At 64.4% G+C, this 113112-nt stretch carries 107 protein-coding genes, 7 tRNA genes and 1 pseudogene (2 of these 115 cut by a window edge); 75 read left to right on the top strand and 40 right to left on the bottom strand.

The window, feature by feature from the left end; all coding sequences use genetic code 11:
- Window positions 1-576, top strand: partial view of a sigma-54 dependent transcriptional regulator gene (locus LDZ24_RS09685; protein WP_248320277.1) — the end only. Its footprint begins 804 nt before the window's first position; the window shows 576 of its 1380 coding nt (coding positions 805-1380); its start codon lies beyond the left edge, outside the window; its stop codon occupies window positions 574-576.
- Window positions 577-725: 149 nt separating this feature from the next.
- Window positions 726-1697 (top strand): thymidylate synthase, encoded by a 972-nt coding sequence (locus LDZ24_RS09680; RefSeq protein WP_248320276.1) that lies wholly within the window; start codon window positions 726-728, stop codon window positions 1695-1697.
- Between the two features lie 56 nt (window positions 1698-1753).
- Here the strand turns inward: LDZ24_RS09680 and LDZ24_RS09675 are convergent.
- Window positions 1754-2491: pseudogene (locus LDZ24_RS09675) on the bottom strand (ArsR/SmtB family transcription factor); the annotation flags it as partial.
- Window positions 2492-2662: 171 nt separating this feature from the next.
- On the opposite strand from LDZ24_RS09675, the gene LDZ24_RS09670 reads away from it, so the two are divergent.
- Both LDZ24_RS09670 and LDZ24_RS09665 read left to right on the top strand, forming a co-directional pair.
- Window positions 2663-2803: a hypothetical protein gene (locus LDZ24_RS09670; RefSeq protein WP_248320275.1), complete on the top strand. Its 141-nt coding sequence runs from the start codon at window positions 2663-2665 to the stop codon at window positions 2801-2803.
- A 53-nt stretch (window positions 2804-2856) separates the two neighbouring features.
- Window positions 2857-3372 (top strand): acyl-CoA thioesterase, encoded by a 516-nt coding sequence (locus tag LDZ24_RS09665; protein WP_248320274.1) that lies wholly within the window; start codon window positions 2857-2859, stop codon window positions 3370-3372.
- 173 nt (window positions 3373-3545) lie between these two features.
- Here the strand turns inward: LDZ24_RS09665 and fumC are convergent, their stop codons facing one another.
- Together fumC and LDZ24_RS09655 are read right to left on the bottom strand one after the other, a co-directional pair.
- A complete protein-coding gene (gene fumC, locus LDZ24_RS09660) occupies window positions 3546-4952 on the bottom strand; it encodes a class II fumarate hydratase (protein ID WP_248320273.1) in 1407 nt (468 codons plus the stop codon).
- Between the two features lie 23 nt (window positions 4953-4975).
- Entirely contained in the window at window positions 4976-6568 is a 1593-nt protein-coding gene (locus tag LDZ24_RS09655) for a phospholipase D family protein (protein ID WP_248322327.1), read from the bottom strand.
- A gap of 44 nt (window positions 6569-6612) precedes the next feature.
- On the opposite strand from LDZ24_RS09655, the gene LDZ24_RS09650 reads away from it, so the two are divergent.
- Window positions 6613-6906 carry a hypothetical protein gene (locus tag LDZ24_RS09650; protein WP_248320272.1) on the top strand — a complete coding sequence of 98 codons (294 nt, stop codon included), beginning with the start codon at window positions 6613-6615 and terminating at the stop codon, window positions 6904-6906.
- A gap of 92 nt (window positions 6907-6998) precedes the next feature.
- On the opposite strand, the gene LDZ24_RS09645 is transcribed toward LDZ24_RS09650, so the two are convergent.
- Both LDZ24_RS09645 and LDZ24_RS09640 read right to left on the bottom strand, forming a co-directional pair.
- On the bottom strand, window positions 6999-8438 hold the full coding sequence (locus LDZ24_RS09645; RefSeq protein ID WP_248320271.1) for an MATE family efflux transporter: 1440 nt from the start codon (window positions 8436-8438) through the stop codon (window positions 6999-7001).
- A gap of 161 nt (window positions 8439-8599) precedes the next feature.
- Window positions 8600-8821 (bottom strand): RNA-binding S4 domain-containing protein, encoded by a 222-nt coding sequence (locus LDZ24_RS09640; protein ID WP_175944540.1) that lies wholly within the window; start codon window positions 8819-8821, stop codon window positions 8600-8602.
- Between the two features lie 286 nt (window positions 8822-9107).
- Here LDZ24_RS09640 and LDZ24_RS09635 point away from each other — a divergent pair, with 286 nt between their 5' ends.
- From LDZ24_RS09635 to LDZ24_RS09625, 3 genes are all read left to right on the top strand, one after another.
- On the top strand, window positions 9108-9509 hold the full coding sequence (locus tag LDZ24_RS09635) for a hypothetical protein (protein WP_248320270.1): 402 nt from the start codon (window positions 9108-9110) through the stop codon (window positions 9507-9509).
- Window positions 9510-9594: 85 nt separating this feature from the next.
- Window positions 9595-9855 carry a hypothetical protein gene (locus LDZ24_RS09630; RefSeq protein ID WP_248320269.1) on the top strand — a complete coding sequence of 87 codons (261 nt, stop codon included), beginning with the start codon at window positions 9595-9597 and terminating at the stop codon, window positions 9853-9855.
- A gap of 117 nt (window positions 9856-9972) precedes the next feature.
- Entirely contained in the window at window positions 9973-12096 is a 2124-nt protein-coding gene (locus tag LDZ24_RS09625) for an ATP-dependent helicase (RefSeq protein ID WP_248320268.1), read from the top strand.
- 12 nt (window positions 12097-12108) lie between these two features.
- Here the strand turns inward: LDZ24_RS09625 and LDZ24_RS09620 are convergent, their stop codons facing one another.
- From LDZ24_RS09620 to LDZ24_RS09595, 6 genes are all read right to left on the bottom strand, one after another.
- Entirely contained in the window at window positions 12109-12873 is a 765-nt protein-coding gene (locus LDZ24_RS09620; RefSeq protein WP_248320267.1) for a DUF4088 family protein, read from the bottom strand.
- Window positions 12874-13014: 141 nt separating this feature from the next.
- On the bottom strand, window positions 13015-13338 hold the full coding sequence (locus LDZ24_RS09615) for an AzlD domain-containing protein (protein WP_175944529.1): 324 nt from the start codon (window positions 13336-13338) through the stop codon (window positions 13015-13017).
- Window positions 13335-14012 carry an AzlC family ABC transporter permease gene (locus LDZ24_RS09610; RefSeq protein ID WP_248322326.1) on the bottom strand — a complete coding sequence of 226 codons (678 nt, stop codon included), beginning with the start codon at window positions 14010-14012 and terminating at the stop codon, window positions 13335-13337. The genes LDZ24_RS09615 and LDZ24_RS09610 overlap by 4 nt, the downstream gene beginning before the upstream one ends.
- Before the next feature lie 141 nt (window positions 14013-14153).
- The gene (locus tag LDZ24_RS09605) at window positions 14154-15002 is read right to left on the bottom strand and encodes an AraC family transcriptional regulator (protein ID WP_248320266.1); all 849 of its coding nucleotides are present in this window, start codon (window positions 15000-15002) and stop codon (window positions 14154-14156) included.
- Window positions 15003-15156: 154 nt separating this feature from the next.
- The gene (locus LDZ24_RS09600; protein ID WP_248320265.1) at window positions 15157-15636 is read right to left on the bottom strand and encodes a CreA family protein; all 480 of its coding nucleotides are present in this window, start codon (window positions 15634-15636) and stop codon (window positions 15157-15159) included.
- 285 nt (window positions 15637-15921) lie between these two features.
- A complete protein-coding gene (locus tag LDZ24_RS09595) occupies window positions 15922-16692 on the bottom strand; it encodes a FadR/GntR family transcriptional regulator (RefSeq protein ID WP_248320264.1) in 771 nt (256 codons plus the stop codon).
- 119 nt (window positions 16693-16811) lie between these two features.
- On the opposite strand from LDZ24_RS09595, the gene LDZ24_RS09590 reads away from it, so the two are divergent.
- From LDZ24_RS09590 to LDZ24_RS09580, 3 genes are read left to right on the top strand one after another with little or no spacing between them, the layout of a single operon-like run.
- Window positions 16812-17555: a (Fe-S)-binding protein gene (locus LDZ24_RS09590; protein ID WP_248320263.1), complete on the top strand. Its 744-nt coding sequence runs from the start codon at window positions 16812-16814 to the stop codon at window positions 17553-17555.
- Window positions 17552-18943 carry a lactate utilization protein B gene (locus LDZ24_RS09585; RefSeq protein WP_175944519.1) on the top strand — a complete coding sequence of 464 codons (1392 nt, stop codon included), beginning with the start codon at window positions 17552-17554 and terminating at the stop codon, window positions 18941-18943. Before LDZ24_RS09590 ends, LDZ24_RS09585 begins: the two co-directional genes overlap by 4 nt.
- Window positions 18940-19521 (top strand): LUD domain-containing protein, encoded by a 582-nt coding sequence (locus LDZ24_RS09580; protein WP_248320262.1) that lies wholly within the window; start codon window positions 18940-18942, stop codon window positions 19519-19521. Before LDZ24_RS09585 ends, LDZ24_RS09580 begins: the two co-directional genes overlap by 4 nt.
- On the opposite strand, the gene lpxO is transcribed toward LDZ24_RS09580, so the two are convergent.
- The 4 genes from lpxO to fdxA all read right to left on the bottom strand — a co-directional run bounded on the left by lpxO (window position 19515) and on the right by fdxA (window position 21246).
- Window positions 19515-20417 (bottom strand): lipid A hydroxylase LpxO, encoded by a 903-nt coding sequence (gene lpxO / locus LDZ24_RS09575; protein ID WP_175944515.1) that lies wholly within the window; start codon window positions 20415-20417, stop codon window positions 19515-19517. The genes LDZ24_RS09580 and lpxO overlap by 7 nt on opposite strands.
- Before the next feature lie 144 nt (window positions 20418-20561).
- Window positions 20562-20637, bottom strand: a tRNA-Asn gene (locus LDZ24_RS09570).
- A gap of 64 nt (window positions 20638-20701) precedes the next feature.
- Window positions 20702-20777 (bottom strand) — tRNA-Asn (locus tag LDZ24_RS09565).
- A gap of 145 nt (window positions 20778-20922) precedes the next feature.
- Entirely contained in the window at window positions 20923-21246 is a 324-nt protein-coding gene (fdxA, locus tag LDZ24_RS09560) for a ferredoxin FdxA (protein ID WP_175944513.1), read from the bottom strand.
- Between the two features lie 275 nt (window positions 21247-21521).
- Here fdxA and pncB point away from each other — a divergent pair, with 275 nt between their 5' ends.
- From pncB to LDZ24_RS09535, 5 genes are all read left to right on the top strand, one after another.
- Window positions 21522-22712, top strand: coding sequence for a nicotinate phosphoribosyltransferase (pncB, locus tag LDZ24_RS09555; RefSeq protein ID WP_206466729.1), 1191 nt, complete (start codon window positions 21522-21524; stop codon window positions 22710-22712).
- Between the two features lie 130 nt (window positions 22713-22842).
- Window positions 22843-23514 (top strand): lactate utilization protein C, encoded by a 672-nt coding sequence (locus LDZ24_RS09550; RefSeq protein WP_248320261.1) that lies wholly within the window; start codon window positions 22843-22845, stop codon window positions 23512-23514.
- Between the two features lie 5 nt (window positions 23515-23519).
- Window positions 23520-24929 (top strand): sodium:proton antiporter, encoded by a 1410-nt coding sequence (locus tag LDZ24_RS09545; protein ID WP_248320260.1) that lies wholly within the window; start codon window positions 23520-23522, stop codon window positions 24927-24929.
- A gap of 9 nt (window positions 24930-24938) precedes the next feature.
- Window positions 24939-25919, top strand: coding sequence for a D-glycerate dehydrogenase (locus LDZ24_RS09540; protein ID WP_248320259.1), 981 nt, complete (start codon window positions 24939-24941; stop codon window positions 25917-25919).
- The gene (locus LDZ24_RS09535; RefSeq protein WP_248320258.1) at window positions 25916-27373 is read left to right on the top strand and encodes a DNA recombination protein RmuC; all 1458 of its coding nucleotides are present in this window, start codon (window positions 25916-25918) and stop codon (window positions 27371-27373) included. The genes LDZ24_RS09540 and LDZ24_RS09535 overlap by 4 nt, the downstream gene beginning before the upstream one ends.
- Window positions 27374-27380: 7 nt before the next feature.
- Here the strand turns inward: LDZ24_RS09535 and LDZ24_RS09530 are convergent, their stop codons facing one another.
- From LDZ24_RS09530 to LDZ24_RS09505, 6 genes are all read right to left on the bottom strand, one after another.
- Complete coding sequence (locus LDZ24_RS09530; RefSeq protein WP_248320257.1) at window positions 27381-27869, bottom strand: GNAT family N-acetyltransferase; 489 nt, start codon at window positions 27867-27869, stop codon at window positions 27381-27383.
- Window positions 27866-28141 carry a hypothetical protein gene (locus LDZ24_RS09525; RefSeq protein ID WP_049655276.1) on the bottom strand — a complete coding sequence of 92 codons (276 nt, stop codon included), beginning with the start codon at window positions 28139-28141 and terminating at the stop codon, window positions 27866-27868. The genes LDZ24_RS09530 and LDZ24_RS09525 overlap by 4 nt, the downstream gene beginning before the upstream one ends.
- An 84-nt stretch (window positions 28142-28225) precedes the next feature.
- Window positions 28226-29527, bottom strand: a complete 1302-nt coding sequence (gene glp / locus LDZ24_RS09520; RefSeq protein WP_248320256.1) for a gephyrin-like molybdotransferase Glp — start codon at window positions 29525-29527, stop codon at window positions 28226-28228.
- 100 nt (window positions 29528-29627) lie between these two features.
- Window positions 29628-30182 (bottom strand): molybdenum cofactor guanylyltransferase MobA, encoded by a 555-nt coding sequence (gene mobA, locus LDZ24_RS09515; RefSeq protein ID WP_248322325.1) that lies wholly within the window; start codon window positions 30180-30182, stop codon window positions 29628-29630.
- An 85-nt stretch (window positions 30183-30267) separates the two neighbouring features.
- Window positions 30268-31374, bottom strand: coding sequence for a GTP 3',8-cyclase MoaA (gene moaA / locus LDZ24_RS09510; RefSeq protein WP_248320255.1), 1107 nt, complete (start codon window positions 31372-31374; stop codon window positions 30268-30270).
- A 190-nt stretch (window positions 31375-31564) separates the two neighbouring features.
- A complete protein-coding gene (locus LDZ24_RS09505) occupies window positions 31565-34885 on the bottom strand; it encodes an Rne/Rng family ribonuclease (protein WP_248320254.1) in 3321 nt (1106 codons plus the stop codon).
- An 894-nt stretch (window positions 34886-35779) separates the two neighbouring features.
- On the opposite strand from LDZ24_RS09505, the gene LDZ24_RS09500 reads away from it, so the two are divergent.
- Genes LDZ24_RS09500 through LDZ24_RS09485 form a run of 4 tightly spaced genes read left to right on the top strand, consistent with a single transcriptional unit; the run spans window position 35780 to window position 38834 of the window.
- The gene (locus LDZ24_RS09500) at window positions 35780-36775 is read left to right on the top strand and encodes an RluA family pseudouridine synthase (RefSeq protein WP_248320253.1); all 996 of its coding nucleotides are present in this window, start codon (window positions 35780-35782) and stop codon (window positions 36773-36775) included.
- Complete coding sequence (locus tag LDZ24_RS09495; protein ID WP_175944490.1) at window positions 36776-37435, top strand: HAD-IA family hydrolase; 660 nt, start codon at window positions 36776-36778, stop codon at window positions 37433-37435.
- A complete protein-coding gene (locus LDZ24_RS09490) occupies window positions 37432-37818 on the top strand; it encodes a Rieske 2Fe-2S domain-containing protein (RefSeq protein ID WP_248320252.1) in 387 nt (128 codons plus the stop codon). The genes LDZ24_RS09495 and LDZ24_RS09490 overlap by 4 nt, the downstream gene beginning before the upstream one ends.
- A gap of 47 nt (window positions 37819-37865) precedes the next feature.
- Entirely contained in the window at window positions 37866-38834 is a 969-nt protein-coding gene (locus tag LDZ24_RS09485; RefSeq protein WP_248320251.1) for a S49 family peptidase, read from the top strand.
- Between the two features lie 12 nt (window positions 38835-38846).
- Here the strand turns inward: LDZ24_RS09485 and LDZ24_RS09480 are convergent, their stop codons facing one another.
- On the bottom strand, window positions 38847-39566 hold the full coding sequence (locus LDZ24_RS09480; protein WP_248320250.1) for an SAM-dependent methyltransferase: 720 nt from the start codon (window positions 39564-39566) through the stop codon (window positions 38847-38849).
- Complete coding sequence (locus tag LDZ24_RS09475; RefSeq protein ID WP_248320249.1) at window positions 39563-40174, bottom strand: Maf-like protein; 612 nt, start codon at window positions 40172-40174, stop codon at window positions 39563-39565. The genes LDZ24_RS09480 and LDZ24_RS09475 overlap by 4 nt, the downstream gene beginning before the upstream one ends.
- A gap of 271 nt (window positions 40175-40445) precedes the next feature.
- Between LDZ24_RS09475 and LDZ24_RS09470 the strand changes: the two genes are divergently transcribed.
- From LDZ24_RS09470 to nagZ, 22 genes are all read left to right on the top strand, one after another.
- Window positions 40446-41063, top strand: coding sequence for a DUF177 domain-containing protein (locus LDZ24_RS09470; protein ID WP_175944479.1), 618 nt, complete (start codon window positions 40446-40448; stop codon window positions 41061-41063).
- Between the two features lie 133 nt (window positions 41064-41196).
- On the top strand, window positions 41197-41376 hold the full coding sequence (gene rpmF / locus LDZ24_RS09465; RefSeq protein ID WP_159836666.1) for a 50S ribosomal protein L32: 180 nt from the start codon (window positions 41197-41199) through the stop codon (window positions 41374-41376).
- 139 nt (window positions 41377-41515) lie between these two features.
- Window positions 41516-42658: a phosphate acyltransferase PlsX gene (gene plsX / locus LDZ24_RS09460; protein ID WP_248320248.1), complete on the top strand. Its 1143-nt coding sequence runs from the start codon at window positions 41516-41518 to the stop codon at window positions 42656-42658.
- Window positions 42658-43647, top strand: a complete 990-nt coding sequence (locus tag LDZ24_RS09455; protein ID WP_248320247.1) for a beta-ketoacyl-ACP synthase III — start codon at window positions 42658-42660, stop codon at window positions 43645-43647. The genes plsX and LDZ24_RS09455 overlap by 1 nt, the downstream gene beginning before the upstream one ends.
- A gap of 132 nt (window positions 43648-43779) precedes the next feature.
- Window positions 43780-44712 carry an ACP S-malonyltransferase gene (gene fabD / locus LDZ24_RS09450; RefSeq protein ID WP_248320246.1) on the top strand — a complete coding sequence of 311 codons (933 nt, stop codon included), beginning with the start codon at window positions 43780-43782 and terminating at the stop codon, window positions 44710-44712.
- Window positions 44713-44723: 11 nt separating this feature from the next.
- Entirely contained in the window at window positions 44724-45464 is a 741-nt protein-coding gene (fabG, locus tag LDZ24_RS09445; RefSeq protein ID WP_248320245.1) for a 3-oxoacyl-ACP reductase FabG, read from the top strand.
- Between the two features lie 239 nt (window positions 45465-45703).
- Window positions 45704-45943, top strand: coding sequence for an acyl carrier protein (acpP, locus tag LDZ24_RS09440; RefSeq protein ID WP_004197638.1), 240 nt, complete (start codon window positions 45704-45706; stop codon window positions 45941-45943).
- 146 nt (window positions 45944-46089) lie between these two features.
- Complete coding sequence (fabF, locus tag LDZ24_RS09435) at window positions 46090-47328, top strand: beta-ketoacyl-ACP synthase II (protein WP_248320244.1); 1239 nt, start codon at window positions 46090-46092, stop codon at window positions 47326-47328.
- Window positions 47329-47419: 91 nt separating this feature from the next.
- Window positions 47420-47821: a protein YgfX gene (locus LDZ24_RS09430; protein WP_248320243.1), complete on the top strand. Its 402-nt coding sequence runs from the start codon at window positions 47420-47422 to the stop codon at window positions 47819-47821.
- Between the two features lie 95 nt (window positions 47822-47916).
- The gene (rpoE, locus tag LDZ24_RS09425) at window positions 47917-48516 is read left to right on the top strand and encodes an RNA polymerase sigma factor RpoE (protein ID WP_159836660.1); all 600 of its coding nucleotides are present in this window, start codon (window positions 47917-47919) and stop codon (window positions 48514-48516) included.
- Window positions 48517-48600: 84 nt separating this feature from the next.
- Entirely contained in the window at window positions 48601-49239 is a 639-nt protein-coding gene (locus LDZ24_RS09420) for a sigma-E factor negative regulatory protein (RefSeq protein WP_248320242.1), read from the top strand.
- 57 nt (window positions 49240-49296) lie between these two features.
- Entirely contained in the window at window positions 49297-50283 is a 987-nt protein-coding gene (locus tag LDZ24_RS09415; RefSeq protein WP_248322324.1) for a MucB/RseB C-terminal domain-containing protein, read from the top strand.
- Window positions 50284-50306: 23 nt separating this feature from the next.
- Complete coding sequence (locus LDZ24_RS09410) at window positions 50307-51851, top strand: DegQ family serine endoprotease (protein ID WP_248320241.1); 1545 nt, start codon at window positions 50307-50309, stop codon at window positions 51849-51851.
- Between the two features lie 10 nt (window positions 51852-51861).
- On the top strand, window positions 51862-52122 hold the full coding sequence (locus LDZ24_RS09405; protein ID WP_248320240.1) for a glutaredoxin family protein: 261 nt from the start codon (window positions 51862-51864) through the stop codon (window positions 52120-52122).
- Window positions 52123-52247: 125 nt separating this feature from the next.
- Window positions 52248-54038 carry a translation elongation factor 4 gene (gene lepA, locus LDZ24_RS09400; protein ID WP_244846913.1) on the top strand — a complete coding sequence of 597 codons (1791 nt, stop codon included), beginning with the start codon at window positions 52248-52250 and terminating at the stop codon, window positions 54036-54038.
- A gap of 57 nt (window positions 54039-54095) precedes the next feature.
- Entirely contained in the window at window positions 54096-54989 is an 894-nt protein-coding gene (lepB, locus tag LDZ24_RS09395; RefSeq protein ID WP_244846912.1) for a signal peptidase I, read from the top strand.
- Between the two features lie 139 nt (window positions 54990-55128).
- Entirely contained in the window at window positions 55129-56223 is a 1095-nt protein-coding gene (gene rnc, locus LDZ24_RS09390; protein ID WP_248320239.1) for a ribonuclease III, read from the top strand.
- Window positions 56224-56296: 73 nt separating this feature from the next.
- On the top strand, window positions 56297-57196 hold the full coding sequence (era, locus tag LDZ24_RS09385; RefSeq protein ID WP_206466711.1) for a GTPase Era: 900 nt from the start codon (window positions 56297-56299) through the stop codon (window positions 57194-57196).
- A 16-nt stretch (window positions 57197-57212) separates the two neighbouring features.
- The gene (recO, locus tag LDZ24_RS09380) at window positions 57213-58085 is read left to right on the top strand and encodes a DNA repair protein RecO (RefSeq protein WP_248320238.1); all 873 of its coding nucleotides are present in this window, start codon (window positions 57213-57215) and stop codon (window positions 58083-58085) included.
- On the top strand, window positions 58082-58855 hold the full coding sequence (gene pdxJ, locus LDZ24_RS09375; protein WP_248320237.1) for a pyridoxine 5'-phosphate synthase: 774 nt from the start codon (window positions 58082-58084) through the stop codon (window positions 58853-58855). Before recO ends, pdxJ begins: the two co-directional genes overlap by 4 nt.
- A gap of 8 nt (window positions 58856-58863) precedes the next feature.
- A complete protein-coding gene (gene acpS / locus LDZ24_RS09370) occupies window positions 58864-59277 on the top strand; it encodes a holo-ACP synthase (protein ID WP_175944449.1) in 414 nt (137 codons plus the stop codon).
- A gap of 47 nt (window positions 59278-59324) precedes the next feature.
- Window positions 59325-60353 (top strand): beta-N-acetylhexosaminidase, encoded by a 1029-nt coding sequence (gene nagZ / locus LDZ24_RS09365; RefSeq protein ID WP_248322323.1) that lies wholly within the window; start codon window positions 59325-59327, stop codon window positions 60351-60353.
- 73 nt (window positions 60354-60426) lie between these two features.
- On the opposite strand, the gene LDZ24_RS09360 is transcribed toward nagZ, so the two are convergent.
- The 4 genes from LDZ24_RS09360 to earP all read right to left on the bottom strand — a co-directional run bounded on the left by LDZ24_RS09360 (window position 60427) and on the right by earP (window position 64596).
- Window positions 60427-61818 carry a sigma-54 dependent transcriptional regulator gene (locus LDZ24_RS09360; RefSeq protein ID WP_175944445.1) on the bottom strand — a complete coding sequence of 464 codons (1392 nt, stop codon included), beginning with the start codon at window positions 61816-61818 and terminating at the stop codon, window positions 60427-60429.
- Window positions 61819-62003: 185 nt separating this feature from the next.
- Complete coding sequence (locus LDZ24_RS09355; protein ID WP_248320236.1) at window positions 62004-62336, bottom strand: BON domain-containing protein; 333 nt, start codon at window positions 62334-62336, stop codon at window positions 62004-62006.
- Between the two features lie 296 nt (window positions 62337-62632).
- Entirely contained in the window at window positions 62633-63190 is a 558-nt protein-coding gene (gene efp / locus LDZ24_RS09350; protein WP_175944441.1) for an elongation factor P, read from the bottom strand.
- Between the two features lie 239 nt (window positions 63191-63429).
- Complete coding sequence (earP, locus tag LDZ24_RS09345) at window positions 63430-64596, bottom strand: elongation factor P maturation arginine rhamnosyltransferase EarP (protein ID WP_248320235.1); 1167 nt, start codon at window positions 64594-64596, stop codon at window positions 63430-63432.
- A 1141-nt stretch (window positions 64597-65737) separates the two neighbouring features.
- On the opposite strand from earP, the gene ltrA reads away from it, so the two are divergent.
- The 7 genes from ltrA to LDZ24_RS09310 all read left to right on the top strand — a co-directional run bounded on the left by ltrA (window position 65738) and on the right by LDZ24_RS09310 (window position 71643).
- A complete protein-coding gene (gene ltrA, locus LDZ24_RS09340; protein ID WP_248320234.1) occupies window positions 65738-67438 on the top strand; it encodes a group II intron reverse transcriptase/maturase in 1701 nt (566 codons plus the stop codon).
- Between the two features lie 164 nt (window positions 67439-67602).
- Window positions 67603-69765, top strand: a complete 2163-nt coding sequence (gene uvrC / locus LDZ24_RS09335) for an excinuclease ABC subunit UvrC (protein WP_248320233.1) — start codon at window positions 67603-67605, stop codon at window positions 69763-69765.
- Window positions 69766-69883: 118 nt separating this feature from the next.
- Window positions 69884-70480: a CDP-diacylglycerol--glycerol-3-phosphate 3-phosphatidyltransferase gene (gene pgsA, locus LDZ24_RS09330; protein ID WP_175944435.1), complete on the top strand. Its 597-nt coding sequence runs from the start codon at window positions 69884-69886 to the stop codon at window positions 70478-70480.
- A gap of 157 nt (window positions 70481-70637) precedes the next feature.
- A tRNA-Gly gene (locus LDZ24_RS09325) sits at window positions 70638-70713 on the top strand.
- Between the two features lie 90 nt (window positions 70714-70803).
- A tRNA-Gly gene (locus LDZ24_RS09320) sits at window positions 70804-70879 on the top strand.
- A gap of 80 nt (window positions 70880-70959) precedes the next feature.
- A tRNA-Cys gene (locus LDZ24_RS09315) sits at window positions 70960-71033 on the top strand.
- Window positions 71034-71148: 115 nt separating this feature from the next.
- A complete protein-coding gene (locus tag LDZ24_RS09310; protein WP_248320232.1) occupies window positions 71149-71643 on the top strand; it encodes a GNAT family N-acetyltransferase in 495 nt (164 codons plus the stop codon).
- On the opposite strand, the gene LDZ24_RS09305 is transcribed toward LDZ24_RS09310, so the two are convergent.
- Together LDZ24_RS09305 and LDZ24_RS09300 are read right to left on the bottom strand one after the other, a co-directional pair.
- Window positions 71638-72501 (bottom strand): cytochrome c oxidase assembly protein, encoded by an 864-nt coding sequence (locus tag LDZ24_RS09305; protein WP_248320231.1) that lies wholly within the window; start codon window positions 72499-72501, stop codon window positions 71638-71640. The genes LDZ24_RS09310 and LDZ24_RS09305 overlap by 6 nt on opposite strands.
- A 1-nt stretch (window position 72502) precedes the next feature.
- Window positions 72503-73135 (bottom strand): SCO family protein, encoded by a 633-nt coding sequence (locus tag LDZ24_RS09300; protein WP_248320230.1) that lies wholly within the window; start codon window positions 73133-73135, stop codon window positions 72503-72505.
- Between the two features lie 287 nt (window positions 73136-73422).
- Here LDZ24_RS09300 and otsB point away from each other — a divergent pair, with 287 nt between their 5' ends.
- The gene (gene otsB / locus LDZ24_RS09295; RefSeq protein ID WP_248320229.1) at window positions 73423-74175 is read left to right on the top strand and encodes a trehalose-phosphatase; all 753 of its coding nucleotides are present in this window, start codon (window positions 73423-73425) and stop codon (window positions 74173-74175) included.
- On the top strand, window positions 74172-75554 hold the full coding sequence (otsA, locus tag LDZ24_RS09290; RefSeq protein ID WP_248320228.1) for an alpha,alpha-trehalose-phosphate synthase (UDP-forming): 1383 nt from the start codon (window positions 74172-74174) through the stop codon (window positions 75552-75554). Before otsB ends, otsA begins: the two co-directional genes overlap by 4 nt.
- A gap of 63 nt (window positions 75555-75617) precedes the next feature.
- Here the strand turns inward: otsA and LDZ24_RS09285 are convergent, their stop codons facing one another.
- Window positions 75618-77498 carry an ABC transporter ATP-binding protein gene (locus LDZ24_RS09285; RefSeq protein WP_241269898.1) on the bottom strand — a complete coding sequence of 627 codons (1881 nt, stop codon included), beginning with the start codon at window positions 77496-77498 and terminating at the stop codon, window positions 75618-75620.
- Window positions 77499-78303: 805 nt separating this feature from the next.
- Here LDZ24_RS09285 and LDZ24_RS09280 point away from each other — a divergent pair.
- The 3 genes from LDZ24_RS09280 (at window position 78304) to LDZ24_RS09270 (ending at window position 80943) form a co-directional block, all read left to right on the top strand.
- Window positions 78304-79365, top strand: a complete 1062-nt coding sequence (locus tag LDZ24_RS09280; protein WP_248320227.1) for a glycosyltransferase family 4 protein — start codon at window positions 78304-78306, stop codon at window positions 79363-79365.
- Window positions 79366-79618: 253 nt separating this feature from the next.
- Window positions 79619-80416 (top strand): hypothetical protein, encoded by a 798-nt coding sequence (locus LDZ24_RS09275; RefSeq protein WP_248320226.1) that lies wholly within the window; start codon window positions 79619-79621, stop codon window positions 80414-80416.
- A 53-nt stretch (window positions 80417-80469) separates the two neighbouring features.
- Window positions 80470-80943, top strand: a complete 474-nt coding sequence (locus tag LDZ24_RS09270; protein WP_248320225.1) for a DUF2214 family protein — start codon at window positions 80470-80472, stop codon at window positions 80941-80943.
- A 96-nt stretch (window positions 80944-81039) separates the two neighbouring features.
- Here the strand turns inward: LDZ24_RS09270 and LDZ24_RS09265 are convergent.
- The 4 genes from LDZ24_RS09265 to LDZ24_RS09250 form a co-directional block, all read right to left on the bottom strand.
- Window positions 81040-81114, bottom strand: a tRNA-Val gene (locus LDZ24_RS09265).
- 67 nt (window positions 81115-81181) lie between these two features.
- Window positions 81182-81919, bottom strand: a complete 738-nt coding sequence (gene dnaQ, locus LDZ24_RS09260; protein ID WP_248320224.1) for a DNA polymerase III subunit epsilon — start codon at window positions 81917-81919, stop codon at window positions 81182-81184.
- Between the two features lie 22 nt (window positions 81920-81941).
- The gene (rnhA, locus tag LDZ24_RS09255; RefSeq protein ID WP_248320223.1) at window positions 81942-82403 is read right to left on the bottom strand and encodes a ribonuclease HI; all 462 of its coding nucleotides are present in this window, start codon (window positions 82401-82403) and stop codon (window positions 81942-81944) included.
- Complete coding sequence (locus LDZ24_RS09250) at window positions 82403-83206, bottom strand: class I SAM-dependent methyltransferase (protein WP_248320222.1); 804 nt, start codon at window positions 83204-83206, stop codon at window positions 82403-82405. Before LDZ24_RS09250 ends, rnhA begins: the two co-directional genes overlap by 1 nt.
- Window positions 83207-83223: 17 nt before the next feature.
- Between LDZ24_RS09250 and gloB the strand changes: the two genes are divergently transcribed.
- From gloB to LDZ24_RS09215, 7 genes are all read left to right on the top strand, one after another.
- Entirely contained in the window at window positions 83224-84072 is an 849-nt protein-coding gene (gene gloB, locus LDZ24_RS09245) for a hydroxyacylglutathione hydrolase (RefSeq protein WP_248320221.1), read from the top strand.
- 149 nt (window positions 84073-84221) lie between these two features.
- Complete coding sequence (locus LDZ24_RS09240) at window positions 84222-85874, top strand: transglycosylase SLT domain-containing protein (RefSeq protein ID WP_248320220.1); 1653 nt, start codon at window positions 84222-84224, stop codon at window positions 85872-85874.
- A gap of 110 nt (window positions 85875-85984) precedes the next feature.
- Window positions 85985-87217, top strand: coding sequence for an MFS transporter (locus LDZ24_RS09235; protein ID WP_248320219.1), 1233 nt, complete (start codon window positions 85985-85987; stop codon window positions 87215-87217).
- 352 nt (window positions 87218-87569) lie between these two features.
- On the top strand, window positions 87570-88712 hold the full coding sequence (carA, locus tag LDZ24_RS09230; protein ID WP_248320218.1) for a glutamine-hydrolyzing carbamoyl-phosphate synthase small subunit: 1143 nt from the start codon (window positions 87570-87572) through the stop codon (window positions 88710-88712).
- 21 nt (window positions 88713-88733) lie between these two features.
- Window positions 88734-91988: a carbamoyl-phosphate synthase large subunit gene (gene carB, locus LDZ24_RS09225; protein ID WP_248320217.1), complete on the top strand. Its 3255-nt coding sequence runs from the start codon at window positions 88734-88736 to the stop codon at window positions 91986-91988.
- A gap of 113 nt (window positions 91989-92101) precedes the next feature.
- Window positions 92102-92578 (top strand): transcription elongation factor GreA, encoded by a 477-nt coding sequence (gene greA / locus LDZ24_RS09220; RefSeq protein WP_175944399.1) that lies wholly within the window; start codon window positions 92102-92104, stop codon window positions 92576-92578.
- Complete coding sequence (locus LDZ24_RS09215; protein WP_371747341.1) at window positions 92578-93099, top strand: DUF4149 domain-containing protein; 522 nt, start codon at window positions 92578-92580, stop codon at window positions 93097-93099. The genes greA and LDZ24_RS09215 overlap by 1 nt, the downstream gene beginning before the upstream one ends.
- Before the next feature lie 46 nt (window positions 93100-93145).
- Here the strand turns inward: LDZ24_RS09215 and LDZ24_RS09210 are convergent, their stop codons facing one another.
- On the bottom strand, window positions 93146-93685 hold the full coding sequence (locus LDZ24_RS09210) for a YhbY family RNA-binding protein (RefSeq protein WP_206466696.1): 540 nt from the start codon (window positions 93683-93685) through the stop codon (window positions 93146-93148).
- 334 nt (window positions 93686-94019) lie between these two features.
- Here LDZ24_RS09210 and LDZ24_RS09205 point away from each other — a divergent pair, with 334 nt between their 5' ends.
- The 11 genes from LDZ24_RS09205 (at window position 94020) to phoR (ending at window position 106208) form a co-directional block, all read left to right on the top strand.
- Window positions 94020-94694, top strand: coding sequence for an RlmE family RNA methyltransferase (locus LDZ24_RS09205; protein ID WP_175944395.1), 675 nt, complete (start codon window positions 94020-94022; stop codon window positions 94692-94694).
- Between the two features lie 173 nt (window positions 94695-94867).
- On the top strand, window positions 94868-96754 hold the full coding sequence (gene ftsH / locus LDZ24_RS09200; RefSeq protein ID WP_175944393.1) for an ATP-dependent zinc metalloprotease FtsH: 1887 nt from the start codon (window positions 94868-94870) through the stop codon (window positions 96752-96754).
- Between the two features lie 194 nt (window positions 96755-96948).
- A complete protein-coding gene (gene folP / locus LDZ24_RS09195; RefSeq protein WP_248322321.1) occupies window positions 96949-97749 on the top strand; it encodes a dihydropteroate synthase in 801 nt (266 codons plus the stop codon).
- A gap of 107 nt (window positions 97750-97856) precedes the next feature.
- On the top strand, window positions 97857-99215 hold the full coding sequence (gene glmM, locus LDZ24_RS09190; protein WP_248320216.1) for a phosphoglucosamine mutase: 1359 nt from the start codon (window positions 97857-97859) through the stop codon (window positions 99213-99215).
- 207 nt (window positions 99216-99422) lie between these two features.
- Window positions 99423-100454, top strand: coding sequence for a phosphate ABC transporter substrate-binding protein PstS (gene pstS / locus LDZ24_RS09185; protein WP_248320215.1), 1032 nt, complete (start codon window positions 99423-99425; stop codon window positions 100452-100454).
- A 153-nt stretch (window positions 100455-100607) separates the two neighbouring features.
- On the top strand, window positions 100608-101591 hold the full coding sequence (gene pstC, locus LDZ24_RS09180) for a phosphate ABC transporter permease PstC (protein ID WP_248320213.1): 984 nt from the start codon (window positions 100608-100610) through the stop codon (window positions 101589-101591).
- A complete protein-coding gene (gene pstA, locus LDZ24_RS09175) occupies window positions 101588-102475 on the top strand; it encodes a phosphate ABC transporter permease PstA (protein WP_371747340.1) in 888 nt (295 codons plus the stop codon). The genes pstC and pstA overlap by 4 nt, the downstream gene beginning before the upstream one ends.
- Window positions 102476-102490: 15 nt before the next feature.
- Entirely contained in the window at window positions 102491-103366 is an 876-nt protein-coding gene (gene pstB / locus LDZ24_RS09170; RefSeq protein ID WP_248320211.1) for a phosphate ABC transporter ATP-binding protein PstB, read from the top strand.
- A 42-nt stretch (window positions 103367-103408) separates the two neighbouring features.
- On the top strand, window positions 103409-104113 hold the full coding sequence (gene phoU / locus LDZ24_RS09165; RefSeq protein ID WP_248320209.1) for a phosphate signaling complex protein PhoU: 705 nt from the start codon (window positions 103409-103411) through the stop codon (window positions 104111-104113).
- Between the two features lie 40 nt (window positions 104114-104153).
- Window positions 104154-104855, top strand: coding sequence for a phosphate regulon transcriptional regulator PhoB (gene phoB, locus LDZ24_RS09160; protein ID WP_159836615.1), 702 nt, complete (start codon window positions 104154-104156; stop codon window positions 104853-104855).
- Window positions 104856-104894: 39 nt separating this feature from the next.
- Window positions 104895-106208 carry a phosphate regulon sensor histidine kinase PhoR gene (phoR, locus tag LDZ24_RS09155; protein WP_248320207.1) on the top strand — a complete coding sequence of 438 codons (1314 nt, stop codon included), beginning with the start codon at window positions 104895-104897 and terminating at the stop codon, window positions 106206-106208.
- 39 nt (window positions 106209-106247) lie between these two features.
- On the opposite strand, the gene ppk1 is transcribed toward phoR, so the two are convergent.
- On the bottom strand, window positions 106248-108311 hold the full coding sequence (gene ppk1 / locus LDZ24_RS09150) for a polyphosphate kinase 1 (RefSeq protein ID WP_175944377.1): 2064 nt from the start codon (window positions 108309-108311) through the stop codon (window positions 106248-106250).
- Window positions 108312-108580: 269 nt separating this feature from the next.
- On the opposite strand from ppk1, the gene ppx reads away from it, so the two are divergent.
- Complete coding sequence (ppx, locus tag LDZ24_RS09145; RefSeq protein ID WP_248320205.1) at window positions 108581-110089, top strand: exopolyphosphatase; 1509 nt, start codon at window positions 108581-108583, stop codon at window positions 110087-110089.
- 18 nt (window positions 110090-110107) lie between these two features.
- Here the strand turns inward: ppx and LDZ24_RS09140 are convergent, their stop codons facing one another.
- A complete protein-coding gene (locus LDZ24_RS09140) occupies window positions 110108-110929 on the bottom strand; it encodes a GNAT family N-acetyltransferase (RefSeq protein WP_248320203.1) in 822 nt (273 codons plus the stop codon).
- 126 nt (window positions 110930-111055) lie between these two features.
- On the bottom strand, window positions 111056-111514 hold the full coding sequence (locus tag LDZ24_RS09135; RefSeq protein WP_248320201.1) for a histidine phosphatase family protein: 459 nt from the start codon (window positions 111512-111514) through the stop codon (window positions 111056-111058).
- Between the two features lie 121 nt (window positions 111515-111635).
- Between LDZ24_RS09135 and LDZ24_RS09130 the strand changes: the two genes are divergently transcribed.
- Together LDZ24_RS09130 and LDZ24_RS09125 are read left to right on the top strand one after the other, a co-directional pair.
- Window positions 111636-111712, top strand: a tRNA-Pro gene (locus tag LDZ24_RS09130).
- A 62-nt stretch (window positions 111713-111774) separates the two neighbouring features.
- On the top strand, window positions 111775-111948 hold the full coding sequence (locus LDZ24_RS09125) for a hypothetical protein (RefSeq protein ID WP_175944367.1): 174 nt from the start codon (window positions 111775-111777) through the stop codon (window positions 111946-111948).
- Between the two features lie 262 nt (window positions 111949-112210).
- On the opposite strand, the gene LDZ24_RS09120 is transcribed toward LDZ24_RS09125, so the two are convergent.
- Together LDZ24_RS09120 and LDZ24_RS09115 are read right to left on the bottom strand one after the other, a co-directional pair.
- Window positions 112211-112531: a hypothetical protein gene (locus LDZ24_RS09120; RefSeq protein WP_371747339.1), complete on the bottom strand. Its 321-nt coding sequence runs from the start codon at window positions 112529-112531 to the stop codon at window positions 112211-112213.
- A gap of 29 nt (window positions 112532-112560) precedes the next feature.
- A protein-coding gene (locus LDZ24_RS09115) for a peptidoglycan DD-metalloendopeptidase family protein (RefSeq protein ID WP_371747416.1) crosses the window boundary here: on the bottom strand, window positions 112561-113112 show its 3' portion. It continues 135 nt past the right edge of the window; the window shows 552 of its 687 coding nt (coding positions 136-687); its start codon lies off the right edge, out of view — the gene reads right to left on this strand; it ends in the stop codon at window positions 112561-112563.

Raw genomic sequence — 113112 nt, 5'->3', positions numbered from 1 at the left:
GGCGGCCACGGATCCACGCCGGTGGACGTGCGCATCATTTCGGCGACGCACGTCGACATGCAGACCGCGATGATCGAAGGGCGTTTCCGCGCCGACCTGTATCACCGTCTGTGCGTGCTGCAGATCGACGAGCCGCCGCTGCGCGCGCGCGGCAAGGACATCGAACTGCTCGCGAAGCACATGCTCGACCGCTTCAAGAAGGACGCGAGCCGCCGCCTGCGCGGTTTCTCGCCGGATGCGATCGCCGCGATTCACAACTACGGCTGGCCGGGCAACGTGCGGGAACTGATCAACCGCGTGCGCCGCGCCATCGTGATGTCGGAAGGGCGGCAGATCACCGCGCGCGATCTCGAACTCGGCGAATATGTCGAAGTGGCGCCGGTCTCGCTCGCGCAGGCGCGCGAAGCGGCGGAGCGGCAGGCCATCGAACTCGCGCTTCTGCGGCATCGCGGGCGGCTCGGCGACGCGGCGCACGAACTCGGCATCTCGCGCGTCACGCTGTATCGGCTGCTGAGCGCGCACGGCATGCGTCACATCGAAGTGGACGCGCCCCCGGAACACGCCACGCGCGGCTGACCGACGCATCGTTTCTGCTCACCGCAACGGGCGCCGCAAGGCGCCCGTTCTTCTTTTTACGAACGCCAGCGCCGAGGCGGGCCGCTTGATAAAATCGGTGGTTTCCGCCTCTCTTCGCGTGGCCCGTGCCCGCATTCAAGGAACATCGAATGAAACAGTATCTCGAGCTCGTCCAGACGATCCTCGATACCGGCACGTGGCAGGAAAACCGCACGGGCATCCGCACCATCAGCATTCCGGGCGCGATGCTGCGCTTCGATCTGCAAGAGGGCTTTCCCGCCGTCACGACGAAAAAGCTCGCATTCAAGTCGGCGATCGGCGAAATGATCGGCTTTCTGCGCGCGTCGAAAAGCGCGGCGGACTTCCGCGCGCTCGGTTGCAAGGTGTGGGACGCGAACGCGAACGAAAATCCGCAGTGGCTCGAAAACCCGTATCGCCGCGGCACGGACGATCTCGGCGACGTCTACGGCGTGCAGTGGCGCAACTGGCCGGCATATAAGCTGATCGACGCCGGCGCGGGCGACCAGATCGCCGATGCGACCAATCGCGGCTATGAACTCGTGACGAGCTTCGTCGAAAACGGGCGCGAGCAAGTGTTGCTGTACAAGGCCATCGACCAGTTGCGCCAGTGTCTCGACACTATCATCGAGCGGCCGACTGACCGGCGCATCCTCTTTCACGCGTGGAATCCTGCGAAGCTCGACGAGATCGCTTTGCCCGCGTGTCATCTGCTGTATCAGTTCATCCCGAACGTGGCGAAGGGCGAGATCTCGCTGTGCCTGTATATCCGCAGCAACGATGTCGGCCTCGGCACGCCGTTCAATCTGACCGAGGGCGCGGCGCTCCTGCATCTCGTCGGGCGGCTCACGGGCTACAAGCCGCGCTGGTTTACGTACTTCATCGGCGACGCGCACATCTACGAAAATCAGCGCGACATGCTCAACGAGCAGTTGAAGCGCGAGCCGTATCCGCTGCCGCAGTTGATCATTTCGGATCGCGTGCCGGATTACGCGGTGACGAAGCGCTATGAGCCGGAGTGGCTGGAGAAGGTCGAGCCGAAAGACTTCGCGCTGGAAGGCTACCGTCATCACGATCCGATCAGCGCGCCGATGGCGGTCTGATCCAATCGAGAACCTCTGCAACGCGCGGCTCCGGTCGCGCGTTTTTGTTTCTGGCGTCCCGATAGAAACCCTTCGAAATGCCGCTGTCCGGCGGGCGTCACGCGCAGCACGCGGCGCTTCGCCGTATGCTCGATCCAGCCGTGCGTTTCGCAGGCTTCGAGATACGCCGCGCCGAGCGCGCCGCCCAAGTGTGGACGCCGCTCGCTCCAGTCGATGCACGTACACGCGAACCGCCGCCGTCGCGCGCGCTGCGCTGTCACGTCGATGCCCAGTTCCGCGAACGCCTGCGCCCCGTCGGGCGTGGTGTCGAGCGCGGACGATTCGCGCGTCGCCGGATCGTCCCGCGCGGCCGCGAGCCAGCGGCGCGCGAGCATGCCGTCGAAGAGCGCCACGGCGAGTTCGCCCGCGAGGTGGTCGTAGCAGGTGCGCGCATAGCGCATCTCGAGCGGCACGGCGCTCGCCGGACGCTGCGGCGCGGCTTGCGGCGCGCTGGCGCGTGCGAGATTCGCGAGCGCCTCGATGGCGGCGGCGATATCGGGCGTCGCGATGCGGTAGTAGCGATGCCGCCCGCTGACTTCGAGCGCGAGCAGCCCGCCATCGGTCAGCCGCGCGAGATGCGCGCTGGCGGCCGACGGCGAGAGGCCCGCGATCATCGTCAGTTCGCCGGCGGGACGCGCGGTGCCGTCCATCAGTGACCAGAGCATCGCCGCGCGGCCCGGATCGGCCAGCAGCGCGCCGATGCGCGAGAGGCCGGGACAATGCCGCGAGCGGACGTCATCGAGAGCGGAATTCATGGCAAGGGCACAAAAGAAGGGTACGCAACGGTCGATGCCACCACTCTAGCGCGCCCGCGCACCCGACGTTTCACATCCGCGTGAAATGTCGATGCGGCGCTTGCGGCGCTAGAATGGTCGCTCGTATCTCCCTCGTATCTCCCTTGTATCACCACGCAGCCAGGAATTCGCATGTCCAAGCTCATCACCGCAGCCGCGCTCGCCGTTCTTACCCTGTGCGCGGGCTGCGCGGGCGGGCCGTCGCCGTCGGCGGGCGGCGGCAGCATCACGATGTACGGCACCATGGATCAGGGTGTCACGGTCCACAACTAGCCGCCAATTTTCGCGGCCTATAATCGCGGCTTCTTTCTCCGCTGGGAGCCGCCATGACCACGCCGACTCCGCCCGCCGCTTTGCGCGCGGGCCGCGCCGAAACCACCTTCCGCTTCCTTGCCGAGCCGATTTCCGTGAATTTCGGCGGCAAGGTGCATGGCGGCGCGCTCATGAAATGGATCGACGAAACCGCCTACGCGTGCGCCGCGATGTGGAGCGGACGCTACGCGGTGACGGTGAGCGTCGGCAACATCCGCTTCAGGCGGCCGATTCTCGTCGGCAATCTCGTCGAGTTGCGCGCGCGCGTCGTGCTGACGGGACGCACCAGCATGCACATTCACGTCTCGGTGCACGCGGGTGACCCGAAAGTCGGCGAGCTGGAGCAGACCACCGACTGCCTGATGGTGTTCGTCGCCGTCGACGAGAAAGGGCAGCCCACGCCCGTGCCGCCGTTCGTGCCGGAATCGGAAGAAGAGAAACGTCTCGCGAAATACGCGATGGACGTGAAAGACGCGCTCGATGCAATCGTCGAGCTGAAGCCGGAAGAAGTGGCGGCGGGCAAGGTCTGACGCGACTTCGAGTTCCGCGCGGGGCGCATCCGGTTCACGAGTGCGCTTGCGCGCCACGTCGACCCGTGCCGTGCACACCTTGCCGCCGTCAGTCCAGCGGTGACTTCAGCGCGACGCAGGAGGCGCTCGCCGGCCGAAAACGCCCGAGAGCGCCCGAGAGCGCCCGAGAACGCCTATTTCCTGCCCACCATCTCGTGCGGCTTCACCCATTCGTCGAACTGCTGTTCGGTCACGTGCCCGAGCGCGAGCGCGGCGGCCTTGAGCGTCGTGCCTTCCTTGTGCGCCTTCTTGGCGATCTGCGCGGCCTTGTCATAGCCGATGTGCGGATTGAGCGCCGTCACCAGCATCAGCGACTCGTTGAGCAAACTGTCGATGCGCTCCTGATTCGCCTCGATGCCCACCGCGCAGTTGTCGTTGAAGCTCTGCGCGCCGTCCGCGAGCAGGCGGATGGACTGCAGCACGTTATGCGCGATCATCGGCCGGAACACGTTTAGCTCGAAGTTGCCGCTCGCGCCGCCGAAATTCACCGCGACGTCGTTGCCGAACACCTGACAGCAGAGCATGGTCACGGCTTCGGACTGCGTCGGGTTCACCTTGCCGGGCATGATGGAACTGCCCGGCTCGTTCTCCGGAATCGATAGCTCGCCCAGGCCGCAGCGCGGGCCGCTCGCGAGCCAGCGAATGTCGTTGGCGATCTTCATCATGCTCGCCGCGACGGTCTTGAGCGCGCCGTGCGCGGCGACGAGCGCGTCGGCGGCGGCCATCACCTCGAACTTGTTGGTCGCGGTTTCGAACGGCAGGCCGGTCAGCTTGCCGATGGCCTGCGCCACTTTCACCGCGAACTCCGGATGCGCGTTCAGCCCGGTGCCGACCGCCGTGCCGCCCTGCGCGAGTTGATAGAGATGCGGCAGCGTCGCTTCGACGTGGCGGATGCCCTGATCGAGTTGCGCGACGTAGCCGGAAAACTCCTGACCGAGCGTGAGCGGCGTCGCGTCCTGCAAGTGCGTGCGGCCGATCTTCACGATATCCGCGAACTGCTTCGCCTTCTTGTCGAGCGTCTCGCGCAGCGTTTTGAGCGACGGCACCAGATGCTTGACGATCGCATACGCGGCGGCGACGTGCATCGCGGTCGGGAACACGTCATTGGACGACTGGCCGCGGTTCACGTCATCGTTCGGATGCACGAGTCGCTCTTCGCCGCGCGGCCCGCCGAGCAGCTCGCTCGCGCGATTGGCGATCACCTCGTTCAGATTCATGTTCGTCTGCGTGCCGGAACCCGTCTGCCACACGGCGAGCGGAAATTCGTCCGGATGCTTGCCGTCGATGATCTCGTCGGCCGCCTGCATGATCGCCTGTGCCTTCTTTGCGTCGAGCACCTTCAGATCCTGATTCACCTCGGCGGCGGCGCGCTTGATGATCGCGAGCGCGGTGATGAGTTCGGGCGACTGCTTTTCCGTCGATATCTTGAAGTTCTGCAACGACCGCTGTGTTTGCGCGCCCCAGAGCTTGCCGTTGGGCACGGCGATCTCGCCGAACGTGTCCTTCTCCATGCGTACATCGCCCTGTGCGTTCTGTGTCATGGCCTGATGTTCCTTTGAAGTGGTCAAAGCTGTCCGTCGACGGGCAGCAGCTTGAAGACGCCCGTCATCGCGTTACGGTAAAAGCCGGCGTCGGGATCGAAGTTATAGGTCACCGTGCCGATGTCTTCCTGGCTGGTCCACACGAGACCGGACTGCGGCGAGCCGGTGCGGCGCAGTTCCGCCATCACCGCCGCGCTCGCCAGTTCCACGCGCCAGCTCGCTTTCGGCGAGATGCCCCTGTCGAACAGCGCCGCGACCTGCTCCGCGACGGGCTTGCTGTGAATCACGAGCGCCAGTTCGGTGTTGAGCCGCGCCGAGCGGGGATCGAGATTCATCGATCCGATCACGAGGATACTCCGATCGATCACATACGCCTTGGCGTGCAGACTCGCGCGCGACGACGAGCCGAATAGGCCGGGCGGCGGGCGGCTCTCGCCTTCGGGCTGAAGCGGCTTGAATTCGTACAGTTCGACGCCGTTTTGCAGAAGCGGCATGCGATACGGCGCATAGCCCGCCTGAACCGCGACGGCATCGGTGGCGGCGAGCGAGTTGGTCAGCACCGCGACGCGCACGTGGCGGCGCGTCAGGTCGGCGAGCGCCTTCACGCCCACGTCGTGCGGCACGAAGTACGGCGACAGAATGAGGAACTCGCTTTGCGCGTTCTTCATCAGCTCGGCGAGCCGCGTCATCGGCGGGCTTTGGTAGTCGTCGCTCGGATGCTCGATTTTCGCGGGCGAATCCGCTTCGAACTCGGTCGGCGCCCAGACAAGGCTCATCTCGCCGCGCGATATCTGCTGGGCGAGCGGCGTCGCGTTGAGGGGCTTCGCGTTCAGCGGGTCGGCCTGGTCGCGCCAGTGGTTGCGCAGATCCTCGCGCGTCTTGTCGAGCTCGGACGCATCGAACTTCTGCTTGTTCAGCACGCGCAGCGGGTAGGAGAGCGTGCTGTTCCAGTAATCGTCGAAGCTCGCTGAGACTTTGTGCACGACGGGGCCGGCCGTGAACATGTCGAGGTCGCGGAATTGCAGCGTCGGGCTGGCGTTGAAGTATTCATCGCCGAGATTGCGCCCGCCGACGATCGCGATCTGGTTATCCGCAATCATCGCCTTGTTGTGCATGCGGCGCGTGAAGTGGTTCAAGTTCGTGAAGAAGTTCTGCGTGCGCTCGGCGAAGCTGCGCTGCGCGCTGCCGTACGGATTGAACACGCGAATCTCGATGTTGTCGTGCGAGTTCAGCGCCGCCATGATGCGGTCGATGTCCTTGAAGTTCAGGTCGTCGACCAGCATCCGCACGCGCACGCCGCGGTCCGCCGCGTAGAGCGCCGCGCCCAGCAGCAGCTTGCCGGTGTTGTCCTCTTCGGCGATGTAGTACTGCATGTCGAGCGTCTTCGTCGCGGCGCGAGCCAACGCGACGCGCGCCTGAAGCGCATCGGAGCCGGTCGGCAGAAGGCGCACGGCGGATTCGCCCGGATGCTGCTTTTCGAGCGGCGCGAGCGCCGTTTGGAGCGGCGTCGGCTCGGTCGCGGGCAGCGCGTGCGTCACCGGACGATCGAACGCGGTGGCGGGCGGGCGCGTCGCGCATCCAGTGCAGAGCGCGGTGAAGAGCGCCATGACCGCCATGCGGCGCGTGCGGTTCACCCATTTCGTTGTTTTTGTCGCGACCGATGCGTCGTTTCGAACGCGCGCGACTTCCCATCCAGCTTGGCGAATTCCCCGGATTTCCGACACTTCGCTTCCTCTTTTTTTGTTTATCTCGATTCGGCTGCTTCCGTGCGACCGCTTGCAGCAACGGCAGCTTCGCGACGCAGCAAGAAGCGTTCTCGCCGCTGCGGCATCTCGAAATCATTCTAGGGGAACTGGCGTGCGGGCCAGGCGAGCAAACGCACGATGCGCGGGAATCGGCAGCCGAAAAAAAAGCCCGCTCGGCAGAGCGGGCTATAACCCCTGTTACTGGATAAGTCTCAAGGAGGAGACGGGTTCATCCTAACAACGCACGCGGCGAGGACCAACCAAGCATTCTTGCTTTGCATATGCGTGGCTAGCGCATCTTTCAGGCAATCCGCTTCGAAGCCCCGTCCACGCGATCGTCGGCGCGCGTGACGCCCGTTTCCACCAGCCGCCTGCTGATGCGATGAAACCGCAGCGTCATCAGCACAGCGACGCTCGCCAGTCCCGCGGCGAGTCCCCACCACAAGCCTTTGGCGCCCAGCTCGAAGTGAAACGCGAGCACATAGCCCGTCGGAAACCCGACGCCCCAATAACCGAACGCGGCGGCGAGCATCGGCACGCGCGTGTCTTTCAGGCCGCGCAGGCAGCCCGAGCCGACCGTCTGCATGCCGTCGACGATCTGAAACACGGCCGCGACGCTCAGTAGCGATGCGGCAAGCGCGACGGTCCGCGCATTGGCGGGATCGTCGAGATGCAGATACAGGCCGACGATCGCGCGCGGCGCGGTAATGAGCACGAGCCCGGAACACATCATGAAGCCGACGCCGAGCGCCAGCGCGACGAAGCCCGCGTGACGCGCCGCGACCGGCACGCCCGCGCCGGCCCAGTAGCCGACGCGCACGTTCGCCGCCTGTCCGATGGCGAGCGGCACCATGAACGCCGCCGACGCCACGTTGAGCGCGATCTGGTGCGCGGCGAGCGGCGCTTCGCCGAGCAGGCCGACCATCATGCCGGTGGCGAGAAAGAGCGTCGATTCGACGCCGTACGTGATGGCGACCGGCCAGCCGATGCCGAAGAGTTCGCCCATGAGCGGCAGATGCGGCCGCGCGGCGGCGACGAAATGCCGGTAACGCGGGCGCAGATGCAGCAGCGCGACGAGCGCGAAGGCCGTCAGCCAGACGGTGATGGCGGTGGCCGCCGCCGAGCCGAGAAAGCCTTCGCGCGGCAGGCCGTACGCGCCGTGGATCAACCCGTAGTTCAGAAAGCCGTTGACGAACACGCCGCCGATGGACACCCACAGCAAGCGCTTCGCCGCGCCGATGGCCGGCAGGAACGCGCGCATCATGCCGATGCCGATCAGGCTGCCCGGCGTGCCCCAGCGCAGCACCGCGCAGTATTCACCGACGTTGTGCGCAAGCGTCGCCGGCTCGTGGAACGCGAGCAGAAGCGGCTCCGCATATGACAGCAGCACGAACGCCGGCACGGCGAGCAGCACGGACAACACGAGCCCCGTCCAGTAGATGCCGGGCACGCGGTGTTCCGCATCCGCGCCGCGCGCATGCGCGACAGCCACGCTCACCGACGTCAGTACGCCTTGCAGCAGCGTCACGACGACGAAGAACATGTTGGCGCCCAGACCACCCGCGGCGAGCGCGTCGGGACCGAGCGAGCCGAGCAGAATCGTGTCCGTGACGCCCATCGCCATTTGCGACAGTTGCGCGATGGCGAGTGGCGCGGCGAGGCGCGCGGTATCGACGGCATGGCGAGACAGACTGACGTGTCCCGAATGCGCGCGGGTCGCGCGGCTGGTGTGCGATTGCATGATCGAGAGAAAGGAGCGGAAGGGCGCGTGGACGCGTCCGTGTCGCGCGCTGAAACCTGAACGAAAGACGCTTAGCTTATGGCCTCGCGCGCGGCATGTCGATGACGCGCCCCGTTATGGTCGTCTTTTCGCAAGCGGCGGGCGCATGGGCGCAAGCGGTATCAGTCGGGCGCGCGCACTCGGATCTTCTGGCCGTCGAGCATCACGACCTGACCCGCGCGGATCTTGCAGGTCTTGCGCAGTTCCACTTTGCCGTCGACGGTGACATCGCCCATCGCGACGCGCGCCTTCGCCGAGCCGCCGCTATCGGCGAGTCCCATCAGCTTGAGCAGGTTGTGGAGTTCGACGTAGTCGCCCGTGAGGGTGAATTGAAGCTGCGGCATGGCGGGCGTTCAGATGCGAAAAGACTTCGATGATAAACCAGCGCGGGACATCATCCGGGCACACTGCGTGCTCTTACACGATCGACCGTTCGTTTCGCCGGATTAAGCACATGTAGCGAAGTGAAACCGCCGGTAACAATGACCCGTTTCGAGAAACTCGCGCGTCGTCCGGCCGGTCTGTACGTTTGATCGATGCAGCTTCGGTCATCTTCTAACCGACAAGTCGCGTCATCGCGCTCCAAGTTGTCGAACGCGTTTGGCGGACACACCCAGAGAGGACAAGCTCATGACTAAGGCTCGAATTCTGATGATCGGCGCCGCTTTCGCCGCGATGGCTGCCACCGGCGCGCAGGCGCAAACCGCTCAACCGGCGGACTCGGCTCCCGGCCAGGCGCCGATGCAGGTGCAGCAGCAAGTGTCGCCGCCGCCGCAAAACGTGGTCGCGCCGGCACCGACCGATCCGCTCGTGCAGAAGCGCAACGCCGACGCGCAGGCCAATGCGGAATATCGCGCGTCGAAGAAGGCGTCGAAGGCGGAGATGAAGGCTGCCGACAAGCAGGCCAAGCAGCAGTATAAGGAGCAGGTCCGCAATGCGAAGATCAACCGCAAGGCCGACAAGGCCGCCGCGAAGGACGACCTGAACGCCGCGACCGACCGCACGCCGAAGGATGAAGGCGAGCAGCACTGATCGCCTAGAGCGCCGCGAAGCCTCGGTGTCTCCGGCTTCGCGGTAGGAACACAACGACCACACTAACGACCACACGGAGGACGCCATGAATCGACGCACCCATACATTGCTGGCTGCGCTCATCGCGGGCGCGCTGACGAGCGTGAGCGCGGCACCGGCTTTCGCGCAATCGACGAGCGACGCGCCGACCCACGCCGACAAGAAGGCCGCGAAGAAGCAGGCCGAAGCCGACAAGGACGCCGCCGTCGCGCAGGCGAAGGCGGACAAGAAGAAGACCGAAGCGCAATCGGAGGCGAATGAAGCCGCCGCCAAAGCCAATCTGAAGGACGCCAAGAAGGCCGACTAAGCCACTGCCCGCAAGCCGCGGCCGGTCAAAAGAAAGACGTGCCGCGGCAAAGACTTGCGTGCGCGGGTTGTATGGATATACAGTGTGCGTCACTTCTTTCGACGCCCGCTTTCCTCTGTGCTGACCCTTCCGGACGACACCGCCACCGCCGACGCCTCCTCGGAGAACGTCGCCGCCTATCTTGCCAAGCTCAACGATGCGCAGCGCCGGGCGGTCGAATTCGGCGTCGACGCGCCGGGGCGCTGCGGCGGTCCGTTGCTCGTGATCGCGGGTGCGGGCTCGGGGAAGACCAACACGCTCGCGCATCGCGTCGCGCATTTGCTCGTGAAGGGCGCGGATCCGCACCGGATTCTGCTGCTGACGTTTTCGCGCCGCGCGGCGCTCGAAATGACGCGGCGCGTGACGCGCATCGCGACGAACGCGCTCGGCAGCAAGAGCGCCATCGCGCAGGGGCTCACGTGGTCCGGCACGTTTCACGGCATCGGCGCGCGGCTGCTGCGCGATTACGCCGATCTCGTCGGCCTCGCGCCGTCGTTCACCATCAACGACCGCGAAGACTCCGCCGACCTGATGAACCTCGTGCGCCACGAGCTCGGGCTGTCGTCGAAAGAGAAGCGGTTTCCCGCCAAATCCACCTGCTTCGCCATCTACTCGCGCGTCGTCAACACGGGCGTGTCGCTCGCCACCGTGCTGGATCAGGCGTATCCGTGGTGTCGCGAGTGGGAAGCGGACCTTAAGCGCCTCTTCGCCGCGTACGTGAGCGCGAAGCAGGCGCAAAGCGTCCTCGACTACGACGACCTGCTGCTCTACTGGTCGCACCTCGCCGCCGAGCCGAGCATCGCGGCCGACTTGTCGAGCCGCTTCGACCACGTGCTCGTCGACGAGTATCAGGACACCAACCGCCTGCAAGCCACCATCCTGCTCGCGATGAAACCGGACGGTCGCGGCCTGACCGTCGTGGGCGACGACGCGCAGTCCATCTATTCGTTTCGCGGCGCGACGGTGCGCAATATCCTCGACTTTCCGCAGCACTTCGACCCGCCTGCGGCGACCGTCACGCTCGACCGCAACTATCGGTCGACGCAGCCGATTCTCGAAGCGTCGAACGCGGTAATCGGGCTTGCCACTGAGCGCTATACGAAGGATCTGTGGACCGACAAGGCATCGGCGCAAAGGCCGCGCGTCGTTTCGGTCGCGGACGAGGCCGATCAGGCGCGTTATGTCGTCGAAAAGGTGCTGGAGGCGCGCGAGGGCGGCATGAAGCTGAAGTCGCAGGCGGTGCTCTTTCGCGCGGCGCATCACAGCGCGACACTCGAGATCGAGCTCACGCGGCGCAACATTCCGTTCGTGAAGTTCGGCGGCCTCAAGTTTCTGGATTCCGTGCACGTGAAAGACGTGCTCGCGGTGCTGCGCTGGGCCGAGAATCCGCGCGATCGCGTCGCGGGCTTCCGCGTCGCGCAACTGCTGCCGGGCATCGGGCCGGCGATTGCCGGGCGTCTGCTGGATAGCGTCGCGCAGGCCGAGCGCGCGCCGACTGCGATCGCCGCGTTCGGCGCGCCCGCGCGGGCGAGCGAAGACTGGCCGCGCTTCGTCGCGCTCATGGCCAAGCTGTGCGGCCGCGAATCGCCGTGGCCCGCTGAATTCGAAATGATTCGCCGCTGGTACGAGCCGCACCTCGAACGCAATCACGAAGACGCGGCTATCCGCATCGGCGACGTGTTGCAGATGGAAAGCATCGCGTCCACGTACCCGACGCGCGAGCGTTTCTTGACCGAGCTCACGCTCGATCCGCCCGACGCGACGAGCGACGAGTCCGGCGTACCGCTCATCGACGAGGACTATCTGATTCTCTCGACCATCCACTCGGCGAAAGGGCAGGAATGGCGCAACGTGTTCGTGCTGAACGGCGTGGACGGCTGCATTCCGTCCGATATGGGCACGGGCAGCGACGAGGAAATCGACGAAGAGCGCCGCCTGCTGTATGTCGCGATGACGCGGGCGAAAGAAGATCTGCACATCGTCACGCCGCAGCGTTTCTACGTGCACAACCAGACGAATCTGGGCGATCGCCACGTCTGGGCGCAGCGCACGCGTTTCATTCCGCCGCAACTGATGCAGCACTTCGAGGCAGGCGCATGGCCGCCGGTGCCGGTCGCGGCCGCGCCGACGGCGGCGGGGCTCGCCGCGGCGGCGAAAGCGAAGATCGATATCGCCGCGCGGCTGAAGGGAATGTGGGAGTAAGGCGGCGCTCGCTCAGCGCGAGGCGCGCGAGGCTCGCGGCACGCGCGGCGCGCTGCCGAAAATGCTGCGCAGCCACGCCGCAAAGCGCGTGAAGCCGTCGTAGGGTTCGTCGACGAAAAGCTCCGGCCGCATCGAGCGCAGATACTCGAGCAGTTGCTGCGCTTCCTGTTTCTGGATCGATCCGTAGAAGATGCCCAGCCTCAGCAGCGCGCGCAGTTCGCCGAGCTTTTCGCGCGCAGCGGACCCGACGTTCGTTTCGACCGCGATCTTCGCATCGAAGACGCGCTGGCGCAGCGAATCGGCGAGTCGCCAGGCGGGCGTCTGCATCTTCTGCTCGACTTCGCGAATATCCACCGCCGCCGACTTGATCTGCGAGGCGAGCACGTCCACCTGCGAGGCGTCGCCCTTGGCTTCGGTGACGATGGCCGTCGCCCATTCGCGCGACGCTTTCACCAGATCCTCGGCGCTCCAGTCGGAGCGGATCGCGAACGCGAAGCCGTGCTCGGCCGCCTGCCGGATCAGAATTTCGACGACATCCGGGAACTCCTTGTCGAGCGCGCGCTTCGCCCACGCATACTGGCCGTGCGTGAGCATCCGCTGCACGGCCTGCTCGGTGAGCGGCGTGTCGTTGTCGAGCAGCTTCGCGCGCAGAAAGTCCTCGAACGAAGGCGTGACGAACTGCGGGTCGAGCTTGAGCGACAGACGCAGGAACGCCTCGAAGTCGCGATTCAGCGACGCGATCGTTTCATCGCGCAACGAAAGAGTGATTTGACGCATGTCGGTTTCCGGTTCCGCGCTCGGCTGGCCCGATGGCGGGAAGTGCTGTCGGCCTGCCGCGCGGGCGGAGTCCGTTCGTTTCAGATAACGGCGGAGCGGCCGGAAACTTGAGGGCTCTAGAAAGGCGCCTCGCTTGGGTGTTCAGCGCAGCACGACGAGCTGCCAGACGAAGAACACGCCGAGCGATACGGCGATCGTCAGGAGCGCGCGGCGTGTCAGCGCGCAGACGGCGATCGCCGCCAACGCCGCGATCAGTTGCGGATTGCGCCACGTCAGCTCGGCGCCGTTGCCGTGCGGCGAGACCGTCATCGGCACGATGATCGCGGTGAGCACCGTCACCGGCACGAAGCCGAGCGCCGTGCGCACGACCGGCGCAAACGACAGCCGCTCGCCGAGCACGAACACCGCGGCCCGGATCAGATACGTGACGAGCGCCATGCCGACAATCAGGATGACGTAGTTCATTGCGCGCGCTCCTTGGCGTCTTTCATGCGCGGTTTCGGTTCGATGAGCGTCAGCAGCAAGCCGACGCCGACGCCGGCGAGCACGGCCGCGAGCAGCCCGAGCTTGTACGGCCAGCCTTGCCAGGCGAACGACAGCACGCCCGAGGCCAGCGCCGCCGCGACGAAGCGCAGCGCCACGAGTTGCGGCACGATGATGGCGATGAACGTTGCGACCATCGCGAAATCGAGGCCGAGCGACTTGAGCCCCGGAAACGCCGCGCCAAAGAAGAGCCCGATGAGCGTCCACGCTTGCCAGTTCGCATACATCGCGAGGCCGGAGCCGAGGAAGTAGTGCGGCCCTGTTTCGCCCGGCGCGCGCGCTCGATAGTGCGCGTAGGCGACGGCGAACACTTCGTCCGTCAGAAGGCCCGCCAGCGCCCAGCGCCAGCGCGCGGGCAAGTGAGCGACGTAGGACGCGAGCGTCGCCGAATAGAGCACATGGCGCAGATTGACGACGAAGGTCGTCGCCCAGATGACGGCGAAGCTCGCGTGTCCCGCGATCATGCCGACCGCGATGAACTGCGCCGAGCCCGCGAAGACCGCGAGCGACATCAACTGGCCGTGCCAGAGCGTGAGCGGACTCGCCGTGACGAGCGTGCCGAAAATCACGCCGAAGGGCGCGGCGCCGATCATCATCGGAATGGTGTCGCGAGCGCCGGCGGCGAGTTCCCGCCAGGCGTTGCCGGATGGTGCGTTCAAGATCGTCCTCCTGATTCGCGGAGGATAAGGCGGCGTGCGTGCGAAAGCTTGTACGTTCTTGCGGTGGCGGCCGCCCACTCACCGCCAGCGCCCCGGCGCGACCCCGAATGCCCGCTTGAAATGCCGCGTGAAGTGGCTCTGATCGGTGAAGCCGCTCGCGGCCGCCACCTCCGCGATCGACGCCCCCGCGCGCAACGCCGGCAGCGCCCGCGCGATACGCAACTGATTGCGCCACGCATGCGGCGCGAGCCCCGTTTCGCGCGTGAAAAGCCGCGCCGCGTGAAAGGTCGAAAGCCCGACGACGCGCGCCAGTTCGGCGAGCGTGACCGGTTCGAGCAGATCGTCGGCGAGGCGGGATTTCATCGTGGCGACGCGGGCGGCATCCGCGGCGGGCGGCCCGCACGACGGGCGTTGCAGCGCGTGCCGGGCGAGCAGCGTCGTTACGGCATCGACGAGCGCCGTCTCAGCGGCGAGCGGATCGGCGCGGGTGGCGTCGTTTGTGGCATCGTTCGTCAGGCTTTCCAGCGCCCGGTGCGCGCGCAAAAGCCGGCGCGCGAGATCGTCGTCGTGGATGATGTCGGTCGAGAACCACGGCGAAGCCGCGCGCGGCGACAGTTCACGCGCGAGCGCCTCCACGAACGGCACCGGCAGATAGAACACGCGATAACGCCACCCGGCATCGACGGCCCGCGCGCCGGTATGCAGCTCGCCGGGATTGATGACTGGCACCGATCCCGCTTCCGCCACGTGATGCGAGCCGCGATAGTCGTAACACTCCGCGCCCGCTTCGATGACAGGCACCGTGTACGCGTCGTGCCAGTGCGGCGTGAACGCGTGATCGTAGTACTCGGCGGTGACCATGTCCGCGTCCGGCACGAGCGGCGAGCGCCAGTAACGCGCGGCGTTGCGAAAGCGTGGGGCGGTCATCGGTGGATGCGCTGATTTGAACGGCGAATTGCTCAGTCTACCGCTTCATCGCGCGGCGCAAAGCGCGGCGAGTGCATTCTGGCTGCTGCTGCCGGATGGCGTCGAATGCGGCCGACAACGCCGCACTCGTGCGGCCCGCGACGACGCGGCTCGCTCACTTGACCGGGATCGTCGTGCCTTCTGGCACCGGAACCGCCGTGACGCTGTTCTTCGCGCTGCCGCTCGCGACGCGGTCGCTGTACGTCAGGTACACGAGCGTGTTGCGCTTCGTATCGACGATGCGCACGACATGCAGCGTCTTGAAGATGAACGACATGCGGTCCGTGAAGACATCGGTCTTCTGCTTGAGCGGCTGCGCGATCTTGATCGGCGCGACCTGACGGCAGGCGATGGACGCCTCGGTCGGGTCTTCCGCGATGCCGAGCGTGCCCTTCACGCCGCCCGTGCGCGCCCGCGACACATAGCAGGTCACGCCGGAGACGAGCGGATCGTCGTACGCCTCGACGCTCACGCGGTCGGAGCCGGTGAAGCGGAAATTGGTATTGACGCTCGCGATTTCCTCGGCATGCGAGATGCCCGCGCCGAGAAGAGACAGGAGCGATGCGCTCAGAACGAACGGTGCGGTGCGCTTCATCGAAATCCCACGCATGAAAGGAAAAGGGCGTCGTATTGTAACGACGCCCTTCGGTCTCTTCGATTCTTCTGCTGCCTGCGGCGCCGGCATCAATGGAAGATCAGGTAAAGGATCACCAGCACCACGACCGGCACACCGAGCAGCCATCCGAGTAGGTAAGGCATATCGTCCTCCTTGCGCATGTTTGTTTTCGACGGTTACAGTATCGCGGACCGTGAAGGCCCGCGTTAGCGGTGCGCGTCCGAAATGCGTGTAGGCGCTGTCCTATCGGGTCTTACGGCGGCGTTACGGATTCGTCATGCCATCATGAGATACGCCGTCGCGCGATTTTTTCGCCGGCCGGTCGCGATACAGCGCGCGCACGTAGTCCAGATGCGCGCCTGCGCAGTCGCGCGCGCGGGCCGGATCGCGCGCCACGATGGCATCGAGCATTGCGCGGTGTTGCGCGAGTAAGTCGGCTTCCACGGCGTCGTCGTAATCGACCAGGCGATGCGACGTGAGCATCGACTCGCGCATCACTTCGTTCAGGCCGTGCATCACGTGCGTCAGCGCGATGTTGTGCGTCGCATCGGCAATGGCGAGATGGAAGGCGGCGTCTTTTTCCGCGATGCGCGTGCTTCTTTGCTCGACCGCGGCTTGCAGCGCATCGAACGCGGCGGCGATGCGCGCGAGATCGGCATCGGTGGCGCGCTCGGCGGCGTAGGCCGTGGCGAGCGTCTCTAAGCCGTGACGCAGTTCGAGCACGTCGGCGCTCGCGTCGGGCTGCTGTTCGAGCAGTGCGGCAAGCGGATGCGAGACGAGCGGCGCCGTCACGTCCGACACGACGAAGCCGCCGCGCCCCGCCGCGCGAATGAATCCGTCCGATTCGAGACGAATGAGTGCCTCGCGCAGCGACGGCCGCGACACGTTCAATTGCTCCGCGAGATCGCGCTCTGCGGGCAGCCGCTGGCCGGGCAGCAGGGTGCCGTTCGAGATCAGTTGACGAATCTGGCCGGACACGACATCGGAGAGGCGCACGCGGGCGTAGGCGTGCGAGTGGACGGGCTGAAAGGTCATCGGTCGGAGCAACACGGCGAGAGGCTTTGGATTACCCTAGTTTGACACGAAAGCGCCGCGTCCCTAAAGTCTTGGTCAGACCAAGCTGACCAACGCGGACTGTCCGCCAAGCGAGCACCATGAAAGTTGCCCTTTTCGTCCCCTGTTTCATCGACGCGTTCTATCCGCAGATCGGCATCGCCACGCTGGAATTGCTGGAGCGGCTCGGCCTCGATGTCGACTATCCGCAGGATCAGACATGCTGCGGCCAGCCGATGGCCAATAGCGGCGCGCACGCGGACGCGGCCGGCGCGGAGCGCGTGTTCGCCCGAAACTTCGCGGACTACGACTACGTGGTCGGACCGTCGGCGAGTTGCACGCATCACGTGCGCGAGCACTTCACGGCCATCGAGCAGACGAGCGCGGTCCAGAAGGTGCGCAAAAGCACCTATGAACTGGTCGAGTTCCTGCACGACGTGCTGAAAGTCCGTGACTTTCCGTGGGCCGAGTTTCCGCATCGCGTCGGCCTGCACAACAGTTGCAGCGCGGTGCGGCATCTGCGCGAGACGTCGAACTCGGAAGTCGCGGGCGCGCCGTATTCGAAGCCGCGCGCATTGCTCGAACGCGTGAAGGGCATCGAGTTCGTCTCGCCCGCGCGGCCCGATGAATGCTGCGGCTTCGGCGGCACGTTTTCCGTCACCGAAGAGGCCGTGTCCGTGCGCATGGGCCAGGACAAGGTGCGCGACCACATCGGCGCGGGCGCGGAGTACATCGTCTCGGGCGACATGTCGTGTCTCATGCATCAGCAGGGCTGCGCCGAGCGCATGAAGCTCGACGCGAAGTTCATCCACATTGCGCAGGTTCTGAACGGAGCGCGGGCATGACGAAGACCGTTCGCATCGATCACGCGAAGGCTGCGGGCGCGTTCCTGCAGAAAGCCGACCACGTGGCGTTTCACGACAAGCGTCTCTGGGACTTGCGTTCGAAGCGCGACGCGCAGGCGCACGGCATTCCCGAGTGGGAAACGCTGCGCAATCTGGCATCGGGCATCAAGGAACACACGCTGTCTCATCTCGCGGATTACCTCGCGCAGTTCGCGGATCAGGCCGAGAAAAACGGCGTCGTCGTGCATTTCGCGGCGGACGCGGAAGAGCACAACGCGCTCGTCTACAAGCTGATGAGCGAGCGCGGCATGACCACGCTCGTCAAAAGCAAGTCGATGCTGACCGACGAGTGCTACATGCGCGACTATCTGGAGCCGCGCGGCATCACGGTGATGGAAACCGATCTGGGCGAGCGCATCCAGCAGCTCGATCATCAGGACCCGAGCCATATGGTCGTGCCGGCCGTCCACAAGCTGCGCGCGGACGTGGCCGAACTCTTCGGCAAGACCATCGGCACCGATCCGAAGAACAGCGACATCCACTATCTGGCGGAAAGCCAGCGCATGAACACGCGGCCGTACTTCGTGCGCGAAAAGACGGCGGGCATGACGGGCTGCAACTTCGCGGTCGCGGAGACGGGCACGGTTGTCGTCTGCACGAACGAGGGCAACGCGGATCTTTCGGCGAACGTGCCGCCGCTGCATATCGCGTCCATCGGCATCGAGAAGCTGATTCCGACCATCGCCGATCTCGGCGTGTTCGTGCGCATGCTTTCGCGCAGCGCGCTCGGCTCGCCGATCACGCAGTACACGTCGCACTTTCGCGCGCCGCGGCCGGGCACGGAGATGCACTTCATCCTCGTCGACAACGGACGCTCGGAACGGCTCGCGCTCGAAGACTTCTGGTATTCGCTCAAGTGCATCCGCTGCGGCGCGTGCATGAACACGTGTCCGGTGTATCGGCGAAGCGGCGGGCTGTCGTATGGCGGCACATACTCGGGGCCGATCGGCGCGATCATCAACCCGACTTACGACCTGAAGCGCTACAGCAGTCTGCCGTTCGCCTCCACGCTCAACGGCAGTTGCACGAACGTCTGCCCGACGAAGGTCAACATCCACGAGCAGATCTACAAGTGGCGCGCGGTGATCGCGGAGCGTCACGAAGTGCCGTTCGTGAAGCAGGAAGTGCTGAAGATGGCGGGGCGTCTGCTCGCGAGCCCGACGCTTTACCGCGCGACGGTCGCGTCGCTCGGCGGCGCGTTGAAGCGGCTGCCGAACTTCGTGCTGTACAACCCGCTCAACATCTGGGGCCGCGGGCGCGACTTGCCCGAAGCGCCGGCCGAGACCTTTCACGAGTGGTACAAGAAGAACCGGAAGCCCGCCAAATGACGACCCGCGATGCCTTTCTCGCGAAGATTCGCGCCGCGCAGCCCGCAGCGCGTCCGCGCCCCGAACTGCCGATTTTCCCGTCGCCCGAAGGCGACCTGCAGACGCGCTTCATCGCCGCGCTGACCGCGATGGGCGGCACGACGGCGCACGCGCACAGCCTCGACGAAGTCAAAGAAATGATCGCCGCGCGCTTCGGCGCGGATGCGGTGGTGGCCTCCGCCGTGCCGGGCATCGAAGGCACGCGTACGCTGTCGCGCGAGACGCCTCCCGCGTCGCTGCAAGATGTCGATGTGGGCGTCGTGCGCGGTCGCTTCGGCGTCGCGGAGACCGGGTCCGTCTGGTTCAGCGAAGACGAGTACGTCGTCAATTCGATCGGCTATCTCGTGCAGCATCTCGTCGTGCTGCTCGATCCCGCGCAACTCGTCGACGGCTTGCAGCAGGTGTATCGACGGCCCGACTTCCAGTCGGCGCGCTATGCCGTGCTAGTCACGGGCCCGTCCGCGACGGCGGATATCGAAGGCGTGCTGATTCGCGGCGCGCAGGGCGTGCGCTCGCTGACCGTCGTGTGGATTCAGTAGCGCCAGAAAATAGCCACCGCGATGCCGCCGAACAGCAGCCACTTCACGATGTAGTACACGGTCCGGTTCCACGCCTTCAGCCGCTTGCCGACGAGCCGGATCGAATAGAGATACTTGAACGCGCGATTCAGGCCGCCCGTGCGGTCGCCGGTTTCGTTCGGCGAGGCGGCCGCGCGCATCAGAAAGCCGCCGACCGCGTTGTTCACCGCCTGCGCCCAGCGGTATTTCATCGGCCGCTCGATGTCGCAGAACAGAATGATGCGGTCTTTGTCCGTCGTGTTTTCGGCCCAGTGCAGATAGGTTTCGTCGAAGACGACTTCCTCGCCGTCGCGCCACGAGTAGCGCTCGCCGTCCACGACGATGGCGCAGCCGTCGTCGTTCGGCGTCACGAGCCCGAGGTGATAACGCAGCGACCCGGCATACGGATCGCGATGCAGTGTGAGCGTCCCGCCGGGCGGCAGCATGGCGAACATCGCGGCTTTGACGCTCGGGATGTTCTGCAGAATCGAGAGCGTCTTCGGGCAGACCGCGACCGCCGACGGATGCGGCCGGTCATACCACTTCAGATAAAAGCGCCGCCAGCCGCGTCGGAAAAACGAGTTAAAACCAATGTCGTTGTATGCGCCGGCCGCCTGGATCTTGCTCGCTTCGTGCAAGGCGAGGGCTTCGTCGCGAATCGTCTGCCAGTGCGCCTTGATGGGGGCGAGATCCGGAAACAGGGAAGGGTGAAGATACGGCGTGGACGGCACGCGCGAGAAGAGATACACAAAGCCGTTCACCGGCGACATGAACGTCGAGTGGTCGGATAGCTGCCGGAAGAAGCCGTGGCGGACCTTGCCCCGCCAGTGCGTGTACGCGGCACACGCGATAAACAGCATGAGAATCAGCCAGCGCATCTGCGGTTCCCCTTGCGTCACTGTCGCCGTTAACGTCAACAAAACGTGACGGAATTATCGAACGGAAACGCAGTGTCTGCTGAAACCGCAGCCCAGAAAGCAAAAAGCCCAGTCGCATGACTGGGCTTTTTGCTTGGAACTTTTTGGCTCCCCGACCTGGGCTCGAACCAGGGACCTACGGATTAACAGTCCGGCGCTCTACCGACTGAGCTATCGGGGAACATCTACAACAGTGCAAACTGAATAAAAAGCCCAGTAAGTTGACTGGGCTTTGCTGAATTTTTTGGCTCCCCGACCTGGGCTCGAACCAGGGACCTACGGATTAACAGTCCGGCGCTCTACCGACTGAGCTATCGGGGAACATCTACAGCAGAGAAGCGGAATTATAGGGAGCGTCTCTTACCCTGTCAACGCCGATTCTTCACTCGAAACACCTTTTTGCAGCGATGCGAACTCGTCCTAAAGCTGATCACAGAAGCTGACCGTAGAAGGACGCCCGTTCGCCTCAACGCTCGAGCAGATTCAGTTTGTCCTTCACGTCCTTGAATTCGTCGGCTTCGGGCAGCGGCGCCTTCGTCTTCGTGATGCTCGGCCAGTTGCGCGCGAGATCGGCATTCAGTTCGATGAACTGCTGCTGATCGCCGGGCACGTCTTCTTCGGCGTAAATGGCATTCACCGGGCATTCGGCCACGCACACGGCGCAGTCGATGCACTCGTCAGGATCGATCGCGAGAAAGTTGGGACCTTCACGGAAGCAATCCACCGGGCACACATCCACACAGTCGGTGTAGCGGCACTTGATGCAGCTTTCGGTCACAACGTGAGTCATTCAGGCTCCTGCATGCGGAATTCGTGGGGGCGGCGTCCGGCAGCCTGCGTGGGCCAATGCGGGTACGCGCGCCGAAACGCATATTGTAGCGTAACGGTCAAAACGGGCGCGACCGCCGCGGAACGTGCCTTATATCGTTTTGGAATGTATGTATGCGCGGTTGCCAAAAACGGTCGGCGAGCGTCTTGCCGGTCCGCGCATTCGGGTAACATGGCCCCAAGGCACGCCGCGGCAAGACGGCGCGCGGTCTCATCGCTCGATGTTCCAGCCAAACCATGATCATCAATTCGCTGCTCGATACCGACCTCTACAAGTTCACGATGATGCAGGTCGTGCTGCATCACTTCCCGGCTGCGCACGTGGAGTATCGCTTCCGTTGCCGCACGCCGAATGTGGATCTCGTGCCGTACATCGACGAGATTCGCGACGAAGTGCGCCAGCTCTGCAATCTGCGCTTCCGTGAAGAAGAGCTCGACTATCTGCGGCGCATGCGCTTCATGAAGAGCGATTTCATCGACTTTCTCGCGCTCTTTCATCTCAACGAGAAGTCCATCCAGATTTCGCCGTCGCCGAAGAACAACGGCGAGATCGACATTCTGATCGAAGGGCCGTGGCTGCATACGATCCTGTTCGAGATTCCGGTGCTCGCGATCGTCAACGAAGTCTACTTTCGCAACACGCAGCGTCAGCCGGAGTACGAGACCGGACGCGAGCGGCTGCGCGACAAGATCAAACTGCTCGCCACGCCGCCCGAGTATTCCGATTGCAAGATCGCCGATTACGGCACGCGCCGCCGTTTCTCGAAGCAGTGGCACGAGGAAGTGGTGCTGACGCTCAAGGAGCGGCTCGGCGCGCAGTTCGCGGGCACGAGCAACGTGTTCTACGCGATGAAGCACGGCCTGCGGCCGCTCGGCACGATGGCGCACGAGTATTTGCAGGCGTGTCAGGCGTTGGGACCCCGCCTGCGCGATTCGCAGATCTTCGGCTTCGAGATGTGGGCGAAGGAATATCGCGGCGACCTCGGCATCGCGCTGTCGGACGTATACGGCATGAAGGCGTTCCTGCGCGACTTCGACATGTACTTCTGCAAGCTCTTCGACGGCGCGCGTCACGATTCGGGCGATCCGTTCGACTGGGGCGAGCGCCTCATCCGGCATTACGAAGAAAATCGCTGCGATCCGCGCACGAAGGTGCTCGTCTTTTCGGACGCGCTCGACATTCCCAAGGTGCTGCAACTCTACGAGCGTTTCCGTGGCCGCTGTCAGCTTGCGTTCGGCGTCGGCACTAATCTCACGAACGATCTCGGCTATCAGCCGCTGCAGATCGTCATCAAAATGGTCCGCTGCAACGGCCAGCCGGTGGCGAAGCTCTCCGATTCGCCCGGCAAGAACATGTGCGACGACAAGGCGTATCTCGCTTACTTGCGTCAGGTGTTCGGCATCGAGCAGCCGGTCGAGGAAAGCTGACACCGCGCGCGGCCTATGCCGTTCGGCCGAGGTCCGTTACGCGCGGACCGGTCGATATAATCGGTTTCAGCTTCACGTCGCGGATTTATCGCCGCGACTTCTCCACGCATGCATCGACGAGGACGGCACTATGGACACATCGGCCGCGCGCCGCAACATTCTCGCGCGCATTCGCAGCGCGCAGGGCAGGAAAGGCGCGCCGACCGAGGCCGAGCGTGCCGCCGTCGACGAGTATCTCGCGCGGCATCCCGCCGGTCCGCGCCCGCCGCTTCCCGCCACGCGCGACGAGCTGATCGCGCGTTTTCGTCTGGAAGCGGAGCGACTCTCGACGAGCGTCGCCGAAGTCGAGGCGCTCGCCGATGCGGCCGCCGAAGCGGCGCGCTATCTCGACGCGCTCGGCCTTTCGCGCGATGTCGTCGCGTGGCCCGCGCTCGCGGATCTGCCGTGGATGCAAGCGGGCATCGCCGCGTCGCTGCGCAAGCCCGTCGATGCGGACCTCGTCGGCATCACCGGCTGCTTCTGCGCGGCAGCGGAGACCGGCTCCATCGTGCTGCTGTCGGGACCGGAGACGCCCGCGTCCGGCGCGCTTCTGCCGCAGACGCACATCGCCATTGTGCCGGCGTCGCGCATCGTCGCCGCGCACGAAGACGCCTTCGCGCTGATGCGCGCCGAACGGGGAGAGTTGCCGCGCGCCGTGAACTTCGTGTCGGGGCCGTCCCGCACCGGCGATATCGAACAGACCATCGTGCTCGGCGCGCATGGCCCGTATCGTGTCCACGCCATCATCGTGCGGGGAGCGTAGGGACAGTGCCGCGTTTCGTTTGGGGCTTTCTGCTATCGCTTTGCGCGATCTCTGACGCTTCGGCCGCCGCGCTCGACGGCGCTTCGCTGTCGGCGGCGTGGGGCGTTCCGTTCATCGGCATCCTGCTGTCCATCGCGGTGTTTCCGCTCGTCGCCGGCAAACTGTGGCATCACCATTTCGGCAAGATCGCGGCGGCGTGGGCGCTGGCGTTCCTCGTGCCGTTCGGGTTCGCGTTCGGCATCGGCACGGCGTTCGGCGTGCTCGTCCACGCGATGCTCGAAGAGTACGTGCCGTTCATCATCTTGCTCGCCGCGCTCTATACGGTGGCGGGGGGCATCTGCGTGCGCGGCAATCTGCACGGCTCGCCGCGCGTGAACACTGCGTTGCTCGCGCTCGGCACCGCGCTCGCCAGCATCATGGGCACGACGGGCGCGGCCATGCTGCTGATCCGTCCGCTCTTGCGGGCCAACGATAATCGCAAGCATGTCGCGCACGTCGTGGTGTTCTTCATCTTTCTGGTGGCGAATGCGGGTGGCTCGCTGTCGCCGCTCGGCGATCCGCCGCTCTTTCTCGGCTTTCTGAACGGCGTCGATTTCTTCTGGACGACGCTGCATCTCGCGCTGCCGACACTTTTCGTCTGCGGCGTGCTGCTCGCGCTTTTCTACGCGCTCGACAGCTACTTCTGGCATGGCAAAGGCGAGTCGCGGCGGCCGTTTCTCGATCCGACGCCGGATACGCCCACGCTCGGCGTCGACGGCACCATCAACTTCGTACTGCTCGCGGTCATCATCGGGCTCGTGTTGATGAGCGGCTTGTGGAAGCCGGGCGTCGCATTCGATGTATTCGGCACGCACGTCGCGTTGCAGAACGTCGTGCGCGATGCGGCGCTCGTCGTCGTGCTCCTTGCCTCGCTCGCGCTCACGCCCAAGCGCGCCCGCGCGGGCAACGCGTTCAACTGGGCGCCGATGATCGAAGTCGCCAAGCTCTTCGCGGCCATCTTCGTCACCATCGCTCCGGTCATCACCATCCTGCGCGCCGGCGAGGCGGGCGCGTTCGCCGGGATCGTGCGCGCGGTATCGGATGCGAACGGCGAGCCTGCTCATCTCGCCTATTTCTGGGCGACAGGGCTGCTCTCGTCGTTCCTCGACAATGCGCCGACTTACCTCGTGTTCTTCAACCTCGCGGGCGGCGACGCAGACACGCTGATGACCACGGGCGCCACGACGCTCGCCGCCATTTCGGCCGGCGCGGTGTTCATGGGCGCGAATTCATATATCGGCAATGCGCCGAATTTCATGGTGAAGGCGATCGCGGAATCGCGCGGCGTGCGCATGCCGGGCTTCTTCGGCTACCTCGGCTGGTCGTGCGTCGTGCTGTTGCCGCTTTTCGCCGTCACCGGCTGGCTATTTTTCTAGGAGCATGAGATGAAGAAAGTGCTTGTGGCTCGCCCTACGTTTCCTGACGTGATCGAGCGCCTGAAACAGTATTTCGAAGTCGACGTGAACCTGGGCGACGTGCTGCCGCAAGACGAGTTTGCGCGCCGGCTCGCCGATAAGGACGGCGCGTTCACGGCCGGCGAGATGGTCGGCGAGAAGGAACTGGCGGGCGCGCCGAACCTGAAGGTCGTCGCCAACATGGCGGTCGGCTACAACAACTTCGACATGCAGGCGTTCGACGCGCACAAGGTGCTCGGCACCAACACGCCGCATGTGCTCAACGAAAGCACCGCCGATTTCGGCTGGGCGCTGATGATGGCGGCGGCGCGCCGCGTCACCGAATCGGAGCACTTTCTGCGCGCGGGCAAGTGGCAGAAGTGGTCCTACGATTCGTTTCTCGGCGTCGACGTGTACGGCTCGACGCTCGGCGTGATCGGCATGGGACGCATCGGGCAGGCGCTCGCGCGGCGTGCGAGCGGCTTCAACATGCGCGTGATCTATCACAACCGCTCGCGCGTCGCGCCCGAGATCGAGGCGCAGCTTAATGCCGAATATGCGTCGAAGGAAGATCTGCTCAAGCGCGCGGATCACGTCGTGCTCGTGCTGCCGTACTCGAAGGAAAGCCACCACACGATCGGCGCGGCCGAGCTCGCGCTGATGAAGCCGACGGCCACGTTGACGAACATCGCGCGCGGCGGAATCGTCGATGACGCGGCGTTGATCGAAGCCCTGCGCGAGAAGCGCATCGCGGCAGCGGGCATCGACGTGTTCGAAGGCGAGCCGAATCTGAATCCCGGTTTCCTCGCGCTCGAGAACGTCGTGCTCACGCCGCATATCGCGAGCGCGACGGAGACCACGCGTCGCGCGATGGCGAATCTCGCCGCGGACAATCTGATCGCCGCGCTGGGCGAAGGCCCGCGCGCAGGCAATCCGCCAAATCCGATCAACCCCAGCGTGCTCGGCTCATGATCGAATTGCTGTACGGCGCAATCGCTTTGCTGGCGGTCGCGCTGGTCATTGCGTTGATCGCCCTCGTCGCTGTCATGCGGCGTGGCGCGTCTGTCGATATCGACGAGGAATTCGCGGCGCTCACCGATCGCGTGAACGACATGGGCGAAGCGCATGCGCGCGCGCAGGAGCGGCTCGAACGCGGACTGCGCGGCGATATCGCGGAGCACGCACGCGTCTCGCGCATGGAATCGCAGGGCGGCTTCGCGCAGTTCCATCAAACGCTCGCGACGCAACTGGCGAGCACGTCGAGCGTGCAGAACGCGCAGTTCGACGCGCTCGCCCAGCAACTCGCGCAGCAGAGCCAGCAGGCGCGCGAAGATCAGAGCAACGCGCTCAAGCGTTTCGCCGATTCCATGACGCTGCATCTCGCGCAACTTTCGGAAGCCAACGACCGGCGTCTGGCGGAAGTGCGCGCGACGCTGGAAGCGCGCCTTAAGGACATCGAAGCGAACAACGCCGCGAAGCTCGAAGAAATGCGCCGCACGGTCGACGAGAAACTGCACGCGACGCTGGAGCAGCGGATCGGCGAATCGTTTCGGCTGGTGTCGGAAAGGCTGGAGCAGGTGCATCGCGGGCTGGGCGAGATGCAGTCGCTGGCTGCGGGCGTCGGCGACCTGAAGAAGGTGCTCACCAACGTCAAGACGCGCGGCATCTGGGGCGAAGTGCAGCTCGAATCGCTGCTCGAGCAGTTGCTCACGCCCGATCAGTACGCGAAGAACGTCGCGACCGTGCCGAACAGCAACGAACGCGTCGAGTTCGCGATCAAGCTGCCGGGCCGGCACGACGCGCCGGGTATCGCCGGTTCATCGGGCGATGTCGCGACGCCGGTGTGGCTGCCCATCGACGCCAAGTTTCCCCGCGAGGACTACGAGCGTCTCATCGATGCGCAGGAGCGCGCTGATCCCGTCGCGGTGGAAGAAGCGTCGCGTGCGCTCGAAGGACGCTTGCGCGCTGAGGCCCGGGCGATCGCGCAGAAGTACGTCGCGCCGCCTCATACGACGGATTTCGCGTTGCTGTTCCTGCCGACCGAGGGCTTGTACGCCGAAGTACTGCGCCGTCCGGGCCTGAGCGACTTCTTGCAACGCGAGTACCGCGTGAGCGTCGCTGGCCCGACGACGCTGACCGCCTTGCTCAACAGCCTGCAAATGGGATTCCGGACGCTCGCCATCGAGAAGCGGTCGAGCGAAGTGTGGCAAGTGCTCGGCGCGGTGAAGACGGAGTTCGGCAAGTTCGGCGACGTGCTCGCGCGCACCAAGGCGCAACTGGAAACCGTCACCCGGTCGATCGAGGCGGCGCAGACGCGCACGCGTCAGATGGGCAAGCGCCTGCGCGACGTGGAGGCGCTGCCGCACGAGAAGGCGGCAGGCGTGCTCGGAGATCTGTCGTCGCCGGAAAGTGACGACGAGCTATGAATCGCGCTCAGGCCGCGCCGTCCGCGAGGCGATCCAGCGAATCGCCGGTAATGCGCACTACACGCCAGTCCGGCAGCACCGTCGCGCCCATCTTCTCGTAAAAGTCGATGGCGTTCTGGTTCCAGTCGAGCACCGACCATTCGAAGCGTCCGCACTGACGCTCGACGGCGAGCGCGGCCAGTTTCCTGAGCATCATCGTGCCTACGCCGCTGCCGCGCAGCGCAGGGCGCACGTAGAGGTCTTCGAGATAGAGACCGCGCTTGCCGAGAAAGGTCGAGAAGTTGTGGAAGAAGAGGGCATAGGCGACGACTTCGCCTGCCTGCTCCGCGACGAGCGCCTCCGCTGCCGGGCGCGCGCCGAAGAGCGCGTCGCGCAAGCCGTCCTGCGTCGCGACGAAGAGATGCGTGAGCTTCTCGAACTCCGCGAGTTCGAGCATCAGGCCGTAGATGGCGCCGATGTCGGCGGGCGTGGCCGGGCGAATGGACGCGGCGCTCATGCTTCTTCCGGTGCGTCGGACAACACGATTTCGATGCCGCCGAAGCGCGACGCCACCCAGTTATAGGCGTGGCAGGCAATCCACAGCAGCACGAAGCCGAGAATCGCGTTGAGGAGCAGCGCGCTCGTGACCGTGCTCACCTCGACCGAGCCGTAGCGCACGAATGCGACCACGACGCCGAGCAGCACGATCGGCACGCTGAAGGTCAGATACACGAGGATCAGCGCTTTGGCCGTCTGTCCCGGTGCGATGGATGAGATCTGCTTTTTCATGGGAGGAGAACCCCGTCTATCGATAGTTGGAATGTGGGTCGCCGCGGCTTCGCGCATGATGAGTTCGCTATTGACTGTTCGCTGTCAGATGAGGCCGTCGAACGGCACGATGTTCACTTCGTCGCCCGCGTCGGTATCGGCGCGGTCGTGTTCCAGCACGATGAAGCAGTTCGCCTCGCTCATCGAACTCAGCACGCCCGAGCCTTGCGGGCCCGTCGTCACGACGCTCCACTGGCCGTTGCCGTCGCGCGTGGCGATCCCGCGCTGAAACTCGGTGCGGCCCGCGCGCTTTCGGATCGGCTCGCTGCAGCGCGCCCGGATGACGATCGGTTCGTGCCGCGTCGCGCCGGACATTGCGATGAGCGCCTCGCGCACGATGAAGTAGAAGGTCGCCATGACCGCGACCGGATTGCCCGGCAAGCCGAAGAAGAGCGCCGACTTGCCGGTGCCCGCACGCGGACCGGACCACAGACGGCCGAACGCGAGCGGCCGTCCGGGGCGCATCGCGATCTTCCAGAACGCCACGTCGCCGAGCGAGTTCATCAGTTCGCGCGTGAAGTCGGCGTCGCCCACGGACACGCCGCCCGAGCTGATGACCACGTCCGCCGCTTCCGTCGCTTCGCGCAGCGCCTTTTCGAGCGACGCGCGATCGTCGCGAACGATGCCCAGATCGACGGTTTCGACATTCAGCCGGCGCAGCATCGCGAAAAGCGTGTAGCGATTGCTGTCGTACAGCGTGCCGGGCGTCAGCGGTTCGCCGACGGAGCGCAGTTCGTCGCCCGTCGAGAAGAACGCGACGACGAGGCGCTTGTGCACGTCGACCTCCGCGATGCCGAGCGACGCCAGCAAGCCGAGATCGGACGCGCGCACGATACGGCCCGCGCGCAACGCCGGCTTGCCGCGCGCGAGGTCTTCGCCCGACAGACGCCGGTTCTGGCCCGCGCGGACGGCGTCGGCGGGAAAGCGAATCGCGTCGCCTTCGCGGGCGACGAGTTCTTGCGGCACGACGGTATCGGAGCCCTCCGGCATCAGCGCGCCGGTCATGATGCGCACGCATTCGCTCGGCGTCGGGCGACCCGCGAACGGCCGGCCGGCGAGCGCGGCGCCCGCGACTTCGAGCGTCAAAGACTGCGTTGCCGACGCGAGCGCCGCGCCGGAGAACGCATAGCCGTCCATCGCGGAGTTGTCGAACGCCGGCACGTCGATGGGCGAGATGACGTCTGCGGCGAGCACGCGGTTCAGCGCATCGAAGAGGGCGACGCGCTCCACCTGCGCCTGCCCGCGCGGCATCGCCCATTGACGCACGATTTCCTGCGCCGCCTCGACGGGCAACGCATTCGGATCGTAGTGAGCGACGCAACCGGACAGTGGCTTCAACGTGGTCATGAACTGGCGTGAGGCGCGACGTGCGCGAGAAGCGGCAGACGCCGCGTGACGAAAGGCCGCCGGTGGGCTGGCGCAACGCTGTGCGAGCGCCCGCGTCTCTTTACCGGCGCTCCAGCTCGGCTAGCTGGCGTAAATCATTAATATTGTAAAACGCGCGATCCTCGTGAAATGGCACTTGCACCGCCTTGTGGCGCGCGTACCACGCGCGTACTTTGCGCTCGCCGGCCGCGAGCCGGGCGTCGAGATCGTCGGCGAGCGAGGCGCGCTGAATCGCGAAAACCGGATGCGCGATGCGTTCGCCGGCCGGTTCGATCGTCGCGGCATAGGCGATGTCGGCGTTTTCGGCGTCGAGCGCTTCGCCGAGCAGCAGGCCGAGCCGTTCATCGACGAACGGCGCGTCGCACGGCGCGATCAGCACGAACTCCGTGTGCGCCGCGCGCAAAGCCGCCGCGATGCCGGCGAGCGGGCCGGGGTAGTCGCCGAGCGTGTCCGCGATCACGCGGGCGCCGAACGGCGCGGCAAGTTTCGAATACGCCTCGATGTTCCGGTTGGCGCTGATCAGCATGGCGCTCGCTTGCGGCGCGAGGCGGCGCAGTACGTGCAGCGCGAGCGGTTCGCCGAGAAACGGCTGCATGCCCTTGTCGACGCCGCCCATGCGCGAGCCGCGCCCGCCCGCGAGCACGAGCCCGGTGACGTTCGAAGCCGAAGCGGCGCGCGCAGTCGCGATCACGTGAAAAAACTCAGCCGCCGATGTACGACATTTCTACGCGCGGACCGTCTTCCCGCGAGGCCGCCGACGCGCTGCCGCGCAACTGCGAGTAGCGGTCGCCGCGCGCTTCCCAGATGCGGGCGATGGCGGTGGCCACGTCTTCATCGCTCGCGCCGCCGCGAATGAGGGCGCGCAGATCGTGGCCCGCGGAGGCGAAGAGGCACAGATACAGCTTGCCTTCGGTGGAGAGCCGGGCGCGCGTGCACGAGCCGCAGAAGGCGCGCGTGACGCTCGAGATCACGCCGATTTCGCCGCTTCCATCACGATAGCCCCAGCGTTGCGCAGTCTCGGCGGCGGTGTGCGCTTCGAGCGGCGCGAGCGGGAAGTGCGCCGCGATGCGCTCGACCACCTCTGCGGACGGCAGCACTTCGCTCATGTTCCAGCCATTGGACGCGCCGACGTCCATGTATTCGATGAAGCGAAGCACCACGCCGCTGCCTTTGAAGTGGCGCGCCATCGGCACGATTTCCTGGTCGTTCGTGCCGCGCTTGACGACCATGTTGACCTTTAGCGGCGCGAGACCGGCCGCTTGCGCCGCCGCGATGCCTTCCAGCACGTCGGCTACGGCGAAATCGGCGTCGTTCATGCGGCGAAAGAGGGCGTCGTCGAGCGCATCGAGGCTGACCGTGACCCGCGAGAGGCCCACGTCCTTCAGCGACCGCGCCTTGCGCGCCAGCAGCGAACCGTTGGTCGTGAGCGTGATGTCGAGCGGCCGCCCCTCGGGCGTGCGCAGTTGCGCGAGCCGGTCGATCAGAAATTCGATGTTCTTGCGCAGCAGTGGCTCGCCGCCCGTCAGGCGAATTTTTTCGACACCATGCGCGACGAACACGCGTGCGAGCCGCTCGATTTCCTCGAACGACAGCAGCGCGGAATGCGGCAAGAATGGATAGTCCTTGTCGAACACGTCGCGCGGCATGCAGTAGACGCAGCGGAAGTTGCAGCGATCCGTGACTGAGATTCGCAAGTCGCGCAGAGGGCGCGCGAGCGTGTCCGTCAGCAAGCCGGATGGCGCTGCGGCGGCGCCGGAAAAATCCGGGATCGCGCTGACATCGGCTAACGGAATGATGCGTCGGGACATGGTTGCTCGGGACTTCGGTCGAATAGGCAAGCAGCCCATTCTAGCGGAAGCGCGCGAATCCGGCCGGCCACGGCCAAGGCTCGGCGGACCGGGCTTTCCACTAGTGCCGGAAGAAAAAACGCCATCGACCTGAGGCCGATGGCGTTTTGCGTGCTACATCGCGCGGCCCGACAAGTGGCCGCGCGCCCGGTCAATGCGCGCTCTTGCCGGTTTCCACCTGTTGCATCGGGGCGGTATCGAGCGGCGGGAGCGGCTTGCGCTCGCGCGGCACGCGCACCGGCGCCGGTTCCTGCGCGGCGGCGGCGTTCGCCGCGCGCATCTTGTCGGCGTCCGTGTTCACCCAGACGAGGCCGGCGGTGTCGAGCATCGGCTTCAACGCGTCCGTTCCCGTCGACGATGCGGCGGGCGTCGGTTGCGTCGCGGCAGGCTTCGCCGGCTCCGATACGACGGGAACCTGCGGCTCGATCGCCGCTTTCGGCTGCGCCATCGGCGCGGCTTCCGACTGGATCGGCTCGACGGCGGTTGCAGCCGGCGTCGAAGCGATCGCGGCGGTTTTCACCGGCTCGGAGACAACGGGCGCTTCCGGCGCCGTTTCCGCCTGACTCGCGGCTTCGACGGGCTTCGGCTCGTCGACGACCACCGGCGCGAACGGATCGACCGGCTTCGTTTCCGCGACCTTCGGCGACGGCCCGAACGGGTTCTCGACGGCCGGTGCCGCTGCGGGCTTCGCGAAGATGTCCGGCGCAGGCTGGGAATCCGCGTTGGCTTCTGCCTTCGCTTCTTCGCTCGCTTGCAAAGGCTCGGCTTGCGCGGCCGGCGCGGCTTCCTGCGGCTGCGCCTGGCGGCTGTCCGCAACCGGCGCCGACTCGGCTGCAACCGGACGCGTTTCACGGCGTGCGGCGGCTTCCTGCGCGGCTTCGGCGTCGAAGACACCGGCTTGCGCCGACGTGCTTTCGGCTGCGCCTTCGGCTTCCGCGACGTCGGCGGCGTGATTCACGGTCATGCCTTCTTCATCGCGATCACGGCGACCGCCACGGCGACCGCGGCGGCGGCGACGGCGCTCTTCGCCTTCGCGCGCGGCTGCGGCCTGATCGGTGGAGAGGGCGTCGATGTCTTGCGGCAAAGCGTCGGCATTGAGCGGCGTGGTGTCCGCCATCTCGGATGCTGCCGTCTCGCCTTGCGTCAATGCTTCGACGGCGGCTTCCGGCTGCGGCTTGCGGCGCTCAGCGCGTTCGGGGCGCTCCGCACGCTCCGTCCGTTCGGCGCGCTCGCCACGGTCCGGACGCTCGCGGCGTTCCTGACGCTCGGCCGCTTCCGGACGCGGTGCGCGCTCGGCGCCACGTTCCTGACCGCGATCACGCGGCTCGCGCGGTTCACGCGGCTCGCGAGTCTCACGCGGTTCGCGGGCCTCACGCGGTTCGCGCGTCTCGCGGGGTTCACGCGCCTCGCGCGGTTCCCGGGCTTCGCGCGGCTCGCGGACTTCGCGCAGTTCACGGCCTTCGCGTCCTTCGCGAGCTTCGCGCGGCTCGCGGCCTTCACGCGTGCCACGTCCTTCGCGATCTTCGCGACGCGCAGGCTGACGGCTCGCACCGTTGCCGGTCGTCGCCGCGCCATTGGCGGCCGCGCCTTCACGGCCCGCGCCGCCGCGACGATTGCGATTGCGGTCGCCGCCGCCCGTGCGCTCGCCGCGCTCCCCGCGTTCCGAACGCTCGCGCTGCGGGCGCGCTGCCGGCTGCGCTTCGACGGGCGCCGGCGCAGGCTTCACTTCCGGCTGAATGCCGAAGAGGTTCTTGATCCACGCGATGAAACCGCCGGTCGCCGGCACCGGCGTCGGTGCGGGCGCGGGCGCGGCCTCGACAGGCGCGGGCTTGACCGGCGCGCTCGGCGCCGGCTTCTCGGGCGTGATGCCCTTGACCGCCGCTTCCTGCTTCGGCTTCACTTCCTCGGCGCGCTTGCTGTAGCCGGTCTCGGATTCGAGTTCGCTCGCCGCTTCGACGGCCATCTTCCACGAGGCGCGCGGGTCGTCCAGACGCGCATCGTCGTGACGCAGGCGCTCCAGCTTGTAGTGCGGCGTCTCCAGATGCTTGTTCGGAATCAGAACGACGTTTACCTTGAAGCGCGACTCGATCTTGTTGATTTCCGAGCGTTTTTCGTTCAGCAGGAAGGCGGTCACCTCGACCGGCACCTGGCAATGAATTGCCGCGGTGTTTTCCTTCATCGCTTCTTCCTGAATGATCCGCAGCACTTGCAGCGCGGACGACTCGGTATCACGAATATGGCCCGTGCCGTTGCAACGCGGGCAGGTCACGTGACTGCCTTCGGACAGTGCCGGACGCAGGCGCTGACGCGACAGTTCCATCAAGCCGAAGCGCGAGATCTTGCCCATCTGCACGCGCGCGCGGTCGTGCTTGAGCGCGTCTTTCAGGCGCTGCTCGACTTCGCGCTGGCTCTTGGCCGACTCCATGTCGATGAAGTCGATCACGATCAGGCCTCCCAGATCGCGCAGGCGCAACTGGCGCGCGACTTCGTCGGCGGCTTCGAGATTGGTGCGCGTGGCGGTTTCCTCGATATCCGCGCCCTTGGTGGCGCGCGCCGAGTTCACGTCGATGGCGACGAGCGCCTCGGTGTGATCGATCACGATCGCGCCGCCCGAGGGCAGCGGCACCGTGCGCGAGTACGCCGTTTCGATCTGATGCTCGATCTGGAAGCGCGAGAAGAGCGGCACGTCGTCGTGATAGCGCTTCACCTTTTGCAGGTTGTCGGGCATCACGATATCCATGAAGGCGCGCGCCTGGTCATGGATTTCGGTCGTGTCGATGAGGATTTCGCCGATATCCGGCTGGAAGTAGTCGCGAATCGCGCGGATGACGAGGCTCGATTCGAGATAAATGAGCATCGGCTGGCCGGCGACGCCGCTCTGCGACGCGGCTTCGATCGCGCGCCACAGTTGCATCAGGTAGTTCAGGTCCCACTGGAGCTCTTCCGCCGATCGGCCGATGCCCGCCGTGCGCGCGATGATGCTCATGCCTTCCGGCAGTTCGAGCTGCGCCATGGTTTCGCGCAGTTCCTGCCGCTCGTCGCCTTCGATTCTGCGCGACACGCCGCCGCCGCGCGGGTTGTTCGGCATCAGCACCAGATAGCGGCCGGCCAGCGAAATGAACGTGGTCAGCGCCGCGCCCTTGTTGCCGCGCTCTTCCTTTTCGACCTGAACGATGAGTTCCTGGCCTTCGCGGAGTGCGTCCTGGATGCGCGCAGAGCGCATCTCGACGCCGTCGCGGAAATACTGGCGGGCGACTTCCTTGAACGGCAGAAAACCGTGGCGGTCTTCGCCGTAGTTGACGAAGCAGGCTTCGAGCGACGGCTCGATGCGGGTGACGACTCCCTTGTAGATGTTGCCTTTGCGCTGTTCGCGCCCGGCGGTTTCGATGTCGATGTCGATGAGCTTCTGTCCATCGACGATGGCGACGCGCAGTTCTTCTTGCTGCGTCGCGTTGAACAGCATGCGTTTCATTGAACGGCTCCAGAGCGGCTTTGACCCTTCCTCGTCTGGCGAATCGGCGCGGATTCGAACATCGGCGCGAAGCGGGAGGGTGGGCGTGCCACGCTTTTTGTGTTGTCACAAAAGCACGCCGGAGCGGATTTTAGGCGGGAGAATTGCCGAAAGCTGGCATCGGGCCGACGAATGCGGCGGCCGGGCCAAGGGGCACATGCGACAACGGCAGCGCGCGGAGGCGATGCGGCCCGTGGCAAGGACGAACGGCGGCGCGGGGCTTTCCGCGTCTCGAAATGGACGCACGGAAAGCCGCAGCGCTCTTTCAACAGAGCCTTTCCCTCCCGACGGCGTTCGCGAAAGGAAGAGCGGTGTCGCGCGAACCGGCGCGATGCTTCGTTACCGATCTTCGTCTTCGCGGACGTGCCGCGCCGGCAGCCGCGGGCTACGTGCTCCCGCCTGCTTGCCGTGTCTCGCCTCGTTGCGGCGTTTTTTTGCGTCTCGCGCTTCGCAGGAATCAGCGCAGCAGCGAGATGCGTCGCCGTTGTTCGCAAATCGGCGAGCCCCGATGTGCCGTCTTCGCCCCTTGCTCGATGGCAGGGCTGAATCGGGCGGGCAGCCGGTTGAACGTCCGGATGCCATCAGTTCTCGCCGATGAAATTCTTTTTGACCAAAAATCCGTTACCGATCGGCGATCGACCCGACCGAACGCGCCTGTGGGCTCCGTCCCTGCCGGTGATATCGCCGTGCGTGCAACTCGTTGCTCGATTTTCCGGGCGAGCAACCGGCCCTGGGCGCAAGTAAAATAATGGTTTATCGCTTGCACCTGTACAGTCTGATGAATCGCGCCGTAGCTCCTCATGGGTAACTGAGTCGAGTCCGGCCTTTTCAGGCTGCTCGCAAATTATATTCAGAATGAATGAGTTAGGCAAAACATCCCATAAACAAGTTGCAAGCGAGCGCACGTCGATGATCGAAGTCGATGAAACCGCTGCCGGACAGCGCATCGACAACTTCCTGTTGCGCGTCTGCAAGGGCGTGCCCAAGAGCCATATTTACCGGATTCTCCGCAGCGGCGAAGTGCGCGTGAACAAGGGCCGCATCGACGCCGCGTACCGGCTGGAACTGGGCGATGTCGTCCGCGTGCCGCCGATTCGCATCGCGCAGGCCGACGAAGCGCCGGTGTCGTCGAATGCGCCCGCCGCCGAATTCCCGATTCTTTTCGAAGACGAGCACCTGATCGTCATCGACAAACCGTCGGGCGTCGCGGTGCACGGGGGCAGCGGCGTGGCGTTCGGCGTCATCGAGCAACTGCGCAACGCGCGGCCGCACGCGAAGTTCCTGGAACTCGTGCATCGGTTGGACCGCGAAACGTCCGGCGTGCTCATGCTTGCCAAGAAACGCGCGGCGCTCGTCAATCTGCACGAGCAGATCCGCGAAAATCGCGTCGACAAGCGCTATTACGCGCTCGGACACGGCGACTGGCCGAGCGACTGGGGCCGGCGGCGCATCGTGAAAGCGCCGCTGCACAAATACGTGGCGGCGGACGGCGAGCGGCGCGTGCGCGTTCAGGAAAACGGGCTGGCGTCGCATACGGTGTTCAATCTGATCGAACGCTGGACGGATTACGCGTGGGTCGAAGCGGAACTCAAGACCGGCCGCACGCACCAGATTCGCGTGCACATGCAAAGCATCGGCCTGCCGATTGCGGGCGACGCGAAATACGGCGACTTCGCGCTGAACAAGGAACTCGCGCGGCCGAGCGCGATGCCTTCGCTCAAGCGCATGTTTTTGCACGCGTATCGGCTGAAAATCACGCATCCCGCGACGGGCGCGCCGCTGCAGTTCGAAGCGCCGCTGCCCGCCGAGTGCAAGCGCTTCATCGAACAACTCAAAAACCGAGAGACATAAATGGCGCGGCAGCAATTCGATCTGATCGTTTTCGACTGGGACGGCACGCTCATGGATTCGACCGTCCATATCACGCGGAGCATTCAGGCGGCGTGCCGCGACCTCGGCCTGCCGGTGCCCGCCGACGAATCCGCGAGCTACGTGATCGGCCTCGGCCTCAAGGACGCGCTGCAAATCTGCGCGCCGACGCTCGACACGAAGGACTATCCGCGCCTCGCCGAGCGGTATCGCTTCCATTTTCTGACGATGGGCCAGCAAACCGAACTCTTCGCCGGCGTGCGCGAACTGTTGCAGGAACTGCGCGACGAGGGCTATTTTCTGGCGGTGGCGACGGGCAAGAGCCGCGTCGGGCTGAACCGGGCGCTGGATCAGTCGCGCCTGACGAGCGTCTTCGACGGCACGCGCTGCGCCGACGAAACCTTCTCGAAGCCGCATCCCGCAATGCTTCAGGAACTCACGCGCGAACTAGGGCAGGACCTGTCCCGCACGCTGATGATCGGCGACACCACGCACGACCTGCAAATGGCCATCAACGCAGGCGCGGCGGGCGTGGGCGTCGCCTACGGCGCGCATCCGGCGGATTCGCTCACCGCGTTGCAGCCGCGTTTTTGCGCCGATAGCGTCGCGTCGCTGGCCGGCTGGCTGCGGGAGCACGCATGACCGAGCCGACACGAGAGGCGGTGCGCGTTTGCGCAGCGGACGAACTGGTCGATGGCGGCGCGGGCGTGCGGCTCGGCGCTCAGGAGGCGAGCGGCGAGGCGGTCGTTTTCTTCGTCCGCTACGACGGTAAGCCCTACGGCTACCTGAACCGCTGCGCGCACGTGCCGATGGAACTCGACTGGGCCGAAGGCCAGTTCTTCGAAAGCTCGGGCCTATACTTGATGTGCGCGACGCACGGCGCGATCTACGAGCCGGACACCGGCAAGTGCGTCGGCGGTCCCTGTCGCGGCGCGCGGCTTCGGCCTGTCGCGGTCGAGGAGCGCGAGACGCCGGAAGGCCGCGCGGTGTTCTGGCTGCCCGACGACGCGCTTCGCCCCGCCTGATTTTCCCTCTTTTCCTTTGACCCGGCCGTACGACCGGAAGACCACGCATGTCCGATAACCTTTCGCCCAACCCGCGCGGCAACGACAACTGGGAGCGCGACGCGCTGGAACGCGTCGCGCTTGCCGCCATTCGCGAGCAACGCGCGGCGCGCCGCTGGCGCATCTTTTTTCGCTTCGTCTTTCTCGCGGTGCTCGCGCTGATCGCGTGGGGCGTGTTCGATTTCACCGGCGATCACGTCGCCAAGTCCGGCAAGCACACGGCGCTGATCGACCTTCAGGGCGAAATCTCCGCGAATAGCGACGCGAGCGCCGACAACATCGACGGCGCGCTACAAAGCGCGTTCGAGGACGACGGCACGGCGGGCGTGATCCTGCGCATCAATAGTCCGGGCGGCAGTCCGGTGCAGGCGGGCATCATCAATCGCGAGATTCGCCGGCTGCGCGCGAAGTATCCGAAGACGCCGCTTTACGTGGTCGTCGACGACATGTGCGCGTCGGGCGGCTATTACGTCGCGGCGGCGGCCGACCGCATCTATGTGGATCGCGCGAGCATCGTCGGGTCGATCGGCGTGCTGATGGACGGCTTCGGCTTCACGGGCCTGATGGACAAGCTCGGCATCCAGCGCCGCATGCACACGTCGGGCGCGAACAAGGGCGCGTTCGATCCGTTCTCGCCCGAAACGCCGCAAATGACCGCGCACGCTCAGGACATGCTCGACGAGATTCACACGCAGTTCATCGACGCGGTGAAAGAGGGGCGCGGCAAGCGTCTGAAGGACGATCCGGATCTCTTCTCCGGCATGTTCTGGACGGGCGAGAAAAGCGTGCAGCTGGGTCTCGCGGACGGCTTCGGCGACGCGAACTACGTGGCGCGCGAGATCATCAAGCAGCCGGATATCGTCGATTACACGCAGAAGGAAAGCATCAGCGAGCGCGTGGTGCGGCGCTTCGGCGCTTCCGTGGGCGATGCCGCCGTGCGCGCGCTGACGCTCGGCGGCAAGGTGCAGTTGCGCTGATTCGTAACGCGCTTACGACGCGAGCAGCAGAAAAATGGCCGGGCGCTTGTGCAGGTCCGGCGCGGCGTGCTTTTTCCAGTCGGCTGCCGTGCGCGTGACGATTTGTTCGCCCGGCAGCGTCAGGTCCACGGCCACGCAGATCAGCGTCGAAGGCGCGCAGGCCGCGACGAGCGTGTCGAGCATCGCGCGGTTGCGGTACGGCGTTTCGATGAAAATCTGCGTCTGATTCGCCTTGCGCGACAACTGTTCGAGCTCGCGCAGGCGCTTCCCGCGTTCCGCTGCATCCACCGGCAGATAGCCGTTGAACGCGAAACTCTGGCCGTTCATGCCCGAGGCCATCAGCGCGAGCAGGATCGAACTCGGACCGACGAACGGCACCACTTTCACGCCGCGCTCGTGCGCCCGCCGCACGAGCAGCGCGCCGGGATCGGCGACGGCGGGGCAGCCCGCTTCGGAAACGAGGCCCGCGTCGGCGCCCGCGAGAATCGGCGCAAGCAGCCGGTCGATTTCGGCGCGCGGCGTGTTCACGTTCAGCTCGCGTATCTCGATTTCCTGAATCGGCCGTTCGGTGCCGACTTTCTTCAGAAACGCCCGCGTGGTCTTCGCGTTTTCGCCGATGTAGTAACCGAGCGCCGCAGCCTGCGCGCGCACCGGCTCGGGAAGCACGGACGCGAGCGCGGCGGCGTCGCCTTCGCCGAGCGTGTTTGGAATCAAATAGAGAACGCCGCTCATGCCGCCCCCAGAACCGGGAAGCCGGCGGCGCGCAGCATCTTCGTCAGCGCGATGAGCGGCAGGCCGATGAGTGCTGTCGGGTCGTCCGAGTCGATCGCATCCAGGAGCGCGATGCCCAGACCCTCGGATTTCGCGCTTCCCGCGCAGTCGTAGGGCGTTTCGGCGCGCAAGTAGGCTTCGATTTCGGCGTCGGAATAATTGCGAAAGCGCACGCGCGTAACGACGTCGGCGGATTGCACGTCGCCCGTGCGCGTGTCGAAGAGGGCGAGTGCCGAGTGGAATTCGACGCTGCGGCCACGCATCGACCGAAGCTGTACGACGGCGTTGTCGTGCGTGCCCGGTTTGCCGAGCTGACGGCCATCGAAGGTCGCGACCTGATCGGAGCCGATGACGAGCGCGCCCGCCGCGTCCGTCATGCGCCCGGCGGCGGCGCGCGCCTTCGCAATCGACAGCCGCACGGCGGTGGCTTCGGGCGTTTCGCCTTCGAGCGGAGTTTCGTCGATATCGGGCGAAACGACGTCGAACGGAAGGCGCAGGCGCTGCAGCAACTCGCGCCGATACGGCGAACTGGACGCCAGCACGAGGCGCGGCGCTTGAGAAATCGACATGTTTAAAACCGGTGAAATGGGTGGATAAGCCACAGACCGCGTACGCAGCCTTAACTATTTGACTCGAAAGAATAAAGCCTATATGATTTTGGGCTTTTCATCGGCTGTCAGGGCATTGGCGCGGGCGGGAATGCAAATGAGTACGTGCCTGGCGTGCTCTGAGCCGGCGGGCAGTGCATACTGAGTGCATGCAAACCGATGCAAGCCGCACGAAAAAACGCTGCATCGGCCGATGAAAGAATGAACAACCCGGCATAAGGCAGGAGCGCGCATGACTCAGAATCCTGGCAAACCTGCGAGCCTCGCTGATCTGCGCGCGCTCGACCTTTACGATTTCGCCGAGAACAAGCGGCAGGCAGCGGGCGCGTTGCGTACGTCGCAAATGCCGCGCATGTTAGCCGAAGTACCGGCGGACGCGCCAGAGGACGACACGGTCTTCACCTGGCAGGGCGAGGGCTCGACCCAGCCGGAATTGCAGGACGACGGCACGGAAGCGCCGCAGCCGTATCTGCGCCTCGCGGTGCACGGTTCGGTGTGGCTCACGTGCCAGCGCTGTCTTTCGCCGTACTCGCAACATCTCGACGTCGACGCGACGTATCGGATCGTCGCGACGGAGGAAGAAGCAGACGAGTATCCGCTCGACGAAGATGAAATCGAAGTGATCGTCGGCTCGCGCCAGTTCGATCTCATCGACTTGATCGAAGAAGAGTTGTTGCTTTCCTTGCCGCTCGTGCCCAAGCACAGCGTCTGTCCGGAAGTGCATGAAAGCCTGCTCGCAGGCAGCGCCGAGGACGAGGCCGACGAAGGCGGCGAGGAAGCCGAGAAACCGAATCCGTTTGCCGTTCTGGAAAAGCTCAAGACGAGCGGTCCGGACGACAAGAAGCATTGATGGCGCGGTGCGGCGAGTCTTCGCCGCACGCAATCTCCCGCTTCGAGCGGTGGGCCGGGACGGCCGGAGTTTTCCGCGAACGCGGAGACGGGCCGCCCTGTGTTAGAATTCGCAAAATTTTTCTGGAGTAATCATGGCAGTTCAGCAAAACAAGAAGTCGCCGTCCAAGCGCGGCATGCACCGTTCCCACGACTTCCTCCCGACGGCGCCGCTGGCTGTCGAGCCGAGCACGGGCGAAGCGCATCTGCGTCACCACGTGAGCCCGAACGGCTACTATCGTGGCAAGAAAGTCGTCAAGACGAAGAACGACTAAGCGTTCGTTCTCTGCTTTGCCGCGTGCGCATCGCCGTCTTGCGGTGGCTCGCGCCTGGCACGCTGTTGACACTTTCCCGGTACGACAAGAAGGCGGCATTTCACTGCCGCTTTTTTGTGCCTGAAATTCGTCGCTTTCCATGACCGTAAAGATAACCATTGACTGCATGGGAGGCGACCACGGTCCGGCCGTGACCGTTCCCGCCGCTGTCAATTTCGTGCGCTCGCATCCCGACGCGCACCTGATGCTCGTCGGCATCGAACAGGCGATCCGCGCCCAGCTGAAAAAGTCGAAGGCGCTCGACGAGCCGCGCCTCACCGTCGTTCCGGCAACCGAAGTCGTCGCCATGGACGACCCGGTCGAAGTCGCGCTGCGCAAGAAAAAAGATTCGTCGATGCGCGTGGCGCTCAACCTCGTGAAAGAAGGCGAGGCGCAGACCTGCATTTCCGCGGGCAATACCGGCGCGCTCATGGCCGTGTCGCGCTACGTGCTCAAGACGCTCGCGGGCATCGAGCGGCCGGCCATCGCCTTCGCGATGCCGAGCCAGAAGGGCTATACGACCGTGCTGGATCTCGGCGCGAACGTCGATTGCGAGCCCGAGCATCTGTTGCAGTTCGCCGAAATGGGCCACGCGCTCGTGTCCGCGATCGAAGGCCGCGAGCGGCCGACCATCGGGCTGCTCAACATCGGCGAAGAAGTCATCAAGGGCAACGAAACGATCAAGCGCGCGGGCGAGCTGCTGCGCGCGAGCACGCTCAACTTCTACGGCAACGTGGAAGGCAACGACATCTACAAAGGCACGACCGATGTCGTCGTCTGCGACGGCTTCGTCGGCAATGTGGCGCTGAAAACGTCGGAAGGGCTCGCCAAGATGCTCTCCGACATGATCAAGGAAGAATTCACGCGCTCGCTTTCGAGCAAGCTGATGGCGCTCGTCGCCATGCCGGTGCTCAAGCGGTTCCGAAAGCGCGTCGATCCGGCGCAATACAACGGCGCGGCGCTCCTCGGCCTGCGCGGGCTCGTGATCAAAAGTCACGGCTCCGCGGAAGCGTACGGTTTTGAGTGGGCGATCAAACGCGGGTATGATGCCGTCAAAAATGGCGTGCTCGAACGCCTCGTGCGCGCGATGGAGGAAAATGCGCTGTCCGCGCAAGATGCGGGCGCGAGCGCCCCGGCTGCCGATGCGCCCGCCGACGCGCTCGCGCTTCAGCCGCATTCCTCGCCTAACCCCTCGCCTAACCCGCCGGACGCGTCCGGCACCGCGCAACACACGAAGGCATAATGGCTCAATCCAATCTCTACGCTCGCGTGCTCGGCACTGGCAGCTATCTGCCCTCCGAGCGCATCACGAATCAGGCATTGGCGGACCGTCTCGCGCAGCAAGGCGTCGAGACGAGCGACGAATGGATCGTCGCGCGCACGGGCATTCACGCGCGGCACTTCGCGGCTCCCGATCAGACCACGAGCGATCTCGCGCTCATCGCTTCGCAGAAGGCCATCGCGGCGGCGGGCATCGATCCGCAGTCGATCGACCTCATCATCGTCGCCACGTCGACGCCCGACTTCGTGTTTCCGAGCACCGCGTGCCTCTTGCAGAACAAGCTGGGCATCAAGAACAACGGCGCGGCGTTCGACGTGCAGGCCGTGTGCTCGGGCTTCGCGTACGGCATGGCGACGGCGGACAGCTTCATTCGTAGCGGCATGCATCGCACGGCGCTCGTCGTCGGCGCGGAGACGTTCTCGCGCATTCTCGACTTCAAGGACCGTACGACCTGCGTGTTGTTCGGCGACGGCGCGGGCGCAGTGGTGCTTCAGGCGTCGGAAGAGCCGGGCGTGCTCGCGAGCGCGCTCCACGCGGACGGCAGCTACGCGGACATTCTCTGCACGCCGGGCAACGTGAACGGCGGCGTCGTGAGCGGCAGCGCATTCCTGCACATGGACGGCCAGGCGGTGTTCAAGCTCGCCGTCAACGTGCTCGAAAAGGTCGCGATCGAAGCCCTGCAGAAGGCGCATCTCACGCCGCAGGAAATCGACTGGCTCATTCCGCATCAGGCGAACATCCGCATCATGCAGAGCACCTGCCGCAAGCTGCACTTGCCGCAGGAGCGCATGGTGGTGACGGTCGGCGACCACGGCAATACCTCGGCGGCGTCGATTCCGCTCGCGCTCGACGTCGCGGTGCGCGACGGCCGCATCAAGCGCGGACAGAACGTGCTGATCGAAGGCGTCGGCGGCGGCTTCACGTGGGGCGCATCGGTCTTCCGCTACTGATTTTTCATCCGTCTCCCTCCATTAATCTGCAACTGATCCGCTGCCGATGAAGCTGCGCGCCGCGTGCGCAACCGGCGCCGCCGCGCACGCCCTCGACGCACACGCGGATCATTCCAATCCAACGAGGACGATATGAAATTTGCGTTCGTTTTCCCGGGCCAAGGCTCGCAATCGATCGGCATGCTCAACGCATTCGCCGACCACGCCGTGGTGCGCGAGACGGTGCAGCAGGCATCGGATGCGCTCGGGCAGGATCTCGCCAAGCTGATCGCCGAAGGGCCGGCCGAAGAGCTCAATCTGACGACGAACACGCAGCCGGTGATGCTCACGGCGGCGTACGCCATCTACCGCGTGTGGGAAAAGGAAACCGGCCTTACGCCCGCGCTGGTCGCAGGTCACAGCCTCGGCGAATACACGGCGCTGGTCGCGGCCGGCGCGCTCGCATTCGCGGACGCCGTGCCGCTCGTGCGCTTTCGCGCGCAGGCGATGCAGAGCGCGGTGCCGGTCGGCGAGGGCGGCATGGCGGCGATTCTCGGTCTCGACGACGACACGGTGCGCGCGGTGTGCGCCGAAAGCGCGTCGGCGGGCGTCGTGGAAGCGGTGAACTTCAATGCGCCGTCGCAAGTGGTAATCGCGGGCGCGAAGGCGGCGGTCGAAAAGGCGTGCGAAGTGGCGAAGGCAAAGGGCGCCAAGCGCGCGTTGCCGCTGCCGGTTTCCGCGCCGTTCCACTCGTCGTTGCTGAAGCCCGCATCGGACCAATTGCGCGACTATCTCGCGAACGTCCGCATCGAGCCGCCGCGCATTCCGCTGATCAATAACATCGACGTCGCGAAGGTCTCGGACCCCGCCGCGATCAAGGACGCGCTCGTGCGTCAGGCCGCGGGTCCCGTGCGCTGGGTCGAGTGCGTGCAGGTGATGGCGCGTGAAGGCGTCACGCATGTGATCGAATGCGGTCCGGGCAAAGTGCTCGCGGGGCTCACGAGGCGCATTGACGGCAATCTGGTCGGCGGCGCGGTGTTCGATCCGGCCTCGCTCGAGGAAACGCGCAAACTGATCGCAGGATAAGAGGCAACGACATGAACTTGGACAATCAGGTAGCTATCGTCACCGGCGCATCGCGCGGCATCGGGCGCGCCATCGCGCTGGAACTCGCGCGTCAGGGCGCGACCGTCATCGGCACGGCCACGAGCGAAAGCGGCGCGGCAGGCATCAGCGAAGCGCTGGCGCAGGCGGGCGGCAAGGGCCGCGGCGCGGTGCTGAACGTGAACGACGCCGCAGCGGCCGACGCGTTCATCGAAGCCACCGTGAAGGAGTTCGGCGGCCTCAACGTGCTCGTGAACAACGCGGGCATCACGAAAGATCAGCTCGCCATGCGCATGAAGGACGACGAATTCGACGCCGTCATCGACACGAACCTGCGCGCGGTGTTCCGCCTGTCGCGCGCCGTGCTGCGCCCGATGATGAAAGCGCGCGGCGGCCGCATCATCAATATCACGTCGGTGGTGGGTTCGTCGGGCAATCCCGGTCAGGCGAACTACGCGGCGGCGAAAGCCGGCGTCGCGGGCATGACGCGGGCGCTGGCACGCGAGATCGGCAGCCGCGGCATTACCGTGAACTGCATCGCGCCGGGTTTCATCGACACGGACATGACGAAGGTCTTGCCGGACGAGCAGCGCACCGCGCTGACCGCGCAGATTCCGCTCGGCCGGCTCGGCAGTCCCGAAGACATCGCCCATGCGGTGGCGTTCCTGGCGTCGCCGTTTGCCGGCTACATCACGGGCACGACGCTGCACGTGAACGGCGGCATGTACATGTAGTAGGCATTTCGCCGAATATCGCTTAATATCCGCGCGGCACACGGGCGCGCAAAATGCTCTTACCAGCATGCGCGCCCCGTACAGCGCGGCAGCAACGAACGATGCAGGCCGTCGGCTCGCGCCTTGATGACGCGCAGCAGGCGGCGAAGCATGGAACTGACGCGCCGTATTTTGCGGGTACAAACCTGATAAAATGCGCGCACTCGTATTTTTGAACTTTTATTCCCTCGGAGGGCTGCATGGACAACATCGAACAGCGCGTGAAGAAGATCGTCGCCGAACAACTGGGCGTGGCGGAAGCCGAAATCAAGAACGAAGCGTCGTTCGTGAACGATCTGGGCGCTGACTCGCTCGACACGGTGGAACTGGTGATGGCGCTGGAAGACGAGTTCGGCATGGAAATCCCCGATGAAGAAGCCGAGAAGATCACCACGGTTCAGCAAGCGATCGACTACGCTCGCGCCAACGTCAAGGCCTAATGCCGGACGCGCCAGCGACCCGTCGCTCTTCGAGCTTGAAGCATCGTCGCTGCAAAGACCGATTTAACAGCCACAGGGCACACAGGGCGGTTTCCTGTGGCCGCTGTGGCTTTTGCTTTTCGTCATTCTATGGATAAGGGGTTACCGTGAGCCGTCGTCGAGTTGTTGTTACAGGCCTTGGGCTCGTTTCGCCTGTCGGCAATACCGTTGCCGACGGCTGGGCCAATCTGGTGGCGGGCAAGTCGGGCATCGCCAACATCACGAAGTTCGACGCCGCGAACTTCTCCACGCGTTTCGCGGGCGAGGTGAAGGGCTTCAACATCGAAGACTACATGCCCGCCAAGGAAGCGCGCCACATGGATACCTTCATCCATTACGGCTTCGCGGCAGGCGTTCAGGCGATGCAGGACAGCGGTCTTGCGATCACCGACGAAAACGCGGAGCGCGTGGGCGTGGTGGTCGGCTCGGGCATCGGCGGGCTGCCGATGATCGAAGTCACGCAAACCGAACTGCTCAATCGCGGTCCGCGCCGCATCTCGCCGTTCTTCGTCCCGGCGTCGATCATCAACATGATCTCGGGCCATCTGTCGATTCGCTTCGGCCTGAAGGGTCCGAATCTGTCGATGGTCACGGCGTGTACCACCGGCCTGCACTGCATCGGCGAAGCCTCGCGCTTGATCGAATACGGCGACGCCGACGTGATGGTCGCGGGCGGCGCGGAAGCGACGGTTTCCCCGCTCGGCATCGGCGGCTTCGCGGCGGCGCGCGCGCTGTCGCAGCGCAACGACGACCCCGCGACGGCCAGCCGCCCGTGGGACACGGACCGCGACGGCTTCGTGCTCGGCGAAGGCGCGGGCGTCATGGTGCTGGAAGAATACGAGCATGCCAAAGCGCGCGGCGCGAAGATCTACGCCGAAGTGCTCGGCTACGGCATGAGCGGCGACGCTTACCACATGACCGCGCCGCCCGAAGACGGCGACGGCGGCCGCCGCGCGATGGTCAACGCGCTGAAGAACGCGAAGGTCAATGCGGACGAAGTCAACTACGTGAACGCGCACGGCACGTCCACGCCGCTCGGCGACATCGCGGAAACCATCGGCATCAAGCGCGCGCTCGGCGATCACGCGAAGAACATCGTCGTGAACTCCACGAAGTCGATGACCGGGCACTTGCTCGGCGGCGCGGGCGGGCTGGAGTCGGTGTTCACGGTGCTCGCCGTGCATCATCAGATCTCGCCGCCGACCATCAACATCTTCAATCAGGACCCGCAGTGCGACCTGGACTACTGCGCGAACACGGCGCGGGAAATGAAGATCGACGTCGCGGTGAAGAACTCGTTCGGCTTCGGCGGCACGAACGGCTCGCTCGTCTTCAAGCGTTTCTGAGCACGGCGCAGTCGTCGGGATGGGGGACACGATGACGGGCGCGCATCTGAATCGGCCGCATGGGAAAGCGGGCACACCGCCGCGCATCCCCATGCGGCCTTCGCGTTTTCTGTTCGCGGCGCTCATCGGTTTTGTCGTTCTGGCGGACGCGGCCGTCTTCCGGACGGTCTTCGCGCAATTCGGGCCGCTTCACGCAACCGTGGCCGCGCTCGCGTGTCTAGCGGTCCTCGCGCTGGCCGGCGTGCGCTGGACGCTGCGTCAACCGGCCGCCATCGGCCTGCACGCGGACGGCGTCACGGTCTGGGACCGCGCGGGCTACGCGCAGTACCGGCGCATCGTCGGCTGCGCGCAATGGGGCGCGGTCGTCGCGCTCACGTTGTCATCGGAAAAAGGCGGGCCGCGCGCGCTTCTCGTCGCGGCGGATTCCATCGATTCCGACACCTTCCGCCAGCTTGCCGTGCGCGCCCGCCGAGCGGCGAGCGCCTACCTGTAACGACTGTAACGGTAGATGAGCGTCCGGGATAACGCGAAGTCCGTGACGCTACAATACCCGTCCGCGCAACAGCCCCAAGTCAAACGGATTCCCAGGTGAGCGAAAAAGAAATCGACCAAGTGCTGGTCGAACGCGTGCAGAAGGGCGACAAAGCCGCGTTCGAACTGCTGGTCGCCAAATACCACCGCAAGATCATTCGACTGATCTCGCGCCTCGTGCGCGATCCCGCCGAAGTCGAGGACGTCGCCCAGGACGCCTTTATCAAAGCCTACCGCGCGCTGCCGCAGTTTCGCGGCGAATCCGCGTTCTACACCTGGCTGTACCGCATTGCCGTCAACACCGCGAAAAACTACCTCGCGACGCAGGGACGCCGCGCTCCCACTTCTACCGAAGCAGATGCGGAAGAGGCGGAAACTTTCTCCGACGCCGACCAACTAAGGGATATCAACACGCCCGAGTCGATGTTGATGAGCAAGCAGATCGCTCAAACGGTCAATGCTGCGATGGCGCTTCTGCCCGAGGAATTGCGCACCGCCATCACGCTCCGGGAAATCGAAGGATTGAGTTACGAGGAAATCGCGGAGATGATGGACTGCCCGATCGGCACCGTCAGATCAAGAATTTTCCGTGCTCGGGAAGCCATTGCGGCAAAATTGCGTCCGTTGTTGGACACACCCGAAGGCAAACGCTGGTAAGACGGCTGGAAACTTCGGGACACGGACGCGATATCTGGGTTAGGTGGTGTCACTACGGCTGGTTTCGAAGGATTGGGGAGCATCATGGGGTCGGTCTCGATGCAGGCGCAGGGAAATTCGCAGGCAAGCTCGCGCGGGGAGCGCATGTCGGCGTTCGTCGACGGTGAATCGCTCGGCGAAATCGGAAACATCGGTCAGTTCCTGGCGGAACTGACGAGCGAGGACCGCGCGGCGTGGTCCGACTATCATCTGATCGGCGACGCGCTGCGTTCCGACGATCTCGCCGAAAGCCCGGTGCGCAGCCGCGCGTTCATGGCGTCGTTCGCGTCGCGCTTCGAGGCCGAAGCGCACGTGCTGGCGCCTGCGGCATCGGCTTCGGCGAAAAAGGCGCGCAGCGGCATGCTGCGTCGGCGCGTGGTTCCGGCGTTCGCGGTCGCGGCCGCCGCGGCCACGCTCACATGGATCGTCGTGCCGCAAATGCAGGGCGTCGGCGTTCGCTCGGGCGCGCAAGTGGCGAGCGTCGCGCAGCCGGATTCGGTGCAGCGCGTCGCGCTCGCGTCGGTGCCGGCCGTGACCACCGCCGCGCCGGTCGTCGAGGCGAACATCATCCGCGACGCGAATCTCGATCAGTACCTCGAAGCGCATCAGCAGTTCTCGCAGCAGCCTGCGATGCCCGGCGCCATGCCACTGATTCGCGCGGCGGTGACAACGCAGAGCCAATAACTGAAGGCAGGTGTGCGGTTGAATAAAACTAGATATTGGGGGCGGCTGCCGGCATTCATGGTCTGCGCAGCCGCGTTGTTGTGCGCGGCATCCGCATCGTTCGCTGACAGCGGCAACGCGCCGGATCGCAAAGTCGCCGCCAACCTGCTCAATCGCATTCAGGAAGCGGCCCAGCAGCAGAATTACGAGGGCACCTTCCTTTATCAGCGCGGCGCGACGGTGCAGTCGTCGCGCATCACGCACGTCGCCACCCACGGCGACGGCGACTACGAATCGCTCGAAAGTCTCGACGGCGCGCCGCGCCGGATGCTGCGCCACGACGACGACATGCTCACGTTCGTGCCGGAGCGGCATCTGCTCGTCATGGAGCATCGGCAGAGCAAGGACTCGTTTCCTGCGCTGCTCGCCACGAGCGGCGATCAGGTGCTCGCGGTGTACGAGCCGAAGCTGCTCGGCACCGACCGTGTCGCGGGCATCGAGAGTCAGGTGATCGAACTCGATCCGAAAGATGCATATCGTTTCGCCTACAAGCTGTGGGCGGACGCGAAGACCGGTCTCTTGCTGCGCGCGCAGACGCTCGATCCGGACGGCCAGGTGCTCGAACAGCTTTCGTTCTCGCAGGTGCGTATCGGCGGGGCAATCGATAAAGCCTCGATCGCGAACGGCATGCGCGCCACGGCGGGCTGGAACGTCGTGCGCCCGCCGGTGCAGCCGGTCGACTTGCAGGCGCAGGGCTGGCAGATCAAGCCGACCATTCCCGGCTTCAGGCTGATCCGCGAACTGCGCCGGCCGATGGCGTCGAGCGAGCAGGGCCAGCCGCCGATTCCGGTCGATCAGGCGGTGTTCTCCGACGGCCTCGCCGCCATTTCCGTGTTTGTCGAGCCGGTCGAGAAGAATTCCCGCAAGGAAGGCGCGGGCAATAACGGCGCGACGCATGTGCTCGTGAAGCGTCGCGGCGATTTCTGGATTACTTTGCTGGGCGAAGTGCCGCAAGCCACGTTGCAGCAATTTGCTTCTACCATAGAATACAAGCCTTCCAAGTAATCGAATCCCTCGGCCTTCCATCCATGAGCAACTACTCGCTGCGCAAGTTCATCGCGGCCGCGGCGCTCGCCGTGTGCCTGCCGTTCATCTCGCACGCGGCGGCGGCAGCGCCCACGGTGAATCTGCCGGACTTCACCTCGCTCGTCGACAAGGTCGGGCCTTCGGTCGTGAACATCCGCACGACTTCGCGCGTCGGCTCGTCGGGCGAGATGCGCGGCTTGCCGCCGGGCCTCGACGAAGGCGACATGTCGGAGTTCTTCCGGCGCTTCTTCGGCATTCCGATGCCGGGGCAGCCGGGCTCGCCGCGCGGCAATGGTGGCGGCGGCGGCGGTGGTGGCGGCGGCGGAGGCGATCAGGGCAAGGGCGGCAGCCGCAGCCTTCCGCCCGATGACAGCCAGGACAACTCGGAGCAGAGCAGCGGCGTCGGCTCGGGCTTCATCCTGTCGACCGACGGCTATGTGATGACCAACGCGCACGTCGTCGACGACGCGGACACCATCTACGTCACGCTCACCGACAAGCGCGAGTTCAAGGCGCGGCTCGTCGGCGTCGACGAGCGCACGGACGTCGCGGTCGTGAAGATCAGCGCGTCGAATCTGCCGGCCATCACCATCGGCGATTCGAACAAGGTGCGCGTCGGCGAATGGGTGCTCGCCATCGGCTCGCCGTTCGGTCTCGACAATACGGTGACGGCCGGCATCGTCAGCGCGAAGGGCCGCGACACCGGCGACTACCTGCCGTTCATCCAGACCGACGTCGCGGTGAATCCCGGCAACTCGGGCGGTCCGCTCATCAACATGGCGGGCGAAGTCATCGGCATCAATTCGCAGATCTATAGCCGCACTGGCGGCTTCATGGGCATTTCGTTCGCGATTCCGATCGACGAGGCGATGCGCGTGGCGGATCAGCTGAAGACCTCCGGCAAAGTCACGCGCGGGCGCATTGCGGTCGCGATCGGCGAGGTGACGAAGGACGTGGCCGATTCGCTCGGATTGCCGAAGGCGCAGGGCGCGCTCGTCAGCAGCGTCGAGGCGGGCGGTCCGGCCGACAAGGCGGGCATCCAGCCGGGCGACATCATCCTCAAGTTCAACGGCGCGAACGTGGAAACGGCGACCGACCTGCCGCGCATGGTCGGCGACAGCAAGCCGGGCATGAAAGCGACGATCACGATCTGGCGCAAGGGCCAGTCGCGCGATCTGCCGATCACCATCGCGGAAATGCAGCCGGATAAGGTCGCGAAGACCGAGCAGCGCCGGGCGCCGCAGCCGAAGGAGCGCGCGAGCAATTCGCTCGGCCTCGCGGTGAGCGACATTCCGGCCGAGCAGAAGAAGGCGCTCAAGCTCAACGGCGGCGTGCAGGTGGATGCCGTCGAAGGGCCGGCGGCGCGCGCGGGCTTCCAGAAGGGCGACATCATCATGCGGATCGGCGACACGGACATCACGAGCGCGAAGCAGTTCGAATCCATCGCGCAGGGGCTCGATGCCAGCAAGATGGTCGCGATTCTCGTGCGCCGTGGCGACAACACGCAGTTCGTGCCGCTGCGCCCGCGCGTGCCGGCGCAGAAGTGACGGCCGCGCGATGACGGCGGACCACGCCGCGCATTTCCTGCTGTACGGGCGCGCGTGGTGCCATCTGTGTGAAGACATGCGCGCGGAGCTCGAGCCCATCGCGCAACGCTTCGGCGTCGCGATCGAGTGGATCGATATCGACGACGATCCGCTCTTGGAGGCCCGCTACAACGAGCGCGTGCCCGTGCTGATGCTGGACGGCGCCGAGTTGTGCGAGCACCGGCTCGACGCGAATGCCGTCCTGGCGGCGCTCGCCTCGCGCCGTTCATAGAGCCGCCGAACGCCGAAAACGCCTGTCCACCCCCTTTTCGGCTAAAATGCAGAAGTTTTCCCCCAATTTTTCAAGGCGTGCTCCGCATGTGTGAGGGCGCGCCTTTTTCGCTTGATCGGCACTGAATGAATCATATTCGTAACTTTTCGATCATTGCGCACATCGATCACGGCAAGTCCACGCTCGCGGACCGCATCATCCAGTTGTGCGGCGGGCTGTCCGATCGTGAGATGGAAGCGCAGGTGCTCGATTCGATGGACCTGGAACGCGAGCGCGGCATCACGATCAAGGCGCAGACGGCGGCGCTCACCTACAAGGCGCGTGACGGCCAGGTCTACAACCTCAATCTGATCGATACCCCCGGACACGTCGACTTCTCGTACGAAGTCAGCCGTTCGCTTTCCGCTTGCGAAGGGGCGCTACTCGTCGTCGACGCGAGTCAGGGCGTCGAGGCGCAGACCGTTGCCAATTGCTACACGGCAATCGAACTGGGCGTGGAAGTCGTGCCGGTGCTGAACAAGATCGACTTGCCGGCCGCGAATCCGGAAAACGCGATCGCCGAGATCGAAGACGTCATCGGCATCGATGCGACGGACGCCGTGCATTGCAGCGCGAAGACCGGCCTCGGCGTGGAAGACGTGCTCGAATCGCTGATCGCGAAAGTGCCGCCGCCGAAGGGCGATCCGGACGCGCCGCTACAGGCGCTGATCATCGACTCGTGGTTCGACAACTACGTCGGCGTCGTGATGCTCGTGCGCATTTTCAACGGCACGCTGAAGCCGAAGGACAAGATCAAGATGATGGCGACCGGCGCTCAATATCCGGTCGAGCATCTCGGCGTGTTCGCGCCCAAGTCGACGAACCTGTCGCAATTGTCGGCGGGGCAGGTCGGCTTCGTGATCGCGGGCATCAAGGAACTGACGGCCGCGAAGGTCGGCGACACCGTGACGGTCGCGAATCGTCCGGCCGCCGAGCCGCTGCCGGGCTTCAAGGAAGTGAAGCCGCAGGTTTTCGCCGGGCTGTATCCGGTCGAAGCCAACCAGTACGACGCGCTGCGCGAATCGCTCGAAAAGCTGAAGCTCAACGACGCCTCGCTGCAATTCGAGCCGGAAGTGTCGCAGGCGCTGGGCTTCGGCTTCCGTTGCGGCTTCCTCGGCCTTCTGCACATGGAGATCGTGCAGGAACGGCTGGAGCGCGAATTCGACATGGACCTCATCACCACCGCGCCGACGGTGGTGTACGAAGTCGTCCAGCGCGACGGCAGCACCATTCAGGTCGAGAACCCGGCGAAGATGCCGGAGCCGTCGAAGATCGAGGAAGTGCGCGAGCCGATCGTCACGGTGAATCTGTACATGCCGCAGGAGTATGTCGGCTCGGTCATCACGCTCTGCACGAACAAGCGTGGCCAGCAGATCAACATGCAGTACCACGGCCGCCAGGTGCAGTTGACCTACGAAATCCCGATGGCGGAAATCGTGCTCGACTTCTTCGACCGCCTGAAGTCGACGTCGCGCGGCTACGCGTCGATGGACTACGAGTTCAAGGAATACCGCGCGGCGGATGTCGTGAAGGTCGACATGCTTATCAACGGCGACAAGGTCGATGCCTTGTCCGTCATCGTTCACCGCTCGCAAAGCCAGAGCCGCGGCCGCGAAGTCGCGTCGAAGATGCGCGAGCTGATCCCGCGCCAGATGTACGACGTGGCGATTCAGGCGACCATCGGCTCGAACATCATCGCGCGCGAAAACATCAAGGCGCTGCGCAAGAACGTGCTCGCGAAGTGCTACGGCGGCGACATCACGCGCAAGAAGAAGCTGCTCGAAAAGCAGAAGGCGGGCAAGAAGCGCATGAAGCAGGTCGGCTCTGTCGAGATTCCGCAAGAGGCTTTCCTCGCCATCCTGCGCGTGGACGAGTGACGTTCGCGCGCCGCCGGGCGCAGAACAACAACCGACGATAACAACCGGAAGCGATTGATGAATTTCGCATTGATTCTCTTGATCCTCGTCGTGGTGACGGGTATTGCATGGGTGCTGGACAAACTGGTGTTCGTCAAACAGCGCCGTCGCGCGGCGGACGCTGCCGTGGCCGAGTTCGACCGCCAGCAGGAACGCGTCGGCGAGCGTTTTGCCGATGAAAACGCCGATCAAACGCGCGCGCGCCTGCGCAACGAGGCGCTGCGCCAGCCGTGGTGGCTCGAATACACGGCGAGCTTTTTCCCTGTGATTCTCGCGGTGTTCGTGGTGCGCTCGTTCATCGTCGAGCCGTTCAAGATTCCGTCCGGGTCGATGGTGCCGACGCTGCTCGTCGGCGACTTCATTTTGGTGAACAAATACGAGTACGGCCTGCGCCTGCCGATCAGCAACACGAAGCTGACGCAAGGCAAGCCGCTCACGCGCGGCGATGTCGTCGTGTTCCGCTATCCGAAAGACGAATCGGTCGACTACATCAAGCGCGTGATCGGCTTGCCGGGCGATACCGTCGCGTACGAAAACAAGCAGCTCACGATCAACGGCAAGCCGGTGCCGGAAACGCCGCAGCCGGACTACTTCGACGACGAGCGCATCGGCTACGCGAAGCAGTTCATCGAAGATCTCGACGGCCGCAAGAACGCCATCCTCAACAATCCGCAAGTGCCGCCGTTCGTCGTCGGCGCGGACGACTTTCCGTATCGCGACAATTGCGTCTACAACGCGCAAGGCGTGACCTGCAAGGTGCCGCCGGGCCACTACTTCATGATGGGCGACAACCGCGACAACAGCGCCGACAGCCGCTACTGGGGTTTCGTGCCGGACAACAACATCGTCGGCCGCGCGTTCTTCATCTGGATGAACTTCAGCAACCTGAAGCGCATCGGCTCCTTCGAGTGATCCATCGCGGTGCCGTCGCGCTCGCGTCGGCGCTGCTTCGAAACGGCGTGAAGAAGCGCGGCTAAGACCGTCTCGCCACGCGTTTTCCCGGCTCGCCGGGCGGAATCGGCCGCCCGCGCGGGCGCGTTATACTCTGTCCATGCCATCTTCTCCGTTGGAAAGCCGGCTGCAGTACGAATTTCGCAATGCGGAATTGCTGCGCCAGGCGATGACCCACCGCAGTCACAGCGCCACGCACAACGAACGGCTCGAATTTCTCGGCGACTCCGTTCTCAATTGCGTGGTGGCGGCGCTTTTGTTCCAACGATTCAGCAAGCTCGACGAAGGCGACCTCTCGCGCGTGCGAGCGAACCTCGTCAAACAGCAATCGCTTTACGAAATCGCGCAGGCGCTCAACGTGTCCGAAGGCTTGCGTCTGGGCGAGGGCGAACTCCGCAGCGGCGGCTTCCGGCGTCCGTCGATTCTGGCGGACACGCTCGAAGCCATCTTCGGCGCGATTTTTCTCGACGGCGGCTTCGACGCCGCGTTTGCCGTCATCAAGCGTCTCTACACGCCGGTGCTCGATCACATCGATCCGCGCACCATCGGCAAGGACGCGAAGACGCTGCTTCAGGAATATTTGCAGGGCCACAAGATCGCGCTGCCGACTTACACCGTGGTCGCCACTCACGGCGCCGCGCACAACCAGCAGTTCGAAGTCGAATGCTCGGTGCCGAAGCTCGATGTGAAAGTGTCCGGCTCCGGCGCGAGCCGGCGCGCGGCGGAACAGGCGGCGGCCAAGAAGGCGCTCGATGAAGTCATGGCCGCTGCGCCCACGCTCGGCGTGAAGCCGAAGCGCAAGGGCGCGCGCGCGGCCAAGCTCGCGCAGGTGGAAGTGGTGCCCGGCGTGACGGGCGTGCAGGCCGCGCTCGACTTGCGATCGCCGGAGCGCCGCGAGCGCGATCGTCAGCGCAACCATTCCGCCGATGCGGGCGCGTCCACCGAGCAGACGCCCGCCGCGCCGCTTGCCGTGATTCGGGCAACGCACGTCGAGCCGTCCGCTGCGTCGTACGCAGCCGCCGAGAAGCCGGAGCGGCACGTCATTCATCGACCGGAGAAGGCGGTGAAGAGCGAAGCGGCGCAAACGCCGGATGCGAGCGCCGACAACGCGCCGCCCACCGACGACGCGCGCAGCACCGCCAGCGACGACGCCCCGGCCAGCCGCGTCGTGCGCGCCGCCGACGCCGGCCACTGACTCGCCTTCAGCCGCACATGCGCCATCGCGCCCTTGCAACATCGCGCTCAACGAACCTTCGCCGCACATCACTATGAACGCTCCCACATCATCCGGTTTCCGCTGCGGCATGGTCGCCATCGTCGGCCGGCCCAACGTCGGCAAGTCGACGCTCATGAACGCGCTCGTCGGCCAGAAGGTGAGCATCACGTCGCGCAAGGCGCAGACGACGCGCCATCGCATTACCGGCATCAACACGGTCGAGGACGCGCAGTACATCTTCGTCGATACGCCCGGCTTCCAGACGCGCCACAGTGGGGCGCTCAACCGCTCGCTGAATCGCGCGGTGACGTCCACGCTGACCTCGGTGGATGCGATCCTGTTCGTGATCGAAGCGGGTCGCTTCGGTCCCGACGACGAGAAAGTGCTCGACCTGATTCCGGCCGGCACGCCGACGCTTCTGATCGCGAACAAGCTCGACCGCGTCGGCGACAAGGATTCGCTCTTTCCGTTCATGCAGCAGATGTCCGCGCGGCGCGACTTCCGCGAAATCGTGCCGCTGTCGGCGAAGAATCCGGACGACATCAAGCGGCTCATGTCGGTCGTGAAGCCGTATCTGCCGGAAGGCGAGCCGATTTACGGCGAGGACGATCTGACCGACCGCAGCGAACGCTTCCTCGCAGCCGAGATTCTGCGCGAGAAAGTGTTCCGCTGGACCGGCGACGAACTGCCGTACACGAGCACCGTGCTCATCGACAAGTTCGAGACCGAAGGGCGACTGCGCCGCGTGTTCGCGACCATTCTCGTGGAGCGCGACGGCCACAAGGCGATGATCATCGGCCAGAAGGGTGCGAAGCTGAAGCAGATCAGCACCGAGGCGCGGCTCGACATGGAAAAGCTCTTCGACGGTCCCGTGTATCTGGAAACCTTCGTCAAGGTGAAAAGCGGCTGGGCCGACAACGAAGCAGGCCTGCGCGCGTACGGCTACGAGTGAGGCCCGGACGACGCTCATGGACGCCGGCTCGAACGACGCGTGGATGACCCCGCCCGCCGACGATCGTCCCGAGGACGACTTCGGCGCGAGCGAGCGACCGTCGCCTAAGCGGCGGCGGGCATCGTCGTCCACCGCTGCTGCCGGCACGAACCCCCAACGCCCGCGCCCGCGCTCCGACTTTCGCGTCAGCGAGCAGCCGGGCTTCGTGCTGCATAGCTATCCGTATCGCGAGACGAGTCTCATCATCGACGTTTTCTCGCGCGATCACGGACGCATTGCCCTCGTCGCGAAGGGCGCGAAGCGGCCGCATTCCGCGCTGCGCGGCGTGCTGCAAACCTTCCAGCCGCTCGGCCTTTCGTGGACCGGCAAAGGCGAAGTCCGCACGCTGACCACCGCCGAATGGGTCGGCGGCATGCTGCCGCTGCGAGGCGACGCGCTCCTGTGCGGCTTCTACGTCAACGAACTGCTCGTCAAGTTCTGCGCGCGCGAAGACCCGCATCCCGCGCTCTTCAATCATTACGTGCTGACGCTGTCGCGGCTCGCGCACGACGAGCCCGCCATCCAGGTGCTGCGCTCGTTCGAACGCGTGCTGTTGCGCGAAACCGGCTACGCGATGGCGCTCACGCGCACGGTGGCGCGTTCCGCCGTGCTGCCCGAAGGCCGCTACACGTTCGATCCCGAGCGCGGCGTGCGCGAAGCGTCCGACGACCTTCCCGCGCAATGGCCGGTCATCGCGGGCCAGACGCTCATCGACATGGAGCGCGACGACTACAGCAGCCCGCAAACCGGCGCGCAGAGCAAGACGCTGATGCGCTTTCTGCTCAACTACCATCTGGGCGGCGCGCCGCTCGCCACCCGTCAGATTCTGATCGACCTGCAAAACCTATGAGCTTCTTTCTCCCATCGCCCGCAAGCGTGATCGATCTCGGCGTGAACATCGATCACGTCGCCACGCTGCGCAACGCACGCGGCACGTCGTATCCCGATCCTATCCGCGCCGCGCTCGCCGCCGAAGAAGCGGGTGCGGACGCCATCACGCTGCATCTGCGCGAGGATCGCCGTCATATTGTCGATGCCGACGTGCGCACGCTGCGTCCGCTCCTGAAAACGCGCATGAATCTGGAATGCGCCGTCACGCGCGAAATGCTCGATATCGCGTGCGAAATTAAGCCGCACGATGTCTGCCTCGTGCCGGAAAAGCGCCAGGAATTGACGACCGAAGGCGGACTCGACGTCGCCGGGCAATTCGAAGCCGTGAAGGCCGCGTGCGCGCAGCTCGCGGGCGCGGGCAGCCGCGTGTCGCTTTTCATCGATGCCGACGAGACGCAGATTCGCGCCGCGAAGGAAGCCGGCGCGCCCGTCATCGAACTGCATACCGGGCGCTATGCCGAAGCGCACGACGAAGCCGAGCAGCAGCGCGAATTCGAGCGCGTCGCGAGAAGCGTCGAGTTCGGCAATTCGCTCGGCCTGAAAGTGAACGCGGGCCACGGACTGCATTACACCAACGTGCAGCCGATCGCCGCGCTCGATGGCATCGTCGAATTGAACATCGGGCACGCGATCGTCGCGCACGCGATCTTCGCGGGCTGGGACAACGCGGTGCGCGAGATGAAAGCGATCATGGTCGCTTCGCGTCTCGCCGCGCAGACGAAGCGTTGAGCACAGCCATGGCGATCTACGGAATCGGCACGGACCTCGTGCAAGTCAGCCGCGTGGCGGGCGTCATGGAGCGCACCAACGGGCGCTTCGCCGAGAAAGTGCTCGGCCCCGACGAACTGCGCATCTATCACGCGCGGCGCGCGCGCTCGGAAGTGCGCGGCCTCGCGTTTCTCGCCACGCGCTTTTCCGCGAAGGAAGCGTTCTCGAAGGCGATCGGCCTCGGCATGCGCTGGCCGATGACCTGGCGCGCGCTGCAAACGCTCAACGAGCCGAGCGGCAAGCCGGTGATCGTGGCATCGGGCGAACTGGCCGAATGGCTCGCGCAACGCGGCATCACGGCGCAAGTGACGCTGAGCGACGAGCGCGACTACGCGGTGACGTTCGTTATCGCGGAAATTGCGGAAACCGCGGACAAGGCGTGACCGCGAATCATCACACTCACATCACAACAAGAAGCCAATTGAATCCGATGAAACGCATTCCCGGCCCCGTCATGTACGACGTCGCCGGCACGACGCTCAACGACGCGGATATCGAGCGCCTTTCGCATCCGATGACGGGCGGCATCATTCTCTTCGCGCGGCATTTTCAGGACCGCGCGCAACTGGTCGCGCTCACCGACGCGATCCGCGCGGTGCGCGACGACATTCTGATTGCGGTCGATCACGAAGGCGGGCGCGTGCAGCGTTTTCGCACCGACGGCTTCACGGTGCTGCCCGCGCCGGGCAAGCTCGGCGCGCTGTGGGACCGCGATGTTCTGGCCGCGAGCAAGGCGGCCACTGCGTTCGGCTACGTGCTCGCGTCGGAACTGCGCGCGTGCGGCATCGACATGAGCTTCACGCCGGTGCTCGATCTGAACTACGGACAATCGCAGGTGATCGGCGACCGCGCGCTGCATAGCGATCCGCGCGTGGTGACGATGCTCGCGAAAAGCCTGAATCACGGTCTTGCGCTCGCGGGCATGGCGAACTGCGGCAAGCATTTTCCGGGGCACGGCTTTGCGGCGGCGGACTCGCACGTCGCGTTGCCGACGGATGATCGCCCGCTCGACGAGATTCTCGCTGCGGACGTGCGTCCGTACGACTGGCTCGGGTTGTCGCTCGCGTCGGTGATTCCGGCGCACGTCATTTACACAAAGGTCGACGACAAGCCGGCCGGTTTCTCGCGCATCTGGCTGCAAGACATTTTGCGGGGCAAGCTCGGCTTCAACGGCGCCATCTTCAGCGACGATCTCTCGATGGAAGCCGCCCGCGCGGGCGGGACGCTCACCGAAGCCGCGACGGCCGCGCTCACCGCCGGCTGCGACATGGTGCTCATCTGCAATCAGCCGGAAGAGGCGGGCAAGGTGCTGGAGCAATTGCGCTTCACGCCGACGAAAGCGTCGCAGCAGCGCATCAAGCAGATGCGTCCGCGCGGCAAGGCGCTGCGCTGGAGCAAGCTGCAAAGCCAGCCGGAATATCAGGCCGCGCGCCAGCTCGTGAAAACGGCGCTCGGCTGAACGGCTCGCCCGAATGACAAAACGCCACGGCAGTTGCTTGCCGTGGCGTTTTTATTTGGCGAATTGCGCCGCTTTACGACGATTCCAGCTTCATGCGCTGGAGCTTGTTGTAGAGCGTCTTGGGACTGATGCCGAGCAGCGTCGCCGCCCGATGCCGCGTGCCGCCGACCGCTTCGAGCGTCGCGCGAATCAGCATGTCCTCGACATCGGCGAGCGCCGTGCCCACCGTCACCTGCACGCTGCTGCCATTGAGTCCGCGTCCGCCGATTCCGCCCGGCTCGTCGACGCGCAACGTCTCGATCGTCTCGCCCGACGCGTGATACGCGCGGCGCACGCGCTCGCGCATTTCGCGGACGTTGCCCGGCCATTCGTTCGCGAGACACTCGCGCAGGAAAGCCGGGCTGATGCGCTTGGGCGACCCGCTCGTGATGCCGGCGATGTGATTTTCGCGGTTCAACTCGTCGACGAACTGCTCGGCCATGAGCGCGATGTCGTCGTCGCGTTCGCGCAGCGGCGGCAACACGATCGACGACGCCGACAGGCGCTGGAACAGGTCTTCGCGCAGGGCGCCGCTCGACACCGCATCGCGGGCCGGCGCGCGCAACGCGGCGATCAGGCGGAAGTCCGTCATGATGCGATTGCTGCCGCCGACGCGCATGAACGTCTGCGAGTCCAGCGCGCGCAAGAGCGCTTCCTGTTGCGCGGCGGGCAGCGAGTCGATCTGATCGAGGAACAGCGTGCCGCCGCCCGCTTGTTCGAGCAGGCCCGGCTCGCGGTTTTCCGCGCCGGCGAACGCGTTGCGCTCGTGGCCGAAAAGGACGCTGTCCATGGAGCGGTGCGCGCCTTCTTCGCGGATCGTCGAGCAATCGAAGCTGATGAACGGCCCCTTGCGACGGCGGCTCAGCTGATGGATCGTGTGCGCCGCGAGCTTCTTGCCGGTGCCCGGCTCGCCGCTGATGAGCACGGCGGCTTCCGTGGGCGCAGTGTGCTCGATCTGATCGTAGACGTGCTGCATCGGCACGCTGCGTCCGAGCATGTCGCCGAAATGGCCGAGTTCGCGCAGCGTCGAGCGCAGCGCCTGCACTTCTTCCGTCAATTCGTAAGGACGCGGAATGCGCGCCAGCAGGCTGCGCAGACGCGGAATGTTGACGGGCTTCAGCAAGTAATCCCAAATACCGTGGCGCAGACCTTCGATCGCGCTTTCGACCGTCGCATTGCCCGTCATCACGATAACGGGAAGCGCGCCGTCGGGCGGTTGCGAGGGCAGGCTCGGCAGGAGGTCGAGGCCGCTGCCATCGGGCAGGTTCAGGTCGATCAGCACGACGTCCGGAATGAAGCGCGTCAAGGCGGAACGAGCTTCGGCGAGCGTCGTCGCGGTGTCGACCGAGAAGCCGTCGGCGGACAAAATCGCGGACAGGCCGGAAAGGCTATTGGGATCGTCTTCGACAATCAGAGCGTGTGGCATGGCAGACACAACGTATCAAAATGGACTGTAATTGCCGTTGCCGCATGCGTCGCCAGGCGAGGGCGGCGCTTGAAACTCGGGCGCTCGTGGGCGGGCTGCGGCGTCTCGTCCCGGTCGAACATCGGATCGGCGTGGCATCCCGCTGCGGTTTTCTTTTTGTCCTGCGATTGGATGGGGCTAGTGCGTCATTGCGGCTTCACGTGCAGATCGTTGTTGACGGATTGCACCCCCGACACGCTGCGAGTTACTGCGACGGCCTTCCGAATCTGTTCCTCCGAGTTCACGGTTCCGGACAGCACCACGACGCCGCGATACGTCGACACGCTTACCGCGAGCGACTTCAATCCCGGGTCGGCCAAGAGCGCCGTTTTCACGCGCGCGGTCACCGAGGCATCCGACGCGTAATCTCCGGCGGACTCCGTGGTCGGTGCAGACGCGCACGCCGCCAGGAAGAAGGCGGGCAAAGCGAGCGTCGCGACGATCAGCAGTCGGCCAAAGAGAGACGGCGAGTTGCGCATGTCGTGTTGTTTGGTCCGTATCAAGCGAACTGAGCAGGAACTGTGCCAAGCGATTATTGACGAACTGCCGTCCACCCGGCGCCTGATTTCTCAGGGAAAAGGGGAGCGAAGGACAGCCGTTCGGAACGCGCCCCACCACGACATTGCAACAATGACCGGTAAAGTTTGCCTGAAATTGTCAAAAACTTCATGCAAAAGAAAAAGCGCCCGCGATGGGGCGCTTTTGTGTGACAGCGGCGGGAGGCGGTTTCGGAACCGCCGCCCCGCGTGCGGCGTAAGGGCGTAATCGTTACGTCTTACGCGCGGCTGCGGTACTCGTTCGTGCGCGTGTCGATTTCGATCTTGTCGCCGATGTTGCAGAAGAGCGGCACTTGCAGTTCGAAGCCGGTGTGGAGCTTTGCGGTCTTCAGCACCTTGCCCGACGACGTATCGCCCTTGACGGCCGGTTCCGTGTAGACGATTTCGCGAACCAGCGTGGTCGGCAGTTCGACCGAGATGGCCTTCTCGTTGTAGAACACGACTTCGCACGCCATGCCGTCTTCGAGATAGTTGAGCGCGTCGCCCATCATTTCGGCTTCGACTTCGTACTGGTTATAGTCGGCGTCCATGAATACGTACATCGGGTCGGCGAAGTACGAGTACGTCACTTCCTTGCGGTCGAGCACGACGACGTCGAACTTGTCGTCCGCCTTGTAGACGGTTTCCATGCCCGCGTTGGTCAGCAGGTTCTTGAACTTCATTTTCACGACCGCTGCGTTACGGCCGGACTTGTTGTATTCGGCGCGCTGCACGACCATGGCATCGTTGCCGATCATGACGACGTTGCCGACGCGGAGTTCTTGTGCGGTCTTCATAAAACTGGATCCTTACGAATGAATATGGCCAGACTTGGCTAATTAATGTTGATAGTGGCTGATCGGACTCGCGGCGCTGTCAGAACGTTTTCGTCATGGGCCGCGACAGATTCGCGCGACAGAAAGCGGCTTGCTCATCGGATAACCGCTTATTTTAACTGAGTTTTTGCTTATTTGGCGAGCCGGGCCGGCACCGCGTGCGGTTTCATCCGATACGGAAGACGGCGCGTTCGCCTCTGTCACGCCGCCATGCGGGCAGTCACATGCGTGACCAGATTGCCGGCCAAATCGCCGACGCTCGCCAGTTCCTCCGCCCAGGCTGAAGCCCGCGACTCGAATTCGCTTCGATGCCGCCAGAAGTCCGCCCAGTCCGGCGTGCCCGCGCGGTTCCATGCGTGCCAGAAGCGGCTGATCGACTGTTCCGCCGCTGGCGACAGGCCGCGCGTGACGTGCGCGAGCGCGGCGTCGAGCTTCGGCAGATGCGCGTCGTCGGCCTGCGGATAGATCTGCCAGACGAAAGGCTTTCGCGCCCACTGCGCGCGCACGAACGAGTCTTCGCCGCGCACGAAGTTGATATCGGACGCCCACAGCAGGTCGTCGAACCGCGGTTGCTCGACGAATCCGAGCGCGTGTGCCTGAAGCGCGCCCGCCCGCGCCGATGTGCCCGCCGCGAACTTGGGCAGCCCGAAGAAACGCGCGACCGCGCCGGAAATGCGGCCCTCGGGCACAAGAAGAACGATGGGCGCCGCGCCGTCGCGCCATTGCGCGAGCAGCGCATCGACGGCGGGATTCTCGTACGCGAAGAGGGAAACGACCGTCGAGCCGTCGTCCGGACGCGCGATGCCCACGCGTTCTCGCCACCATGCCGCTGCATCGAAGCGCGTGCGCGCGGCGTCGAGATCGCGCTCCTTCAACACGCCGCCCGTGCCCGCGCCGATGCCGGGAAAGAAGAACGTCTTGTCGAGCGGATAGCGCGGATGCGGCGACGGCCGCAGATGGAAGTCCGCGACCCAGTCCTCGCCGCTCAGGTATTCGAGGTTGATCCAAACCGGCTTGCGCTCGCGCCGCGCCATCGCCGCGATGTACGCGTGCGGCAGCTCGCACGCGAACGCTTCGACGACGACATCCGCGATCTCGATGACGTCGCAGGCGTGCGCGGGCTCGCGCCAGTGCTCGATGACGACGCCCGCAGCCTCCTGCCGCGCGAGCGACGCATCGACGGCGGGGCAGAGCGCGTGAAAAACCGCGAGGTCATCGACGAAAAGCCGCACGCGCCAGCCATGTTCCGCGCGCAGTTGACGCGCGAGCCGCCAGCACACGCCGATATCGCCGAAGTTGTCGACGACCGCGCAGAAGATGTCGCAGGCGAGTTCCGCGGGGGACGGTGCGGTGGAGGCGGTGGGCATGGCGAGAGGGCGGCCGGCGGGACCGCGCCGTAATGATCTAAACTGGCGATTCTAGTGCGACACGCACGCTCGTGTCCGTGGGCCTCGCGTTAAGAGGCATCGACTAGAGGGATATCGCCTGAGACTTCGGTTTCGGTCGCTCTACCCTCCGCAGGCGGCCCCCTTGTGGGCCGCGCCCTTGTAGTAGGGGTGGTTTCGGCCACTTCCTGATGGAACGAACCGCGGTGCAGCTTGGCCGTGGAACGTGTTGCATTAGTCTGGTTATCACCAGATTCCGCCCAGTCAGCGGCTTCACTTCCGCTGACAAAGCGGAGTGTTGTTTGCAGCGTTCGCCGCCTAGTGTGGTGAACCCGCTACACGATACGAGCGAAAGCTCGGGATGTCATTGTTCGGCCCGACCTGCAGTTTGGGGGAGGGCAGTGAACCTGCTGTACGACCAGCAGTAGCCTACGAGGACATGCTTCACTGGCAACGGTGGGGTGTGAAGCTCCTCGGACAATGTAGCCCCCGGACGTATCGGGCGGACCGTTCCCGTGAGGGGACTGTTCGGAGACTCCCAGCAGCGAGGGGGTTGAGGAGCTAGGCTGGCTGATAAGGTTAATGTAAGTGAACTGCTGATAAACCTCGTTACCAGTGAGGAGCCAAAGCTGCTTGAAACATCGGGCTCTAACGAAAACGGTAAGTGGTCGGATAGCCCACTTAGAATTTGGGCTACGTCGTCACAGCACCACCGGGGGATAGGCAGAACCTACGTCAGTCGTGTGACATGCCGGGAACGTGGTAAGCCCGTATGGTCGCCAGCGCTGTACGGCTGGCAGACGGACCGTAAGGAACGTTGTTGATCATGCGGGTATGGGAGGACGGAAAAAGCGAATGCCGGGCTGTAATGGCACGGATAGGGGTTGAGACATCATCCCACGCGAAAGCGGGCAGACTTCCGTCTGGTCTACCGTCGCAAGGCGGCTGACTACCCTCTGTAACTTGGTCAGGTACGGGTGCACGCGCCCGTACTGAGGTGTTTGTCCGAGATAGGGGCGCACGCGCTCCTATTGAGGTGTCTGTTGTTCCCTAGAGGGGTGTGTCTGCCCTTCTGGGGAGATGCGCCTTCTGCCTGGGGACTTTTTCCAAGTAGGAGAGCAGCATGAAAGTATCTGGTCGAAAGACCGGATCTGCGCTTTCCCACGCGCCTGTCAACTGGAATGCCGTCAATTGGCGGAAAGTTGAGCGGAACGTGAGAGGGATGCAGATTCGAATTGCGAAGGCGACGCGGGAAGGTGACTGGCGCAGGGTGAAAGCCCTGCAACGGATGCTGACTCGCACGTTGTCCGCGAAGCTGTATGCGATACGACGTGTTACGCAGAACCAGGGTGCGCGAACGGCTGGAGTCGATTGCGAACTGTGGGACTCGCCTGAGAGCCGGTGCGAAGCCATCGGCAGGTTGAAGCGGCGCGGATATAAGCCTTTGCCATTACGGAGAGTTTTTATCCCCAAGGCCAATGGAAAGGAGCGTCCTTTGGGCATTCCGACCATGCGGGACAGGGCGATGCAAGCCTTGTATCTGCTGGCTTTGGAGCCGGTAGCAGAGTCGACGAGCGACCCGAACTCGTATGGGTTCCGGATCAATCGTTCAACGGCTGACGCTATGGGTCAGGTACGAGCTTGCACGTCCCGGAGGAATTCGTCCCGATGGGTACTGGAAGCGGATATCAAAGGCTGCTTTGACCACATCAACCACGATTGGCTGGAAAACCATGTCCCCATGGACAGGGAAATTCTCCGGAAGTGGTTGAAGGCTGGCCTGATTTACAAGGGGCAGCTACAGGCGACTGAGGCCGGTACGCCGCAGGGAGGCATCATCTCCCCGACGCTGGCAAACGTGACGCTGAACGGGCTGGAGCGTGAACTGATTGGGCACCTCGGTGCGAAATTCGGGATCGCAAAGGCTAAGAAGCTGAAAGTGAATGTGGTGCGATACGCGGATGACTTCGTGATCACCGGCGACTCGAAAGAGATTCTGGAAAACGAGGTCAGGCCTTGGGTGGAAGCATTCCTTGCTGTTCGAGGCTTGCAACTGTCAGAGGCAAAAACGCGGATCACCCACATTGATGAAGGCTTCGATTTCCTTGGGTGGAATTTCCGGAAGTACTCGGGAAAGCTGCTCATCAAGCCGAGCAAGAAAAACGCGCAAGCGTTTTATCGCAAGGTGGCGGAAACGATCAGCGGCAACAAAACGGTAAAGCAGGAGGTTCTGGTCCAACTGCTGAACCCGATGTTGCGCGGATGGGCGCAGTATCACCATCCGGTCTCGGCCAAGCAGACGTACAGCCGGATGGAGCATCTGATTTTTCGGAAGCTCTGGCGGTGGTCGAAGCGGAGGCATCCGCAGAAGAGCGCTGTATGGGTGAAGCAGAAGTACTTTCACTCTGTCGGTGCCCGGAATTGGGTGTTTGCCGTTCGCACGGAGCGTGAGGACGGTAGTTGGGGGCTGAAGGAGTTGTACCAGCTTAGCGGTACAGCTATCAAATGGCACACGAGGATTAAGGGCGAGTTCAATCCTTTTGATCCGAAGTGGGAGCAGTATGGCGAGACCTTGCGGCAGGGGCGCATGTGGGAACAGATGCGTTACCGAAAGCAGTGGGCCGCGCTATATCTGTCACAAGGCGGGCTATGCGCGCATTGTGGCTGTGCCTTGACGGACGAAACGGGTTGGAACGACCATCACCTGGAATATCGGATGCATGGCGGCACCGACGCCTTGTCCAATCGGGCGCTGCTTCACCCGCACTGCCACCGGCAAGTGCACGCTGGAAAACTAGTTGTAACTAAGCCGGTTCTGTCGTAGACAGAACTTTGTTTGTAGATTTGAGCCGTATGCGGGGAAACTCGCACGTACGGTTCTCGGGGGGCCCGGCTTTCGCAAGAAAGTCGGGCTACCCGACAGATACCGTCCGCCCCACGGCTCGCCGCCGCCCTTGTCCCTTCGCGCTTCGTCGCGATATTCGCTGCATGACTCAGACCGACGCTCCCGAATCCGATTTCGACCCGAAGAAGACGCTCGCGCAACTGCCGCACCTGCCGGGCGTGTACCGCTATTACGACGGCGACGGCAACGTGCTCTACGTCGGCAAGGCGCGCAATCTGAAGAAGCGCGTGTCGAGCTACTTCACGAAGACGCTGCATTCGCCGCGCATCGCGATGATGGTCACGCGCATTCGCAAGATCGAGACGACGGTGACGCGCTCGGAAGCCGAAGCGCTGCTGCTCGAGAACAATCTGATCAAGGCGCTCGCGCCGCGCTACAACATCCTGTTTCGCGACGACAAGTCGTATCCGTTCCTCAAGCTCACCGGGCATCAGTTTCCGCGCATGGCGTACTACCGCGGCGCGGTGGACAAGAAGAACCAGTATTTCGGGCCGTTTCCGAGCGCGTGGGCCGTGCGCGAGAGCATCCAGATTCTGCAGCGCGTGTTCCAGTTGCGCACGTGCGAGGACTCGGTGTTCAGCAACCGCACGCGTCCGTGTCTGCTGCATCAAATCGGGCGATGCACCGCGCCGTGCACCGGCCTCATCACCGAGGAGGATTACGCCCGCGATGTGGCGAACGCGTCGCGCTTTCTGCTCGGGCGGCAGGGCGAGGTGATGAAGGAACTGGAGCAGAAGATGCACGCGTTCGCCGCCGACCTCAAGTTCGAGCAGGCAGCGGCCGTGCGCAACCAGATGAGCTCGCTCTCGACCGTGCTGCATCAGCAGGCGATCGAAGTGGGCAGCGACAGCGACGTGGATATCCTCGCGGTCGTCGCGCTGGGCGGCAAGGTGTGCGTGAATCTCGCGATGGTGCGCGGCGGGCGGCATTTGGGCGACAAGGCGTATTTCCCGGCGCATGTGGAAAGCGCGGTGGCGCTCGGCGGTGACGAAGACGACATCGAGGATGGCGAGCCGGGGGACATCGCGGTCGAGGGAGATGTTGGCGCGGATGTGGACGTGTCCTCAGGCTTGGAAGCGAACGCGAACTCTGACTTGAACGCCGAAGCCACAGCCAACGCCAACGCCGAATCGGATATCGAAGCTGAAGCGCCATCCGATGCCAGCGCAGACACAAAGGCCACTCCCGAACCTCGCGAAGGCTCCCTCGAATCCGAAGTGCTCGAAGCCTTCATGGCGCAGCACTACATCGGCAATCGCGTGCCGCCGGTGCTGATCGTCACGCATGCGCCGAGCCGCGAACTCGTCGATCTGCTCATCGAACAGGCCGGGCACAAGGTCGCGCTGCTGCGTCAGCCGCAGGGCCAGAAGCGCGTATGGCTTTCGATGGCCGAGCAAAACGCGAAGCTCGCGCTCGCGCGTCTGTTGTCGGAGCAGGGCTCGCAGCAAGCGCGCACGCGCTCGCTCGCCGAGACGCTCGGACTAGAGATGGACGATCTCGCGCTGATGCGCATCGAATGTTTCGACATCAGCCATACGATGGGCGAGGCGACGCAGGCGTCGTGCGTCGTGTATCACCATCACAAGATGCAGACGGGCGAATACCGTCGCTACAACATCAACGGCATCACGCCCGGCGACGACTACGCCGCGATGCGCCAGGTGCTCACGCGCCGCTACGAGAAGATGGTCGCGCAGGCGGCCGCCAACGCGAACGAGGAAGCGGCCGCGCTGCAACCCGAAGACGCCGCTGATCCGAACGTCACGCCCGATGCCGCGCCCGCGGTCGCGGCAGGCGGCACGCTGCCGAACATCGTGCTGATCGACGGCGGGAAGGGGCAGGTGGAAATCGCGCGGCAGGTGTTCTCGGAACTCGGGCTGGATCACGGCATGCTCGTCGGCGTGGCGAAGGGCGAAGGGCGCAAGGTCGGCCTGGAGACCTTGATCTTCGCGGACGGGCGGCCGGCGCTCGAACTCGGCAAGGAAAGCGCCGCGCTGATGCTCGCCGCGCAGATTCGCGACGAAGCGCACCGCTTCGCGATCACCGGCATGCGGGCGAAGCGCGCGAAGGCGCGCCAGACGTCGCGTCTGGAAGAACTGGAAGGCGTCGGCGCGAAACGGCGTCAGCGGCTGCTGTCGCGCTTCGGCGGATTGCGCGGCGTGCAGGCGGCGAGCGTCGAAGACCTGGCGAGCGTCGAAGGCATTTCGCTTGCGCTCGCGCAGCAGATCTACCGGCAGTTGCATTGACGAGCCCCGCCGCGCGGCCCGCTGCGAGCCGCGCCGCGCGGGGCGCGCGCCTTGTGAGCGGCAGAGCGACACGGCACAATGGCGGCTCCCTTACATGTCCTTCACTCGCTGATCGCCCATGCCGTTCAACTTACCGATCTTTCTGACGTGGTTGCGAATCGTGCTGATTCCGCTCGTCGTGGGCGTGTTCTATCTGCCGGACATGATGTTGAGCCCGGAGCATCGCAATTTGCTCGCGATGATCATCTTCGTGCTCGCCGCGCTCACCGATTGGTTCGACGGCTTTCTCGCGCGCAAGCTCGATCAAACCTCCGCGTTCGGCGCGTTCCTCGATCCGGTCGCCGACAAGCTGATGGTGACGGCCGCGCTCCTCGTGCTCGTGCAGCTTTCGCGTCTGAACGCGGTGATCGCGCTCGTGATCGTCGGCCGGGAGATCACCATTTCGGCGCTGCGCGAATGGATGGCGCAGATCGGCGCATCGAAGAGCGTGGCGGTGAATTCGCTCGGCAAGTTCAAGACCGTCTGCCAGATGGTCGCCATTCCGATGCTGCTGTTCTACGGCCCGCTGCGCATCGCGGGCACGCAGTGGGTCATGGACACGCGCGTGTGGGGCTTGTGGCTCATCGACGTCGCGGCTTTTCTCACCGTCTGGTCGATGCTGTACTACATGAAGCTCGCGTGGCCGCAGATTCGGGAGCGCGGCGGCATGTTGTGAGCCGGTGTCGGCGCAGTGCAAAAAATTGCGTCGAATGCGAATAAACCGCACGAGAGACAGTTGACAGGCGGCTTTTCCTTCTACATAATCTCGTTTCTCTGATGCGCGACGCAAAGCAGCAAGCGAAATAAGCGAAGCGGTCAAGCAAGAAGTGAATGCGGGAGTAGCTCAGTTGGTAGAGCGCAACCTTGCCAAGGTTGAGGTCGCGAGTTCGAGACTCGTCTCCCGCTCCAGGTTTCGAAGTTTTCGGTGCAAGCAGCGCGTGAGCGAAGCGGTATCGGAAACAGCAAGCAGTAGATAGCAGTAAGCAGCGCAGGTTTTACGCGGGAGTAGCTCAGTTGGTAGAGCGCAACCTTGCCAAGGTTGAGGTCGCGAGTTCGAGACTCGTCTCCCGCTCCAGTCAAAGGGGAAGCAACGCTTCCCTTTTTGTTTGGTGAGTCAGCCGGCGTCGTTCGACCGGCGCGCACCACACCGCTTTCGGCGCGATAGCAAAGCGGTTATGCAGCGGCCTGCAAAGCCGTTTAGACCGGTTCGACTCCGGTTCGCGCCTCCACTTGAAAAGCCCTGACCCGTCAGGGCTTTTTCTTTATCCGCGCTTCATTCGACACCGACGCAACCGGCCGCGCGGCATAATCGCAGAACGCCCGTGCGATCCGATACCTATTCCCATGACCGACCGACTCTCCGACATTCAATGGCGCTGGAAGCCCTTCGACGACCTCACGCCCGCTGAAGTCTACGACATGCTCGCCGCCCGCAGCGCGGTGTTCGTCGTCGAGCAGAATTGCGTGTATGGCGATATCGACGGGCTCGATACCAACGCGTGGCATCTTCTCGCGTACGGGGAAGGGGACAAGCGTCCGCGGCTGGCGGGCTACCTGCGCGTGCTGTTGCCGGGCAATCCGGACGCCAGCGAGAAAGACGTGCGCATCGGCCGCGTGCTGACGACCGCCGGCTTTCGCGGCATGAAGCTCGGCAACGCCATGCTCGAACGCGCGCTGAAACACATCCTCGAACAATGGCCGGACCAGCCGATCAGCCTGCACGCGCAGGCGCACTTGCAACGGTTCTACGGCGCATTCGGCTTCGTGCCCTCGTCGGGCGTGCATGACGAAGACGGCATCCCGCACGTCTGGATGCGCCGTCCGGGCTTCGGCTCATGACGCGGGCGCGCGCACCGGCTTGACCGGCGTCGCGCGCTCCTGACGCAGCCGCGAGCGCGCCGACAGCCGCAGCCAGTGGCGCAGCGCGATCAACGCGCCGATCACGCTCATCATCGAGCCGGGAATCCACAGCAACAGACCGCCGATCTGCTGATCGCGCATCGGCGTGATCCAGGTAAACGCGCGGCCGCAGATCGAATAGATCGGATACAGCTCGTGCGGCGTGAAAAAGATAAACGCGCCGAGAATGATCTGCGGCGGAATCGCGGCGATCACCACGAGAATGCGGCGTCCCGGCGCGAGCCGCGCGGGCGGCGCGGGCCGAGGGTCCAGCACGAGCCACCAGAAGAGCAGCCCGTCGATCACCATGCTCCAGTTCATCACGCGATAGAGCCGGGCATCGAGCATCGCCTTGAAGTGGATCGGCGACAGCAGCCAGAAGTAGATCAGGCCGACGAACAGCAGCACGGCGACGGCCGGATTGAACACGATATCGAAGAACATGCGCGCAGCGCGCGTCTCGGTGAGTGGACGCAGCCAGCGTTGCCGCCACGCGAACGGCACCCCGGCGCGCAGCGCCGCGCCGGGATACGACAGCGCGATCAGAAACGGCCCGAGGTGATGCAGCACCAGATGTTGCAGCCGATGCATGAAGAACTCGTGCTCGAAGAAGTAATCCAGCCGCGTGTGCAGCGCCACGTACAGCGCGCCCAGGCCCAGCCAGAACGCGATGTGCCGCGAGATGGACACCCGCGCATGCCGCGCGCCGCGCGCGAACAGAATCGCGGCGACGAGCACGGCGATCACGACCGTCGGCGACGGTTCCCACGGGTCGAGCCAATAGAGGAGCGTGCTCATCTCACGCGTCCTTCGAATGGATGATGCGGCGCAGATCGGCCGCGATCGCGTCGATCGAATCGCGGTCCGTCGCGAGCAGCCGCGCGTGGCCTTCGCGATCGAAGATATAGACGCCTGAGCTGTGCGAGACCTCGTAGGCGCCGCGCGGATCGCGCTTTTCCATCTGATACGCGATGCGATAGCGCTGCGCGAGCGCTTCGATGGCCCGGTCGCTGCCGGTCAGGCCGACGGCGTGCTTTTCGTCGAACGCGCGGACGTACGCGCGCAAGAGCGGCGGCGTGTCGCGCGCGGGATCGACGGAGACGAACAGGATGCGCGCATTGTCCGCGTCCGGTCCGACGCGCTGTAAAACCTGCATCAGGCGCGCCATCGTTTCGGGGCACACGTCCGGGCAATGCGTGTAGCCGAAGTAGACGAGGGTGGTATGGCCCTCGAACGAGCGTCCGGTCACGGGCGCGCCGCTGTCGTCGGTGAGCGAGAAGTTCAGGTCAGGCAAGTGTCCTGACACGTCGGTCAGATGCCAAGGCCCGCCCGGCCGCGAGCACGCGGCGAGCGCGAGAAAAGCAAGCGGAGCGGCAAACCGGCGCCAGCGCGCGGCCGGCGTTAGGGGCGAAGCGGGGAACGAAGTGTGCATCGGGAGGATCGGGCCGCGATAGGCGGCGGGCTTTGACGGCAGGAACATCTGTCGCAAAATACACGCCTTTGCGGACCGAGGTGGCGCATCATCTACGTTGCGGACCATTTTTGAGACGATTTGCCGCACAATCCCGGCGTGCCGAAAGCTCCGTCGAAGATGAACGGAAGGCTCGCCGAATGCGTCCGTCAGTCACGCGGCTTTCCAGACCGAAAGCTGGCGCACGTAAGATGCGCAACACTTCGCGCGCCGCGCGCCGTCAAAGGGAAACCACAGGCCAACGACCGATGCAAATTCTTCCCGATTCCCTGTCTCTCGCCGAGACCGCGTTTTTCTTCGATTTCGACGGCACGCTCGTCGAGCTCGCTTCCACGCCGGACGGCATTTTCGTGCCGCGATCGGTGCCCGACATTCTCGCTGCGTTAAGACGCGCGACCAATAACGCGGTCGCGGTCGTGTCCGGGCGGGGTATCGACAATATCGACTCGTTTTTGCAGATTCCGGATCTGCCGATCGCGGGCATGCACGGCGCCGAGCGGCGCGACGCGAATGGCGATGTCCAGCGCATCGGCTTCAACGACGAGCGGCTCTTGCGCATGGAGCACGTGCTGGAGTGCGTGGTCAGCGCCAATCCCGGCATGCTGCTGGAGATCAAGGGCGCGGCGCTCGCGCTGCATTATCGCAACGCGCCCGACCGCGAGCCGGCCGCGCGCGCGGCGACCGAGCGGCTCGTGAACGAGTACGCCGATGCCTACGTGCTCCAGCCCGGCAAGATGGTGTACGAGATCAAGCCGAAGGACGTGGACAAGGGCCGCGCGTTGCGCGCCTTCATGGCCGAGCCGCCGTTCACGGGCCGTAAGCCTGTCTTCATCGGCGACGACCTGACCGACGAGAAAGGCTTCGCCGTCGTCAACGAGTTCGATGGTCTGTCCATCAAGGTCGGTCCGGGCGAGACGGTGGCGCGCTCGCGCATCGAATCGGTGGAACTGCTGCTCGACTGGCTGCAAGTGATCGCGGGAACGGCGGGGAAGCACGCGTGAGCCGTCTGATCATCGTTTCGAACCGGGTCGCGCCGATTTCCGAGGGCGGTCCGGCAGCGGGCGGGCTGGCGGTCGGCGTCTACGACGCGCTCAAGGAAACCGGCGGCGTGTGGTTCGGCTGGAGCGGCGAAGTGCTCTCCACGCCGCCCGACGGCATCACGCTGGAGGAGCACGGACCGGTGACGTTCGCGACCATCGGGCTCGTGCGGCGCGACTACGACCAGTATTACCGCGGCTTTTCGAACGCCACGCTGTGGCCCGCATTCCACTATCGCCCGGACCTGATCGAGTTCGATCGCCACGAGTACGACGGCTACTGCCGCGTGAATCACTGGCTCGCCGCGCGGCTCGCGCCGCTGCTTCGGCCCGACGACGTCATCTGGGTGCACGACTATCACCTGATTCCGTTCGCGCAGGCTTTGCGCGCGCTGGGCGTCGAGAATCGCATCGGCTTCTTTCTGCACATTCCGTTTCCCGCGTCGCAGATTCTGTTGAGCGTGCCGCGTCACCGCGAACTGGTCGAGGCGCTTTGCGCGTTCGATCTGCTCGGCTTTCAGACGGAGCCGGACGTGCGCGCGTTCTGCGATTACATCGAGACCGAGGCGGGCGGGGCGCTCACGCGGCACGCTGACAAGCCTGTCGAGATTCGCGCGTTCGGCCAGACGCTGAAGGCGGCGGCGTATCCGATCGGCGTCTACCCGGACGAAGTGCGCGCGCTCGCGAAGGACGGCGAGGGCGGGCGCGACGTGCAGATCGTCAAGGAGACGCTGCATCAGCGCAAGCTCGTGATGAGCGTCGACCGGCTGGATTACTCGAAGGGCCTCGTCGAGCGGTTTCGCGCGTTCGAGCGTCTGTTCGAGCACGATCCGCAGCAGCGCAACAACGTGTCGTTGCTCCAGATCGCGCCGCCGACGCGCACGGACGTCGACGCTTACCGCGACATCCGCCAGCAGCTCGAAGCCGAATCGGGGCGCATCAACGGGCGCTATGCGGAACTCGACTGGACGCCGATCCGCTATATCCATCGCCAGTACGAGCGGCCGGTGCTCGCCGCGCTGTTTCGCGAGGCGCATGTCGGCCTCGTCACGCCGCTGCGCGACGGCATGAACCTGGTCGCGAAGGAATACGTGTCCGCGCAGAATCCGGACGATCCCGGCGTGCTCGTGCTCTCGCAATTCGCCGGCGCGGCGCGTGAACTGACGGCGGCGCTGATCGTGAATCCGCTGGACATCGACGGCATGGCGGATGCGCTCGCCACCGCGCTCGCGATGCCGCTCGACGAGCGCCGCGCGCGGCACCGGGAGATGTATGCGCTATTGCGCGACAACAACGTATCGGTGTGGCGCGACAACTTCCTGCGGGACCTGAAAGCGCGATAGACGCAAAAAAGCCGCGTTTCCCCAATCAGGAAACGCGGCTTTTTCGTCACTCGCTTGTCAGGGTCAGGCCGGCTGCTTGTGCGGCGTCGCGACGATGGAAGGCAGCTTGCCATGTTGCTTCGCGAGCAACTCGCGATACAGCCCCGGCCGCTCGCGCAGTTCTTGCGGCGAGCCGTCGTCGATCACGCGGCCCGCGCTCATCACGATGATCCGGTCGAAGTTCTGCAGCGTCGAGAGCCGGTGCGCGATGGCGATGACCGTGCGGCCGATCATCAACCGGTCGAGCGCCTGCTGGATCGCTTCTTCCGACGCGCTGTCTAGCGCGGACGTGGCTTCGTCGAGCAGCAGGATCGGCGCGTTCTTCAGAATGGCCCGCGCGATCGCAATGCGCTGGCGCTGGCCGCCCGACAGCTTCACGCCGCGATCGCCGACGATCGTATCGAAACCTTCCGGCATCGCCTCGATGAAGTCCGTGCAGCGCGCCTCGCGGGCGGCGGCGAGCACTTCCTCGCGGCTTGCATCCGGACGCCCGTACGCGATGTTCTCGAACACCGTGCGATGGAACAGCGATATGTCTTGCGGCACGAGCGCGATGGCGTGACGCAAGCTGTCCTGCGTGATCGAGGCGATGTCCTGGCCGTCGATCTTGATGCTGCCTTTCTGCGTCTCGTAGAAGCGTTGCAGCAGGGCGAGCACCGTGGACTTGCCCGCGCCCGACTTGCCGATCAGGCCGACGCGCTGGCCCGGCTCGATATGCAGATGGAAGTTGTCGAGAATCGGCCGGCGGCGCGGATACGCGAACGTCACGCCTTCGAAATCGACGCGCCCGCCTTGCGGCACGAGCTCCGTCGCGTCCGACCGGTCCGGCATGCCGTGCGGCTCCAGCAGCGTCTGCACGGCTTCGGCGAGACGCGCGACGTGCTGCGTCACATCGACGAGCGCGACGGCGAGATCGCGCGTGCCGTGCAGGATGGTGAAGCCGAGCGAGCTGACGAGCACGATATCGCCGGACGTCGCGCGGCCTTGCGACCACAGCCACAGCGCCCAGCCGAGCAAGCCAGCGGAAAGAATCGCGGTGACGACCGCGTGGAAGAGGCGCAGCTTTTCGAGGTAGAGCAGGCTTTGCTGGCGCGCGACCATTTCGGCCTTCACCGTCGAGCCGAAGCGTTTCTGCTCGCGGAACGTCATGCCGAACGCGCGCACGAGCGCCATGTTACCGATCACGTCGACGAGCTCGCCATCCACCGACGCCGCCTTCGACGCGAAGCTGTGATGCCGCGCCGAGCCGCGCTTCGCGAGCCGGTAGAGCACGAGCGCGAGAATGATGGAGGCAGCCATGAGGCCCGCCGCCATCAACGGATTGACCGCGACGATCATGACGATTGCGCCCAGCACCGCGATGCACGGCGGCAGGACGTTCCACGCCATCACGTTTTCTGACGTGTAGATGGCGTTCGAGGTCGCGGTGATGCGGCTCGCCAGCATGCCGGGCTGCTTCTCGGAGAAGTACGTCGGCGAATGGCCGGAGAGGTACGAGAACAGGTCCTTGCGCAGATCGCCCGTGACGATCACGAACACATGCGCGCCGACCCAGCCGCCGACCCGCCACAGCAGGTTGTCGGCGGCGATCAGGCCGACCAGGATCATGAACGCGCCCCAGAGCGGGCCGGGGTGGCCGCGCCCTTGACCGAGCACGTCGATCAGATGCTTGATCGCATATTGCGACGCCAGCGCGCACCCGACGGCCGCGAACACGCTCGCGAGCACGATGGCATGGGCGATCGGATGTCGGCGGATGTAGCGCATCAGGAACGCGAGCGGGCGGTGCGCATAGCTCGCGAGCTTGGCGTTGTGCGCGTTACGCTGGGAGACGGTGAGTTGGTCCAATGGTCTTTTTGGGTCGTAAAGCGGTTGAGCGTGTGTTGCGCCTTCGGGCGATGCCATGCGGATGCACTGCCTGTCCGATGCGTCGGCACGGCCGGCGCGATTGACATCGAAACCGAGGCGGCGCGGCGCCGTCTCCATCGCTGAATTGTAGCCAGTAACCGGGCGTGCGAACGTCGTTCAGGCAAATGATGCACGGCGGATGTTGCCGTCCGTACATCGACTGTGCGCTTCGCGTCTTAACCGCGAGCACGTCTTTTCGGCTTGGGCGCGCATTGTAAGCACATCGCGCGCATTTTTGCGATGAACTGGCGGCTGGCGCGTCCCGCCGCGCGTGCTCCTGTCCGGGAGCTTCTCGCGCGGCAGCGTCGATATAAGCATGGGATGCGCCAGCATCCCGTTCGGCGTGCCTCGTAAAGGCAGAGAGCGAGTCGCCGCCCGTGCATCGCCGCGGCACGTGCTCCAATGTAGAACAACCTTAATAAACAGGGGTTTGTTAAATGTTTCCCCGGTGTAACAAGGTAAATAAGTTGAAATGGCTCCCTGTCGCCGGTGTAAAAGGCTCCATAATGCGCTCCGGGTTTTCACTTAGACTTTTTGACAGCTTTCTGTAGGAAGTCGTCAACCGCCCGAGCCCGAGCGCGTTTATTGCTGGGCGCGGCGGTTTTTGAGATATGGCTCCGAAGTTGCTTGTGGCAACGCCCGCGTGGAGCCGGTGATTAGCGACCCGCTTTTGCATTCGAGCACCAGCCGCTTCCGAGGCCGACGCGCCGCGAAAAGCTCTCGCCCGAGCCGAGCGATTCGCTCCCGATGTCAAACGTGACAGCAGTACCTTGCCTGACCTTTTATTAGGAGTTTCACAATCATGCGAATCGCTCAAATCGCGCCCCTCCACGAGGCTGTTCCGCCTAAGCTCTACGGCGGCACGGAACGCGTGGTGTCTTATCTGACCGAGGCTCTTGTCGAGGCTGGACACGACGTCACGCTCTTCGCGAGCGGTGATTCGCAGACGTCGGCGAAGCTCGAAGCCTTCTGGCCGCAAGCGCTGCGCCTCGACCCGACCATCCGCGACACGATGGCGCCGCACATGCTGCTGCTCGAAGAAGTCCGCCGCCGCGCCGACGAGTTCGACGTGCTGCACTTCCATATCGACTATTACCCGTTCTCGCTGTTCGCGCGCCAGCCGGTGCCGTTCCTGACGACGATGCACGGCCGTCTCGATCTGCCGGAACTCCAGCCGATCTTCAATACGTTCAATGACGTGCCGGTGGTGTCGATTTCCGACAACCAGCGCCAGCCGCTGCCGCAAGCCAACTGGCTCTCGACCGTGTACCACGGCCTGCCGGAAAACCTGCTGAAGCCGATTCCGAACGTGAAGCCCGGCTATCTGGCGTTCCTCGGCCGCATTTCGCCGGAGAAGCGCGTGGACCGCGCCATCCGCATCGCGCAGGCCGCGGGCATGAAAATCAAGATCGCGGCGAAGCTGGACAAGGCCGACCGCGCTTATTACGAAGAAGAGATCAAGCCGCTCTTCGCGCTGCCGCACGTCGAGTACATCGGCGAGATCAGCGAGGCCGAGAAGACCGAATTCCTCGGCAACGCGCATGCGCTGCTGTTCCCGATCGACTGGCCGGAGCCCTTCGGCCTCGTGATGATCGAGGCGATGGCCTGCGGCACGCCGGTGATCGCGTTCAATCGCGGCTCGGTGCCGGAAGTGATCGAGAACGGCGTGTCGGGCTTCGTCGTGGAAGACGAACTCTCGGCGATCGCCGCGGTTAAGCGCCTCGACTCGCTGTCGCGCGCGAAGGTCCGCGAGACGTTCGAGACGCGCTTCTCGTCGAAGGTGATGGCGGCGCGCTACGTGCAGAACTACGAGGAACTGCTGCGCCAGAAGCGCCGCACCGTTCTGCGCGAAGTGAACGCCTGATAGCTGCGAACTGTCCGTGGCCGCAGCGATGCGGCTCGGAGAACGCCCCGCCCGCCGAAAGGTGCGCGGGGCGTTGTCGTAATGGCACAGTCGCGGCGTAATTGGAGCGCCGCGCCGCATGCGCGAGGCGAAACCGATGACGCCCTCCGTAATCTCCCTATAATGTCCGAGCTTTGCGCTGCGCAAGGCGCAGTGGCCGCCCGCTCGCACAGACAGCGGCGGCAGGCAACGTTCGTGGACAGGAGCGCACCCTTTGGCGAGAACCAAGCAAACCAGCGCGAGCCCGGCACCGGGCGCAGGGACGTTGTTCGCGCTGCGGGCCATCGGCGTGATCCTCGCGGCGCGATGGGCGCTCTCGATGTCGCAGATGGGCTATCTGTCCTCGGTGCGCGCGATGACTTCATCGCCATGGGCGTGCCTCAATCTCGTCTTGATTTTCCTTTTGATCGTGCTGCCGGGCGCGAAGCCGCGCATGGAGCGTCCGCTGCATCCGTTGCCGCAGTGGCTTCGGCAGGCGCTGAGGCTGCTCGCGCTGCTGACGTTCGGCTTCGCGATTTTCTCGGTCGGCGCGTTCGTCTGGACGTCGGGCTGGCGGCGCTTCGTGCACACGCTCGCTGAAACGAACGGCTGGCTGGCGGTCGCGCCGGCGCTCTATGCGGTGGTGATGTGGATTTGCCGGCCCCGCGCGCTGTGGCGCACGAACATCGCGGCGCGGCGCTTCGCCATCGGCCGCTATGCCATTTCGCTCGATCCCGTCACGCGCACGGCGATGGTCTGGGCCGAAAGCCGCAAGCTCGGCCAGTACGACGCACGCGAATTGTCGGTGAAATGGCCGGTGCTGGCGGCATCGGCACAGCCGGCCGCAGCGCCCGTGGCATCGAATGGCATCGCGCGGCGAAGCTGGTTCTCGCGGCGTCCGAAAGTGGAACTGCAGTGGGATTCGCCCGCTGCGGCAGGTCACAATCGCACGACGATTTTTCGCGCGTCGCTTTCCACCGAGAGCGACCGCAGCGCCGCACGCGCGCTCGACGCCACGCTGAGTCAGGTCTGACTCGCATCGCATCGAGCCGGGCAAGTCTTTCTTGTCGATCGTGGGAGGAAAGGATGCTGATACGTTGGTTGCTCGCCGCGCTTCATCTGCTCGCCTTCGGCTTCGCGCTCGGTTCGGTGCTCGCGCGTGCGCGGGCATTGCGCCGGCTGGACGCGGCGGAATCGGTGCAAGCGAACGCATTGCGTCTGCGTGACGTGTTCCGGTCCGACGCGGTGTGGGGCATCGCGGCTGTCGTCCTGATCGTCACCGGCCTGACGCGCGCGTTCGGCAGCTTCGAGAAGGGCGGTGCGTACTATCTGCACGAGCCGCTTTTTCACCTGAAGATGACGGCGCTCGTGGTGATTCTGGTGATTGAAGTCTCGCCGATGCTCGCGCTGATCCGCTGGCGCGCGGCGCTGGCGCAGGGAGGGGCGATCGACTGGACGCGCGCGCGGCGCTTCGCGTGGATGAGCGATCTCGAGGCGGCGCTCGTCATCGTGATGGTGATTGCGGCGACCGGGATGGCGCGGGGTGTTTGGGCGAGGTGAAGTGCCGGGTTCGCGCGCGGAAAATGAAAAAGGCCCAAGTCGCTAGACTTGGGCCTTTTGGTCTTCGGTGTCTTGGCGTTACCAGCACCAGAATTCTGGTGGGTAGTACTGGGATCGAACCAGTGACCCCTGCCGTGTGAAGGCAGTGCTCTACCGCTGAGCTAACCACCCGAAGAGATTGAGATTATGTCAGGACTATCTCGTCTCGTAAAGCGATTCTTTAAGCAATTTCGAAAAATTATGCGGCGACCGCATCCGGCTCGGTCTGCGGCGCTTCTGTTCGCCACACGCTCGTGCCCTTTAGCGCCTTGTCGAGATCGTTGAGCACCGCTTCGTGCGCGGCGAGTTCTTCGCCGCTCGCGACGATCACCGGCAGATCGAGGTCGTCCAGCGCGATGCGCGGCGCAGCCGTCGTGCCTTCCGTTTCCGCGTCGCCCAGCATGTCGATGACGAGGCTCTCTTGGCCGCGCGTCATCGCCAAATAGACCTCGGCGAGCAATTCGGAGTCGAGCAGCGCGCCGTGCAGCGTGCGGTGCGCGTTGCTGATGCCGAAGCGGTCGCACAGCGCATCGAGCGAATTGCGCTTGCCGGGGAACATCTGCTTCGCGTGCGCGAGCGAGTCGATCACGCCGGCGCAGATCTCGGACACCTTCGGCAGCCCGAGCAGCGCGAATTCCATGTCGAGAAAGCCGATATCGAAGGGCGCATTGTGGATGATGAGCTCCGCGCCCGCGATGAAATCGCGCAGTTGTGCGGCGATCTCCGCGAACTTCGGCTTGTCGCTCAGGAATTCGGTGGTGAGACCGTGCACCGCCAGCGCGCCGGGGTCGCTGTCGCGTTCCGGGTTGACGTAGATGTGCAGGTTGTTGCCCGTCAGCCGGCGATTGATCAGCTCGACGCAGCCGATTTCGATGATCCTGTCGCCCGTGCGAGCGTTCAGGCCGGTGGTTTCGGTGTCCAGTATCAGTTGGCGCATGAGATTCGGTGTAGTGCTGCGTTCAGCTTTCGGCAAGCGATGTCACGCCGCGATTGGCGAGCGCATCGGCGCGTTCGTTCTCGGGATGGCCGGCGTGTCCTCTGACCCAGCGCCATTCGATCTCGTGTTGCGCGACGAGCGCGTCGAGGCGCTTCCACAAGTCGGCGTTTTTCACGGGCGTCTTGGCGGCCGTCATCCAGTTTTTTTTCTTCCAGCCGTGAATCCACTCGCTGATGCCTTTCTGCACGTATTGCGAGTCGGTGTGGATCACGGCGTGGCACGGCCGCTTCAACGCCTCGAGCGCGGCGATCACGGCCATCAACTCCATGCGGTTGTTCGTAGTCGCGGCTTCGCCGCCGAACAGTTCCTTCTCGAGGGCGCCGAAACGCAGAAGGGCGCCCCAGCCGCCCGGACCGGGATTGCCTTTGCAGGCGCCGTCAGTATAGATGTCGATTACTTTGGCCGATGCGGATTCGTCAGTCATCAATGCTCGTTGCGAGTGTGCGGGGCCGCGACCGGAGCGAGACCGGGCGCGAGCGCAGGTTTTTTCAGCTTGCGTGGACCGATGAGCCGCATGCCGCGCACGCGCTTCACCGCCGTGATCATGTACGCGGCGCCGAAAATGGGCCACCAGCGGTCGCCGGCGGGCTCCATGAATTCGTAACGCTGCAGCCATTTGTCCGTCAGCAGCGGCGGACGATAGCAGCCGAAGCGCCCGCGTTCAAGGTCGAAGCCGAGCAACTTGATCCAGTCCTTGATGCGCGTGAACGCGATCATGTCGTGCGCTTCCGGCACGAACGGGCGTCCCGCCACCTTGCCGAGCGATTGCCGCGCGCCCCACAAACTGAGCGAATTGAACCCCAGGATGATCAACTGGCCTTCGGGCACGAGCACGCGCTCGGCTTCGCGCAACAGTCGATGCGGGTCACGCGAGAATTCCAGCGTATGCGGCAGCACGAGCAAATCGACGCTCTGCGCTTCGAACGGCAAATCCAGGAATTCGCACCAGACCGTGCTCCGGCCTTCCGGCGCGCTCGCGCCTCGTGCGGACGTGCGCGGCAGCGTGTACGGCGCGCTGGCGCCGCTTTCGGCGTCGAGCACGAGCGCGCGCCCGGTCATGCGATTTTCTCGCAAGGCGTCCAGTTGCGGCATGCCGAGCTGAAGCGCGTGATAGCCGAAGATGTCGCAGACCACGCGGTCGAGCTGCCCCTGCTCCCACTCCAGCACGTAGCGTCCGGGCGCGGAGTTCGTCCAGGCGGGCCAGTCTATAATCGCTCGGTCAGACATGTTCGGATGCCGCGTAGATGATCGCCATGGATTCGTTTGCTGAAGATTCGTCCAAACGCGCGCCCAGGCGCGAACTCGAGTACGTGCCGGTCCCGGCCTTCGAAGACAACTACATCTGGCTCGTGTCGGATTCGCGCGATGCCGTCGTGATCGACCCGGGCGACGCCGCACCCGTCGAGGCCTATCTCGCCGAACGCGGCTGGCGGCTGACCGCTATTTTACTCACGCACCATCATCGCGACCATGTCGGCGGTGTGAAAGCATTGCTCGATAGCCGATCGGACGAGGGCATTCCGGTGTACGGACCGGCCGGCGAGCGCATCGAGCATCTGACCGAGCGGCTTGCCGACGGCGACACGGTGCGCATCGCGCAGCCGGAACTCAGCTTTACCGTGATGGATGTGCCGGGCCATACGGCCGGCCATATCGCATACTTCCAGGAAGACGACGGCAACGGCACGCCGCATGTCTTCTGCGGCGACACGCTGTTCGCGAGCGGCTGCGGGCGTCTTTTCGAAGGCACGCCGCAGCAGATGCTCACCTCGCTCGACGCGCTTGCGGCGCTTCCCGACGCGACGCTCGTGCACTGCGCGCACGAATACACGCTGTCGAACATTCGCTTCGCGCGGGCCTGCGAGCCGGACAGCGCGACGCTCTCGCGCTGGAGCGACGAAGCGCAGGCGCTGCGCGCTGCCGGCAAGCCGACGCTGCCCACGAGCATCGGTCATGAAAAAGCGGTAAATCCGTTCTTGCGCGTCGATCAGCCAGCAATTCAAGCGGCGCTTGTCGCGCAGTTCAAGGAGCCGGTGGCCGACCGGACGGAGGCGTTCAGCATGCTGCGCGGATGGAAGGATAACTTCCGCTGATCGCAGGGAACTTAATCCAATACTTTAGGAACGGCGATAGATGCAAGATTTTGCAGGGGTTTTACGTGCATTCTTATTGACGTCCTAGGTTCGGTTCCGTACCATCGGCTCCAAATTTCCAAGCATATCTTTTGGAAGCCGAGACGTTCATGCGACTAACATTAAGTGCGCTATCCGTCCTGACGCTGGCCGCGTGCGCCAGCCAGGGGCCGACAGCGCCCGCCTCCGATCCTACTTCCGCCACTCCTACCGCCGCCTCGCAGCAACAAGTCGCCGACACGATTCGCCGCACCGCAGCCGCCAAGGAAACCATCAACGTCGACAAGACGCCTGTCACTTCGCTCGCCGGTTCCGCGGACTTGTGGAGCCGCATTCGCAATGGCTTCCAGATTCCGGACCTGCAAAGCGATCTCGTCGACATGCAGGTGAACTGGTACGCGCAGCGTCCGGATTACGTCGAGCGCATGACCACGCGCTCGCAGAAATACCTGTATCACATCGTCGAGGAACTGGAGCAGCGCCACATGCCGACGGAACTGGCGCTTCTGCCGTTCATCGAATCGGCGTACAACCCGCAGGCGCTGTCGGTCGCGAAGGCGGCCGGCATGTGGCAGTTCGTGCCGGGCACCGGCCGCGACTACAACCTCAAGCAGAACATGTGGCAGGACGAGCGCCGCGACGTGCTCGCGTCGACGAGCGCCGCGCTCGACTATCTCTCGCGTCTGCATGACATGTTCGGCGACTGGCACCTGGCGCTCGCCGCATACAACTGGGGCGAGGGCAATGTGCAGCGGGCCATTGCGCGCAACGAAGCGGCCGGCTTGCCGACCGACTACGAAAGCCTGCGCATGCCCAACGAGACGCGCAACTACGTGCCGAAGTTGCAGGCCGTCAAGAACATCGTGACGAATCCGCAGCAGTACGGTCTCGCGCTGCCGGACATTCCGAATCACCCGTACTTCGTCACGGTTACAACCGCGCGCGATATCGACGTGACCATGGCCGCGAAGCTCGCCGGCATGAGCGTCGAGGAATTCCGCTCGCTGAATCCGTCGTTCTCGAAGCCGGTCATTCTCGGCGCGACGAATCCGCAGATCCTGCTGCCGTTCGACAACGCCGCCACGTTCCAGCGTAATCTCGGTTCGTACACGGGCGCGTTGTCGTCGTGGACCACGTATACGGTGACGGAGCGGGCGCGGCCCGCAGCCATCGCTGAAAAGATTGGCGTCGACGCGGACACGCTCATGTCGGTCAATCGCATTCCGGCGGGCATGCGTCTGAAGCCGGGTTCGACCATCGTCGTGCCGCGTACGGACGATGACGACGAAGACATCAGCGCGGACGTCGCCGCGAACGCGATGCTCGCGGTCGAGCGCGACGTGCCCGACACGCGCAAGATGGCCATTCGCGTGCGCCGCAAGCAGTCCATCGCGACGCTGGCGGACCGATACAACGTATCAGTGGCGCAGGTGCGCGCCTGGAACCATACGCATCGCGATATGTTCATGCCGGGGCAAGTCGTTGTGCTGCACGTTCCGTACGGTCGCGCCGTGCCCGCCGAGCCGGGCCCGGTGCGCGTCGAGACGGTGGCGGCGTCGAGCCGTTCGTCGGGCGGCGTCAGCCGAATCGGCACGCATGTCACCGCGAAAACGCCGCACGGCAAGGCGCCGGGGCATACGCTCACGCGCGTGTCCGCTACGATCTCGCCGAAGACGGGCGCTTCCGCCAAGCCCGCTGCCTCGGCGAGGACGGAAAAGCATGCCGCCGCGCATTCGGGCGGTTCCAAGGCCAAGAAGAAATAAGGGCAGCGCGGCTCGCGCTTTCTGCTTATTCCACGCCGTCACCAAGGTGACGGCGTTTTCATTTGGCGGCGCAGTTAAACTGGCGTTTCAAAAGAACAACTGTCCAGCGCATGCCGTCCTCCGTTCGTCTCCGGGTGTTCTTCCTGTTCGCCGCCGGGTATTTCGTCTCGTACGTGTTTCGCGGCGTCAACCTCGGCTTCGCGCCGCTCATCACGCATGATCTCGGTCTGTCCGCCGCCGATCTCGGCTTGCTGACGTCGCTTTATTTCATCGGCTTCGCGATCGCGCAGATTCCGGTCGGCGTGCTGCTCGACCACTACGGGCCGCGCCGCGTCACCGCCGGCATGCTCCTGTTCGCGGCGGCGGGCATTTGGACGTTCGGTGCGTCCCACGGGCTGGGCGGATTGATGGTGGGGCGCTTGCTGATCGGCGTGGGCGTTTCCGTCTGTCTGAGCGCGGCGTTCAAGGCGTCCGCGCAGCATTTTCCGGTCGCGCGCCTGCCGCTCGTCAACGGTTTCACGATGGCGGTCGGCGGACTCGGCGGGGTGGTCGTCGGCTCGCCGCTCGCGTCGCTGTTGCAAACGACGACCTGGCGGCAGGTGTCGATCGGTCTCGGCGTGTTCACGCTCGCCGTCGCGGCAGCCATCGCGTTGTTCGCGCCTCGCAACGCGGACTCGCACCATCAGGCCGACGTCATCAGCCAGTTCAAGGGCACGTGGCACATCCTGAAAAGCGGCGCGTTCTGGAAGATCGCGTCGTTCTCCGTCGTCACGCAGGGCGTGTTCTACGCGATGCAATCGCTCTGGATTCGCCCCTATCTGCTCGACGTGATGAACCTGACGCCCGCGCACGCCGCCGCGCTCGTCTCGCTGCTCGGTTTCGCGATGATGCTCGGGTGCGTCGGCTTCGGCGCGGCGGCGCGCGGCATGGAGCGGCGCGGCGTGTCCGTCTACGCGTTCTGCGGCGTGGGAATGGCGCTCTACGTTCTCGTGCAGGTGCTGATGGTGCTGCGCGTGCCGCTGCCGCCCGCGACGCTGCTTGCCGCGTACGGCGTATTCGGCGGCACGGGCATTTTGAGCTACGCGGTAATGGCGGAGTACTTCCCATCGCACATGATCGGCCGGGCGACGACGACGCTCACGCTCGTGATCTTCCTGCTGATCTTCGGATTTCAGGTCGGCGTGGGCGCGGTGCTTTCGCGCTGGACGCCGGAAGGCGGTCACTATCCGGCAGCGGCGCATGTGACGGTGTGGAGCATTCTGATCGCGTTGCAATTGGCGAGCGCGGTCTGGTACGTGTTGCCCAGCCGCGTGCTGCACAAGGCCGAGCGGACTGCATCGTAGAGGTGTCGCGCTAAACCGGGGCGCGGCAAGCGGAGACTTCCGAAATTTGGCGAAACGTCTGATTTCACGCTATAATTCGAAGGTTTGAGCATATCAACCCGCACCCTAGCGCCTACCTCCCATACACCGTCGTTCGCTGCGCCTGGCAGCGCGCGCTGCACGCCGCAATCGTCCGCTCCGCAACCTCGTTCGCTTAGTGCGAGCAAGCTGGTCCGAGCCGCGATTCCCGGGTTTCCCGCGTGTCAGCCGCCGCCCTCGCGCAAGGATGCCCGCGCTCGCTTCATGCCGCGGCCCCACGCCTGAATTTCGGACAGACAGGTCGGTAACAGGGTGTTCCCCCAAGGAGCTTCCCGTGTTGCCGTCATTCTCCCCAGCACTTCTCGCACTTGCCGACGGCACGGTCTTTCGTGGTCAATCGATCGGCGCCGCAGGTTCGACGATCGGCGAAGTGGTGTTCAACACCGCGATTACCGGCTATCAGGAAATCCTGACCGATCCGAGCTACGCCCGCCAGATCGTCACCCTGACGTATCCGCATATCGGCAACGTCGGCGTCAACGCCGAGGACGTCGAAGCCAGCCGAGTCCATGCCGCCGGCCTCATCATCCGTGATCTGCCGGTGCTCGCTTCGAATTTCCGTTCCGAGCAAACCCTCTCCGACTATCTGAAGGCGCAAGGCATCCCCGCCATTGCGGGCATCGACACGCGCAAACTCACGCGCATTTTGCGCGACAAGGGCGCGCAGAACGGCTGCATTCTCGCCGGCAGCGACGACGAGGCGAAGGCTCTCGAACTCGCGCGTTCGTTCCCCGGACTCGCCGGCATGGACCTCGCGAAGGTCGTGTCGACGAAAGAGCGCTACGAGTGGACGCAGCGCGAATGGCGCCTCGGCAGCGGCTACGGCACGCAGGACGCGCCGACATTCCGCGTCGTCGCGTTCGACTACGGCGTCAAGTACAACATCCTCCGCATGCTGGCCGAGCGCGGCTGTCACGTGACCGTGCTTCCCGCCGAAGCGACCGCCGCCGACGCGCTGGCGCTCAACCCGGACGGCATCTTCCTGTCGAACGGCCCCGGCGACCCGGAACCGTGCGACTACGCGATCGCCGCCACTCGCGAATTCATCGAGCGCGGCATTCCCACGTTCGGCATCTGCCTCGGGCATCAGATCATGGGGCTCGCCGTCGGCGCCAAGACCACGAAGATGAAGACCGGCCACCACGGCGCGAATCATCCGGTGAAGGACATGGAAGACGGCCGCGTCGTGATCACGTCGCAGAACCACGGCTTCGCGGTCGATGCCGCGACGCTCCCCGCGAACGCCAAGGTCACGCACGTCTCGCTTTTCGACGGCACGCTGCAAGGCTTCGCGCTGACCGACAAGCCCGCGTTCTGCTTCCAGGGCCACCCGGAAGCGTCGCCCGGCCCGCACGACATCGCGTATCTGTTCGACCGCTTCATCAAGCTGATGGAGACGGCGAAGGTCGCCGCATAAAGAACACCACAGAGCACAGTTATGCCGAAGCGCACAGACATCAAGAGCATCCTCATCATCGGCGCGGGCCCGATCATCATCGGTCAGGCGTGCGAGTTCGACTATTCCGGCGCGCAGGCGTGCAAGGCGCTGCGCGAGGAAGGCTACAAGGTCATTCTCGTCAACAGCAATCCCGCGACGATCATGACCGATCCGAACACGGCGGACGTCACCTACATCGAGCCGATCTCGTGGGAAGTGGTCGAGCGCATAATCGCGAAGGAGCGCCCGGACGCGATCCTGCCGACCATGGGCGGGCAGACCGCGCTCAATTGCGCGCTCGACCTGTTCCATCACGGCGTGCTGGAGAAGTACAACGTCGAGCTGATCGGCGCGTCGCCGGAAGCCATCGACAAGGCGGAAGACCGCCAGAAGTTCAAGGACGCGATGACCAAGATCGGCCTCGGTTCGGCCAAGTCGGGCATCGCGCATTCGATGGAAGAGGCGCTCGCCGTGCAGGCGCAGATCGCCGAAGCGACCGGCAGCGGCGGTTATCCGACCGTGATCCGGCCGTCGTTCACGCTCGGCGGCTCGGGCGGCGGCATCGCGTACAACAAGGAAGAGTTCGAGGAAATCTGCCGTCGCGGTCTCGATCTTTCGCCGACGCGCGAGCTCTTGATCGAAGAATCGCTGCTCGGCTGGAAAGAGTACGAGATGGAAGTGGTCCGCGATAAAAAGGACAACTGCATCATCGTGTGCTCGATCGAAAACCTCGATCCGATGGGCGTGCATACGGGCGATTCCATCACCGTCGCGCCCGCGCAGACGCTCACCGACAAGGAGTATCAGGTGCTGCGTAACGCGTCGCTCGCGGTGCTGCGCGAGATCGGCGTGGACACGGGCGGCTCGAACGTGCAGTTCGCGATCAATCCGAAGGACGGCCGCATGGTCGTCATCGAGATGAATCCGCGTGTGTCGCGCTCATCCGCTTTGGCGTCGAAGGCGACGGGCTTCCCGATCGCGAAGGTCGCCGCGAAGCTCGCCTGCGGCTACACGCTGGACGAGCTCAAGAACGAAATCACCGGCGGACAGACGCCGGCATCGTTCGAGCCGACCATCGACTATGTCGTGACGAAGGTGCCGCGTTTCGCGTTCGAGAAATTCCGCGAGGCCGATTCGCGTCTCACGACGCAGATGAAGTCGGTCGGCGAAGTGATGGCCATTGGCCGCACGTTCCAGGAGTCGTTCCAGAAGGCGTTGCGCGGTCTGGAAGTCGGCGTCGACGGTCTCGACGAAAAGACGACGAGCCGCGATGAAGTGATCCGCGAGATCGGCGAGCCGGGCCCGGACCGCATCTGGTACCTCGGCGACGCGTTCCGTCTTGGCCTCACGCCCGAGGAAATTTTCGAGGAAACGTCGATCGATCCGTGGTTCCTCGCGCAGATCGAACAGATCGTGCTGAAGGAAAAGGCGCTGCAAGGCCGCACGCTCGAAAGCCTCACGCGCGACGAACTGCTGTATCTGAAAAAGAGCGGCTTCTCGGATCGGCGTCTCGCGAAGCTGACGGGCTCGACGCAAGCCGACGTGCGCAAGAAGCGCCATGAACTGAAAGTGCGTCCGGTGTACAAGCGCGTCGATACGTGCGCGGCCGAATTCGCGACGAAGACCGCCTATATGTACTCGACCTACGAGGACGAGTGCGAAGCGAACCCGACGGACAAGAAAAAGATCATGGTGCTCGGCGGCGGGCCGAACCGGATCGGGCAGGGCATCGAGTTCGACTACTGCTGCGTTCACGCCGCGCTCGCCATGCGCGAAGACGGCTATGAAACCATCATGGTCAACTGCAATCCTGAGACCGTGTCCACGGACTACGACACCTCCGACCGCCTTTACTTCGAATCGCTGACGCTCGAAGACGTGCTCGAAGTCGTCGATCTGGAAAAGCCGGTCGGCGTGATCGTGCAGTACGGCGGCCAGACGCCGCTCAAGCTCGCGCTGGACCTCGAGGCGAACGGCGTGCCGATCATCGGCACGTCGCCGGACATGATCGACGCCGCCGAAGACCGCGAACGCTTCCAGAAGCTGCTGAAGGATCTCGACTTGCGTCAGCCGCCAAACCGCACCGCGCGCACCGAAGACGAAGCGCTGAAGCTCGCCGAAGAGATCGGTTATCCGCTCGTCGTGCGTCCTTCGTACGTGCTGGGCGGCCGCGCGATGGAAATCGTGCACGAGCCGCGCGACCTCGAACGCTACATGCGCGAGGCCGTGAAGGTGTCGAACGATTCGCCGGTGCTGCTCGACCGCTTCCTGAACGACGCGATCGAATGCGACGTCGACTGCATCTCGGATGGCGAAGCGGTGTTCATCGGCGGCGTGATGGAGCACATCGAGCAGGCGGGCGTGCATTCGGGCGATTCAGCCTGTTCGCTGCCGCCGTATTCGCTGTCGGATGCGACCGTCGACGAGCTGAAGCGTCAAACCGCTGCGATGGCCAAGGCGCTGAACGTCGTCGGCCTGATGAACGTGCAATTCGCGATTCAACAGGTTCCGCAGGACGACGGCACGAAGAAGGACGTCATCTACGTGCTGGAAGTGAACCCGCGCGCATCGCGCACGGTGCCGTATGTGTCGAAGGCGACGAGCCTGCCGCTCGCGAAGATCGCCGCGCGCGCGATGGTCGGTCAGACGCTCGCGCAGCAGGGCGTGACGAAGGAAATCGTGCCGCCGTACTTCAGCGTGAAGGAAGCGGTGTTCCCGTTCGTCAAGTTCCCGACGGTCGATCCGGTTCTCGGACCGGAAATGCGTTCTACCGGCGAAGTGATGGGCGTGGGCCGCACGTTCGGCGAGGCGCTCTTCAAGTCGCAACTCGCGGCCGGTTCGCGCTTGCCGGAATCGGGCACGGTGCTCTTGACGGTGATGGACGCGGACAAGCCGAAGGCCGTGGAAGTGGCGAGCATGCTGCACGAGCTCGGCTATCCGATCGTCGCGACCAAGGGCACGGCTGCGGCCATCGCGGCGGCGGGCGTGCCGGTGAAGGTCGTGAACAAGGTGAAGGACGGCCGGCCGCATATCGTCGACATGATCAAGAACGGCGAGATTGCGCTCGTCTTCACGACGGTCGATGAAACCCGCGCGGCCATTGCCGATTCGCGATCCATCCGCATGAGCGCGCAGGCCAACAAGGTCACGTACTACACGACGATGTCGGGCGCGCGTGCCGCCGTGGAAGGCCTGCGTTATCTGCGCGATTTGGAAGTCTATGATTTACAAGGCTTGCATGCTCGCCTAAACTAAGGCTTCGACGACTGGTCTAAGTAACACGAGCCGCGGTTGAGCGGTATCTCCTCATACGGAGATGCGCTAACCGCGGTAATTTTTTTACGGCTGTTTTTTGCTTTGGGTTGTCTATGAGCACGATTCCCTTGACCAAGCGCGGCGCGGAGTTGCTGCGCGACGAATTGCAACGCCTGAAGGCTGTCGAGCGTCCGGCGGTCATCAACGCGATCGCGGAAGCGCGCGCGCAGGGCGATCTGTCTGAAAACGCAGAATACGATGCCGCGAAGGAGAAGCAGGGCTTCATCGAGGGCCGGATCGCCGAACTCGAATCGAAGCTGGCCGCGGCGCAAGTGATCGACCCGACGACCGTGGATGCCGACGGCCGCGTGGTGTTCGGCGCGACGGTCGAACTGGAAGACCTGGAATCCGGCGACACCGTGACGTACCAGATCGTCGGTGACGACGAAGCGGATATCGATCACGGCCTGATCTCGGTGAGCTCGCCGATTGCGCGCGCGCTCATTTCGAAGTCGGAAGGCGACGTCGCGTCGGTGCAGGCGCCGGGCGGCGCGCGCGAGTACGAAATCATCGCTGTCCGTTACGTCTGATGGCCATCGCGCACCGCGTTTTTCGCATCGTCAGCATGCTCTGGGTCGGCAGCCTGCTGACGCTCGGCCTCGTTGCCACGCCCGTCCTCTTTTCGATGCTGGACTCCGCCGTGGCCGGATCGGTGGCCGCGCAGTACTTCAGGATCGAGGCGTTCGTGGGCGTCGTCAGCGCGCTCGTTCTTATTCTGATCGGCAATCGCTTCGTGAAAAGCGGTATCGCGGACTATAAGCGCGTGCGGTGGATTGTCGCGGTCATGCTGGTGTGCGTGCTCGCCGGTTACTTCGCGTTGCAGCCGTTCATGAATTCGCTGCGCATGGCGGCGCAGGCAGCCGGCACCGATCTCGCCAGTTCGCCGTATGCGCGGCAGTTCGGCATTCTGCACGGCATATCGAGCGTCATCTATCTGATCGAATGTCTTTTCGGCATCGCGCTCGTGTGGCGCTTGCCGGGCAGTGCGCCTAGCGCCATCGTGCCGAAGAACAAGTCGGCGAAGATGGCGGCCAAGCGGGCGCGGAGCTAATCGCGCCGTGGCCGCATGCGGCGCGAACGCTCTCGCGCCGCGCTGCTTACTTCGCGGCCTGATGCTGGCGCTTCGAGCTCGTCTGACGCTTTTTCGCGCGCTTCACGTTGCCGCCCGCGGTCACGCGCTCGTTACCGAGCACTTTGAGCGTCTGCTTCTTCGGCTTTTTAAACGCAGGCGCATCGCGGGAGATTTTCACGGCCTTGACGATGCGCGGGGCGCGGCCCTTCGAAGGGCGCTCGACGGCTTCCGCCGCGCTCGGCGGCATGGTGCTGCGCGTGCGCGTGTTGCGGCTCTTGGCCGGCGCGGCGCCTTCCGGCCGCCAAATGACGAGCAGCTTGCCGATATGCTGGATAGGCGCTGCGTTCAGGCGGTCGCAGATTTCGTCGTAAATGGCGATGCGCGCTTCGCGGTCGTCGCCGAACACGCGAATCTTGATGAGCTGGTGCGCTTCGAGGTGTACGCCGATTTCATTCAGCACGGCATCCGTCAAACCCTCCGCGCCGACGAGCACGACGGGCTTGAGCGCATGGGCCTGGGAGCGCAGGTCGGAGCGTTGGGCAGGAGAGAGTTCGAGAGCTGGCATGAGAAATTGGGAAGTCGACTAAAATAGGGCGGCGCGGGCCTGACGGCGTGCCAAACGCGTAAAGCGAAGTGCGAAGAAGCCGGCAAGATGGCCGGGCTCGCCCGGTCGAGGTGGACCGCCGCCAAAAACAAAATAGGCCGGAGACGCGATTGCCGGGCGCATTCGAGCGCCCGCGGAAACGTTCCGGCCGACAAGACGCGTATTATCCGCTAAAAGCGCCGCACGTTGCTGCAAGATTTCGCGCACGCAATCCCGGGACCACGCATCGGCGCGGACTGCTCGCGCCACCGAAACACCTTCCACGCCGCACGAATGCGGCATGAGTTCAGCTTGAATGGCAAAGAATCGCTTCAATCATTCGTGGTTGCATGACCACATCAACGATCCGTACGTGAAGATGGCGCAGCGCGAGGGCTATCGGGCCCGCGCGGCGTACAAGCTCAAGGAGATCGACGAGCAGGACAAGCTCATCAAGCCGGGGCAGGTCATCGTCGATCTGGGTTCGACGCCCGGAAGCTGGAGCCAGTATGCGCGCAACAAGCTCGCGCAGGGTTCGAAGCGCGACGCGCAGCGCGAGGGCGGCATCGACGGCACGATCATCGCGCTCGATATCCTGCCGATGGAGCCGATCGCGGACGTGACGTTCATCCAGGGCGACTTCCGCGAAGACTCGGTGCTCGCGCAACTGGACGAAATCGTCGGTGAGCGGCAAGTCGACCTTGTAATCTCCGACATGGCCCCCAACCTCTCCGGAGTAGCGAGTGCGGATGCGGCGCGGATCGAGCATCTTTGCGACCTGGCGCTGGAATTCGCTCAAAACCATCTGAAACCGGAGGGTGCGCTGCTAGTCAAATGTTTTCATGGCAGCGGCTACAGCCAGATCGTCGAGAAGTTCAAGCACCAGTTCAAAGTCGTCGCGCCGCGCAAGCCCAAGGCGTCTCGGGATAAATCGTCCGAGACTTTCATCCTCGGGCGGCGGCTCAAAAATCCGGCTGCCGGACCCGCTTAAACGATGTCGGCGAATTTCAGCGATATTTTCGCGGATTATGCCGAAAAAAGACCATCTAACGCTATTTAGGCGGTAGTGAAACCTTATGGCAGGGGTTAGCGGTCTGGATTAGAATGCTTTGGTGGCGCCGCAAGGTTTATGTAGGCGCCCGTCTATGAGTGAGGAGTGGTGCTTTGAACAACAATATGTTCTCTAAAGCGGCAGTGTGGCTCGTGATCGCACTGGTGCTGTTTACGGTGTTCAAGCAGTTCGATAAGCCCCGCGTCCAGGAAGGCGTGTCGTATTCGCAGTTCATGGACGACGCGAAGAACGGCAAGGTCAAGAACGTCACGGTTCAGGGGCGCAATCTCACGGTCACTCCGACAGACGGCCAGAAGTACCAGATCGTGTCGCCCGGCGACATCTGGATGGTCGGCGATCTGATGAAATACGGCGTTCAGGTCAGCGGCAAGGCTGACGATGAACCGAATGCGCTCGTCTCCGCGCTGTACTACCTTGGGCCGACGATCCTGATCATCGGTTTCTGGTTCTACATGATGCGGCAGATGCAGGGAGGCGGCAAAGGCGGGGCGTTCTCGTTCGGCAAGTCGCGAGCGCGGCTGATCGACGAAAACAACAACGCGATCAACTTCACGGACGTGGCCGGCTGCGACGAAGCCAAGGAAGAAGTGTCGGAACTGGTCGACTTCCTGCGCGATCCGCAGAAGTTCCAGAAGCTCGGCGGGCGCATTCCGCGCGGCGTGCTGCTGGTCGGCCCTCCGGGTACCGGTAAGACGCTTCTGGCGCGCGCCATTGCAGGCGAAGCCAAGGTGCCGTTCTTCAGCATCTCGGGTTCGGACTTCGTGGAAATGTTCGTTGGCGTGGGCGCTGCTCGCGTGCGCGACATGTTCGAGCAAGCCAAGAAGCATGCGCCGTGTATCGTGTTCATCGACGAAATCGACGCGGTCGGTCGTCATCGCGGCGCCGGCATGGGCGGCGGCAACGACGAGCGCGAGCAGACGCTGAACCAGATGCTCGTCGAAATGGACGGCTTCGAGGCGAATTCGGGCGTCATCGTGATCGCCGCGACGAACCGCTCGGACGTGCTGGACAAGGCGCTGTTGCGTCCCGGCCGTTTCGACCGTCAGGTGTACGTCGGTCTGCCGGATATCCGCGGCCGCGAGCACATCATGAAGGTGCATCTGCGCAAGGTGCCGATTGCGAACGACGTCGACGCGTCGGTCATCGCGCGCGGCACGCCGGGCTTCTCGGGTGCGGATCTCGCGAACCTCGTGAACGAAGCCGCGCTCTTCGCGGCGCGTCGCGGCAAGCGGATCGTCGAAATGCAGGACTTCGAGGACGCGAAGGACAAGATCTTCATGGGTCCGGAGCGGAAGTCGGCGGTCATGCGCGAAGAGGAACGCCGCAATACGGCGTACCACGAGTCGGGCCACGCGGTGGTCGCCAAGCTGTTGCCGCATGCGGACCCGGTTCACAAGGTCACGATCATGCCGCGCGGCTGGGCGCTGGGCGTCACGTGGCAGTTGCCGGAGCATGATCGCGTGAACCTGTATCGCGACAAGATGCTGGAAGAAATTGCGATCCTGTTCGGCGGCCGCGCAGCGGAAGAAGTGTTCCTCAACTCGATGTCGACCGGTGCTTCGAACGACTTCGAGCGCGCAACGAAGATGGCGCGCGACATGGTCACGCGTTACGGCATGTCGGACGTGCTCGGCACGATGGTGTACGTCGACACGGAACCGGACGGCATGTTCGGCAAGCTCGCGTCGAAGACGGTTTCGGAAGCGACGCTGCAAAAAGTCGATGCGGAAATCCGCCGCATCCTCGACGAGCAGTACGCGCTTGCGCGCAAGCTGCTGGAAGACAACCGCGAGAAGGTCGAAGCCATGACCAAGGCGCTGCTCGAATGGGAAACCATCGACGCAGACCAGATCAGCGACATCATGGCCGGCCGTCCGCCGCGTCCGCCGAAGAACATGCCGCCGCCGTCGGGCGACTCGCCCTCGAGCGGCAATAGCGGCACCGAAGTGAAGCCGGGTAGCGCAACCGCGCCGGCCTAAGCTTCCCGAGTTGTATCATGGGCCGGCGTGCAATGCACGCCGGCCCATTTTTATTTTCAGGCCCGCGTTCTGCCGGTCGAACGCCCAGTCACTCGCTGTCGCCCATTCGCTTGACCACGCTCACTTCCTCCCCCGCACTCGCCGAGCCGCTGCAATGCGGCCGTTTCACGCTGACGTTCGAACGACCGCTGGTCATGGGCATCCTGAACGTCACGCCGGACTCCTTCTCCGATGGCGGCCGCTTCCTTTCCCGCGACGCGGCGCTGGCACGCGCCGAGCAAATGCTCGCAGACGGCGCGGACATGATCGACATCGGCGGCGAATCAACTCGCCCGGGCGCGCCGCCCGTGCCGCTCGACGAAGAACTCGAACGCGTGGTCCCGATCGTCGAAGCCTTGCGCGGCGTGCAGGTTCCGCTTTCGGTGGATACCTACAAGCCCGCCGTGATGCGCGCCGCGCTCGAGGCCGGCGCGGACATGATCAACGACATCTGGGGGCTGCGCCAGGACGGCGCACTCGATGCGGTGAAGGACAGCCACTGCGGACTGTGCGTGATGCACATGCTTGGCGAGCCCCGCACGATGCAACTGCACGAACCGGTCTATGAAGACGTGGTCGCCTCGGTGCGAGACTTCTTCACCGAGCGGCTTGCCGCGCTCACGGCGGCAGGCATTGCGGCGAATCGCATCACATTCGATCCCGGCTACGGCTTCGGCAAAACCGTCGGGCATAATTACACGCTACTTGCCGAACTCGCGGCAACGCTGCCAGTCGGCACGCATCGCGCGCTGCTGGCCGGCATGTCGCGCAAATCGATGCTCGGCGCCGTCACCGGTCGCAGCGCGGGCGAGCGCGTGTTCGCGAGCATTGCGGCGGCGGTGTGCGCTGCCGAACGCGGCGCGGCCATCATTCGTGTGCACGATGTGGCCGAGACCGTAGACGCATTGAAAGTTTGGCAAGCCACCAGGCAGGCGGCGCATCGCGCGCACGATTGACGCGCTGGCGTCGTAGCACTGCGGCGAAGGCGCTCGCGCTCGCAGCTTTCCAACGAACAACGCGGATCAAAACAGGCGCCGTAATCCGCGAGGAGGGTCAGGCAACAATGGCAAGACGATATTTCGGAACGGACGGCATTCGCGGACGCGTCGGCGCGGCCCCGATCACGCCGGACTTCGTGCTCAGGCTCGGCTACGCGGCCGGCAAGGTGCTCGCGGGCGGCGACCGGTCGCTACAGAAGGGCAACCGGCCGACGGTGCTGATCGGCAAGGACACGCGCGTGTCCGGCTACATGCTGGAAGCGGCGCTGGAGTCCGGCTTCTCGGCGGCGGGCGTCGACGTGATGCTCGCCGGCCCGATGCCCACGCCCGGCGTCGCCTATCTGACGCGCGCGCTGCGGCTGTCCGCGGGCGTCGTCATCAGCGCGTCGCACAATCCCTACGAGGACAACGGCATCAAGTTCTTCTCCGCCGACGGCAACAAGCTGCCCGACGAAGTCGAACACCAGATCGAGGCGCAACTCGAACAGCCGATGGACTGCGCGCCGTCTGAACGGCTCGGCAAGGCGCGCCGTCTCGACGACGCGGGCGGCCGTTACATCGAATTCTGCAAGAGCACGTTCCCCGCGAGCTTCGACTTGCGCGGCCTGAAGCTGGTGGTCGACTGCGCGCACGGCGCGGCGTACGACGTCGCCCCGCACGTGTTCCACGAACTCGGCGCGGAAGTGGTGCCGATCGGCGTGTCGCCGAACGGCTTCAATATCAACGATGGCGTCGGCGCGACGGCCCCGGATGCGCTCGTGCGCGCGGTGAAGGAGCATGGCGCGGATATCGGCATTGCGCTGGATGGCGACGCGGACCGTCTGCAGATCGTCGATTCGGCCGGGCGCCTCTATAACGGCGACGAGTTGCTCTACGTGCTGGTGAAGGACCGCATCGCGACGCACGGCAAGGTGGAAGGCGCGGTCGGCACGCTGATGACGAACATGGCGGTCGAAGTCGCGCTGAAGGAGGCCGGCGTGCAGTTCGTCCGTGCCGCGGTCGGCGACCGCTACGTGCTCGAAAAGCTGCGCGAGCACGGCTGGCAACTCGGCGCGGAAGGCTCGGGCCACATTTTGTCGCTGGATCGTCACTCGACGGGCGACGGCATCGTCTCGGCGCTCCTCGTGCTCGCGGCGCTCAAGCGCAGCGGCAAGACGCTCGCCGAACTGCTCGAAGGCGTGAGCCTTTTTCCGCAGAAGCTCATCAACGTGCGCATGAAAGCGGGCGCGGACTGGAAGAGCAGTGACGCGATCCGCCGCGCCGTCGAGCAAGCCGAGCATTCGCTCGAATCGCGCGGTCGGGTCTTGATTCGCGCGTCGGGAACGGAACCGGTGTTGCGCGTGATGGTGGAAGCGGCCGCGCAGGCGGACGCCGTCCGGCACGCGGAAACGATTGCGCAGGTCGTAAAAGACGTCACGTCGTAAGCGTTCGCGGAAAAACGCGCATTTCGCGAAAAGCGGGCTTCGGCCCGCTTTTTTATTGCCCGTTCGCAGCCTGACGAATGAACGCACGATCGACTTTCCGTTTGAAAGTCGCCTGTCACATGCCCTTAACCGAGAGTCACATTACTGTCACAGAGACTGCCTATATTTCGCGTGTCGTCCCACACGCTATTCAACCCCGGAGGTCTCATGAAATTGATGCACACCGCGCTCGCTGGCGTAATTGGCGCAATGCTGGCCATCTCTGCGCAAGCGGCCGATATCACCGGCGCGGGCAGTACCTTCGCAGCTCCGATCTACACCAAGTGGGCGGATGCCTATCAAAAAAGCGGCGGCGGCAAGGTCAACTATCAGGGCATCGGCTCGTCGGGCGGCATCAAACAAATCATCGCGAAGACGGTCGATTTCGCGGGCTCGGACGCTCCGCTGAAAGATGACGAACTTGCGAAAGACGGCCTCTTCCAGTTCCCGACGGTGGTCGGCGGCGTGGTGCCGGTCATCAACGTGCCGGGCGTGAAGGCAGGCGAACTGACGCTGTCGGGCCAGGTGCTCGGCGACATCTATCTCGGCAAGATCAAGAAGTGGAACGACCCGGCGATCGCGGCGCTGAACCCGAAGGTCAAGCTGCCGGATACCGACATCGCCGTGGTGCGCCGCGCGGACGGCTCGGGCACGAGCTTCATCTGGACCAACTATCTGTCGAAGGTCAACGCCGACTGGAAGTCGAAGGTGGGCGAGGGTTCGACGGTCAACTGGCCGACGGGCACGGGCGGCAAGGGTAACGACGGCGTCGCGGCGTTCGTGCAGCGTCTGCCGGGCGCAATCGGCTATGTCGAGTGGGCGTACGCGAAGCAGAACCACATGACCTACGTCGGCCTGAAGAATTCGGCGGGCACGGTGGTGGAGCCGAAGACGGAGACGTTCAAGGCGGCGGCCGCGGGCGCGGACTGGTCGAAGTCGTTCTATCAAATCCTGACGAACGAGCCGGGCAAGGACGCATGGCCGATCGTCGGCGCGACCTTCGTGCTGCTGCATTCGACGCAGGACAAGGCGGCGCAAGGCACCGAGACGCTTAAGTTCTTCGACTGGGCGTTCAAGAACGGCGGCCAGGCTGCGAACGACCTCGACTACATCTCACTGCCGGAGTCGGTAGTCTCGGAAATCCGCACGCAGTGGAAGGCGAAGGTCAAGGACAGCGCGGGCAAGCCGGTCGCGGAGTAATGGCAAAGAAGTATCGCAGTCACACAAGCTGAAACTGTCCTAAGCTGGAGCGGCGGACAGTCAAAGCAGAGGAAGCAGCAAAGAAGCAGTAACAAGCCGCGCGGCGATCGAAAGGTTGCCGCGCGTCTGACACGTAGCGTAACCAAGGCTCCCATGTCGGACATCAACTTAGCGTCGGCACCGCCGGCGGCGCAATCGCAGCGCGCGCCGAGCCGTATCGGCGACATCATTTTCGGCGGCATCACCCGGCTGGCAGCCGTCGTGACGCTGCTCCTGCTTGGCGGCATCATCGTCTCGCTCATCATTGCGTCGATGCCGACCATCGAGAAATTCGGGCTCAGCTTTCTCTGGCGCGCGGAGTGGGATCCGCCCAGCGAGAGCTTCGGCGCGCTCGTGCCCATTTACGGCACCATCGCGACCTCGATCATCGCGCTGATCATCGCAGTGCCGGTGAGCTTCGGCATCGCGCTCTTTCTGACGGAACTGTCGCCGACGTGGCTGCGCCGGCCGCTCGGCGTCGCCATCGAACTGCTCGCGGCGATTCCGTCGATCGTCTACGGCATGTGGGGCCTGCTCGTGTTCGCGCCGATCTTCGCGACGTACTTCGAAAAGCCGCTCGGCGCGCTGCTCGGCGGCGTGCCGCTCGTCGGCGCGCTGTTTCAGGGGCCGCCCATCGGCATCGGCATTCTGTGCGCGGGCGTCATTCTCGCGATCATGATCATTCCGTACATCGCGTCCGTGATGCGCGACGTGTTCGAAGTCACGCCCGTGCTGCTGAAGGAATCGGCGTACGGCATCGGCTGCACGACGTGGGAAGTGATGTGGAAGATCGTGCTGCCGTACACGCGCGCCGGCGTGATCGGCGGCGTCATGCTCGGTCTCGGCCGCGCGCTCGGCGAGACCATGGCGGTGACCTTCGTGATCGGCAACACCAATCTGCTCGACAACGTGTCGCTCTTTTCTCCGGGCAACAGCATCACCTCGGCGCTCGCGAACGAATTCGCGGAAGCGAGCCCCGGCCTGCACACATCCGCGCTGATGGAGCTCGGTTTGATTCTCTTCGTCATCACGTTCATCGTGCTCGCGCTGTCGAAGCTGCTCTTGATGCGCATGCAGCGCGCGGAGGGTGCAAAGTGAGCCGTCCCGCAACGTTCAATCAGGATCACGAGCGCACGGTCGCCACGCGCATGAAGCTGCAACGCCGCCGCCGCGGCACCAACGCGATTGCGCTGACGCTTTCGCTCGCGGCCATGGCGTTCGGCCTCGTGTGGCTCGTGTGGATTCTCTTCACGACGCTGAAGCTCGGCGTCTCCGGCCTTTCGGTCGAACTGTTCACGCAGTCGACGCCTCCGCCGAACACCGATGGCGGCGGTCTCGCCAACGCGATCGTCGGCAGTCTCATGCTCGTCGTGCTCGCAACGTGCATCGGCACGCCGCTCGGCATTCTCGCGGGCGTGTATCTCGCGGAATACGGGCAGAAGCGCTGGCTCGCGAACGTGACGCGCTTCATCAACGACATTCTGTTGTCCGCGCCGTCCATCGTCGTCGGTCTCTTCGTGTATGCGCTGGTCGTCGCGAAGATGGGGCGTTTCTCGGGCTGGGCCGGCGTGATCGCGCTCGGACTCTTGCAGATTCCCATCATCATCCGCACGACGGAGAACATGCTGAACCTCGTGCCCAACGCGCTGCGCGAGGCGGCCTTCGCGCTCGGCACGCCGAAGTGGAAGATGGTGATGTCGATCACGCTGAAGGCGTCGGTGGGCGGCATCGTGACCGGCGTGCTGCTGGCCGTCGCGCGCATCGCGGGCGAGACCGCGCCGCTGCTGTTCACGGCGCTGTCGAACCAGTTCTTCACGCTCGACATGAATCAGCCGGTGGCGAATCTGCCGGTGACGATCTACAAGTTCGCGATGAGTCCGTTCCCGCAATGGCAAACGCTCGCGTGGGCCGGCGTGTTCCTGATTACGCTCGGCGTGCTGGGTCTGAATATCCTGGCGCGCGCGATTTTTTCCAAGAAATAAGGGTGGAGTGATTCCATGAACATGGTCGAAAGTGGCGTCAGCCACCTGAAGTCGAAGACTGAAGCCAAGCCGGCCGAGCGCGGTCCCGCGCCGGGCAGCGCGCGTCCGACGCACGGCTCACAGCCGGCGGATTCCATCAAGCCGAAGATCGAGGTGAACAACCTCAACTTCTTCTACAACAAGTATCACGCGCTGAAGAACATCAACCTGCGCATTCCGGAGAAAAAGGTCACGGCGTTCATCGGTCCGTCGGGATGCGGCAAGTCCACGCTCTTGCGCACGTTCAACAAGATGTTCGCGCTGTATCCCGAGCAGCGCGCGGAAGGCGAGATCCTGATGGACGGCGCCAATCTGCTCGACACGACGAAGGACATCTCGCTCTTGCGCGCGCGCGTCGGCATGGTGTTCCAGAAGCCGACGCCGTTCCCGATGTCGATCTACGACAACATCGCGTTCGGCGTGAAGATGTTCGAGCAACTGTCGCGCTCGGAGATGGACGACCGCGTGGAATGGGCGCTCACGAAGGCCGCGCTCTGGACCGAAGTGAAGGACAAACTCACGCAAAGCGGCTACGGTCTGTCGGGCGGCCAGCAGCAGCGTCTGTGCATCGCGCGCGGCATCGCCATCCGGCCCGAAGTGCTGCTGCTCGACGAACCGTGCTCGGCGCTCGATCCGATTTCGACGGGCCGGATCGAAGAACTGATCGCGGAGCTGAAGAGCGATTACACGGTGGTGATCGTCACGCACAACATGCAGCAGGCCGCGCGCTGCTCGGACTACACTGCTTATATGTATCTCGGTGAATTGATCGAATTCGGCGACACGGAAAAGATCTTCATCAAGCCGGCCCGCAAGGAAACGGAAGACTACATCACGGGCCGCTTTGGCTGATCGGCCGGTCAGCGAACGAACAAAGGACTACAGGAGCACAACATGTCCGATAAACATCTGTCGAGCCAGTTCGACGCCGATCTGAACGCGGTGTCCTCGAAAGTGCTGCAAATGGGCGGTCTCGTCGAGTCGCAGATCACCGCGGCGATGCAGGCGCTGAACGAATTCGACGTGCAGATCGCGGATCAGGTGATCGCCGCGGAAGCGCGCCTGAACACGATGGAAGTCGAAATCGACGAGGAGTGCAGCAACATCATCGCGCGCCGTCAGCCGGCCGCGCGTGACTTGCGTCTGCTCATGGCGATCTCGAAGACCATCACGAATCTCGAACGCGCCGGCGACGAAGCCGAGAAGATCGCGAAGCGCGTGAAGCGCATCAACGAAGACGGCGCGGGCCGCACGGTGAACATCGCGGAGATCAAGCTCTCGGGCGAGATGGCCGTGTCGATCCTGCGCCGCGCGCTCGATGCGTTCGCGCGTCTCGATACGGTCGCCGCCGCGCAGATCGTGCGCGACGATAAAGCCATCGACGAGGAATTCCGCGCCTTCGTGCGCAAGCTCGTGACGTACATGATGGAAGACCCGCGCACCATTTCGGCGGGGCTCGATTATCTGTTCATCGCGAAAGCGGTCGAGCGCATCGGCGATCACGCGAAGAACATCGCGGAGTTCATCATCTACATCGTGAAAGGCACGGACGTGCGCCACATTTCGCGCGACCAGCTCGAACGCGAGGCGCTCAGTTAATCCAACGATTCACTTCAAGCAAAAAGGTCAAGAGGTGCCGATGCCCAGCAGTATCCTCGTCGTCGAAGACGAACCCGCGATCTCCGAACTGATCTCGGTGAATCTGCAACATGCGGGACATTGCCCGATTCGCGCGTATAACGCGGAGCAGGCGCAGAACCTGATCAGCGACGTGCTTCCCGACCTCGTGCTGCTCGACTGGATGCTGCCCGCGAAGTCCGGCATCGCGTTCGCGCGCGAGCTGCGCAACAACGAGCGCACCAAGCACATTCCGATCATCATGCTCACCGCGCGCGGCGACGAGCAGGACAAGGTGCTCGGGCTCGAAATCGGCGCGGACGATTACGTGACCAAACCGTTCTCGCCGAAAGAGCTGATGGCGCGCATCAAGGCCGTGCTGCGCCGGCGCGCGCCGCAGCTGACGGAAGACGTCGTCGCGATCAACGGCCTGCGGCTCGATCCGGCGACGCATCGCGTGGCGGCCAATCATTCGGGCAACGACATCAAGCTCGATCTCGGGCCGACGGAGTTCCGCCTGCTGCATTTCTTCATGACGCATCCGGAGCGCGTGCACAGCCGCACGCAGCTGCTCGATCAGGTCTGGGGGGATCACGTGTTCGTCGAGGAGCGCACGGTCGATGTGCATATCAAGCGTCTGCGCGCCGCGCTCAAGCCCGCGGGCTGCGATGCTATGATCGAAACGGTACGGGGCAGCGGCTACCGGCTCGCGAAAGGCGCCTGAGCCCGCGCGCATCTTCGCCTTCATCGATCTCCCGACAACATGAACATCATCTGGACGCGTTCCATCGTGTCCCTCGCGCTCCTCGCGGTGCTGTGCGCCGCGATCGGCGCATTCGCGGGCGTGCGAGTAGCGCTCGCTGTCGCCGTCGTCATGCTCGTCGTGCAGAGCTTCGTGAGCACGTATCACACGCAACGGCTCTGGCGTCTCTTAGACGCGCCGGTGTACGGCCAGGTGCCGAGCGCGCTCGGCATCTGGGGCGAGATCTATTACCGCCTGCACAAGCTCGCCAAACGCTGGCATGCGCAGGTGCGTCAGGTCGAGCAGCAGCATTCGCGCTTCATCCAGGCGATTCAGGCATCGCCCAACGGCGTGGCGATGCTGGACGATCACGACCAGATCGAATGGTGCAACGCCATCGCGGAGAAGCACTTCGGGCTGGACGCGAAGCGCGATCTGCGGCAGCACATCACGCATCTCGTGCGTCATCCGGATTTCATCCGCTATCTGAATTCGCACCGCTACGAAGAGATGCTCATCATGCGGGGCATGGGCGCGAACCGGCAGCGGACTGTCTCGGTGCAGGTGTTTCCGTACGGCGAGAATCGCAAGCTGATTCTCACGCAAGACATTACCGAACTCGAGCGCACCGACTCCATGCGCCGCGATTTCGTCGCCAACGTCTCGCACGAACTGAAGACGCCGCTCACCGTGCTCTCCGGCTTTCTCGAAACGATGCGCGAGTTGCCGCTCGACGAAGCCGACCGAGCGCGTTATCTCGACATGATGAATCAGCAGGCCATGCGCATGCAGAACATCGTGCGCGATCTGCTCGTGCTGGCGAATCTCGAAGGCGATGTCCATCCGCCCGGGGACGATTTGCTCGACATGCGCGCGGTGCTGCGTCATCTGGAAGACGACGCCAACAGTCTTTCGGGCGGGCGTCATCGCATCCATTTTCATAACGACGACGCCCTGACGGTGGCCGGCGCAGAGACCGAGCTGGTGAGCGCGCTCGGCAACCTCGTGACGAACGCGGTTCGCTACACGCCGGATGGCGGCAGCATCGACGTGTCATGGGAGCGCGTGGACGATCGCGCGGTCTTTACCGTGCGCGACAGCGGCCTCGGCATTCCGGCGGAGCATATTCCGCGCTTGACGGAGCGTTTTTATCGCGTGGATAGAAGCCGTTCGCGCGATACGGGCGGCACCGGGCTCGGGCTTGCCATCGTGAAGCATGTGCTGCAACGGCATCATGCCGATCTCGACGTGAAAAGCGAAGTGGGGCGGGGCAGCACGTTCACGGTGCGCTTTCCCGCGTCGCGCACGGCGTTGCGCAAGTCCGTGGCGGCTTGAATTTGCAGGGCGCCTTGCGCGCCGCTGCGCCTTCACACATCACGAACAGAATTTCGCGAGCAGTCCCAACTGTGCGTTGCGCAGCGCCTTGCCCGAACGGCGCTTGCGATAGTGCCCGTCGCTTTGCATGACCCACGCCGACTGATTGTCGCCGAGACACACGGACAAGCCCTCGGCAATCACGCGGCGCTTAAGTCGCCGGTCGCGGATCGGGAACGCCACTTCGACGCGGCGAAAGAAGTTGCGATCCATCCAGTCGGCGCTCGACAGATACACGTCTTCCTTGCCGTTCGCATAGAAATAGAAGATGCGGTGATGTTCGAGGAAACGCCCGACGATCGAGCGCACCGTGATGTTCTCCGACAGATCTTCGACGCCCGGCTTCAGCGAACACACGCCGCGCACGATCAAATCGATTTTCACGCCCGCATGCGATGCCTCGTAGAGCGCCGCGATCACGGTGGGTTCGAGCAGCGCGTTCATCTTCGCGACGATGCGCGCCCGCCGGCCCGCGCGCGCATGTTCGGCTTCGGCGCGAATCGCTTCGATCAGCTTCGCATGCAGCGTGAACGGCGACTGCCATAGCTGATGCAGCGCAAGCTCGCCGCCGATGCCCGTCAATTGCTGAAAGACGTGGTGCACGTCTTCGCACATTTGCTGATCCGCGGTCATGAGGCCGAAGTCGGTATAAAGACGCGCCGTGCGCGGATGATAGTTGCCGGTGCCGAGATGCGCGTAACGCTTGAGCACGGTCTTGCCGCCTTGCGACACGCGCCGCACGATCAGCATCATCTTGGCGTGGCACTTGTGGCCGACGACGCCATACACGACATGCGCGCCCACCGCTTCGAGTTGCGACGCCCAGTTGATGTTCGTTTCCTCGTCGAAGCGCGCGAGCAGTTCGACGACCACGGTCACTTCCTTGCCGTTGCGCGCGGCCTGCATGAGCGCGTCCATCAGCGGGGAATCGGTGCCGGTGCGGTAGATGGTCTGCTTGATTGCCACCACTTGCGGATCTTTGGCCGCTTGCAGCAGCAGTTCCAGCACGGGCTGAAAGCTCTCGTACGGATGATGCAGCAGGATATCGCCCTGATCGATCGCATCGAAGAGATTGGTCGTGTTCGCGATCGACTTCGGCACCGACGGAATATGCGGCACGAACTTGAGGTCCGGCCGGTCCACCATTTCGGGCAACTGCATGAGTCGCACGAGATTGACCGGCCCGTTCACGCGATAGCAGTCGCGCGGATTGAGCTGGCTTTCGTCGAGCAGGCGGCGAATGAGGTGCGGCGGCGTTTCCGCGGATACTTCGAGCCGCACCGCATTGCCGAGATGCCGCGCGGGCAGTTCGCCCTGCAACGCGACGCGCAGATTCGTGATTTCGTCTTCGTCGACGAAAAGCTCGCTATTGCGCGTGATGCGAAACTGATTGCAATTGCGCACCGTCAGATGCGGAAACAGTTCGCTCACGAAGTGCTGCATGAAAGAACTCAGCAGCACGAAACCATGCGGATAACCCGAAAGCGCCTCGGGCATGCGCACGAGGCGCGGCAACGCGCGCGGCGCCTGCACGATGCCCATCATCGCCTGGCGGCCGAACGCGTCGGTGCCTTCCAGTTCGACGACGAAGTTCAGGCTCTTGTTCAGCACGCGCGGAAAAGGATGCGCGGGATCGAGCCCGATCGGCGTCAGCACCGGCAGCAGTTCGTTCTGGAAGTATTCGCGCGCCCACGCGGTCTGCTGCTCGGTCCAGGTCTCCGCGCCATGAAAATAAATTCCTTCCATTTCGAGCGCGGGCAGTACGGTCTCGTGCAGCATCGCGTATTGTTGATGCACGAGGCGTTGCGCGCGTTCGGAGACGAGATCGTAGACGTGTTGCAGCGACATGCCGTCCGGCGAGAGCGTGCCGGGGTTGTCGCGCATCTGCTCCTGAAGCCCGGCCATGCGGACTTCGAAAAATTCGTCGAGATTGCTGCTCGTAATGCAGATAAAGCGCAGACGTTCGAGCAGCGGCACCGATGTGTCGGCGGCTTGCGCCAGTACCCGCTCGTTGAAACCTAAGATGCCTAGTTCACGGTTGAAGAGCGGATAACGTATGGACATCGGCTGGGCGTAAGGTGTCTCGATCGGAAGGGCAGAAAAGCGTTCGGATGATCTCACACTAGGATGTCTTTATTGTGACAGAACGATTTTCACAAATTCTACTCACATTGCGGATAGCGTCGCTAGCGGGCGCGCGCGTTCCCGGTTCTGGTTCGCGCTTCCGTTCGGTTTCCAATCTTCGCGCCTGCATGAAATAAAATCCGTGTCTCTCGGCAGCGTGTCTCTGGCACGCGGTTGCGCTTCCTTACTTCACGATTTCCGGATATCCGATGGTCACACATCCTCATCTTCTCGCCGCCGTCGACCTCGGATCGAACAGTTTCCGGCTGATCGTCGGCCGGGTCGAGGAAACGCCCGCGGGCAGCCAGATCTATCAGGTCGATGCGTTGCGCGAGCCGGTGCGTCTGGCGGCCGGTCTTTCGAAGGACAAGATGCTCGACCGCGCGTCGCAGTTGCGCGGCTGGGATGCGCTGAAGCGTTTCGGCGAGCGTCTGCGCGACTTCCACCCGGATCAGGTGCGCGCGGTCGCCACCAACACGCTGCGTGTCGCAAAAAACGCGCATGACTTTCTGATCGAAGCCGAAATCGCGCTCGGTTTTCCGATCGAAGTGATCGCGGGCCGCGAGGAAGCGCGCCTCATCTACGCGGGCGCGGCGCATTCGGTGCCGGCGAGCGCGGGCAAGCGGCTCGTCGTGGATATCGGCGGCGGATCGACGGAGTTCATCATCGGCGCGCATTACACGCCGATTCACATGGAAAGCCTCTATATCGGCTGCGTGAGCCACAGCCGCCAGTTTTTCCCGGCCGGCAATGTGGACGAATACACGATGCGTCAGGCCGAACTCGCCGCCAAGCGCGAGATTCAGATCATCTCGCGCGAATACAAGCAGACCGGCTGGGATCAGGCGATCGGCTCGTCGGGCACGGCGCGGGCGCTCGCCGAACTGGTCGAGGCGAACGGCTTCAACGATCCGGAGTACACGCACGGCATCTCGCGCGGCGGGCTGGAACGGCTGAAGCGCGCGCTCATCAAGGCGGAGAACGTGAACCGGCTGAAGCTCGTCGCGCTGAAGCCGGACCGCATTCCGGTGCTCGCGGGCGGGCTTTCCATCATGCTCGGCGTGTTCGAGGAACTGGGGATCGAATACGTCGATACGACCGACGCCGCGCTGCGTCTCGGCGTGCTGTACGACCTGCTCGGCCGCTCGCAGCATCAGGACATGCGCACGGTGACGGTCGAAGGCTTCAAGCGCCGTTACGGCGTCGATGCCGCGCAGGCCGAGCGCATCGGCAATCTGGCGATCAGCTTCTACGATCAGCTCGGCGAGCCGGACGGCGAGCGCAGCGTGGAGAACCGCATGTTTCTCGCGTGGGCGGCGTCGCTGCACGAGATCGGCTTGTCGATCGCGCACAGCGCGTATCACAAGCATTCAGCGTATATCGCGAGCAATGCCGACATGCCCGGCTTCTCGCGCACGGATCAGGCGCGGCTCGCGGCGCTTGTGCTCGGTCACGCGGGCAAGCTCGGCAAGCTCGCGCAGGCGCGCGGCGTCGACTGGACACTGCTGTTCTGCCTGCGACTCGCCGCGCTTTTGTCGCGCCGCCGCACGGATGTCGGGCTGCCCGGCATCGAAGTCAAAGCCGCGGGCGGCGGCTTCGAAGTGCGCCTGCCGAGCGAGTGGGTGACGAACAATCCGCTCACCGACTACAGCCTCGCGCAGGAAGCGATGGAATGGGAAAAGATCGGGCGGCCGTATCGCGTCGTCTATACGGACTAAGCGCCCGCCCGACGACGGTCAGCGTCCCGCGTCGCCCATGAAGTGCCGCGCGTAACGCGCGTTGATGTCGGCGAGGCGGAAGAGCGTCAGAAAATCCGCCGCGTTGAAGTCCGGGTCCCACGCGGGCGCGCCGCAAATCTTCGCGCCGAGGCGCAGATAGCCTTTGACGAGCGGCGGTGGACTCACCGCGACGCCCGTGCGCAGTTCCTCGACCGGCAGCGGCGTATGCGCGAACGCGCGGTACTCATGCGCGGTGAGCGCGTCGGCGGGCAGCGAAGCGTACAGATTCGCGGCGTAATGACCGCCGTCGTTCATGCCGACGCTCGCGCAGCCGAGCATCGTTTCATAGCCGTTGTGCATCATGTACGTGGCGAGCCCGCCCCACAGCGACATGATGACCGCGCCGTTGCGATAGTCCGGATGCACGCACGAGCGGCCCACTTCGACGAGCTTCGGCCGCAGATGCGTGAGACGCGACACGTCGAATTCGCTTTCCGCATACAGCCGGCCGATGCGCGCCGCCTGATGCGGCGGCAACACGCGATACGTGCCGACCACTTTCAGCGTATCGAGATCGCGCACGAGCAGGTGATCGCAGTAGGCGTCGAAGGCGTCGACGTCCAGCCCGGCGGGGCCCGTCAGACGCGCGCCCATTTCCTCGGCGAACACGCGGTAGCGCAGACGCTGGGCTTCGCGCAGCGCGTCGTCGGAGCGCGCCCACGCGACCTGCAAGCGGTGCTGGCCCGTGACGGTTTCGGCCGTGCGCGGAAGGTGGCGGCGCGAATCGAGCGCGAGCGATGACGCTCCGAAGGGCAGGAAAGGCGTCGGCAGATCGTGCATTGGCATTCCTCGGCGGAAAGGTGACTAACTTTCCGCCAATGTAAGGATGCCGGGTGACGCTCGCATGGCTTGGCAGTGACGTTTCGATGAAACGCCACACGCCCCGGCGACACGCGTTTTCGACGTCTAAAGCAGCTCCGGACACATCACCGCGCGCACCACGACTTGCCCGTCGCCGCCGCGCGCGCGGCCCTGAAACCACCAGATGCCGCTTTTTTTGACCGGCCATTCCGCTTCGTGCCCGGTCAGCAGCAACGCGGCCACGCGCCCGAGCGTCGGCTGATGCCCGATCACCACGACGGTTTGTCCGACGCCATCCGGCCAGCCGGCGGCGTCGAGCACGTGCTGCGCGGTCTTGCCGGGCGCGAGGTCGTCCACCACTCGATAGCGGTCGCCGAACGCTTCGGCGGTCTGGATCGTGCGCGTGGCGGGACTGGCGAGGAAGAGGGCGTCGTCGTCGATGCGCGCTCGCAGCCACTTCGCCATGCCTTGCGCCTGCTTGCGTCCGCGCGAGGTGAGCTGACGCGCGAGGTCGCTCGACGCCTGGTCTTCCGCTTCGGCGTGACGCCAGAGAATGAGGTTCATCGATCGTCTCCAGAATGAATGGCTTTTGCGAAAGGCTTAGAACGTTGCGTGCCCGCTCGTCGCGTCGCCGCGCGGACGCATTTGCGGATATGGGACATCGACGCTACAATACGCGGCTCGTCGGAGCGTAGCGCAGCCTGGTAGCGCATCTGATTTGGGATCAGAGGGTCGAAGGTTCGAATCCTTTCGCTCCGACCACGATACAACGAAGGGGTTACAAGTCTCGGCTTGTAACCCCTTCGTCTTTTCCAGGAAACCTCATGCCGCGTATCGCTTTGTCGTTCGCATGCTCCGCCGTCTTCGCGCTTGCGCTGTCCGCGTGCGCCGATTCCTCCAGCCAGAAACATCCTCCACAAGATCCGCCCGACTATCACGGCGTGCCGACCGACACGCGTCCGCCGTCGATGTTGATCGCGCCGACGCAGCCGCAGTGATCCGACTGCGAATCGGTCATAACGACTGAGTGGCAGGCTCTAACGCGGATAGAAGCGAATTTTTTGCAGCACGGTTATCATGGGGCAACTCGTCGCAACTGGGTTTCGCCATGAATCTGTTGTGGATTTTCGCTGCCGTCGCGCCTCTCGCGCTTGCTTCGCTTTTCGGGTTCGCCGCCCGCATCGATCCGGCGTCGGGCCGCTGGCGCGCGCGAAGGAGTACGCGAAAAGACACGCCTTCGGATGCCTGAGTCAGCAGGCCCTACTGCTTGCAGCGGATCACCATCGAACGGTTCTTGATGTTCGCGCCGAAGATGCCCGCCACCGATCCGCCGGAAGTCGCGCCGTTGTCAGCGTCTTTCGAAATCACGTCGTAGCCGTACGCGCCGCACACTTCGCCCGCCTGCTTGTAGCACGCCGCCCAGCTCGTGCTCGCGTCGCTGCCGCTGCAGTTGATCGCGAAGCCCGTGTCGCCCGAGGGCAGGTAGGTCATCGTGGCGGTGTGCGCGCAGCCAGCCAGCGCGCCGCTCAAGGCCGCCGCCGCGAACAACGCGGCCGCGGTCATCGTGTTTGCGAATCTCATTGTCTTCCTCGTAACGGCCGCGCGCCTCTTTAGCGCGGCGGCAAATAGCGCGACGGGTCCGTCGAGCGGCCCATGTAGCGCACCTCGAAGTGCAGCATCGTGCGATCGCTGTCGGTGTCGCCCATCTCCGCGATCTGCTGTCCCTGCTGCACCGTCTGGCCTTCCTTCACCAGCAGCGTGCGATTGTGAGCGTAGGCGGTCAGATAGTCGTCGTTATGCTTGACGATCAACATGTTGCCGTAGCCGCGCAGGCCGTTGCCCGCATAGACGACACTGCCTGTCGCCGCCGCCACGACCGGCGTGCCCGCCGAGTTCGCGATGTCGATGCCTTTCGAATTCTTGCCGTCGAAGCCGCGAATCACGGTGCCTTGCGCCGGCCATACCAGCGAGACGCCCGGACCCGGTTTCGCGGGTGCATCGGCCTTTGCTTCGCTCTTCGCGCCGGAGCCTGCGCCCGCCGACGTCGCGCCGGACGCGCTCGCGCTGCCCGCAGGCGGCTCGACGCGCAGCACCTGGCCGACTTCGATGGCGTCCGGATTCGCGAGCGCGTTCCAGCGCGCGATGTTCCTCGTCGACGTGCG

The sequence above is a fragment of the Caballeronia sp. Sq4a genome, from assembly GCF_023170545.1.
GTDB lineage: Bacteria > Pseudomonadota > Gammaproteobacteria > Burkholderiales > Burkholderiaceae > Caballeronia.
The sequence above is the reverse complement of the archived record's forward strand: the minus strand, read 5'-3'. Positions and strand labels throughout refer to the sequence as shown.

Bases quoted from the DNA above. Each gene is read 5' to 3' on its own strand.
- era (WP_206466711.1), top strand. From the start codon at position 56,297: ATGAACGCTCCCACATCATCCGGTTTCCGCTGCGGCATGGTCGCCATC.
- phoB (WP_159836615.1), top strand. From the start codon at position 104,154: ATGCCCAGCAGTATCCTCGTCGTCGAAGACGAACCCGCGATCTCCGAA.
- LDZ24_RS09535 (WP_248320258.1), top strand. From the start codon at position 25,916: ATGATCGAATTGCTGTACGGCGCAATCGCTTTGCTGGCGGTCGCGCTG.
- rnhA (WP_248320223.1), bottom strand. From the start codon at position 82,403: ATGACTGACGAATCCGCATCGGCCAAAGTAATCGACATCTATACTGAC.
- acpS (WP_175944449.1), top strand. From the start codon at position 58,864: ATGGCGATCTACGGAATCGGCACGGACCTCGTGCAAGTCAGCCGCGTG.
- LDZ24_RS09120 (WP_371747339.1), bottom strand. From the start codon at position 112,531: ATGAGATTCGCAAACACGATGACCGCGGCCGCGTTGTTCGCGGCGGCG.
- greA (WP_175944399.1), top strand. From the start codon at position 92,102: ATGAGCACGATTCCCTTGACCAAGCGCGGCGCGGAGTTGCTGCGCGAC.
- gloB (WP_248320221.1), top strand. From the start codon at position 83,224: ATGATCGCCATGGATTCGTTTGCTGAAGATTCGTCCAAACGCGCGCCC.
- LDZ24_RS09355 (WP_248320236.1), bottom strand. From the start codon at position 62,336: ATGCGCAACTCGCCGTCTCTCTTTGGCCGACTGCTGATCGTCGCGACG.
- fabD (WP_248320246.1), top strand. From the start codon at position 43,780: ATGAAATTTGCGTTCGTTTTCCCGGGCCAAGGCTCGCAATCGATCGGC.
- LDZ24_RS09530 (WP_248320257.1), bottom strand. From the start codon at position 27,869: ATGAGCGCCGCGTCCATTCGCCCGGCCACGCCCGCCGACATCGGCGCC.
- LDZ24_RS09605 (WP_248320266.1), bottom strand. From the start codon at position 15,002: ATGACCGCCCCACGCTTTCGCAACGCCGCGCGTTACTGGCGCTCGCCG.
- LDZ24_RS09305 (WP_248320231.1), bottom strand. From the start codon at position 72,501: ATGAGCACGCTCCTCTATTGGCTCGACCCGTGGGAACCGTCGCCGACG.
- LDZ24_RS09430 (WP_248320243.1), top strand. From the start codon at position 47,420: ATGCGGCCTTCGCGTTTTCTGTTCGCGGCGCTCATCGGTTTTGTCGTT.
- LDZ24_RS09480 (WP_248320250.1), bottom strand. From the start codon at position 39,566: ATGAGCGGCGTTCTCTATTTGATTCCAAACACGCTCGGCGAAGGCGAC.
- LDZ24_RS09210 (WP_206466696.1), bottom strand. From the start codon at position 93,685: ATGCCAGCTCTCGAACTCTCTCCTGCCCAACGCTCCGACCTGCGCTCC.
- LDZ24_RS09540 (WP_248320259.1), top strand. From the start codon at position 24,939: ATGAAGAAAGTGCTTGTGGCTCGCCCTACGTTTCCTGACGTGATCGAG.
- LDZ24_RS09310 (WP_248320232.1), top strand. From the start codon at position 71,149: ATGACCGACCGACTCTCCGACATTCAATGGCGCTGGAAGCCCTTCGAC.
- uvrC (WP_248320233.1), top strand. From the start codon at position 67,603: ATGACTCAGACCGACGCTCCCGAATCCGATTTCGACCCGAAGAAGACG.
- LDZ24_RS09250 (WP_248320222.1), bottom strand. From the start codon at position 83,206: ATGTCTGACCGAGCGATTATAGACTGGCCCGCCTGGACGAACTCCGCG.
- pncB (WP_206466729.1), top strand. From the start codon at position 21,522: ATGATCATCAATTCGCTGCTCGATACCGACCTCTACAAGTTCACGATG.
- dnaQ (WP_248320224.1), bottom strand. From the start codon at position 81,919: ATGCGCCAACTGATACTGGACACCGAAACCACCGGCCTGAACGCTCGC.
- LDZ24_RS09550 (WP_248320261.1), top strand. From the start codon at position 22,843: ATGGACACATCGGCCGCGCGCCGCAACATTCTCGCGCGCATTCGCAGC.
- fumC (WP_248320273.1), bottom strand. From the start codon at position 4,952: ATGACACAGAACGCACAGGGCGATGTACGCATGGAGAAGGACACGTTC.
- nagZ (WP_248322323.1), top strand. From the start codon at position 59,325: ATGAAACGCATTCCCGGCCCCGTCATGTACGACGTCGCCGGCACGACG.
- LDZ24_RS09525 (WP_049655276.1), bottom strand. From the start codon at position 28,141: ATGAAAAAGCAGATCTCATCCATCGCACCGGGACAGACGGCCAAAGCG.
- LDZ24_RS09280 (WP_248320227.1), top strand. From the start codon at position 78,304: ATGCGAATCGCTCAAATCGCGCCCCTCCACGAGGCTGTTCCGCCTAAG.
- phoR (WP_248320207.1), top strand. From the start codon at position 104,895: ATGAACATCATCTGGACGCGTTCCATCGTGTCCCTCGCGCTCCTCGCG.
- LDZ24_RS09285 (WP_241269898.1), bottom strand. From the start codon at position 77,498: ATGGCATCGCCCGAAGGCGCAACACACGCTCAACCGCTTTACGACCCA.
- pstC (WP_248320213.1), top strand. From the start codon at position 100,608: ATGTCGGACATCAACTTAGCGTCGGCACCGCCGGCGGCGCAATCGCAG.
- LDZ24_RS09620 (WP_248320267.1), bottom strand. From the start codon at position 12,873: ATGCGTCAAATCACTCTTTCGTTGCGCGATGAAACGATCGCGTCGCTG.
- LDZ24_RS09140 (WP_248320203.1), bottom strand. From the start codon at position 110,929: ATGCACGATCTGCCGACGCCTTTCCTGCCCTTCGGAGCGTCATCGCTC.
- LDZ24_RS09635 (WP_248320270.1), top strand. From the start codon at position 9,108: ATGACTAAGGCTCGAATTCTGATGATCGGCGCCGCTTTCGCCGCGATG.
- LDZ24_RS09500 (WP_248320253.1), top strand. From the start codon at position 35,780: ATGAATGAGTTAGGCAAAACATCCCATAAACAAGTTGCAAGCGAGCGC.
- LDZ24_RS09490 (WP_248320252.1), top strand. From the start codon at position 37,432: ATGACCGAGCCGACACGAGAGGCGGTGCGCGTTTGCGCAGCGGACGAA.
- LDZ24_RS09640 (WP_175944540.1), bottom strand. From the start codon at position 8,821: ATGCCGCAGCTTCAATTCACCCTCACGGGCGACTACGTCGAACTCCAC.
- LDZ24_RS09300 (WP_248320230.1), bottom strand. From the start codon at position 73,135: ATGCACACTTCGTTCCCCGCTTCGCCCCTAACGCCGGCCGCGCGCTGG.
- LDZ24_RS09455 (WP_248320247.1), top strand. From the start codon at position 42,658: ATGGCTCAATCCAATCTCTACGCTCGCGTGCTCGGCACTGGCAGCTAT.
- LDZ24_RS09590 (WP_248320263.1), top strand. From the start codon at position 16,812: ATGAAAGTTGCCCTTTTCGTCCCCTGTTTCATCGACGCGTTCTATCCG.
- LDZ24_RS09240 (WP_248320220.1), top strand. From the start codon at position 84,222: ATGCGACTAACATTAAGTGCGCTATCCGTCCTGACGCTGGCCGCGTGC.
- LDZ24_RS09600 (WP_248320265.1), bottom strand. From the start codon at position 15,636: ATGAAGCGCACCGCACCGTTCGTTCTGAGCGCATCGCTCCTGTCTCTT.
- LDZ24_RS09665 (WP_248320274.1), top strand. From the start codon at position 2,857: ATGACCACGCCGACTCCGCCCGCCGCTTTGCGCGCGGGCCGCGCCGAA.
- earP (WP_248320235.1), bottom strand. From the start codon at position 64,596: ATGCCCACCGCCTCCACCGCACCGTCCCCCGCGGAACTCGCCTGCGAC.
- ppx (WP_248320205.1), top strand. From the start codon at position 108,581: ATGGTCACACATCCTCATCTTCTCGCCGCCGTCGACCTCGGATCGAAC.
- moaA (WP_248320255.1), bottom strand. From the start codon at position 31,374: ATGTCCCGACGCATCATTCCGTTAGCCGATGTCAGCGCGATCCCGGAT.
- LDZ24_RS09410 (WP_248320241.1), top strand. From the start codon at position 50,307: ATGAGCAACTACTCGCTGCGCAAGTTCATCGCGGCCGCGGCGCTCGCC.
- LDZ24_RS09485 (WP_248320251.1), top strand. From the start codon at position 37,866: ATGTCCGATAACCTTTCGCCCAACCCGCGCGGCAACGACAACTGGGAG.
- LDZ24_RS09615 (WP_175944529.1), bottom strand. From the start codon at position 13,338: ATGAACTACGTCATCCTGATTGTCGGCATGGCGCTCGTCACGTATCTG.
- ppk1 (WP_175944377.1), bottom strand. From the start codon at position 108,311: ATGTCCATACGTTATCCGCTCTTCAACCGTGAACTAGGCATCTTAGGT.
- otsB (WP_248320229.1), top strand. From the start codon at position 73,423: ATGCAAATTCTTCCCGATTCCCTGTCTCTCGCCGAGACCGCGTTTTTC.
- LDZ24_RS09680 (WP_248320276.1), top strand. From the start codon at position 726: ATGAAACAGTATCTCGAGCTCGTCCAGACGATCCTCGATACCGGCACG.
- folP (WP_248322321.1), top strand. From the start codon at position 96,949: ATGGGCATCCTGAACGTCACGCCGGACTCCTTCTCCGATGGCGGCCGC.
- mobA (WP_248322325.1), bottom strand. From the start codon at position 30,182: ATGGGCGGCGTCGACAAGGGCATGCAGCCGTTTCTCGGCGAACCGCTC.
- LDZ24_RS09585 (WP_175944519.1), top strand. From the start codon at position 17,552: ATGACGAAGACCGTTCGCATCGATCACGCGAAGGCTGCGGGCGCGTTC.
- pstB (WP_248320211.1), top strand. From the start codon at position 102,491: ATGAACATGGTCGAAAGTGGCGTCAGCCACCTGAAGTCGAAGACTGAA.
- pstS (WP_248320215.1), top strand. From the start codon at position 99,423: ATGAAATTGATGCACACCGCGCTCGCTGGCGTAATTGGCGCAATGCTG.
- glp (WP_248320256.1), bottom strand. From the start codon at position 29,527: ATGACCACGTTGAAGCCACTGTCCGGTTGCGTCGCTCACTACGATCCG.
- LDZ24_RS09650 (WP_248320272.1), top strand. From the start codon at position 6,613: ATGCGTCGTTTCGAACGCGCGCGACTTCCCATCCAGCTTGGCGAATTC.
- LDZ24_RS09670 (WP_248320275.1), top strand. From the start codon at position 2,663: ATGTCCAAGCTCATCACCGCAGCCGCGCTCGCCGTTCTTACCCTGTGC.
- rnc (WP_248320239.1), top strand. From the start codon at position 55,129: ATGCCATCTTCTCCGTTGGAAAGCCGGCTGCAGTACGAATTTCGCAAT.
- LDZ24_RS09415 (WP_248322324.1), top strand. From the start codon at position 49,297: ATGGTCTGCGCAGCCGCGTTGTTGTGCGCGGCATCCGCATCGTTCGCT.
- LDZ24_RS09360 (WP_175944445.1), bottom strand. From the start codon at position 61,818: ATGCCACACGCTCTGATTGTCGAAGACGATCCCAATAGCCTTTCCGGC.
- acpP (WP_004197638.1), top strand. From the start codon at position 45,704: ATGGACAACATCGAACAGCGCGTGAAGAAGATCGTCGCCGAACAACTG.
- LDZ24_RS09135 (WP_248320201.1), bottom strand. From the start codon at position 111,514: ATGAACCTCATTCTCTGGCGTCACGCCGAAGCGGAAGACCAGGCGTCG.
- plsX (WP_248320248.1), top strand. From the start codon at position 41,516: ATGACCGTAAAGATAACCATTGACTGCATGGGAGGCGACCACGGTCCG.
- LDZ24_RS09215 (WP_371747341.1), top strand. From the start codon at position 92,578: ATGGCCATCGCGCACCGCGTTTTTCGCATCGTCAGCATGCTCTGGGTC.
- lepA (WP_244846913.1), top strand. From the start codon at position 52,248: ATGAATCATATTCGTAACTTTTCGATCATTGCGCACATCGATCACGGC.
- pgsA (WP_175944435.1), top strand. From the start codon at position 69,884: ATGCCGTTCAACTTACCGATCTTTCTGACGTGGTTGCGAATCGTGCTG.
- fdxA (WP_175944513.1), bottom strand. From the start codon at position 21,246: ATGACTCACGTTGTGACCGAAAGCTGCATCAAGTGCCGCTACACCGAC.
- LDZ24_RS09505 (WP_248320254.1), bottom strand. From the start codon at position 34,885: ATGAAACGCATGCTGTTCAACGCGACGCAGCAAGAAGAACTGCGCGTC.
- fabG (WP_248320245.1), top strand. From the start codon at position 44,724: ATGAACTTGGACAATCAGGTAGCTATCGTCACCGGCGCATCGCGCGGC.
- LDZ24_RS09405 (WP_248320240.1), top strand. From the start codon at position 51,862: ATGACGGCGGACCACGCCGCGCATTTCCTGCTGTACGGGCGCGCGTGG.
- lepB (WP_244846912.1), top strand. From the start codon at position 54,096: ATGAATTTCGCATTGATTCTCTTGATCCTCGTCGTGGTGACGGGTATT.
- ltrA (WP_248320234.1), top strand. From the start codon at position 65,738: ATGAAAGTATCTGGTCGAAAGACCGGATCTGCGCTTTCCCACGCGCCT.
- rpmF (WP_159836666.1), top strand. From the start codon at position 41,197: ATGGCAGTTCAGCAAAACAAGAAGTCGCCGTCCAAGCGCGGCATGCAC.
- LDZ24_RS09595 (WP_248320264.1), bottom strand. From the start codon at position 16,692: ATGACCTTTCAGCCCGTCCACTCGCACGCCTACGCCCGCGTGCGCCTC.
- LDZ24_RS09630 (WP_248320269.1), top strand. From the start codon at position 9,595: ATGAATCGACGCACCCATACATTGCTGGCTGCGCTCATCGCGGGCGCG.
- LDZ24_RS09420 (WP_248320242.1), top strand. From the start codon at position 48,601: ATGGGGTCGGTCTCGATGCAGGCGCAGGGAAATTCGCAGGCAAGCTCG.
- efp (WP_175944441.1), bottom strand. From the start codon at position 63,190: ATGAAGACCGCACAAGAACTCCGCGTCGGCAACGTCGTCATGATCGGC.
- carB (WP_248320217.1), top strand. From the start codon at position 88,734: ATGCCGAAGCGCACAGACATCAAGAGCATCCTCATCATCGGCGCGGGC.
- LDZ24_RS09125 (WP_175944367.1), top strand. From the start codon at position 111,775: ATGCCGCGTATCGCTTTGTCGTTCGCATGCTCCGCCGTCTTCGCGCTT.
- LDZ24_RS09235 (WP_248320219.1), top strand. From the start codon at position 85,985: ATGCCGTCCTCCGTTCGTCTCCGGGTGTTCTTCCTGTTCGCCGCCGGG.
- LDZ24_RS09645 (WP_248320271.1), bottom strand. From the start codon at position 8,438: ATGCAATCGCACACCAGCCGCGCGACCCGCGCGCATTCGGGACACGTC.
- phoU (WP_248320209.1), top strand. From the start codon at position 103,409: ATGTCCGATAAACATCTGTCGAGCCAGTTCGACGCCGATCTGAACGCG.
- glmM (WP_248320216.1), top strand. From the start codon at position 97,857: ATGGCAAGACGATATTTCGGAACGGACGGCATTCGCGGACGCGTCGGC.
- LDZ24_RS09475 (WP_248320249.1), bottom strand. From the start codon at position 40,174: ATGTCGATTTCTCAAGCGCCGCGCCTCGTGCTGGCGTCCAGTTCGCCG.
- lpxO (WP_175944515.1), bottom strand. From the start codon at position 20,417: ATGCGCTGGCTGATTCTCATGCTGTTTATCGCGTGTGCCGCGTACACG.
- LDZ24_RS09610 (WP_248322326.1), bottom strand. From the start codon at position 14,012: ATGATGATCGGCGCCGCGCCCTTCGGCGTGATTTTCGGCACGCTCGTC.
- LDZ24_RS09470 (WP_175944479.1), top strand. From the start codon at position 40,446: ATGACTCAGAATCCTGGCAAACCTGCGAGCCTCGCTGATCTGCGCGCG.
- recO (WP_248320238.1), top strand. From the start codon at position 57,213: ATGGACGCCGGCTCGAACGACGCGTGGATGACCCCGCCCGCCGACGAT.
- LDZ24_RS09205 (WP_175944395.1), top strand. From the start codon at position 94,020: ATGGCAAAGAATCGCTTCAATCATTCGTGGTTGCATGACCACATCAAC.
- LDZ24_RS09580 (WP_248320262.1), top strand. From the start codon at position 18,940: ATGACGACCCGCGATGCCTTTCTCGCGAAGATTCGCGCCGCGCAGCCC.
- LDZ24_RS09655 (WP_248322327.1), bottom strand. From the start codon at position 6,568: ATGGCGGTCATGGCGCTCTTCACCGCGCTCTGCACTGGATGCGCGACG.
- LDZ24_RS09495 (WP_175944490.1), top strand. From the start codon at position 36,776: ATGGCGCGGCAGCAATTCGATCTGATCGTTTTCGACTGGGACGGCACG.
- pdxJ (WP_248320237.1), top strand. From the start codon at position 58,082: ATGAGCTTCTTTCTCCCATCGCCCGCAAGCGTGATCGATCTCGGCGTG.
- LDZ24_RS09270 (WP_248320225.1), top strand. From the start codon at position 80,470: ATGCTGATACGTTGGTTGCTCGCCGCGCTTCATCTGCTCGCCTTCGGC.